Origin of the sequence: Azospirillum brasilense (assembly GCF_022023855.1) — a bacterium.
GTDB lineage: Bacteria > Pseudomonadota > Alphaproteobacteria > Azospirillales > Azospirillaceae > Azospirillum > Azospirillum brasilense_F.
In genome coordinates this window covers 2,340,001-2,450,502 of the sequence record NZ_CP059449.1, presented here as the reverse complement: position 1 = coordinate 2,450,502, position 110,502 = coordinate 2,340,001, and the positions used below count along the sequence as shown (strand labels likewise).

114 protein-coding genes and 4 tRNA genes (2 of these 118 cut by a window edge) are annotated in these 110,502 nt (G+C 66.7%); 59 read left to right on the top strand and 59 right to left on the bottom strand.

The annotated features are described in order from the left end of the window. Nucleotides 1-45: the 3' end of an endolytic transglycosylase MltG gene (gene mltG, locus H1Q64_RS11650; protein WP_174450399.1), read on the top strand. It extends 957 nt beyond the left edge of the window; the window shows 45 of its 1,002 coding nt (coding positions 958-1,002); its start codon lies off the left edge, out of view; the stop codon is at nt 43-45. A 49-nt stretch (nt 46-94) separates the two neighbouring features. Here mltG and H1Q64_RS11645 read toward each other — a convergent pair whose 3' ends face one another. The 3 genes from H1Q64_RS11645 to H1Q64_RS11635 all read right to left on the bottom strand — a co-directional run bounded on the left by H1Q64_RS11645 (nt 95) and on the right by H1Q64_RS11635 (nt 2,550). Then, nucleotides 95-322, bottom strand: a complete 228-nt coding sequence (locus tag H1Q64_RS11645; protein WP_149165813.1) for a hypothetical protein — start codon at nt 320-322, stop codon at nt 95-97. A 263-nt stretch (nt 323-585) separates the two neighbouring features. Then, complete coding sequence (locus H1Q64_RS11640) at nt 586-2,226, bottom strand: lytic transglycosylase domain-containing protein (protein ID WP_237903623.1); 1,641 nt, start codon at nt 2,224-2,226, stop codon at nt 586-588. 39 nt (nt 2,227-2,265) lie between these two features. Beyond that, nucleotides 2,266-2,550, bottom strand: a complete 285-nt coding sequence (locus tag H1Q64_RS11635; RefSeq protein WP_237903622.1) for a hypothetical protein — start codon at nt 2,548-2,550, stop codon at nt 2,266-2,268. A 78-nt stretch (nt 2,551-2,628) separates the two neighbouring features. Between H1Q64_RS11635 and dapA the strand changes: the two genes are divergently transcribed. The 3 genes from dapA (at nt 2,629) to H1Q64_RS11620 (ending at nt 5,074) form a co-directional block, all read left to right on the top strand. Further along, a complete protein-coding gene (dapA, locus tag H1Q64_RS11630) occupies nt 2,629-3,504 on the top strand; it encodes a 4-hydroxy-tetrahydrodipicolinate synthase (RefSeq protein WP_094302149.1) in 876 nt (291 codons plus the stop codon). A 66-nt stretch (nt 3,505-3,570) separates the two neighbouring features. Next, nucleotides 3,571-4,017 carry an SsrA-binding protein SmpB gene (gene smpB, locus H1Q64_RS11625; RefSeq protein WP_035673712.1) on the top strand — a complete coding sequence of 149 codons (447 nt, stop codon included), beginning with the start codon at nt 3,571-3,573 and terminating at the stop codon, nt 4,015-4,017. Nucleotides 4,018-4,045: 28 nt separating this feature from the next. Further along, nucleotides 4,046-5,074 (top strand): methyltransferase, encoded by a 1,029-nt coding sequence (locus H1Q64_RS11620; protein ID WP_237903621.1) that lies wholly within the window; start codon nt 4,046-4,048, stop codon nt 5,072-5,074. Here H1Q64_RS11620 and H1Q64_RS11615 read toward each other — a convergent pair whose 3' ends face one another. From H1Q64_RS11615 to H1Q64_RS11595, 5 genes are all read right to left on the bottom strand, one after another. After that, nucleotides 5,075-5,941, bottom strand: coding sequence for a helix-turn-helix transcriptional regulator (locus H1Q64_RS11615; protein ID WP_237903620.1), 867 nt, complete (start codon nt 5,939-5,941; stop codon nt 5,075-5,077). 65 nt (nt 5,942-6,006) lie between these two features. Then, complete coding sequence (locus H1Q64_RS11610) at nt 6,007-6,558, bottom strand: YbhB/YbcL family Raf kinase inhibitor-like protein (protein ID WP_137114532.1); 552 nt, start codon at nt 6,556-6,558, stop codon at nt 6,007-6,009. A gap of 91 nt (nt 6,559-6,649) precedes the next feature. After that, nucleotides 6,650-7,663, bottom strand: coding sequence for a porphobilinogen synthase (gene hemB, locus H1Q64_RS11605; protein ID WP_237903619.1), 1,014 nt, complete (start codon nt 7,661-7,663; stop codon nt 6,650-6,652). Nucleotides 7,664-7,726: 63 nt separating this feature from the next. Continuing rightward, nucleotides 7,727-8,575: a metallophosphoesterase family protein gene (locus H1Q64_RS11600; RefSeq protein WP_237903618.1), complete on the bottom strand. Its 849-nt coding sequence runs from the start codon at nt 8,573-8,575 to the stop codon at nt 7,727-7,729. 25 nt (nt 8,576-8,600) lie between these two features. Next, on the bottom strand, nt 8,601-9,581 hold the full coding sequence (locus tag H1Q64_RS11595; protein WP_237903617.1) for a diacylglycerol/lipid kinase family protein: 981 nt from the start codon (nt 9,579-9,581) through the stop codon (nt 8,601-8,603). Nucleotides 9,582-9,748: 167 nt separating this feature from the next. On the opposite strand from H1Q64_RS11595, the gene H1Q64_RS11590 reads away from it, so the two are divergent. The 8 genes from H1Q64_RS11590 to H1Q64_RS11555 all read left to right on the top strand — a co-directional run bounded on the left by H1Q64_RS11590 (nt 9,749) and on the right by H1Q64_RS11555 (nt 17,447). Continuing rightward, the gene (locus H1Q64_RS11590) at nt 9,749-10,825 is read left to right on the top strand and encodes an enoyl-CoA hydratase/isomerase family protein (protein WP_237903616.1); all 1,077 of its coding nucleotides are present in this window, start codon (nt 9,749-9,751) and stop codon (nt 10,823-10,825) included. A 409-nt stretch (nt 10,826-11,234) separates the two neighbouring features. Further along, entirely contained in the window at nt 11,235-11,708 is a 474-nt protein-coding gene (locus H1Q64_RS11585; RefSeq protein WP_014240398.1) for a MarR family winged helix-turn-helix transcriptional regulator, read from the top strand. Nucleotides 11,709-12,031: 323 nt separating this feature from the next. Next, the gene (locus tag H1Q64_RS11580; RefSeq protein WP_237903615.1) at nt 12,032-12,787 is read left to right on the top strand and encodes an ABC transporter ATP-binding protein; all 756 of its coding nucleotides are present in this window, start codon (nt 12,032-12,034) and stop codon (nt 12,785-12,787) included. After that, nucleotides 12,780-13,502: an ABC transporter ATP-binding protein gene (locus H1Q64_RS11575; RefSeq protein ID WP_237903614.1), complete on the top strand. Its 723-nt coding sequence runs from the start codon at nt 12,780-12,782 to the stop codon at nt 13,500-13,502. Before H1Q64_RS11580 ends, H1Q64_RS11575 begins: the two co-directional genes overlap by 8 nt. Before the next feature lie 43 nt (nt 13,503-13,545). Next, nucleotides 13,546-14,760: an ABC transporter substrate-binding protein gene (locus H1Q64_RS11570; RefSeq protein ID WP_237903613.1), complete on the top strand. Its 1,215-nt coding sequence runs from the start codon at nt 13,546-13,548 to the stop codon at nt 14,758-14,760. A gap of 95 nt (nt 14,761-14,855) precedes the next feature. After that, on the top strand, nt 14,856-15,743 hold the full coding sequence (locus tag H1Q64_RS11565) for a branched-chain amino acid ABC transporter permease (protein WP_237903612.1): 888 nt from the start codon (nt 14,856-14,858) through the stop codon (nt 15,741-15,743). A 3-nt stretch (nt 15,744-15,746) separates the two neighbouring features. Then, on the top strand, nt 15,747-16,730 hold the full coding sequence (locus H1Q64_RS11560; protein WP_237903611.1) for a branched-chain amino acid ABC transporter permease: 984 nt from the start codon (nt 15,747-15,749) through the stop codon (nt 16,728-16,730). Between the two features lie 39 nt (nt 16,731-16,769). Then, entirely contained in the window at nt 16,770-17,447 is a 678-nt protein-coding gene (locus H1Q64_RS11555) for an L-2-amino-thiazoline-4-carboxylic acid hydrolase (protein WP_237903610.1), read from the top strand. A 50-nt stretch (nt 17,448-17,497) separates the two neighbouring features. Here the strand turns inward: H1Q64_RS11555 and ald are convergent, their stop codons facing one another. Beyond that, nucleotides 17,498-18,616 carry an alanine dehydrogenase gene (ald, locus tag H1Q64_RS11550; RefSeq protein WP_237903609.1) on the bottom strand — a complete coding sequence of 373 codons (1,119 nt, stop codon included), beginning with the start codon at nt 18,614-18,616 and terminating at the stop codon, nt 17,498-17,500. A 365-nt stretch (nt 18,617-18,981) separates the two neighbouring features. Between ald and H1Q64_RS11545 the strand changes: the two genes are divergently transcribed. Continuing rightward, nucleotides 18,982-19,548: a phasin family protein gene (locus H1Q64_RS11545; RefSeq protein WP_237903608.1), complete on the top strand. Its 567-nt coding sequence runs from the start codon at nt 18,982-18,984 to the stop codon at nt 19,546-19,548. A 79-nt stretch (nt 19,549-19,627) separates the two neighbouring features. Here H1Q64_RS11545 and H1Q64_RS11540 read toward each other — a convergent pair whose 3' ends face one another. Beyond that, nucleotides 19,628-21,163: a bifunctional metallophosphatase/5'-nucleotidase gene (locus H1Q64_RS11540; RefSeq protein ID WP_237903607.1), complete on the bottom strand. Its 1,536-nt coding sequence runs from the start codon at nt 21,161-21,163 to the stop codon at nt 19,628-19,630. Nucleotides 21,164-21,318: 155 nt separating this feature from the next. Here H1Q64_RS11540 and H1Q64_RS11535 point away from each other — a divergent pair, with 155 nt between their 5' ends. Beyond that, on the top strand, nt 21,319-22,032 hold the full coding sequence (locus H1Q64_RS11535; RefSeq protein WP_237903606.1) for a type 1 glutamine amidotransferase: 714 nt from the start codon (nt 21,319-21,321) through the stop codon (nt 22,030-22,032). A gap of 3 nt (nt 22,033-22,035) precedes the next feature. Here the strand turns inward: H1Q64_RS11535 and H1Q64_RS11530 are convergent, their stop codons facing one another. From H1Q64_RS11530 to H1Q64_RS11495, 8 genes are all read right to left on the bottom strand, one after another. Next, nucleotides 22,036-23,646: an NTP transferase domain-containing protein gene (locus tag H1Q64_RS11530; RefSeq protein ID WP_237903605.1), complete on the bottom strand. Its 1,611-nt coding sequence runs from the start codon at nt 23,644-23,646 to the stop codon at nt 22,036-22,038. A 15-nt stretch (nt 23,647-23,661) separates the two neighbouring features. Beyond that, nucleotides 23,662-24,378, bottom strand: a complete 717-nt coding sequence (locus tag H1Q64_RS11525; RefSeq protein WP_237903604.1) for an XdhC family protein — start codon at nt 24,376-24,378, stop codon at nt 23,662-23,664. Beyond that, on the bottom strand, nt 24,375-24,689 hold the full coding sequence (locus tag H1Q64_RS11520) for an XdhC family protein (RefSeq protein WP_035673760.1): 315 nt from the start codon (nt 24,687-24,689) through the stop codon (nt 24,375-24,377). The genes H1Q64_RS11525 and H1Q64_RS11520 overlap by 4 nt, the downstream gene beginning before the upstream one ends. After that, the gene (locus H1Q64_RS11515) at nt 24,686-25,885 is read right to left on the bottom strand and encodes a vWA domain-containing protein (RefSeq protein ID WP_237903603.1); all 1,200 of its coding nucleotides are present in this window, start codon (nt 25,883-25,885) and stop codon (nt 24,686-24,688) included. Before H1Q64_RS11515 ends, H1Q64_RS11520 begins: the two co-directional genes overlap by 4 nt. A 6-nt stretch (nt 25,886-25,891) precedes the next feature. Then, a complete protein-coding gene (locus H1Q64_RS11510; protein ID WP_200474485.1) occupies nt 25,892-26,815 on the bottom strand; it encodes an AAA family ATPase in 924 nt (307 codons plus the stop codon). Nucleotides 26,816-26,983: 168 nt separating this feature from the next. Next, nucleotides 26,984-27,778, bottom strand: a complete 795-nt coding sequence (locus H1Q64_RS11505; RefSeq protein WP_237903602.1) for an FAD binding domain-containing protein — start codon at nt 27,776-27,778, stop codon at nt 26,984-26,986. Nucleotides 27,779-27,793: 15 nt separating this feature from the next. Next, the gene (locus H1Q64_RS11500) at nt 27,794-30,184 is read right to left on the bottom strand and encodes a xanthine dehydrogenase family protein molybdopterin-binding subunit (protein ID WP_237903601.1); all 2,391 of its coding nucleotides are present in this window, start codon (nt 30,182-30,184) and stop codon (nt 27,794-27,796) included. Nucleotides 30,185-30,220: 36 nt separating this feature from the next. After that, nucleotides 30,221-30,718 (bottom strand): (2Fe-2S)-binding protein, encoded by a 498-nt coding sequence (locus H1Q64_RS11495; protein ID WP_035673773.1) that lies wholly within the window; start codon nt 30,716-30,718, stop codon nt 30,221-30,223. A 318-nt stretch (nt 30,719-31,036) separates the two neighbouring features. On the opposite strand from H1Q64_RS11495, the gene H1Q64_RS11490 reads away from it, so the two are divergent. The 4 genes from H1Q64_RS11490 (at nt 31,037) to H1Q64_RS11475 (ending at nt 36,067) form a co-directional block, all read left to right on the top strand. Further along, the gene (locus tag H1Q64_RS11490) at nt 31,037-31,975 is read left to right on the top strand and encodes a TAXI family TRAP transporter solute-binding subunit (protein WP_237903600.1); all 939 of its coding nucleotides are present in this window, start codon (nt 31,037-31,039) and stop codon (nt 31,973-31,975) included. Nucleotides 31,976-32,006: 31 nt separating this feature from the next. After that, on the top strand, nt 32,007-34,103 hold the full coding sequence (locus H1Q64_RS11485; RefSeq protein WP_237903599.1) for a TRAP transporter permease: 2,097 nt from the start codon (nt 32,007-32,009) through the stop codon (nt 34,101-34,103). Beyond that, on the top strand, nt 34,100-34,480 hold the full coding sequence (locus tag H1Q64_RS11480) for a DUF1850 domain-containing protein (RefSeq protein WP_237903598.1): 381 nt from the start codon (nt 34,100-34,102) through the stop codon (nt 34,478-34,480). The genes H1Q64_RS11485 and H1Q64_RS11480 overlap by 4 nt, the downstream gene beginning before the upstream one ends. A gap of 114 nt (nt 34,481-34,594) precedes the next feature. Further along, nucleotides 34,595-36,067 carry a sodium:proton antiporter gene (locus H1Q64_RS11475; protein WP_237903597.1) on the top strand — a complete coding sequence of 491 codons (1,473 nt, stop codon included), beginning with the start codon at nt 34,595-34,597 and terminating at the stop codon, nt 36,065-36,067. Nucleotides 36,068-36,127: 60 nt separating this feature from the next. On the opposite strand, the gene H1Q64_RS11470 is transcribed toward H1Q64_RS11475, so the two are convergent. Both H1Q64_RS11470 and H1Q64_RS11465 read right to left on the bottom strand, forming a co-directional pair. Next, entirely contained in the window at nt 36,128-36,952 is an 825-nt protein-coding gene (locus tag H1Q64_RS11470; protein ID WP_237903596.1) for a universal stress protein, read from the bottom strand. 79 nt (nt 36,953-37,031) lie between these two features. After that, complete coding sequence (locus tag H1Q64_RS11465; protein WP_237903595.1) at nt 37,032-37,790, bottom strand: DUF1194 domain-containing protein; 759 nt, start codon at nt 37,788-37,790, stop codon at nt 37,032-37,034. Between the two features lie 127 nt (nt 37,791-37,917). Here H1Q64_RS11465 and H1Q64_RS11460 point away from each other — a divergent pair, with 127 nt between their 5' ends. The 4 genes from H1Q64_RS11460 (at nt 37,918) to H1Q64_RS11445 (ending at nt 40,905) form a co-directional block, all read left to right on the top strand. Next, nucleotides 37,918-39,081, top strand: coding sequence for an acetoin utilization protein AcuC (locus H1Q64_RS11460; protein WP_237903594.1), 1,164 nt, complete (start codon nt 37,918-37,920; stop codon nt 39,079-39,081). A gap of 150 nt (nt 39,082-39,231) precedes the next feature. Beyond that, a complete protein-coding gene (locus H1Q64_RS11455; protein ID WP_237903593.1) occupies nt 39,232-39,789 on the top strand; it encodes a hypothetical protein in 558 nt (185 codons plus the stop codon). Further along, nucleotides 39,786-40,340, top strand: a complete 555-nt coding sequence (locus H1Q64_RS11450; RefSeq protein WP_237903592.1) for a hypothetical protein — start codon at nt 39,786-39,788, stop codon at nt 40,338-40,340. The genes H1Q64_RS11455 and H1Q64_RS11450 overlap by 4 nt, the downstream gene beginning before the upstream one ends. A gap of 82 nt (nt 40,341-40,422) precedes the next feature. Beyond that, nucleotides 40,423-40,905 (top strand): DUF192 domain-containing protein, encoded by a 483-nt coding sequence (locus H1Q64_RS11445; protein ID WP_237903591.1) that lies wholly within the window; start codon nt 40,423-40,425, stop codon nt 40,903-40,905. A 13-nt stretch (nt 40,906-40,918) separates the two neighbouring features. On the opposite strand, the gene H1Q64_RS11440 is transcribed toward H1Q64_RS11445, so the two are convergent. Continuing rightward, complete coding sequence (locus H1Q64_RS11440) at nt 40,919-41,428, bottom strand: hypothetical protein (protein ID WP_237903590.1); 510 nt, start codon at nt 41,426-41,428, stop codon at nt 40,919-40,921. Between the two features lie 118 nt (nt 41,429-41,546). Here H1Q64_RS11440 and H1Q64_RS11435 point away from each other — a divergent pair. The 4 genes from H1Q64_RS11435 to H1Q64_RS11420 all read left to right on the top strand — a co-directional run bounded on the left by H1Q64_RS11435 (nt 41,547) and on the right by H1Q64_RS11420 (nt 42,746). Further along, a tRNA-Pro gene (locus H1Q64_RS11435) sits at nt 41,547-41,624 on the top strand. Between the two features lie 48 nt (nt 41,625-41,672). Further along, nucleotides 41,673-41,969 carry an ETC complex I subunit gene (locus tag H1Q64_RS11430; protein ID WP_014240426.1) on the top strand — a complete coding sequence of 99 codons (297 nt, stop codon included), beginning with the start codon at nt 41,673-41,675 and terminating at the stop codon, nt 41,967-41,969. Nucleotides 41,970-41,979: 10 nt separating this feature from the next. Beyond that, nucleotides 41,980-42,056, top strand: a tRNA-Arg gene (locus tag H1Q64_RS11425). Between the two features lie 447 nt (nt 42,057-42,503). Then, nucleotides 42,504-42,746: a DUF6460 domain-containing protein gene (locus tag H1Q64_RS11420; protein ID WP_237903589.1), complete on the top strand. Its 243-nt coding sequence runs from the start codon at nt 42,504-42,506 to the stop codon at nt 42,744-42,746. A 332-nt stretch (nt 42,747-43,078) separates the two neighbouring features. Here the strand turns inward: H1Q64_RS11420 and hisI are convergent, their stop codons facing one another. Together hisI and metC are read right to left on the bottom strand one after the other, a co-directional pair. Next, complete coding sequence (gene hisI, locus H1Q64_RS11415) at nt 43,079-43,513, bottom strand: phosphoribosyl-AMP cyclohydrolase (RefSeq protein ID WP_237903588.1); 435 nt, start codon at nt 43,511-43,513, stop codon at nt 43,079-43,081. Nucleotides 43,514-43,554: 41 nt separating this feature from the next. Continuing rightward, complete coding sequence (metC, locus tag H1Q64_RS11410; protein WP_237903587.1) at nt 43,555-44,733, bottom strand: cystathionine beta-lyase; 1,179 nt, start codon at nt 44,731-44,733, stop codon at nt 43,555-43,557. Between the two features lie 240 nt (nt 44,734-44,973). Here metC and H1Q64_RS11405 point away from each other — a divergent pair, with 240 nt between their 5' ends. The 5 genes from H1Q64_RS11405 to H1Q64_RS11385 all read left to right on the top strand — a co-directional run bounded on the left by H1Q64_RS11405 (nt 44,974) and on the right by H1Q64_RS11385 (nt 50,545). Continuing rightward, a complete protein-coding gene (locus H1Q64_RS11405) occupies nt 44,974-45,996 on the top strand; it encodes an amino acid ABC transporter substrate-binding protein (protein ID WP_183179578.1) in 1,023 nt (340 codons plus the stop codon). 199 nt (nt 45,997-46,195) lie between these two features. Then, on the top strand, nt 46,196-47,395 hold the full coding sequence (locus tag H1Q64_RS11400; RefSeq protein ID WP_237903586.1) for an amino acid ABC transporter permease: 1,200 nt from the start codon (nt 46,196-46,198) through the stop codon (nt 47,393-47,395). Between the two features lie 5 nt (nt 47,396-47,400). Further along, nucleotides 47,401-48,519: an amino acid ABC transporter permease gene (locus H1Q64_RS11395; RefSeq protein ID WP_038527795.1), complete on the top strand. Its 1,119-nt coding sequence runs from the start codon at nt 47,401-47,403 to the stop codon at nt 48,517-48,519. A 22-nt stretch (nt 48,520-48,541) separates the two neighbouring features. Then, a complete protein-coding gene (locus H1Q64_RS11390) occupies nt 48,542-49,318 on the top strand; it encodes an amino acid ABC transporter ATP-binding protein (protein WP_330874521.1) in 777 nt (258 codons plus the stop codon). A 141-nt stretch (nt 49,319-49,459) separates the two neighbouring features. Beyond that, nucleotides 49,460-50,545, top strand: a complete 1,086-nt coding sequence (locus H1Q64_RS11385; RefSeq protein ID WP_237903585.1) for a pyridoxal phosphate-dependent aminotransferase — start codon at nt 49,460-49,462, stop codon at nt 50,543-50,545. On the opposite strand, the gene H1Q64_RS11380 is transcribed toward H1Q64_RS11385, so the two are convergent. The 8 genes from H1Q64_RS11380 to H1Q64_RS11345 all read right to left on the bottom strand — a co-directional run bounded on the left by H1Q64_RS11380 (nt 50,481) and on the right by H1Q64_RS11345 (nt 56,998). Then, a complete protein-coding gene (locus H1Q64_RS11380; RefSeq protein WP_237903584.1) occupies nt 50,481-51,434 on the bottom strand; it encodes an EamA family transporter in 954 nt (317 codons plus the stop codon). The genes H1Q64_RS11385 and H1Q64_RS11380 overlap by 65 nt on opposite strands. Nucleotides 51,435-51,486: 52 nt before the next feature. After that, on the bottom strand, nt 51,487-52,128 hold the full coding sequence (locus H1Q64_RS11375; RefSeq protein WP_237903583.1) for a GNAT family N-acetyltransferase: 642 nt from the start codon (nt 52,126-52,128) through the stop codon (nt 51,487-51,489). Further along, a complete protein-coding gene (locus H1Q64_RS11370) occupies nt 52,104-52,538 on the bottom strand; it encodes a GNAT family acetyltransferase (RefSeq protein WP_237903582.1) in 435 nt (144 codons plus the stop codon). The genes H1Q64_RS11375 and H1Q64_RS11370 overlap by 25 nt, the downstream gene beginning before the upstream one ends. Beyond that, nucleotides 52,535-53,422 carry a 3-mercaptopyruvate sulfurtransferase gene (gene sseA, locus H1Q64_RS11365; protein WP_237903581.1) on the bottom strand — a complete coding sequence of 296 codons (888 nt, stop codon included), beginning with the start codon at nt 53,420-53,422 and terminating at the stop codon, nt 52,535-52,537. Before sseA ends, H1Q64_RS11370 begins: the two co-directional genes overlap by 4 nt. A gap of 15 nt (nt 53,423-53,437) precedes the next feature. Further along, entirely contained in the window at nt 53,438-54,145 is a 708-nt protein-coding gene (locus H1Q64_RS11360) for an alanyl-tRNA editing protein (protein ID WP_237903580.1), read from the bottom strand. Nucleotides 54,146-54,161: 16 nt separating this feature from the next. Beyond that, nucleotides 54,162-55,166 (bottom strand): cysteine synthase A, encoded by a 1,005-nt coding sequence (locus tag H1Q64_RS11355; RefSeq protein WP_237903579.1) that lies wholly within the window; start codon nt 55,164-55,166, stop codon nt 54,162-54,164. Between the two features lie 128 nt (nt 55,167-55,294). Further along, nucleotides 55,295-55,903, bottom strand: a complete 609-nt coding sequence (locus H1Q64_RS11350; RefSeq protein WP_237903578.1) for an NUDIX domain-containing protein — start codon at nt 55,901-55,903, stop codon at nt 55,295-55,297. A gap of 84 nt (nt 55,904-55,987) precedes the next feature. Continuing rightward, a complete protein-coding gene (locus H1Q64_RS11345; RefSeq protein ID WP_237903577.1) occupies nt 55,988-56,998 on the bottom strand; it encodes a S1C family serine protease in 1,011 nt (336 codons plus the stop codon). Between the two features lie 188 nt (nt 56,999-57,186). Between H1Q64_RS11345 and H1Q64_RS11340 the strand changes: the two genes are divergently transcribed. Then, entirely contained in the window at nt 57,187-57,363 is a 177-nt protein-coding gene (locus tag H1Q64_RS11340; RefSeq protein ID WP_014240443.1) for a hypothetical protein, read from the top strand. Between the two features lie 131 nt (nt 57,364-57,494). Next, complete coding sequence (locus H1Q64_RS11335) at nt 57,495-57,734, top strand: hypothetical protein (RefSeq protein WP_237903576.1); 240 nt, start codon at nt 57,495-57,497, stop codon at nt 57,732-57,734. Nucleotides 57,735-57,843: 109 nt separating this feature from the next. On the opposite strand, the gene H1Q64_RS11330 is transcribed toward H1Q64_RS11335, so the two are convergent. From H1Q64_RS11330 to H1Q64_RS11320, 3 genes are all read right to left on the bottom strand, one after another. Then, on the bottom strand, nt 57,844-58,074 hold the full coding sequence (locus H1Q64_RS11330) for a hypothetical protein (RefSeq protein ID WP_237903575.1): 231 nt from the start codon (nt 58,072-58,074) through the stop codon (nt 57,844-57,846). A gap of 210 nt (nt 58,075-58,284) precedes the next feature. Next, a tRNA-Asn gene (locus H1Q64_RS11325) sits at nt 58,285-58,360 on the bottom strand. A gap of 219 nt (nt 58,361-58,579) precedes the next feature. Beyond that, nucleotides 58,580-58,653, bottom strand: a tRNA-Cys gene (locus H1Q64_RS11320). A 218-nt stretch (nt 58,654-58,871) separates the two neighbouring features. On the opposite strand from H1Q64_RS11320, the gene H1Q64_RS11315 reads away from it, so the two are divergent. From H1Q64_RS11315 to H1Q64_RS11290, 6 genes are all read left to right on the top strand, one after another. Further along, the gene (locus H1Q64_RS11315; protein ID WP_237903574.1) at nt 58,872-59,528 is read left to right on the top strand and encodes a protein-L-isoaspartate O-methyltransferase family protein; all 657 of its coding nucleotides are present in this window, start codon (nt 58,872-58,874) and stop codon (nt 59,526-59,528) included. A gap of 109 nt (nt 59,529-59,637) precedes the next feature. Further along, nucleotides 59,638-59,964, top strand: coding sequence for a rhodanese-like domain-containing protein (locus tag H1Q64_RS11310; protein WP_237903573.1), 327 nt, complete (start codon nt 59,638-59,640; stop codon nt 59,962-59,964). Between the two features lie 2 nt (nt 59,965-59,966). Beyond that, nucleotides 59,967-61,358 (top strand): TolC family outer membrane protein, encoded by a 1,392-nt coding sequence (locus tag H1Q64_RS11305; protein ID WP_237903572.1) that lies wholly within the window; start codon nt 59,967-59,969, stop codon nt 61,356-61,358. A 141-nt stretch (nt 61,359-61,499) separates the two neighbouring features. After that, nucleotides 61,500-61,949, top strand: a complete 450-nt coding sequence (locus H1Q64_RS33970) for a hypothetical protein (protein WP_330874491.1) — start codon at nt 61,500-61,502, stop codon at nt 61,947-61,949. Between the two features lie 11 nt (nt 61,950-61,960). After that, nucleotides 61,961-62,185, top strand: a complete 225-nt coding sequence (locus H1Q64_RS11295; protein WP_237903571.1) for a DUF2497 domain-containing protein — start codon at nt 61,961-61,963, stop codon at nt 62,183-62,185. Nucleotides 62,186-62,254: 69 nt separating this feature from the next. Continuing rightward, nucleotides 62,255-64,906: a valine--tRNA ligase gene (locus H1Q64_RS11290; RefSeq protein WP_237903570.1), complete on the top strand. Its 2,652-nt coding sequence runs from the start codon at nt 62,255-62,257 to the stop codon at nt 64,904-64,906. Nucleotides 64,907-65,000: 94 nt separating this feature from the next. Here the strand turns inward: H1Q64_RS11290 and H1Q64_RS11285 are convergent, their stop codons facing one another. Further along, nucleotides 65,001-66,959: a methyl-accepting chemotaxis protein gene (locus H1Q64_RS11285; protein ID WP_237903569.1), complete on the bottom strand. Its 1,959-nt coding sequence runs from the start codon at nt 66,957-66,959 to the stop codon at nt 65,001-65,003. Nucleotides 66,960-67,127: 168 nt separating this feature from the next. On the opposite strand from H1Q64_RS11285, the gene H1Q64_RS11280 reads away from it, so the two are divergent. The 8 genes from H1Q64_RS11280 (at nt 67,128) to H1Q64_RS11245 (ending at nt 75,269) form a co-directional block, all read left to right on the top strand. Next, complete coding sequence (locus H1Q64_RS11280) at nt 67,128-67,952, top strand: YdcF family protein (RefSeq protein ID WP_237904938.1); 825 nt, start codon at nt 67,128-67,130, stop codon at nt 67,950-67,952. Nucleotides 67,953-68,024: 72 nt separating this feature from the next. After that, the gene (locus H1Q64_RS11275; protein ID WP_237903568.1) at nt 68,025-68,969 is read left to right on the top strand and encodes a septal ring lytic transglycosylase RlpA family protein; all 945 of its coding nucleotides are present in this window, start codon (nt 68,025-68,027) and stop codon (nt 68,967-68,969) included. An 89-nt stretch (nt 68,970-69,058) separates the two neighbouring features. Beyond that, nucleotides 69,059-70,225 (top strand): D-alanyl-D-alanine carboxypeptidase family protein, encoded by a 1,167-nt coding sequence (locus tag H1Q64_RS11270; RefSeq protein ID WP_237903567.1) that lies wholly within the window; start codon nt 69,059-69,061, stop codon nt 70,223-70,225. Nucleotides 70,226-70,295: 70 nt separating this feature from the next. Then, the gene (gene tmk / locus H1Q64_RS11265) at nt 70,296-70,928 is read left to right on the top strand and encodes a dTMP kinase (RefSeq protein ID WP_237903566.1); all 633 of its coding nucleotides are present in this window, start codon (nt 70,296-70,298) and stop codon (nt 70,926-70,928) included. 1 nt (nt 70,929) lies between these two features. Continuing rightward, complete coding sequence (locus H1Q64_RS11260) at nt 70,930-72,045, top strand: DNA polymerase III subunit delta' (RefSeq protein WP_237903565.1); 1,116 nt, start codon at nt 70,930-70,932, stop codon at nt 72,043-72,045. 72 nt (nt 72,046-72,117) lie between these two features. Then, nucleotides 72,118-73,668 carry a methionine--tRNA ligase gene (gene metG / locus H1Q64_RS11255; protein WP_237903564.1) on the top strand — a complete coding sequence of 517 codons (1,551 nt, stop codon included), beginning with the start codon at nt 72,118-72,120 and terminating at the stop codon, nt 73,666-73,668. A gap of 6 nt (nt 73,669-73,674) precedes the next feature. Further along, nucleotides 73,675-74,472 carry a TatD family hydrolase gene (locus H1Q64_RS11250; protein ID WP_237903563.1) on the top strand — a complete coding sequence of 266 codons (798 nt, stop codon included), beginning with the start codon at nt 73,675-73,677 and terminating at the stop codon, nt 74,470-74,472. Continuing rightward, complete coding sequence (locus tag H1Q64_RS11245; RefSeq protein ID WP_237903562.1) at nt 74,469-75,269, top strand: MBL fold metallo-hydrolase; 801 nt, start codon at nt 74,469-74,471, stop codon at nt 75,267-75,269. Before H1Q64_RS11250 ends, H1Q64_RS11245 begins: the two co-directional genes overlap by 4 nt. 35 nt (nt 75,270-75,304) lie before the next feature. On the opposite strand, the gene H1Q64_RS11240 is transcribed toward H1Q64_RS11245, so the two are convergent. Further along, a complete protein-coding gene (locus tag H1Q64_RS11240; protein ID WP_237903561.1) occupies nt 75,305-76,483 on the bottom strand; it encodes a lysozyme inhibitor LprI family protein in 1,179 nt (392 codons plus the stop codon). Between the two features lie 232 nt (nt 76,484-76,715). Between H1Q64_RS11240 and H1Q64_RS11235 the strand changes: the two genes are divergently transcribed. After that, a complete protein-coding gene (locus tag H1Q64_RS11235; RefSeq protein ID WP_237903560.1) occupies nt 76,716-77,576 on the top strand; it encodes a DUF4384 domain-containing protein in 861 nt (286 codons plus the stop codon). 24 nt (nt 77,577-77,600) lie between these two features. On the opposite strand, the gene H1Q64_RS11230 is transcribed toward H1Q64_RS11235, so the two are convergent. From H1Q64_RS11230 to H1Q64_RS11195, 8 genes are all read right to left on the bottom strand, one after another. Beyond that, nucleotides 77,601-78,395, bottom strand: a complete 795-nt coding sequence (locus H1Q64_RS11230; RefSeq protein ID WP_237903559.1) for a PP2C family protein-serine/threonine phosphatase — start codon at nt 78,393-78,395, stop codon at nt 77,601-77,603. 143 nt (nt 78,396-78,538) lie between these two features. Continuing rightward, the gene (locus H1Q64_RS11225; protein ID WP_237903558.1) at nt 78,539-78,769 is read right to left on the bottom strand and encodes a hypothetical protein; all 231 of its coding nucleotides are present in this window, start codon (nt 78,767-78,769) and stop codon (nt 78,539-78,541) included. A 186-nt stretch (nt 78,770-78,955) separates the two neighbouring features. Next, nucleotides 78,956-79,972, bottom strand: coding sequence for an agmatine deiminase family protein (locus H1Q64_RS11220; protein WP_237903557.1), 1,017 nt, complete (start codon nt 79,970-79,972; stop codon nt 78,956-78,958). A gap of 389 nt (nt 79,973-80,361) precedes the next feature. Further along, nucleotides 80,362-81,195, bottom strand: a complete 834-nt coding sequence (locus H1Q64_RS11215; RefSeq protein WP_137138499.1) for an ABC transporter permease subunit — start codon at nt 81,193-81,195, stop codon at nt 80,362-80,364. Then, nucleotides 81,192-82,115, bottom strand: a complete 924-nt coding sequence (locus H1Q64_RS11210; protein ID WP_237903556.1) for an ABC transporter permease subunit — start codon at nt 82,113-82,115, stop codon at nt 81,192-81,194. Before H1Q64_RS11210 ends, H1Q64_RS11215 begins: the two co-directional genes overlap by 4 nt. Next, on the bottom strand, nt 82,112-83,275 hold the full coding sequence (locus H1Q64_RS11205; protein ID WP_237903555.1) for an ABC transporter ATP-binding protein: 1,164 nt from the start codon (nt 83,273-83,275) through the stop codon (nt 82,112-82,114). The genes H1Q64_RS11210 and H1Q64_RS11205 overlap by 4 nt, the downstream gene beginning before the upstream one ends. 98 nt (nt 83,276-83,373) lie before the next feature. Next, nucleotides 83,374-84,474 (bottom strand): extracellular solute-binding protein, encoded by a 1,101-nt coding sequence (locus tag H1Q64_RS11200; protein ID WP_014240469.1) that lies wholly within the window; start codon nt 84,472-84,474, stop codon nt 83,374-83,376. 219 nt (nt 84,475-84,693) lie between these two features. Further along, the gene (locus H1Q64_RS11195) at nt 84,694-86,037 is read right to left on the bottom strand and encodes a glutamine synthetase family protein (RefSeq protein WP_237903554.1); all 1,344 of its coding nucleotides are present in this window, start codon (nt 86,035-86,037) and stop codon (nt 84,694-84,696) included. Between the two features lie 165 nt (nt 86,038-86,202). Here H1Q64_RS11195 and H1Q64_RS11190 point away from each other — a divergent pair, with 165 nt between their 5' ends. The 3 genes from H1Q64_RS11190 (at nt 86,203) to H1Q64_RS11180 (ending at nt 89,990) form a co-directional block, all read left to right on the top strand. Beyond that, nucleotides 86,203-87,483 (top strand): NAD(P)/FAD-dependent oxidoreductase, encoded by a 1,281-nt coding sequence (locus tag H1Q64_RS11190; RefSeq protein ID WP_237903553.1) that lies wholly within the window; start codon nt 86,203-86,205, stop codon nt 87,481-87,483. Nucleotides 87,484-87,578: 95 nt separating this feature from the next. Next, entirely contained in the window at nt 87,579-88,505 is a 927-nt protein-coding gene (locus tag H1Q64_RS11185; RefSeq protein ID WP_237903552.1) for a hypothetical protein, read from the top strand. Nucleotides 88,506-88,649: 144 nt separating this feature from the next. Next, a complete protein-coding gene (locus H1Q64_RS11180; RefSeq protein WP_237903551.1) occupies nt 88,650-89,990 on the top strand; it encodes a ferric reductase-like transmembrane domain-containing protein in 1,341 nt (446 codons plus the stop codon). 13 nt (nt 89,991-90,003) lie between these two features. On the opposite strand, the gene H1Q64_RS11175 is transcribed toward H1Q64_RS11180, so the two are convergent. Continuing rightward, the gene (locus H1Q64_RS11175) at nt 90,004-91,428 is read right to left on the bottom strand and encodes an FAD-dependent oxidoreductase (RefSeq protein WP_237903550.1); all 1,425 of its coding nucleotides are present in this window, start codon (nt 91,426-91,428) and stop codon (nt 90,004-90,006) included. A gap of 15 nt (nt 91,429-91,443) precedes the next feature. Further along, entirely contained in the window at nt 91,444-92,550 is a 1,107-nt protein-coding gene (locus tag H1Q64_RS11170; protein ID WP_237903549.1) for a polysaccharide pyruvyl transferase family protein, read from the bottom strand. A 186-nt stretch (nt 92,551-92,736) separates the two neighbouring features. On the opposite strand from H1Q64_RS11170, the gene H1Q64_RS11165 reads away from it, so the two are divergent. Then, nucleotides 92,737-93,204, top strand: a complete 468-nt coding sequence (locus tag H1Q64_RS11165) for a hypothetical protein (protein WP_237903548.1) — start codon at nt 92,737-92,739, stop codon at nt 93,202-93,204. Nucleotides 93,205-93,224: 20 nt separating this feature from the next. Here H1Q64_RS11165 and H1Q64_RS11160 read toward each other — a convergent pair whose 3' ends face one another. Next, a complete protein-coding gene (locus tag H1Q64_RS11160) occupies nt 93,225-94,214 on the bottom strand; it encodes a TerC family protein (RefSeq protein ID WP_237903547.1) in 990 nt (329 codons plus the stop codon). Between the two features lie 321 nt (nt 94,215-94,535). Between H1Q64_RS11160 and H1Q64_RS11155 the strand changes: the two genes are divergently transcribed. Continuing rightward, nucleotides 94,536-94,862, top strand: coding sequence for an HU family DNA-binding protein (locus tag H1Q64_RS11155; protein WP_269145369.1), 327 nt, complete (start codon nt 94,536-94,538; stop codon nt 94,860-94,862). A gap of 68 nt (nt 94,863-94,930) precedes the next feature. Beyond that, nucleotides 94,931-95,341 (top strand): MucR family transcriptional regulator, encoded by a 411-nt coding sequence (locus H1Q64_RS11150; protein WP_014240479.1) that lies wholly within the window; start codon nt 94,931-94,933, stop codon nt 95,339-95,341. Nucleotides 95,342-95,560: 219 nt separating this feature from the next. Here the strand turns inward: H1Q64_RS11150 and H1Q64_RS11145 are convergent, their stop codons facing one another. Next, nucleotides 95,561-96,085, bottom strand: coding sequence for a GNAT family N-acetyltransferase (locus H1Q64_RS11145; protein WP_237903546.1), 525 nt, complete (start codon nt 96,083-96,085; stop codon nt 95,561-95,563). Nucleotides 96,086-96,610: 525 nt separating this feature from the next. On the opposite strand from H1Q64_RS11145, the gene rpoH reads away from it, so the two are divergent. Together rpoH and H1Q64_RS11135 are read left to right on the top strand one after the other, a co-directional pair. Beyond that, the gene (gene rpoH, locus H1Q64_RS11140; RefSeq protein ID WP_237903545.1) at nt 96,611-97,501 is read left to right on the top strand and encodes an RNA polymerase sigma factor RpoH; all 891 of its coding nucleotides are present in this window, start codon (nt 96,611-96,613) and stop codon (nt 97,499-97,501) included. Nucleotides 97,502-97,731: 230 nt separating this feature from the next. Then, a complete protein-coding gene (locus tag H1Q64_RS11135) occupies nt 97,732-99,078 on the top strand; it encodes a globin-coupled sensor protein (protein WP_237903544.1) in 1,347 nt (448 codons plus the stop codon). 110 nt (nt 99,079-99,188) lie between these two features. Here H1Q64_RS11135 and H1Q64_RS11130 read toward each other — a convergent pair whose 3' ends face one another. Beyond that, nucleotides 99,189-99,359: a hypothetical protein gene (locus tag H1Q64_RS11130; protein WP_237903543.1), complete on the bottom strand. Its 171-nt coding sequence runs from the start codon at nt 99,357-99,359 to the stop codon at nt 99,189-99,191. 320 nt (nt 99,360-99,679) lie between these two features. On the opposite strand from H1Q64_RS11130, the gene H1Q64_RS11125 reads away from it, so the two are divergent. After that, on the top strand, nt 99,680-100,255 hold the full coding sequence (locus H1Q64_RS11125; RefSeq protein WP_237903542.1) for a GNAT family N-acetyltransferase: 576 nt from the start codon (nt 99,680-99,682) through the stop codon (nt 100,253-100,255). Here H1Q64_RS11125 and H1Q64_RS11120 read toward each other — a convergent pair. Then, complete coding sequence (locus H1Q64_RS11120; RefSeq protein ID WP_237903541.1) at nt 100,233-100,703, bottom strand: hypothetical protein; 471 nt, start codon at nt 100,701-100,703, stop codon at nt 100,233-100,235. The genes H1Q64_RS11125 and H1Q64_RS11120 overlap by 23 nt on opposite strands. 221 nt (nt 100,704-100,924) lie before the next feature. Between H1Q64_RS11120 and H1Q64_RS11115 the strand changes: the two genes are divergently transcribed. Continuing rightward, nucleotides 100,925-102,079 carry an alpha/beta hydrolase gene (locus tag H1Q64_RS11115; RefSeq protein ID WP_237903540.1) on the top strand — a complete coding sequence of 385 codons (1,155 nt, stop codon included), beginning with the start codon at nt 100,925-100,927 and terminating at the stop codon, nt 102,077-102,079. A gap of 21 nt (nt 102,080-102,100) precedes the next feature. On the opposite strand, the gene H1Q64_RS11110 is transcribed toward H1Q64_RS11115, so the two are convergent. The 9 genes from H1Q64_RS11110 to H1Q64_RS11070 form a co-directional block, all read right to left on the bottom strand. Continuing rightward, nucleotides 102,101-102,736 (bottom strand): LysE family translocator, encoded by a 636-nt coding sequence (locus tag H1Q64_RS11110; RefSeq protein WP_237903539.1) that lies wholly within the window; start codon nt 102,734-102,736, stop codon nt 102,101-102,103. A gap of 74 nt (nt 102,737-102,810) precedes the next feature. Next, nucleotides 102,811-103,461: a hypothetical protein gene (locus H1Q64_RS11105; protein ID WP_237903538.1), complete on the bottom strand. Its 651-nt coding sequence runs from the start codon at nt 103,459-103,461 to the stop codon at nt 102,811-102,813. 89 nt (nt 103,462-103,550) lie between these two features. Then, nucleotides 103,551-104,009 (bottom strand): molybdopterin synthase catalytic subunit MoaE, encoded by a 459-nt coding sequence (gene moaE, locus H1Q64_RS11100; RefSeq protein WP_237903537.1) that lies wholly within the window; start codon nt 104,007-104,009, stop codon nt 103,551-103,553. 16 nt (nt 104,010-104,025) lie between these two features. Further along, nucleotides 104,026-104,277 (bottom strand): molybdopterin converting factor subunit 1, encoded by a 252-nt coding sequence (moaD, locus tag H1Q64_RS11095; protein ID WP_237903536.1) that lies wholly within the window; start codon nt 104,275-104,277, stop codon nt 104,026-104,028. Next, nucleotides 104,277-105,530: a gephyrin-like molybdotransferase Glp gene (gene glp / locus H1Q64_RS11090; protein ID WP_237903535.1), complete on the bottom strand. Its 1,254-nt coding sequence runs from the start codon at nt 105,528-105,530 to the stop codon at nt 104,277-104,279. Before glp ends, moaD begins: the two co-directional genes overlap by 1 nt. Nucleotides 105,531-105,558: 28 nt before the next feature. Next, entirely contained in the window at nt 105,559-106,086 is a 528-nt protein-coding gene (gene mobB / locus H1Q64_RS11085) for a molybdopterin-guanine dinucleotide biosynthesis protein B (protein WP_094302047.1), read from the bottom strand. A 165-nt stretch (nt 106,087-106,251) separates the two neighbouring features. Then, entirely contained in the window at nt 106,252-106,863 is a 612-nt protein-coding gene (pgsA, locus tag H1Q64_RS11080) for a CDP-diacylglycerol--glycerol-3-phosphate 3-phosphatidyltransferase (protein ID WP_109071245.1), read from the bottom strand. Between the two features lie 48 nt (nt 106,864-106,911). Continuing rightward, nucleotides 106,912-108,894, bottom strand: a complete 1,983-nt coding sequence (gene uvrC / locus H1Q64_RS11075) for an excinuclease ABC subunit UvrC (RefSeq protein WP_237903534.1) — start codon at nt 108,892-108,894, stop codon at nt 106,912-106,914. A gap of 401 nt (nt 108,895-109,295) precedes the next feature. Then, nucleotides 109,296-110,066 (bottom strand): SDR family oxidoreductase, encoded by a 771-nt coding sequence (locus H1Q64_RS11070; RefSeq protein ID WP_237903533.1) that lies wholly within the window; start codon nt 110,064-110,066, stop codon nt 109,296-109,298. A gap of 94 nt (nt 110,067-110,160) precedes the next feature. Here H1Q64_RS11070 and H1Q64_RS11065 point away from each other — a divergent pair, with 94 nt between their 5' ends. Beyond that, a protein-coding gene (locus H1Q64_RS11065) for a hypothetical protein (RefSeq protein ID WP_237903532.1) crosses the window boundary here: on the top strand, nt 110,161-110,502 show its 5' portion. The gene runs 459 nt beyond the window's last position; the window shows 342 of its 801 coding nt (coding positions 1-342); its start codon is at nt 110,161-110,163; its stop codon lies beyond the right edge, outside the window.

Here is a 110,502-nt window from a genome sequence, read left to right as displayed (position 1 = left end):
CGGCAGTCGGGCGGTGCGGGCAACGGGGACACGCCGCAGGATTAGCGGTCCCCTGTTCCCGAACGGGAGGCCGACCCGAACGCAACGCCCTTGGTCAGGCGGCGTTCGACGCCACCACTTCAAGGGCGACGACACCGCCCAGGGCGCCGTAGCTCTTGCGGGCGGCGCGCATCTTCTCCAGCGATTCCATGAGGCTTTCCTCGGCGAAACCCGGGGCGAGCTGCGCCAGTTCCTGTTCCGTCAAGGTGATGAAGGCGTCTAAAAGGCGCGCGTGGATGCGGCACGCCTGGCGGACTTCATCGGCGACCATCGGTGCTGGCATGGTAGGCTCCCAATCACGGAATAAAGAGAAACACGGTCCGTCCGTGCGTGGGAATTCTGTCGGGTTGTGGTTAATAGAGCATTAAATGCAATTCATCTTCCGGATAGGAAGAAGAGTTACCACTTCAGACGAAAATGACGAAATTTGGACGATTTCGATTTTGGTATGTGACAGAGATAAGCCGACTTTTGTGACTTTCGAATATTCGGCTTTGATCAATGTGGCTGCCTCTCGTCCGGCGTGGGCGAGAGACAGCCGGGAGATCAGCGGCGGATTTCCTTGTCCAGGTTCAGCTCGGCCTTAGCGCCCTGGATGCGCGCGCGGTAGACCAGCATGGCCTCCATGACCCGCTGGACGTAGTTGCGGGTTTCGTAGATCGGGATCAACTCCAGCCAGTCCACGGCGTCGATGGCTTCGCCGCGCGGGTCGCCGTAGGTGTCGATCCATTGGCGCACGCGGGTCGGGCCGGCGTTGTAGGCGGCGATGGCCATGATGTAGGAGCCGTTGAAGCGGTCGATCATGTCCGCCAGATAGGTCGAGCCGAGCCGCACATTGTAGTCCGGGTCGCTGATCAGCTTGGCGTTGTCGTGCTTGACGCCGAGCTTGCCGGCGACCAGCTGCGCCGTTCCGGGCATGAGCTGCATCAGGCCGCGCGCCCCAGCCGACGACACCACGCGGGTGTTGAAGGTGCTCTCCTGCCGGATGATGGCGTGCACCAGGGCGATTTCCGGAGCGGACGGACGGCTCTCGATCATCGGGTAGCCAGCCTCCACCAGGAACACGTCGTTCTGCGCGGCGTCCTTCGCGGCGGCGACGGCGAGGTCGCGGCGCCCGACCTCGCGGGCCAGCTTGGCGGCCAGCACGTAATCCGCCGGCTCCTTGGCGTCGAGGCTGATGCGGCGCAGGAAGGCGGTCACCCGCTCGTCGGTGTTGCCCTCGATCTCGGCCAGCAGTTTGGTCACGCGCACCACCTCCCGCCGCTCGAAGGCGGTGGCGTCGGCGTTGGACACGCGCGGTTCGGCGGGCAAGGCGATGCGCCCGTTCCCGGCGTGGCGGGCGGCAAGCTGGCCATAGAAGGTCGTCCCGTACTGGGCGGCCTTGGCGTACCAGTCCTTGGCCTGCGCCGTCTGGCCCAGCGCCTCGGCCGCGCGCCCGCACCAGTAGGCGCCGCGCGCCTTGCTGATCGGGGCGCCGACCGAGCGGTAGAGCTTGTGGAAGTGGTTGAAGGCGCTCGACGGATCGTCGAGGAAGCGCAGCGCCAGGAAGCCGGCGAGGAATTCCGCCTCCGCCGCACCGCTGCCCTCGGTCTGTCCATGAGCCGTCACCAGACGGTAGGCGAGGTTGTGGTCGCCGTTCACCATGGCGCGGCGGGCCAGGATGTGGCGCTCCGTCCACCAGGCCTGCGGACGGCCCATGTCCTTGGGCGCCTGGGCGATGATCTCCAGCGCCCCTGCGTCGTCGCCCTTGCGGCGGCGGTAACGGGCGCGGTCGAACAGCAGCCCGGGATCGTTGCGCAGGGAGGCGGGGACGCGGGCCAAGGCGGCGTCGGCGTTCTTGGCGTCGCCGTCCAGCGCGATCCGCGCCTCGATCAGCAGGTCGTAGGCTTCGTCGAAGAAGGGCAGCATGCGGCGCACCGCAGCTTCCTGACGCTCCCACAGCAGGCGGTCGATGCGCGCCTTGTGCTCCGGGGGGCGCAGGTGCGAGCGGTAACGGGCGAGGAACTGCTCCTCGTCAGCGGACGTGAAGTTCGCCTCCACCCAGCGGTCGCGCACCATCCGCACCGCCCGCTCGGCGTTGCCGGTCGCCAGCAGCGTGTCGGCATAGCGCATGAAGCCTTCGTTGGACAGCGGCGGGTACTGCTTGAACCAAGCCAGCACCCGGTCCTCGTCGAGGTCGATCGGCATCGCCTTTTCCGCCTGACGGCGAAGCTGCGCCTGGTTGGGTCAGTCACCGTTCTCGCGGATGAAGGAGGCGATCTCGTCGAAGCTGCCGCCGCCGGGAGTCGCCAGGGCCATCCAGCGGATCACTTTGGCCGGCAGCTTGTTGGAGGCTTGGGCGGCGATGCGCAGCGCCTCGTCGTGGCGGTCGTTGTCGGCTGCCTTGAAGGCCTGCCGGTAGACGGCGAGGTCCTGCGCCGTCAGGCTGGCCGCCCCGGCGGGCTGGGCCAGCACGATCAGCCCCAGCAGGGCGGCGGCGATGGCGGAACGGGTGGCATGTCGGATGATCATCCGGGCGCTCTTGCTCGGGGGAACGGGTGCGGCTAAGGTGCGCGACACTTTTCTTGAAGTCCGTCGGAGGTGGCAGGCATGTTGTACGGTTCCATCGTCGCTCTTTTGACCCCGTTTAAAAACGGGAAAGTGGACGAGGCCGCCTTCCAGTCCTTCGTCGAGTGGCAGGTTGCGCAGGGCACCCACGGTCTCGTGCCGTGCGGCACCACGGGCGAGTCGCCCACCCTCTCCCATGAGGAGCACAACCGGGTCGTCGAGCTGTGCATCGAGGCCGCGGGCGGGAAGGTTCCGGTCGTCGCCGGCACCGGGTCGAACTCCACCGAGGAGGCGATCTCGCTGACCCAGCATGCGAAGAAGGCCGGCGCCACCGCGGCGCTGGTGGTCACGCCCTATTACAACAAGCCGACGCAAGAAGGTCTGTACCAGCATTTCAAAGCGATCCATGACGCGGCGGATTTGCCGATCGTTATCTACAACATTCCCGGCCGCAGTGTCGTGGATATGTCGGTGGCAACGATGGCCCGCCTCGCCAAGCTGCCGAACATCATCGGCGTGAAGGACGCCACGGCGGATCTGGCCCGCCCGGTCCGCCTGCTGCAGGAGGTCGGTCCCGACTTCATCCAGCTCTCGGGCGAGGACGCGACGGCGCTGGCCTTCAACGCGCAGGGCGGCGTCGGCTGCATCTCGGTGACGGCCAACATCGCGCCGGCCCAGTGCGCCGCGATGCAGGACGCCTGGCGGAAGGGCGATCTCGCCACCGCCTACAAATACCGCGACCTGCTGACCCCGCTGCACGATTCCATGTTCGTGGAGACGAGCCCGGCCCCGGTGAAGTACGCCGCCAGCCTGCTCGGCAAGTCCTCGGACGAGGTTCGCCTGCCGCTGGTCGCTGCGTCGGAAAGCACGCGGACCACCGTCCGCGACGCGATGAAGAAGGCCGGGCTGCTGTCCTAAGGGACGGCAGCATCCTGCCCCAGGGAAGGAGGATACGTGGCCGCCCGCGAGCCCGAACCAAGGCGCATGGCGGCACAGAACCGCCGCGCACGCTTCGACTATTTCATCGAAGACACCCTGGAGGCCGGTCTGATCCTGACCGGCACCGAGGTGAAGTCGTTGCGCGGCGGCCGTGCCAGCATCAACGAGGCGTACGCCGGCCTCAAGAACGGGGAACTGTACCTGTTCAATGCCTACATTCCGGAATACGGGCAGGCGGGCCGTTGGCTTCAGCACGAGACCAAGCGTCCGCGCAAGATGCTGGTGCACCGCCGCGAGCTGAGCAAGCTCATGGGCGCCATCAAGCAGAAGGGAATCACGCTGATCCCGATGACCGTCTATTTCAACGACCGCGGCATTGCCAAGGTCGAGGTTGGCCTCGCCACTGGCAAGAAGAAGCATGACAAGCGCGAGTCCGAGAAGGAACGGTCGTGGCAGCGCGACAAGGCGCGCCTGATGCGCGACAAGGGTTGAAGAACCAGGGGATAAAGGGAAAGAGCTTGTGAGCCGATTGTCCAACCGCGCGACCGACCGCGATTCCACCGTGGCCGGTGTCGCCGCGGAGGCCCTGGCCGAGCGCCGCCCACAGGGACGAATCCTGGTGGCCGGCGACACCGACGGCGCCATGGAAGACGCCCTGGCCGACGGCGGGGCGGAGGTCGTCTCCTGGCACCGCCTGGGGCTGGACGGCAAGCCGGCCACGCCCTGGCCGGCGGACGGCGCTTTCGACGGCGCGGTTCTGCGCCTGCCGCGCGGCTGGGCCGCCTTTGAGATGGCGCTTCACGCTCTGGCCGCCCGCTTGCCGGCGGGGGCGCCGCTGTGGATCGCCGGCAGCAACGACGAGGGCATCACCTCCGCGCCGAAGCGCTTCGACGGGCTGGCCGAAGGCGTGGAGACGCTGACCATCAAGCGCCGCGCCCGCCTGCTGGAAACCCGCCGGACCAACGATTCGGCCAAGGGAAATCTGGAGGATTGGCGGGAGACCGTCGCCCTGCCGCTGCCGGGGCGTGACGGCGCGCTCGATCTGGTGTCCTACCCCGGCCTGTTCGCCCATGGCCGTCTCGACAGCGGCACGGAATGCCTGCTCCAGGTCCTGCCGGAAATCGCGGCGGGCACCGCCGTCCTGGACTTCGGCTGCGGCGCCGGGGTGATCGCCCGGGCGGTGCGGGAGCGCACGCCGGACGCCCGGCTGACCCTGCTGGATATCGATGCGGTGGCTCTGCACGCCGCCCGCCAGAACGTGCCGGACGCGGAATGCGTGCTGAGCGACGGGCTGGCTGGGCTCGGTGCGCGGGAACGCTTCGGGCTGATCGTCTCGAACCCGCCGCTCCACCGCGGCAAGGATGAGGATTTCGGGATGCTGGAGGCCCTGGTCGCCGGCACCAAGCAGTATCTGAAGCTGCGCGGTTCGCTGGTCGCGGTGACCCAGCGGACGGCGGGCGTCGGCAAGCTGTTCAAGACGGCCTTCGGCCACGCCGATCTGCTGCTGGAAACGCCGCAGTTCCAGGTGTGGAAGGGCACGCCAAAGTAATCAGCGACCATCGCCACGCAGGTCGGACGGGTTCGCGCCCGTAACGGCCCGAACCCGTCGGGCGAAGTGGGAGCGGGAGGTGTAGCCAACGGCCTCCGCCACTTCCTGCACAGACAGCCCGTCGCTTTCCAGCAACCGACGGGCGTGAGCGACACGCTCCTCCGTCAGGATGCGCCGTACGGAGGCGTCTTCATCGGCAAGGCGTCGGCGCAAGGTCCCCGTGCTGAGACCCATCTCGACAGCGACGCTCCTGGCTGTCCAAGGCTGGTCGGGATAGGCGCGGACCAATTGGCGGACCGCGTCGGCCGTGCCACCAGGCACTCCGTGCCCGAGCCACCACACACAGTCGTCCAGAAGGGCCAGCAGGACTTCCATGCAGCGGTGCTCGACGAGGCGTGGGCTGAGCGTGGCACCCACGGCCAAGCCGGCGGCGGCATGCTCCACCGCGCTGGCCAGAGCGGGGGTCAGGGCCACGCGGAAGTCGCGCGGATGCTGCCGGGTGCCAACCCGTGCGGTGGGATGTGCGTCGAGAAGCCGCCGGACCATGTCCCCTGGGAACTCCAGGATCAATGCACGGTAATGCCCGGTCGCCACGCTCGGGGCGTTCACTACCGTGCCGATCCAACCGGGCGGCAGAAGCATCGCCGAACCCTTCGGAAAATGGTGGGTGCCGCGGGTGTCGGTGACCTCCTTGGCACCGTCGATCACCACGATCAAGGCCGTGCGTTCTATGCGGACGTCCGTGATGCGTTCGCGGTCGCGCGCCACGAACGCCCACAGTTCGGGACGGTGCGGGCGATCGCCGGAGTCCGGTCGGAGGTCGCGGGCGGCGTAGCGGGACAATGCAGGAAGGAGGTCCGGTGTCATGGCGGCGTCCAGTCTAGGAGGCGCCGGGACGCGCGGGCAAGGTCCGCAGCGCCCCATCTGCACGCTCATCGACCGTAACGCGCGGTCAGCGTGGCCTTTTCCAGGCGGTTGGCGTTCAGTAGAAAGCCGACCATGGCGCCCGACGAGTTCGCGTCGAGCGGAAGACTGTCCGTCTTCAATGCGTGGACGGTGAAGACGTAGCGGTGCGGTGTGTCGCCGACTGGCGGACAGGCACCGCCGTAGCCCGGCGTACCGAAGTCGGTGCGGCTTTGCAACGCTCCGGCCGGAAGCAATCCCGTGTCCGGATTTCCAGCCCCGGCCGAGAGCCGCAGGGTGGTGGCGGGAAGGTTAAAGACGATCCAATGCCACCAGCCGCTGCCTGTCGGCGCATCGGGGTCGTAGGCGGTGACAGCGAAGCTGCGCGTGCCGGCCGGTGCGTCCTTCCAGGCCAACGCTGGCGAGAGATTTTCCCCTGTGCAGCCGAAGCCGGCGAAGACATGCCGCTCGCCCAGAGGCGCCCCGTCCTTGATGTCGGGGCTGGTCAGCTCAAAAGCGGTGGCCGGGGCGGCGCCTATGGCAAGGATGGCGGCGAGCAGGAGAGCGGAACGATTGTGCATGGGGAAACTCCATCGGTCGGCGATGGTCACATGCTATAAAAGCGTCCGCACACCCGTGCGCCCGAACAGCTCAAAGACGAGCCCGAACGGCTCAGCCTTCCCTCAACCGCCGCGCCGCGTCCACGGCGCCGTAGGTCAGGATGGCGTCGCAGCCAGCGCGCTTGAAGCCGGTCAGGGTCTCCAGCAGCGCACTGTCGTAGTCCAGCCAGCCGTTCTGCGCGGCGGCGCGCAGCATCGCGTATTCGCCGGATACGTGATAGGCGAAGGTCGGGACGGCAAAGGTGTCCTTCACCCGGCGGATGATGTCCAGATAGGGCAGGCCCGGCTTCACCATCACCATGTCCGCCCCTTCCTGCAGGTCGAGGGCGACCTCGTGCAGGGCCTCGTCGGTGTTGGCGGGGTTCATTTGGTAGGTCTTCTTATCGCCCTTCAGGAAGCCGCCGGAATTCACCGCATCTCGGAACGGGCCGTAGAAGGCCGAAGCGTATTTGGCGGCGTAGGAGCAGAGCCGAACCAGCTCATGCCCATGGCTGTCCAGACGGTCGCGGATCAGGCCGATGCGGCCATCCATCATGTCCGACGGGGCGACGATGTCCACGCCGGCGTCGGCCTGCGACAGCGCCTGCCGGGCCAGCACTTCGACCGTCTCGTCGTTCTGGATGTAACCGTCGCGCATCAGCCCGTCGTGGCCGTGGCTGGTATAGGGGTCCAGCGCCACGTCGCCCAGGATGCCGACGTGCGGCACCGCGGCCTTCAGCGCGCGGATGGCGCGGTTCATCAGGTTGTCGGGGCGGTAGGCCTCCGCCGCGTCCTCCGACTTGCCTTCGGCGCCGACGACCGGGAACAGGGCGACGCAGGGGATGCCGAGGTCGCCGGCCGCGGCCACCGCCTCGGTCAGCAGGTCGATGGTCAGCCGCTCCACGCCGGGCATGGAGGCCACGGGCACCCGCTGATTCTGCCCCTCGATGACGAAGACCGGCCAGATCAGGTCGTCCACGGTCAGGCGGTTTTCGGCGACGAGGCGGCGGGTCCAGGCGTCGGCGCGGTTGCGGCGCAGCCGGGTGCGCGGGAAGGACGCCGGGGACCGGAAATGCGAAGCGGACATGCGGGGGACCTGATGTGCTCTTAAAACTTGCGGCGCGATCCTACGCCGCATGGGCGCCGTGACTCAAGCCGCACCGCTCACAGGTCTGAATCCCGAGTCCTGCATCTCCATGACCCAGCGGTGTCCGTCCTTGCGCCACTGGGAGACGAGGCCGCCGGTGAAGGCCGCCCCCTCCCAGGATCGCACCTCGAAGGTGACGCGCGGCGGTTCGATGGCGATGAGGTTGTAGGCGTTGGCCTCGTTGCGCAGGCGCGTGGAGGTCGCGGTGGAGGCCTGGGCGACCAGGATGGAGCGCGCCACCTGGGTGTGGTGGGTCATGATGTCGCCGGAATAGGCGCGGTGCAGATGCCCGGCCAGCAGCAGGTCCACACCGCAGCTTTCCAGCGCCGGCAGGGCCAGCTTGTGCCGCCCGACCAGCTTCGTCTTCGGCGCGTCGGGCGGCGGCAGGAAGGGGTGGTGGGTGAACAGCACCTTGAAGACGGTGTCCGGCACCTCACAGAACACCTCGCGCACGCGCTTGATCTGCGCCTTGTTCATGCGCCCCTCGGAAAAGTCGGTGATGACCGAGCGCGCCGTGTTGATCCCCAGCACGGCGATTTCCGAATCGATGTGGAAGGGGCTGAGGTCGGTGGTGATGTAGCGCTTGTAGTTGCCGAACGGGTCGAGGAATCGGCGCACCACGTTGTAGACCGGGATGTCGTGGTTGCCCGGCACGACCAAATAGGGGAAGGGCAGCTTTTCCAGGAAGGCCCGCGCCTCCAGAAAATGGCGGGCCTTGGCGCGCTGGACCAGATCGCCGGAGATGACGATGAGGTCGGGCTGCGCCACCGTCAGGTCGGCCAGCAGGCCGTCGACCACCAGCGGGTCGATCCGCCCGAAATGCAGATCCGAGATGTGGGCGAGCTTCTTCACGACACCTCCCCGGCAGTCATTCCCGTCACGCGCCGTCCGCCGTGCCGTCGCCTTCGGGCGCCGCCTTGGGCAGCAGGACCTTCAGCGCCTTGGGACGAATGCGGTAGTTCAGCGGCGGTTCCATCTGCAGGATTTCACCGTCGTTGACCATCTTCAGCCGCCGCCGGCGGCTGTGCACCGTCAGTTGCGTGGCCGTCAGCGTTTCCAACTCTTCATCCTGCTGCCAAGTTCCGAGCATGGTGCGGCCCATCAGCCGCAGCAGCCCCCAGGGGTCGCGCTGCCGCGCCACATAGACGCCGAGCTTGCCGGAATCGAGACGGTCGCGGCGTAGGAGCATGCTGCCCGCCTCGCCGTCGAAGGGGTTGTTGGAGACCACCAGAATCGGGGTGCGCACCCGGCGCGGACCGTCGCCCCAGTCGATCCGCACGTCGAGCAGGGGCAGACGGCGGAAGGTGCGGACCATGGCGAGCGCCATCGCCGGCCATTTCAAAAGTCGGTGCCGCTTGCGCTTCTCTTCGCGCTCCTGCACCACCTGGGGATAAAAGCCGAGGACGGAGCTGTTCAGATAGACCTCGCCGTTCACCTCCGCCACGTCGATGCTGCTCACCTCGCCGGCGGCCAGGGCCTCATACGCTTCGTCGAGGTCGAGGGGGGTCTTCAGGTCGCGCGCCAGCAGGTTCATGGTGCCGAGCGGCAGGATGCCAAGGATCTTGCCCGTGGGCAGGATCATGTTAACCGCGGTGTGGATGGTCCCGTCGCCGCCGCCGACGATCACCAGCTCCGCGTCGGAGTCGATCGCCTTGCGGATTTCCGAGGCGCAGTCGGACGGCTCCACCGCGGTCAGCGACACTTCCGCCCCATGCCGCTCGAAGGCGCTGCGGATCGCCGCTACCGTGTCGTCGATCGGCTGTCCGGCCAGCGTTCCCGCGGACCGGTTGAGGATGATGGCCGTCTTGCGGCCCGGTCCCTCCCGACGTGACGCTTGCGCTGCTGAGGCTGCCATCATGGAACTGTCCCGCTCATGACTGTGGGTGCGGCAACGGCTGAGGCCGGGGCGGTGTTCCGCGACGCTGCGCTGCGAAACCGCGGTTTGACACGCCGCCCGCCGCCCGTATCATCGCCCGAAACCGATCAATTCGCCCCACAAACGAACAAATGGAAACGACCGGAACCATGAGCGACCCTGCCGAGATCCAGTTCGCCGAGATCCTGTTCGAACGCCGCGGCTCCATCGGGCTGGTGACACTGAACCGCCCGAAGGCGCTGAACGCCCTGACGCTGGGCATGATCCGCCTGTTCGATTCGCAGCTGCGCGCCTGGATCGCCGATCCGGAGATCAAGGCCATCGTCGTGCAGGGTGCGGGGGAGAAGGCCTTCTGCGCTGGCGGCGACGTGGTGAACCTGTACGAGACGGGCAAGGCCGCCAAGGCCGGGCAGGACGACGGCGCGTCCATCCGCGCCTTCTTCAGCGAGGAGTACGTCCTCAACCGCCTGATTCACACCTGCCCGAAGCCCTATGTTGCGCTGATTGATGGCATCAGCATGGGCGGCGGCGTCGGCCTGTCGGTGCACGGCTCCCACCGGATCGTGACCGAGCGGACGATGTTCGCCATGCCGGAGACGGGCATCGGGCTCTATCCGGACGTCGGCGGCACCTATTTCCTGCCGCGCTTGCCGGGACAGGTCGGCATCTGGCTGGGCCTGACCGGCGACCGTCTGAAGGCGGCGGACATGATCGAGGTCGGCGCCGCCGACGCCTTCGTGCCCAGCGCCAAGCTGGAGTCCCTGATCGCCGAGCTGGCCGACGGCGTGCCGGCCGACGAGGCGGTTGCGCGCCATCGCGAGGAAGCCGGCGAACCGCCGGTCGCCGCCAACCGCGCGGCCATCGACCGCTGCTACGCCCATGATGGCGTGGAGGCCATCGTCGCCGCCCTGGAGGTCGAAGGCACTGACTGGGCCGCCGGCCAACTCGCCACGCTGAAGCGGGTATCGCCGACCAGCCTGAAGGTGACGCTGGAGGCGTTGCGCCGCGGCGCCAAGCTGGACTTCGACGGCTGCATGATCCAGGAGCTTCGCCTCAGCCTCGCCTTCCTCGCCCGCCACGATGTCTATGAAGGCATCCGCGCGGCGCTGGTCGACAAGGACCGGAATCCGCGCTGGTCGCCCGCTTCTCTGAGCGAAGTGACGGCTGAAGAGGTGGCCGGTTACTTCGCCGAACCCGTCGGCGGGGATTTGCGCTTTACCGAATGAAGAGGACCGCTCCCCTTTATTGCACTCTGAACGTGCACGGATGCGGGCACATTCCGCGCGTTTCTGCGTTAGTATCGGGGAAATCCTTGCGGGACTTGTCTCAAACCTGACCGTTGTTGTTGCCTGACGGTGGTTGTCGGGGGTCGGATGGGACGGGTCGGCTTGCTGCCCGGTTCGCCGGGTGGGAACGCCGCCGGGGTGCCTGGATTCCAGGCACCTCCTGGCACGCGACGGGGCTTGGCACGGCAGGACGGGGGTATTCCGCAGGGCCAGGCTGTTCTACAACCCGGGCTGTGCTTTTGGGGCATTATTGAGGTGATTGCCGGACAATGATCGGTTAATCTCCCCTTAAGGACCCCGGAAAGGCCACAGGTCGGCCCATGTCCGGTAAGAGCCAAAGGAGACCGCGGTGCGCAAACCCTATTATGAAAGCATCCTCTTGATCGAACGGCTTCACCGCCACTTTCTCGAGGTGCTGAAGACCGAGCTTGACCGGCTCGGTATCCAGGACATCAACAACGTCCAGAGCCTGATCCTGTACAACATCGGCGAAGACGAGATGACCGTCGGTGAACTGACGGCGCGCGGCTATTATCTCGGCTCCAACGTGTCCTACAACGTGAAGAAGATGGTCGAGAACGGCTATCTCGGGCAGGAGCGTTCGCCGCACGACCGCCGGTCGGTGCGCGTCCGCCTGTCGGAGAAGGGACTCGATCTCCGCGAGAAGATCAGCCGCATGTTCGAGCGCCACCTGACGGCGCTGGAGAAGGCCGGCTTCAGCGACGAGGAGCTGGTCAAGGCGAACGAGACCCTGCGCAAGCTCGAACGCTTCTGGTCCGCGTCGCTCGACTACAGCGGCTTTCCGCTGACCTCGGCGGCCTGATCCGGGTCCGCCTGAGTCGTATCGGTACTGCGGTTTCCGGCTCCTGCGTCGAAAGAGAAAGGCACGCCTCCAATCTGGAGGCGTGCCGCGAGTCGGTGTGCGGCCCTGCGTGGCCGCTTTTTTCATGCCCGCTTCCGGCCCCCGCAGCCCCCCTTTCGCCGACGGACTCGCCGTCCGGCGGGGCTTTGTCACGCCGTCGGTGCTTCCGGATGGACGGGATTAAGTTCTTTCCGTAAGCTGTACGTGTGACAGATTGCTGCTAACCTGAACCAAACAACAGGCGGCTTCGCGGAAGGCTGCTGAAAACAGGGAATGGGGAGGATATGGCAAGTGACGTCATTCTGGAGACGCGCGGACTGACCAAGGAATTCCGGGGCTTCGTCGCCGTCCGCGACGTCAGCCTGCGGGTGAAGCGGGGGTCCATCCATGCGCTGATCGGTCCCAACGGGGCCGGAAAAACGACCGTTTTCAATCTGCTCACCAAGTTTCTTCAACCCAGCAATGGGAACATCCTGTTCAACGGGCGCGACATCACCGCGGTGAAGCCGGCGGATGTGGCGCGCCTTGGCATCATCCGCTCCTTCCAGATTTCGGCGGTGTTCCCGCATCTGTCGGTTCTGGAGAATGTGCGCGTCGGGCTGCAACGGCCGCTCGGCAACTCTTTCCACTTCTGGAAATCGGAATCGGTGCTCGACCGGCTGAATGGGCGGGCGATGGAGTTGCTGGAGGATGTCGGGCTGGTCGGCTACGCCCACCGGCCGGCGGCGGAGCTTCCCTATGGCCGCAAGCGCGCGCTGGAGATCGCCACGACGTTGGCCCTGGAGCCGGAGATGCTGCTGCTGGACGAGCCGATGGCCGGCATGGGGCACGAGGATATCGACCGCATCGCTGCGCTGATCAAGCGGGTCTCGGCCAACCGCACGATCCTGATGGTCGAACACAACCTGTCCGTGGTTTCCAACCTGTCGGACTGGATCACCGTTCTGGCCCGCGGTGAGATTCTGGCCGAAGGCCCCTACGCCGAGGTGTCGCGTCACCCGAAGGTTCGGGAAGCCTATATGGGGAGCGGTCATGCCTGACGGCGCAACGGTGAAGACCGCGATGCTGGAGGTCTCCGATCTCCACGCCTTCTACGGCGAAAGCCACGTCCTGCACGGGGTGAACCTGGAGGTCCGCCAGGGGGAGGTGGTGACCCTGCTGGGCCGCAACGGCGCCGGCAAGACGACCACCATGCGTTCCATCATGGGCATCGTCGGCAAGCGCACCGGCTCCATCCGCTTCCAGGGGCAGGAACTGATCGGCATGGCGCCTCACAGGATCCCACGCCTGGGCATCGGCTATGTGCCGGAGGAGCGCGGGATCTTCGCCTCGCTCAACGTCGAGGAAAACCTGACGTTGCCGCCCGTCGTGAAGGACGGCGGCATGACGGTCCAGCAGATCTACGAGCTGTTCCCCAACCTGCAGGGCCGGGGCTCGACCCAGGGCACGCGCCTGTCGGGTGGCGAGCAGCAGATGCTGGCCATCGCGCGCATCCTGCGCACCGGCGCCACCATGATCCTGCTCGACGAACCGACGGAAGGGCTGGCCCCGGTGATCATCGAACAAATCGGGGTGGCCGTCCGAAAGCTCAAGCAGCGCGGTTTCACCGTTCTGCTGGTGGAGCAGAACTTCCGCTTCGCCGCCACCATCGCCGACCGCCATTACATGATGGAAGAAGGTCATGTGGTGGACATGATCCCGAACAACCAGCTCGCCGCCAACATGGAGAAGCTGCACACGTATCTGGGTGTCTGAATCAACAAGCAGAAACGCTCGAATTCGAACGGGGAGGAATGGAATGATTGCACGTCTGCTTGCCGGAGCGGCGCTTGCCGCGTTGGCCGTCGGTTCCGCGCAGGCCCAGCAGGGCAAGATCTCCGGCGACGTCGTGAAGATCGGCGTCCTCAACGACCGCTCCGGCCTCTACGCCGATTTGGGCGGCGAGGGCTCGGCGGTCGCCGTCCGCATGGCGGTCGAGGAGGTGGGCGGCAAGATCCTGGGCAAGCCCATCGAGGTCGTCTCGGCCGACCACCAGAACAAGCCGGACATCGGCTCCAACCTCTCCCGCGAATGGATCGACCGCGACGGGGTGGACGTCATCGTCGACGTGCCGAACTCCGGCGTCGCCCTGGCGGTGCAGGAGGTGACGCGCGAGAAGAAGAAGATCTTCCTGATGCAGGGGCCGGCGACCTCGCGCCTGACCGGCGACGCCTGCTCGCCCACCGGCTTCCACTGGGCCTACGACACCCGCGCGCTGGCCGTCGGCACCGGTCAGGCCATCGTGAAGGAGGGCGGCAAGAGCTGGTTCTTCCTGACCGCCGACTACGCCTTCGGCCACCAGCTCGAAACCGACACGGCGGCGCAGGTGAAGAAGGCCGGCGGTACGGTCGTCGGCGCTGTGCGCGCACCGCTGAACACGGCGGACTTCTCCTCCTTCCTGCTGCAGGCGCAGTCGTCGGGCGCGCAGGTCATCGGCCTCGCCAACGCCGGCGGCGACACCATCACCTCGATCAAGCAGGCGTCGGAGTTCGGCCTGACGCAGAGCGGGCAGCAGAAGCTGGCCGGGCTGCTGATCTTCCTGTCGGACGTGCACGCGCTGGGACTCCAGGTCGCCCAGGATCTCGTCCTGACCACCGGCTTCTACTGGGACATGGACGACGAGAAGCGAGCCTGGTCGGAGAAGTACAAGGCGAAGACCGGCAAGATGCCGACCATGGTGCAGGCCGGCAGCTACTCCTCGGTGAAGCACTATCTGAAGGCTATCGAGGCGGCGGGGACCGACGACGGCCCGACCGTTGCCGCCAAGATGAAGGAGATGCCGGTCAACGACATGTTCGCCAAGAACGGCAAGATCCTGCCGAACGGGCGCATGGTCCACGACATGTATCTGGCCCGCGTGAAGAAGCCCAGCGAGTCCAAGGGGCCGTGGGATTATTATGAGATCATCCGCACCATCCCCGGCGACGAGGCCTTCGCCACCCTGGCGGAAAGCGGCTGCAAGCTGCCGGGCTGATCCCCGCCCGCCCTGGCGCCCGGTTTCCCGCCACGGCGCGGGGCCGGGGCCGGGGCGATCACCCGCCGCGCGGAACGGCCGGAGGCGAACCACTCATGTCCACCATCTTCGGCATCCCGCCCCAGGCGCTGTTCGGGCAGCTTCTGCTGGGGCTGATCAACGGGTCCTTCTACGCGCTGCTCAGCCTCGGGCTGGCGGTCATCTTCGGCATGCTCAACGTCATCAACTTCGCCCACGGCGCGCTCTACATGCTGGGAGCGTTCGTGGCGTGGCTGCTGCTGACCACGGCGGGGGTCGGCTACTGGTGGGCGCTGCTGCTGGCGCCGCTGGTCGTCGGCGCCTTCGGCGTGCTGTTGGAAAAGACGCTGCTCAGCCGCCTCTACAAGCTCGACCATCTCTACGGGCTGCTGCTTACCTTCGGCCTCGCGCTGATCGTGGAGGGGATTTTCCGCCATTTCTACGGCGTGTCGGGCCAACCTTATCCCATTCCCGACCTGCTGCGCGGCGGACAGAATCTTGGCTTCATGTTCCTGCCCAACTATCGCGGCTGGGTCGTCGTCGCCTCGCTGGTCGTCTGCCTCGCCACCTGGTACGCCATCGAACGGACGAAGCTCGGCGCCTACCTGCGCGCCGCAACCGAGAATCCGGTGCTGGTCCAGGCCTTCGGCATCAATGTGCCGCTGATGATCACGGCCACCTATGGCTTCGGCGTCGCTCTGGCCGGGCTGGCCGGCGTGCTGGCCGCCCCGATCTATCAGGTGTCGCCGCTGATGGGCTCCAACCTGATCATCGTCGTCTTCGCCGTGGTGGTGATCGGCGGCATGGGGTCGATTCTGGGGGCGGTGCTGACCGGATACGGTCTGGGCCTGTTGGAAGGTCTGACGAAGGTGTTCTATCCGGAGGCGTCCAACATCGTCGTCTTCGTCATCATGGCCGTGGTGCTGCTGATCAAGCCCGCCGGCCTGTTCGGGCGGGAGAGGTGACCCATGGCGACCGAGATCCACGCCGTCCGCCGCGACACCGCGGCTTCCGCCACCGGAAGACCGGCCATGCCGGGTCTGCTGGCCCTGGCCGTGCTGCTGCTGGTCCTGATCGCCGCGCCCTACGTGCTGTATCCCGTCTTCGTGATGAAGGTGCTGTGCTTCGCGCTGTTCGCCTGCGCCTTCAACCTGCTGATCGGCTTCGCCGGTCTGCTCAGCTTCGGCCATGCCGCCTTCTTCGGCGGCGCGGCCTACATCACCGCCCACACGGTGAAGGTCTGGGGGCTTCCGCCGGAACTCGGCATCCTGCTGGGCACCGCCTTTTCCGCGACGCTCGGGCTGGCCTTCGGCGCGCTGGCGATTCGGCGGCAGGGGATCTACTTCGCCATGATCACGCTGGCCCTGTCGCAAATGGTCTTCTTCATGGCGCTGCAGCTCAAGTTCACCGGCGGTGAGGACGGCATCCAGGCGGTGCCGCGCGGGCATCTGTTCGGGGTGATCGACCTCAGCCAATCGATGTCGATGTACTACACGGTGCTGGCGGTCTTCCTGTTCGGCTTCGTGGTGATCTGGCGCACCGTCCATTCGCCCTTCGGGCAGGTCCTGAAGGCGATTCGCGAGAACGAGCCGCGCGCCATCTCGCTCGGCTACCGCACTGATCATTACAAGCTGATGGCCTTCGTCCTGTCCGCGGCGCTGGCCGGTCTGGCCGGCGGCACCAAGGCCATTGTCTTCCAACTCGCCACGCTGACCGACGTGCAGTGGCAGATGTCCGGCGCGGTGGTGCTGATGACCCTGCTGGGCGGCATCGGAACGCTGTTCGGCCCGGTGGTCGGGGCGGCGCTGGTGGTGACGCTGGAGAATTATCTGGCGGCGAGCAACCTGCCGGTGCCGGTGGTGATCGGCGTGATCTTCGTCGCCTGCGTGCTGCTGTTCCGCCGCGGCATCGTCGGGGAGATCGCTGCCCGCTTCGGCGAAAAACGCCCGTGAGCCAGGAGATGATTGCAGTTATTCATTTTGGAGCACTCAATGGCTGAGACGGTCCATCCATTTTACGAGGATCATCGCAGCGCGATGGAGGCCGCCATGCGCCATCGCCTCGATCTTGCCGAAGCGATGTTGGGCGAGCACCTTCATCCATCCAGCATTGATGGGATCAAGCGGGAGGTGATGGACGAGTTCGGCATCGTGCTCGCTCAAATGCCCTATGTCGGGGGCGCGGACAGTCGCATGAGCGACTTCTTCATGCGTCTCCTGGGCTTCATGGCCATCAGCCGGGTGCTCCGGCGGCACGGTGTGCCGCTGTCCGTGATCGGCGACATCGAGCGGGACACCTACAAAGCCCAATTGCTCACCGTGCCCGAAGCGGAGCGTCTCGCCTCGGGGCGACAGTTCCTGTCGCCGGAGAACCAGGCGTTTCTGCGCGAGCAGGCGGAGAAAAGCCGCCAGGAGCGGTTTCCCGAGGATTTCGTCTACGACTTCGTCGAGCCGGGACCGGGGGATGAATTCACGTTCGGCATCAACTATCGAGCCTGCGGTTTCTGCAAATTCGCGGCCCGTCACGGTGACAAGGACATTCTGCCGAACATCTGCGGTCTTGATTTCGACGCCTACGCGACACGCGGCATCCATCTGGAAAGAACGCAAACCCTGGCCGGCGGCGCCAGCCACTGCGATTTCCGATTCTCGCGGCTCCGGTCGGCCTGAATGCCCGCCTTCGGAGGGGGCGATCGCGGTCGCCCCCTCCGGGAACAGAATTAAAGCCGCAGGGCCTCCTCCGTCGGCTGGTAACCCAGCCCCTGGGCGTCGGCAACCGCCTTGCAGGTGATCGCCCCGGCGTGGATGTTCAGCCCGGCGCGCAGGTGTGGGTCGCGCGCCAGCGCCGCGCGGTACCCTCGGTTGGCGAGCGCCAGCGTGAAGGGCAGGGTGGCGTTGTTCAGCGCGAAGGTCGAGGTGCGCGCGACCGCCCCCGGCATGTTGGCGACGCAGTAATGGACCACCCCGTCCACCAGATAGGTCGGCTCAGCGTGGGTGGTCGGGTGCGAGGTCTCGAAGCAGCCGCCCTGGTCGATGGCGACGTCCACCACCACGGCGCCCCGCCGCATCCGCTCCACCATCGCCTTGGTCACCAGCTTCGGTGCCTCGGCCCCCGGCACGAGAACCGCGCCGATGACGAGGTCGGCGTCGAGCACATGCTCCTCGATCGTGTCGACGGTCGAATAGAGCGTCTGAAGCTTCGCGCCGAACTGCAGATCCAGCTCCTTCAGCCGGGGCAGCGACTTGTCGATGACGATGACCTTCGCCTCCAGCCCCATGGCCATGCGGGCGGCGTTGGTGCCGACCACGCCGCCACCCAGCACCACCACCTTGGCCGCCGGAACGCCGGGCACGCCGCCGAGCAGGACGCCGCGCCCGCCCTGAGCCTTCTCCAGACAATGGGCGCCGGCTTGCACCGACATGCGGCCGGCCACCTCGCTCATCGGCGCCAGGAGCGGCAGGCCGCCGCGGGAATCCGTCACCGTCTCGTAGGCGATGGCGACGGCTCCGGAGTCCAGCAGCAGCTTGGTCTGGTTCGGATCGGGGGCGAGGTGCAGATAGGTGAACAGGATCTGCCCCCGGCGCAGCATCGCGCATTCCTGCGGCTGGGGTTCCTTCACCTTCACCACCATGTCCGCGCGGGCGAAGACGGTTGCGGCGTCCGGTACGATCTCCGCCCCGGCGGCTTCATAGTGCTCGTCGTCCAGCCCGATGGCTGCGCCGGCTCCTGTCTGAATCAGCACGCGGTGACCGTGATGAACCAGTTCGCGGACTGAAGCCGGGGTCAATCCGACGCGGTATTCATGGTTTTTGATTTCCGTCGGCACGCCGATGAGCATGGGCATCCTCCGCGGGTGGGCCGGTGCCGGACCAGGACGGGCAGCGCGCCGGCTCAGGGTTCCTTACCTCAGAATTTGGGGCGTGCTCCGGCCATCCGCATCTCACTTGCTGTGCTGCTTGGTGATTCTCTTTGGATCAATTAAAACACTCCATGAAATTTTATACGAAACTCTACTCAATAAACCCCGGCACAGACTTCTCTGTATCCGCAAAAAAGTAGGTAAGGTTAGTTTTTAGAGTTGTGGAACTATTATTCGCCACCATGGTATATGGATGTTTGTGTCGCACTGCACAAAAATCGCGACACTCAAGAAAAATGGGGGGAGCGTCCGATTCGGACGGAACGAAACCAGGAGCAAGGCAGATGGCTTCAGAGAAGGACGCGCAGACCATCGCGCGCGACACCGCCGCCAAAGGCCGGAATGTTGCCGAGGACACCACCCGCCGCATGGCGGAAACCGCCGCGGAAACGACCCAGCGCGGCGCCGATACGGCCAGCGACATGATGGGTAAGGCGACCCAAGTGGCCGGCCAGGTCGCCGGCCAGACCTCCGATCAACTCAACCGCATGATGGGCCTGTCCGCACAAGCCCAGGGCGAGGTCGCCCAGCAGGCCCGCGAGAATATGGACGTCATGACGCAATGCGGGTCCGTGCTGATGGACGGGATGCAGTCCATCATGCGCGAATGGATGGGCTTCGCCCAGGAGGCCATGGCCCGCAACGCGGAAGGCATCAACGCGATGATGCGCAGCCGGTCGGTCCAGGACCTCTACGCCGCGCAGAGCAGCATGGTCAAAGACGAGATGGAACTTCTGCTGAACCGCAGCGTCAAGGTGTCGGAGCTGTCGGCAAAAACCGCGAACGACGCGGTGCGGCGGCTGAACGCGCGGGCCGAAGGGGCCGCGCGCCACGTTCGCCGCAGCGCCTGACGCTTCACCAACGATCCATCCTGGCCTTGCGCCCCCGGACCAGTCGGTCCAGGGGCGTTCTTTTTTGTGCGCGCGCCGGTCACTTCGCGACGATGCGGCCTTCGACCTTCGGGGCGACCGTCTTCTTCGCCTCCACGTAATCCATGACCATCGTCGCCATCAGCACGGCGCCGGAGGCGTCCACCACCGTCCGGCCGCGGGTCAGCGCGGCGTAGCCGTCGCCGCCCTTCAGCATGTAGTCGTTGGTCGCCACCCGGTAGGTCCTGGCGGGGTCGAGCGGCTGGCCGCCCACCGTCACGCCGGTCACGCGGGTGCCGGACGGCAGCCTCGCGTCATAAGTGAAGGTCAGGCCCGACACCTGGGGGAAGCGCCCGGCCTTGTCCTCCACCTTCGACACGCCATGCTCCAGCGCGGCCAGAATATCGGCGCCGGACAGCAGCGTCAGCACGGCGACGTTGCCGAAGGGCATCTCCGCGAAGATGTCCTTGCGGGTCAGCGAACTGCCCGCCGGGTGCAGCGTGTCGGCGCGGATGCCGCCGCCGTTGGTGATGGCGACGTCGGCCTTCAGCCCGTCGCGCAGCGCGTCGGCGATCAGGTTGCCCATCGTCGTTTCCTGCGAACGGACGACGTCCTTGCGGCTGTCCAGGTCGCTTTCCGTCCGCCCGATCACCCCGGCCAGCGTGGTGTCGAGCTGGTCGGTGTAGCGTTTGACCAGCGCTCCGACCTCTGCGTCCGGGGCCACTCCGGCGGTGCTGACGAAGCGCCAGCCGGCTGGAGCGACGGTGGTCGCCGGCTCCTTGTCGGTGGCTTTGGTGCTGACCGCCAGATCGATGACGCCGAGATAATGGCCGTCCGCCCCGGCCTTCAGGATCAGGGTCGAACCTTCATAGAAGCTGATCGGGTCATGGTCGTGACCGCCCAGAAGGAGGTCGATGCCCTTCACCTTGACGGCCAGATCGCGGTCTTCTGCGATGGTCTGGTGGGTCAGCGCCACGACGACGTTCGCTCCCTCGTCGCGCAGCGCCTTCACCGCCAGGGCTGCGGCGGCTTGCACGTTGGTGAAGGTCGCCTCCGCCCCGCCGCTGGACAACTGCGCGGTTTCCGGGGTCAGGACGCCGAGGAATCCGACCTTGATGTCGCCGACCGTCTTCGTCCAGGTGGCGACCGAACCGGGAAGCGGTTTGGCGTCCGGCCCGGCGATGTTGGTGCCGACCCAAGGGAATTTCGATTCGGCGATGCGGGCCTTCAGCACCTCCGTGCCGAAGTCGAACTCGTGGTTCCCGAAGCCGACGACGTCCACGCCCATGGCGTTGAACAAGTCGGGCATCTGCGCGCCCCGGGTCGTCCCGGAGAGCAGGGACGGGGAGAGGAAATCACCGCCGACCGTCGTCAGCGCCCCGGCGCTGCGCTCCCGCTCCGCCTTCAGCACCGTCATCAGGGGGGCGAAGCCGCCGCGGCCCTTCACCGGGGAAATCTCGTAAATGTCGTTGAAGTGCAGGAAGGTCACCGTGCCGTTCTGCGCGGCGGCAGGTGCTGAGAAAAGCAGGGTCGCAGGGAAAAGCAGGGTGCCGGCAAGGGCGGCGGCCCCCGCCAGCGTGCGAATCCGGGTCAGCATCGATCTCGTCTCCCTGGGGAAGTTGAAAGGCTTCCTTCGCGTCTTCGCACTGTACGCCGTCCTGCGGCGCGGCGCATAGCCGCCTTGCACCGCTTGATTTCGCCGCCTCTGCCGCTCATGAACGGGGCATCCGCTTTCACCGACGTGGTCTCTCCATGCGCATCCTGGTCGTTCAGAACAACCGAAACGCCCCCGCCGGACTCGTCGGGGACGCGCTGGCCGAGTTCGGCGCGACGCTGGTCACCGTCGCCGCGGACGAAGGGGAAGCGCTCCCCGCCACGCCGGAGGGCTATCACGGGCTGCTGGTTCTCGGCGGACCGCAGGACGCCTGGAACGACGCGCAGGGGCCGCACTTTCCGCAGGTCATGGAACTGATCCGCGCCTTCGCGGCGGAAGAGCGACCGGTGATGGGCATCTGCCTTGGGGCGCAGTTGGCCGCCCGTGCCTTCGGCGCCCGCGTCTACCGCCATTCGGTGGCGGAGATCGGCGTGGGCGCGGTCCGGCTGTTCAATGCCGCTTCGGACGATCCGCTGCTCGGCGGGCTGGCGCCGGAACTGCGCATGGTGCAGTGGCACTACGACACCTTCGAGTTCCCCGAGGGTGCCGTGCCCCTGGCCTGGAGCGAAGCCTGCATGCGTCAGGCCTTCCGGCTCGGCCGCAATCTCTACGCCTTCCAGTTCCACCCGGAGGCCGACGCCGCCATCGTCCGCGGCTGGGCGGAGAAGTTCGGCGTCGACTCGCGGGAGCGCAACCGGGCCGTCCTCGACGGGCTGGACGCCGCGCTGGAGCGGCACCTGCCCGCCGCCGAGGTGGTCGCCCGGACGATCTCCCGCCGCTGGCTGGATCTGATGATCGAACGGGCGGCCTGAACGTTAGCCGCGCAGTTCCGCCAGCAGTTCCGGCGTGTCCACGTCGTAGAGGATGCCGCCGTCCTCCACCGGCACCTCGACCACCTGATCGGCGTGGGTGGCCAGCAGGGTCTTGGCCCCGGCGTCGCCGCTCAGCTTCGCCATCTCCGCGAAGAAGCCACGGTCCCACAGGACCGGGTTGCCGCGCTTGCCATGGACGGTCGGAACGCAGACGGTCCGGCCCTCCAGCGGGTTGTAGGCGGCGATCAGCCGGTCGATGGCCTGCGGCGTGACCCGCGGCATGTCGCCGAGGCACACCACCACACCGTCGACATCCGCCGGCAGAGCGGCCAGCCCGGCGCGCAGCGAGGCGCTGAGCCCGTCGGCGAAGGACGGGTTGTGGACGATGGTCAGCGGGCGCCCGGCGAGCGGGGCGGACACCGCCTCCGCCATGTGGCCGGTCACCACCACCACCGGCTTGGCCTGCGAGGCCAGCACCGATTCGATCGTGCGGACGACCAGCGGCTCCCCACCGACATCGGCGAGCAGCTTGTTGCTGCCGCCCATCCGGCTCGATCGCCCGGCGGCGAGCACCAGCGCGGCGATGCGCGGCGCGCGCGGCGGCTCCACCGCGACGGCGCCGGCGCGGGGCAGGGGCCGGCTGGGGATCTCGGCCAGCAGACCGCCCACGCCCATGCGCATGACGTCGGCCCGCGTCACCGGGATCCCCGCGGCGATGCGCTGGAGCACCCAGTCGAAGCCGTTCAGCTTGGGCGACCGTGCGCAGCCGGGCAGGCCGAGCACCGGCGTCTCCCCGATACGAGCGATCAGCAGCAGGTTGCCGGGGTCGACCGGCATGCCAAAATGCTCGATCACGCCGCCCGCCCGCTCGATGCCCGCCGGCAGCACATCGCGCCGGTCGGTGATGGCCGAGGCCCCGGCGATCAGCAGCAGGTCGACGCGCCCCGCCGCCGCGATGGCGTCGGCAAGAGCCGCCTCGCCGTGGTAGCAGCGCGAATCGCGGACCAGCCGCCCGCCCATCGCCTCCAGACGGTCCCGCGTCACCGCCACGGTCTTGTCGAGGACGCTGTCCTTCACGCCGGGCAGGCGGGTCTGGATCAGCGCAGCGGTCAGCGGACGGAAGGGGGCGACGCGCAGCGCCGGCATCCCGGCCGACGCCTCGACCTCCGCCCCTTCCACGGCACCGCGGGGGGCGGCGAAGGGGATGATCTTGACCGTGGCGACCATCTGGCCGGGCTCGACCGGCGCGAAGGCGGGCAGGGTGGCGACCGTTACGCTTTCGTCGATGAGGTTCAGCGCGTTGATCCGTTCGACATCCGGAACGAACAGGCCGCGCGACTCCGCGAACAGGTTGACGCGGCCGGTGAAGGCGGCGCCCACCGTGATCTCCTGCCCCTTCAGGGCGGCGGCGATGCGGGCCGCCGCCGCGTCCTCGCCCACATCGTCAGGACCGGGCTTGGCGGCGGTCACCGTGGTGAAGCCGGCGTCGCGCAGCGCCGTCACGTCCTCAGCGCTGAGGATGCGGCCCTTCTTGAAGCTGACGGAGCCGCGGCGGACCGAATGCGCCAGGATGGCGCCCTCCAGCTCCCGCAGGGGCAGCGGGCCGAAAAACATGGTGATGAACTCCTGTCAGGCCGCGCCGGCCTTGCGCCGCACGGCGGTGATCTGGGCCATGACCGATAGGGCGATTTCCGCCGGGGTCACGGCGCCAATGTCCAGCCCGACCGGGGCGTGGATGCGCGCCAGCTCCGCGTCGGTCACGCCCTGCTCCTTCAGCCGCTCCAGCCGCTTGGCGTGGGTGCGCTTGCTGCCGAGCGACCCGACGTAGAAGGCCGGGGAGCGCAGCGCCACCAGCAGCGCCGGGTCGTCCAGCTTGGGGTCGTGGGTCAGGGTCACCACGGCGGTGCGGTTGTCGATCGCCAGGGCGGACAGCGCCTCGTCCGGCCAGGAATCGTGCAGGGAAACGCCGGGAAAGCGCGATTCCGTGGCGAAGGAGCCGCGCGGGTCGATCACCGTGACGGCGTAGCCGGTCAGCGCGGCAAGGGGGGCCAGCGCCTGGGCGATGTGCACGGCGCCGACCACCAGCAGGCGCAGCGGCGGGTTGTGGGTCTGGACGAAGAGCTGGACGCCGTCCTCCTCATCCTCCAAATCGCTGACGAGGCCGGAACGATCCTGGCGCAGCCGCTCCCGCACCTCCTCCAGAAGGTCGTCCTCAAGCCCGAAGCCGCCGTGGATGGCGTCCTCGTAGACGAGAGTCTGCAGACCGGTGCCGAGGTCGGTGACCAGGGCCACGGGACGCCCGGCCTTGCGGGCGGCCAGCAGCCGTTCGGTGATGTCGCGCTTCATTCCACAGCCTCGACATAAACCTGCACCCGGCCGCCGCAGGCCAGCCCGACCTCCCAGGCCATTTCGTTGCTGACCCCGAACGAAATCATCCGGGGCTCGCCATCCTCCATGGTCTTGCGCGCCTCGTGCACCACGGCCCCCTCGATGCAGCCGCCGGAGACAGAGCCGATCATCGAACCGGCGTCATCCACCGCCATCTGGCTGCCCACCGGACGGGGGGAGGACCCCCAGGTGGCGACCACCGTCGCCAGGGCCACCTTGCGGCCCTCCGCGCGCCAGCCCGCGGCCTGCTCCAGAATATCGTCCTTCATGCGGCCTCCTTCAGCCACTTGCGCAGGCTTTCGGCCCGTCGCGGCCCGTCGCGGTTCAGCGCGTCGGCGAGCCCGGCCAGACTGTTCAGGTTGTGGACCGGGCGGAAGTCGTCCACATGCGGCAACAAGGCCCGGATACCGCTGGATTTTGGTGCGAACCCTTCCCACCGCAAGAGCGGGTTCAGCCAGACCAGACGGCGGCAGCTCTTGTGCAGCCGTTCGGCCTCCGCCGCAAGCCCCTCGCCGGCATCCCGGTCCAGCCCGTCGCTGATGAGCAGAACCACCGCGCCCTGGCCGAGCACCCGGCGCGCCCAGGTCCGGTTGAAGGCGTGCAGCGCCGTGCCGATGCGCGTTCCGCCCGACCAGTCGGCCACCGCCGCCGACACGGCGTCCAGCGCCACGTCCACGTCCTTGTGCCGCAGATGGCGGGTGATGTTGGTCAGGCGGGTGCCGAAGACGAAGCTGTGCACCCGGTCGCGGTCGTTGCTGACCGCGTGCATGAAATGCAGCAGCATCCGCGAATAGCGCGTCATGGAACCGGAGATGTCGCACAGCACCACCAGCGGCGGCGGCCGCGTGCGGCGGCTGCGCCGCGCCAGATCGGCGAGATCGCCACCGGAGCGCAGCATCCGCCGCAGCGTCGCCCGCGGGTCCGCGCGCGGCCCCCGCGGGTCGGGGCGGTGGCGGCGGATCGTCACCTCGGCCACCGGCAGGGCGATGCGGGCGAGCATCCGCTTGGCCTCGGCCATCTCCGCCGCCGACATTTTCTCGAAATCCTTCTCCTGCAACCGTTCCTGGGCCGAAACGGTGAAGGCGGCGTCCACCTCGATCTCCGACTTCTCGGGCCCCTCGGCCTCCGGCGCGGTGCCGCGCAGCGCGTCGGCGACGCGGCGGGACAGCGGGTCCTGGGCGTCCGGGGACTCCGTGCGGATGGTCGGCAGCATCAGCCCTATCATCCGCTTCAGGATGTCCGGGTTGCGCCAGAAGACGTGGAAGGCCTGATCGAAGACCTCGCGCTGGTCGCGCCGGTTCACGAAGACGGCGTGCAGCGCCCAATAGAAGTCCGCACGGTTGCCAATCCCCACGGCCTCCACCGCCTCGACAGCCTGGAGCAGCTTGCCCGGCCCGACCGGCAGCCCCGCAGCCCTCAGCGCGCGGGCGAAATGCATCAGGTTGATGGCGAGGCCGCCTTGCATGGCCGCTCACCGCGCCGTGGAGGCGGCAAGTTCCGTCTTGACCTGAGCCAGGATGCGCGCGGCCTCGCTGCCCTGGATGCGGGCGATGTCGTCCTGGTACTTCAGCAGCGTGCCCAGCGTGTCGTTGATGACCGAGGGCTCAAGTTCCAGCTGGTTCAGTTCCACCAATGCCTGCGCCCAGTCCAGAGTCTCCGCCACGCCCGGCGCCTTGTAGAGGTCCATCCCGCGCAGGCTCTGCACGACGCCGACCACCTGGGCGGCCAGCCGGGCGTCGGCGTTCGGCGCCTTCACCGCCAGGATGGCGCGCTCGCGCTCGGCGTTGGGGTAATCGACCCAGTGGTAGAAGCAGCGCCGCTTCAGAGCGTCGTGAATCTCGCGGGTGCGGTTGGAGGTCAGGATGACGATGGGCGGCTCCGGCGCCGTGACCGTGCCGAACTCCGGGATCGAGACCTGGAAGTCGGAAAGGATTTCGAGGAGATAGGCCTCGAACGGCTCGTCGGTGCGGTCCAGTTCGTCGATCAGCAGGACGGGCGCGCCGGCCGGATCGGGCTCCAACGCCTGGAGCAGCGGGCGCTTGATGAGGAAGCGTTCGGAGAAAAGGTCGGCGGCGAGCGCGTCCCGGTCGCGGTCGCCCGACGCCTCGGCCAGCCGGATTTCCATCATCTGCCGGGCGTAGTTCCACTCGTAGACCGCCGCGGCGACGTCCAGCCCCTCGTAGCATTGCAGCCGCAGCAGGCGCCGGCCCAGCGTGGCGGACAGCACCTTGGCGATCTCGGTCTTGCCGACCCCGGCCTCGCCCTCCAGAAACAGCGGACGCCGCAGCTTCAAGGCGAGGTACAGCGCCGTTGCCAGCGAGCGGTCGGCGACGTAGTTCCCCCGCCGCAGCAGGTCCAGCGTGTCATCGACGGAGGCGGGGAGGGTGTTGGGCATGGTGAGCGGAACGCCTTGCAGGGTGCGGTAGCCCTCTCCCCTCTGGAGGAGAGGGTGGCCCGGAGGGCCGGTGAGGGGGGCGCTTATGGGAAGTCCGGCACAAGCGCAACCCCCTCACCCTAACCCTCTCCCCGGAGGGGAGAGGGGACTTTCAAGGTAATGGGACTTTTACCCACACGCCTCCACCGCGCGCCGCGCCATCACCCGCACAAGATGGGCGCGGTAGTCGGCGCTGGCGTGGATGTCGGCGTTAAGCCCGGCCGCCGACACCGACGCGCCGTTCAGGGCGTCGGCGCGGAAGTCCTGGGCCAGCGCCGCCTCCATGTCCTCCGCCCGGAAGACGGACGGGCCGGCGCCGGTCACCGCCACGCGCACCTCGCTCCCAAACACGGCCACGAAGACGCCGACGATGGCGTAGCGGCTGGCCGGATTGCGGAACTTGGCGTAGGCGGCCTTGTCGGGCTTCCGGAAATGCACGGCGGTGACGATCTCGCCGGGCTCCAGCGCCGTCTCGAACATGCCGGTGAAGAAGTCGTCGCCCGCGATCTCCCGCCGGTCGGTCCGCACCGTGGCCTTCAGCGCGACGACCGCGGCGGGGTAGTCGGCGGAGGGGTCGGCGTTGCAGATCGACCCGCCGAGCGTGCCCATGTTGCGCACCTGCCGGTCGCCGATGCCCTCGGCGAGGCTGGCCAGCGCCGGGATGACGCGCTGCACCGTCTCGGAATGGGCGACCTCAGCGTGGCGGGTAAAGGCGCCGACCGTCAGGCCGCCGGTCTCCTCCCGGATGCCCTGAAGCTCCGGGATCTGGCCGAGGTCGATCAGATCGCTCGGCCGGGCGAGGCGCTGCTTGAGCGTCGGCAGGAGCGTCTGCCCGCCGCCCAGCAGCTTCGGGTCCTCGAACTGGCCGAGCAGGGCGACGGCGTCGGCGACGCTCTTGGGGCGGTGATAGGTGAAGGCGTACATGATGTCTCCTCCCTCTTACTCGGCCGCCTGGGCGGGGGTGTGGCGTCGGATCGCCTGCCAGACCCGCTCCGGGGTCGCCGGCATGTCGAGATGGGTGACGCCGTACTCGGACAGGGCGTGCACCACCGCGTTCATCACGGCGGCCGACGCGCCGATGGTCCCGGCCTCGCCGCAGCCCTTCACGCCCAGCGGGTTGTGCGTGCAGGGCTGGTCCTCGTGGTAGCGGACCGTGAAGGACGGCACGTCGTCCGCCCGCGGCATGCAATAGTCCATGTAGGAGCCGGTGATGAGCTGACCCGACTCCTCGTCATAGACGCAGTTCTCGTAGAGCGCCTGTCCGATGCCCTGGACCAGCCCGCCATGGACCTGCCCCTCGACAATCAGCGGGTTGATGACGCGCCCGAAATCGTCCACGGCGGCGAAGCTGACCACCTGCACCACGCCGGTGTCGGGGTCGATCTCCACCTCGCAGACGTGGCAGCCGTTGGGGTAGGTGAAGTTCTTCGGGTCGTAGAAGGCCTGCTCGTCCAGCCCCGGCTCCAGCTCGTCGAGTGGGAAGTTGTGTGGGACGTAGGCCTGCAGGGCGATGTCGCCGATGGTCAGGGCCTTGTCGGTGCCCGCCACGACGAAGCGCCCGTCCTTGGCCTCGATGTCGGCCTCCGCGGCCTCCAGCATGTGGGCGGCGATCTTCTTGGCCTTGCGCTCCACCTTGTCCATCGCCTTGACGATGGCCGACCCGCCGACCGCCAGGGAGCGGGAGCCGTAGGTGCCCATGCCGAAGGGGATCTTGCTGGTGTCGCCGTGGACGATCTCCACATTCTCGATGGGCACGCCGAAGCGTTCGGAGACGAGCTGCGCGAAGGTCGTCTCGTGTCCCTGCCCATGGCTGTGGGAGCCGGTGAAGACCGTCACCGAGCCGGTCGGGTGGAAGCGCACCTCCGCCGATTCGTACAGTCCGGCCCGCGCGCCGAGCGCGCCGGCGATGTTGCTGGGGGCGATGCCGCAGGCCTCGATGTAGGTGGCGAAGCCGATGCCGCGCAGCTTGCCGCGCCGGGCGGACTCGGCCTTGCGCGCCGCGAAGCCGTCGTAGTCGACCAAGGGCAGGGCGATGTCCAGATTTTTGGCGAAGTCGCCGGTGTCGTACTGGAGCGCCACCGGGGTCTGGTAGGGCATGGCGCTGGCCGGCACGAAGTTGCGACGGCGCAGCTCCGCCTTGTCGATGCCCGTCTCGGCGGCGGCGACCTCGACCAGCCGTTCGATCAGGTAGCAGGCCTCCGGCCGCCCGGCGCCGCGATAGGCGTCCACCGGCACGGTGTTGGTGAAGACCGCCTTGACCTCGGCGTAGATCGCCGGGGTCTTGTACTGGCCGGCCAGCAGCGTGGCGTAGAGGTAGGTCGGGATCGAAGGCGCGAAGGTCGACAGATAGGCGCCCATGTTGGCGATGGTCGCGACGCGCAACGCCAGGAAATTGCCGTCCTTGTCCATCGCCAGCTCGGCGTGGCTGACATGATCGCGGCCGTGGGCGTCGGTCAGGAAGCTCTCGGAGCGCTCGGCGGTCCACTTGACAGGGCGCCCGACCTTCTTCGCCGCCCAGGTGACGACGGCCTCCTCCCCGTAATGGAAGATCTTGGAGCCGAAGCCGCCGCCGACGTCGGGGGCGACGACACGCAGCTTGTGCTCCGGAATACCCAGCACGAAGGCGCCCATCAGCAGGCGGATGACGTGCGGATTCTGGCTGGTGGTGGTCAGCGTGTGCTCGCCGGTCGCCCGATCGTACTCGCCCAGCGCCGCCCGCGGCTCCATCGCGTTGGGGATAAGGCGCTGGTTGATCAGGTCGAGCTTCGCCACATGGGCCGCCTGCGCGAAGGCCGCGTCCACCGCCGCCGCGTCGCCCAGATGCCAGTCGAAGCAGAGGTTGCCGCCGACGTCGTCGTGGACCAGCGGCGCGCCGCCCTCCAGCGCTTTCAGCGAGGTCACCGCCGCCGGCAGTTCCTCGTAATCGACCATCACCAGCTCGGCGGCGTCCTTTGCCTGCTCGCGCGTCTCGGCGATCACCACGGCGACGGCGTCGCCGACGTAGCGCGCGCGGTCGCGGGCGATCGGGAAGTGCGGCGGCTCCTTCATCGGGGAACCGTCCTTGGAGTGGATCTGCCAACCGCAGGGCAGGCTGCCGACCTTGTCGGCCTCCATGTCGGCACCGGTCAGCACGGCGATCACCCCGGGGGCCTGCATGGCCTCGGCCGCGTCGATGCCGGTGATGCGGGCGTGGGCGTAGGGGGACCGGACGAAGACCGCGTGGGTCTGGCCGGGTCGGTGGATGTCGTCGGTGTAGGAGCCGCGCCCGGTCAGGAAGCGCGCATCCTCGCGCCGGCGCACGGAAGCGCCGATGCCGTTGGGGTTCGCCATCTTCGTGTTCCTCCCATGAGAGCCTTTTTCCGACCGTTATTCGGCGGCGGCCTTCATCGTGCCGCCCTGCATCGCTTCCGCCCCGGCCATCACCGCCTTGACGATGTTGTGGTAGCCGGTGCAGCGACAGATGTTGCCCTCCAGACCTTCGCGGACCTCATGCTCGCTGGGGGAGGGGTTGGCCGTCACCAGATCGACGGCGCTCATGACCATGCCCGGCGTGCAGAAGCCGCATTGCAGGCCGTGATGCTCGCGGAAGGCCGCCTGCATCGGGTGCAGCGTGCCGTCGGCCGCCGCCAGACCCTCGATGGTGGTGACCGCGGCGCCGTCGGCCTGGGCCGCCAGCATGGTGCAGGACTTCACCGACCGCCCGTCGATGTGGACGACGCAGGCGCCGCACTGGCTGGTGTCGCAGCCGACATGGGTGCCGGTCAGGCCGAGCTGGTCACGGAGGAAGGTGACCAGCAAGGTCCGCTCCTCCACCTCGCGCGAGACCGCCTTTCCGTTGACGGTCATGGAAACGGTACACGGCATCCGCTGTCCTCCCATTGTTGGTGACGTTCTGTTGCCCCGACCTTCGCGACGCTTCGTTCGACGGCTCTTCCAAATCTGCGGGATAAAGTGTGGTTCAGGACCAACCGGAACAAGGATAGGGGGGCATCGTCCTATCCGGTCAAGACGCCGTTCGGCCTCCTCCGAAGGGAGAGTGCGTGTGCCGAACCGCCGCGTTTCTTTCGGATCCTACGGACTGGCGGACCCACCGCCCGCAAGTTAGGATACCCAACAATCCGGCGCAAACCAAAGCGTCTTACGAACGATCCGAGACGGACAGCCTTTTGGGAGGGAAGTAGAATGAAGCGTTTCCTGGCCACGGTCGGCGTCTGCATGCTCACCGCGCTGCCGGCCCAGGCCGAGCAGTTCGTCACCGTCCTGACCGGCGGCACCAGTGGCGTCTATTACCCGCTGGGCGTCGCGCTGTCGGGCATCTACGGCAAGGCCATTCCGGGTGCCAAGGTCACGGTCCAGGCGACCAAGGCCTCGGTGGAGAACCTGAACCTCCTCCAGTCGGAGCGCGGCGAGATCGCCTTCTCGCTCGGCGATTCGCTGAGCGGCGCCTGGAAGGGCGACGAAGAGGCCGGCTTCAAGACTAAGCTGACCAAGCTGCGCACCGTCGCCGCCATCTATCCCAACTACATTCAGATCGTGGCGAGCAAGGATTCCGGCGTGAAGACGCTGGCCGACCTGAAGGGCAAGCGCGTGTCGGTCGGTGCGCCGAAGTCGGGGACGGAGTTGAACGCCCGCGCCATCTTCACCGCCGCCGGGCTGGGCTACAAGGACTTCGCCAAGACCGAGTATCTCCCCTTTGCCGAATCGGTGGATCTGATCAAGAACCGGCAGCTCGACGCGACGTTGATCTCCGCGGGCCTCGGCGTGGCGGCGATCAAGGATCTGGCGACCTCACAGGACATCACCATCGTGTCGATCCCGGCCGACGTGATCCAGAAGGTTGGCGACCCGGCCTACATCGCCGAGACCATCCCGGCCAACAGCTACAGCGGCCAGAGCGAGCCGGTGCCGACCGCGGCGGTGCGCAACCTGCTGGTCACCCACGCCGGCGTGTCGGACGACGCGGTCTATGCGATGACCAAGGCGATGTTTGAGAATCTCGACGCGATGGCCGCGGCCCACGCCGCCGCCAAGCAGATCAAGTTGGACGCGACCACCATCCAGTCGCCGGTGCCGCTGCATCCGGGCGCCGAGAAGTTCTACAAGGAAAAGGGTCTGATGTAAGCGCGCCCCGTCGCCCCGGGAATCCCGTGCGATGAGCGCATCCTCCCAAGACGCGGACAACAAGATCCGCCAAGCCATCGACCGTGAGAACCCCTCCACGGTCGTGGCCTTCGAAGGCGTGGCGGGCAAGGCCGTCTTCGCCATCGCGGTGGCCTTCTCGGTGTTCCAGATCTGGACGGCGGCGTTCAACCCGCTGTCCAGCATGGTCGTCCGCTCGGTCCATGTCGGCTTCCTGCTGCTGATGACCTTCACGCTGTTCGGCTTCCGGCAGGACGCGGAGCGGCGCAGCGTGCCCTGGTACGACTGGCTGCTCGGCCTCGGCGCCTTCGCGCTGGGTCTCTACCATTACGTGTTCGAGGTCGACCTGATCCAGCGGGCGGGCGATCCGAGCATCACGGATCTCGTCGTCGGGGCCGTCACCGTCGCCCTGGTGTTCGAGGCCGCCCGGCGCATCATGGGATGGGCGCTGCCGATCATCTGCGGCGTCTTCATCCCCTACGCTCTGTTCGGACGGCATCTGCCCTTCGGGCTGGCCCACCGCGGCTACGACATCGATCAGGTCATCGACAATCTGTACCTGTCGACCGAGGGCATCTACGGCACGCCGACTTTCGTCTCGGCGACCTTCATCTTCCTGTTCATCCTGTTCGGCGCCTTCCTGGAGCGCGCCGGCATGATCAAACTGTTCAACGACGTGTCGCTGGGCCTCGTCGGCTCCTCCAAGGGCGGGCCGGCGAAGGTGGCGGTCGTCTCCTCCGGCTTCATGGGGACGATCAACGGCTCGGGCGTGGCGAACGTGCTGACCACCGGCCAGTTCACCATCCCCCTGATGATGCGCTTCGGCTACCGCCCGGCCTTCGCCGGGGCGGTCGAGGCCACGGCCAGCATGGGCGGGCAACTCATGCCGCCGGTCATGGGGGCGGCCGCCTTCATCATGGCCGAGACCATCGGCGTTCCCTTCAGCGACATCGCCATCGCCGCGGCGATCCCAGCCATTCTCTATTTCGGCAGCGCCTTCTGGATGGTCCATCTGGAGGCGGGCAAGCGCAACCTCGTCGGTTTGCCGAAGGATCAGTGCCCCAGCGTGTCCCGCGCGCTGGTCGAGGGCTGGTACCTGATCCTGCCGCTGGCGGCGCTGGTCTATCTGCTGTTCTCCGGCTTCACGCCGCTGTTCGCGGGGGTGATCGGCATCGCGTCGACCATCGCGCTGATCCTCGGTACGACAATCGTCGGCTCCATCGGGCCGATGGCGCTGCGCGTCGCCTTCTGGGTGGTTCTGGGTCTCGTCGCGGCGGCGCTGTGGAGGATGGGCTGGCGGACGGAGCATCTGGCCTTCGCCATCGTCGGGCTTCTGGTCATCCCCTGCCTGATCGTAAGAGGCGGGCGGGAGACGCTGGCCATGCTGGTGAACAGCCTCGCGGACGGCGCCAAGAACGCCGTTGGCGTTGGCGTGGCCTGCGCGCTGGTGGGGGTGCTGATCGGCATGCTGACGCTGACCGGTCTGGCCTCGAGCTTCGCCGGAACGATTGTTCAGCTTTCCGGCGGCAACCTGCTGGTCGCGCTGATCCTTACCATGCTGGCCTGCATCCTGCTGGGCACCGGACTGCCGACGACGGCCAACTACATCGTCACGGCGGCCATCGCGGCGCCAGCTCTGCTGCAGATGGGCGTGCCGCTGATCGTGTCGCACATGTTCGTCTTCTACTTCGGCATCATGGCCGACCTGACGCCGCCGGTGGCGCTGGCGGCGCTGGCGGCCTCGTCGATCTGCCGGGCAGGACACATGCAGGTCGGCTGGATCGCCACCCGGATCGCCATGGCCGGCTATGTCGTGCCCTTCATGGCGGTCTATTCCCCCGCACTGATGCTCCAGACCACCGATCCGCTGGCCGTCGCCTACGTCCTGATCAAGGCGCTGATCGCCATCGGGCTGTGGGGAGCGGCGACCATCGGCTTCTTCTGGACGCCTCTCAACCTGGTGGAGCGGGTGTTCGCGGCGGCGGCGGCCTTCCTGTTCGTCGTGGCGCTTCCGGTGACCGACGAGACCGGATTCGTCATGACGGCGGCCTTCCTGCTGTGGCAGCGCCATCGCCTGCGCCGCGTGGGGCGGAGCAGCGCCCCGGCATGAGTGCAGCGTTATGCCTGTCGGCGCTCGGCGGGGCGGCTCTGGCCGCCCTGCCGGGTTCCGCCTTCACCCTGTCCTGGACCCATTCGGTGGAGAAGACCGAATGGCGGGAGGAGTGGCGCATCGCGGACGGACGTCTCGTCCTGACCGAAGCCCGCGTGAAGGGGGGCGGCGCCGGGATGGAGCCGCCCGCGGGCGCCCGCTTGGCCGCTGGCTGGTGGGTCTGGGTGCCGGCAGTGCCGCCGTTGGAACGGGTGGTCCTGGCCGCTTCCTCCTTCGCACCGGACCACACACTGTGCGCGGGCGGAGCGTGCCGTCCGCTTCACGGCTGGATCGGCGGGCCGGTCCCGAGTCCCCTCGAACTCAAGCCCTGCGGCTAGAGACACGTTATTCACGCACGGCCGATAAGGAAATTCCGAAGGGGCGTTCCGGCTTGGCTTAGCCCTTTCGGAGACGCATACTTCAGTAACTGATATTACAGATGAATGCGTGTTATGACCGACGCCCGACCGACCCGACATCGCCCCACCGGTTCCCTGACCGCCCCTTTGGCCGCCCTGGCGGGCCTCGCCGCCGCCGGACTGCCGGGGTTGGCCCTGGCGGCGGAGGCAACGGGCGCACCACATCTCGACGGGCGTGACCTGAATGTCTTCTGGGTAATTCCCTTCGTCGGGATTCTGCTGTCCATCGCCCTGATGCCGCTGCTGGCGCCGTCGTTCTGGCACCATCATTTCGGCAAGGTCGCCGCCGGTTGGGCCATCGCCTTCCTGCTGCCCTTCGCGTTGACCTTCGGGGCCAGCCTCGCTACCTACGAGCTGCTGCACACCCTGCTCCTCGAATACATTCCCTTCATCGTGCTGCTGACCGCTTTGTTCACGGTGGCGGGCGGCGTGCGGATCTGCGGAACGCTGGTGGGAACGCCGCTGGCGAACACGCTGGGGCTGGGGCTGGGCACGCTGCTGGCGAGCCTCATGGGAACGACCGGCGCCTCGATGCTGCTGATCCGGCCGCTGATCCGCGCCAACGAGCACCGGCGGCACAAGGTGCACACCGTCGTCTTCTTCATCTTCCTGGTGTCCAACGTCGGCGGCTCCCTGACGCCGCTGGGCGATCCGCCGCTGTTCCTCGGTTTCCTAAAGGGGGTCGGCTTCTTCTGGCCGACCGTCCACCTGTTCTGGCCGATGGTTCTGGTAGCCGGCTGCCTGTTGGCGATCTATTTCCTGGTCGACCTCTACCTGCACACTAAGGACCCCGGTAAGCATCCGCTGATCGAGGGCGTGCATGAGCGGGAGCCGGTGCGCATCGAGGGGGCGGTCAACCTGCTCCTGCTCGTCGCCATTGTCGGCGCGGTGCTGCTGAGCGGCGTCTGGCATCCGGGGGTGGGGGTGGAGATCTATCACATCCAGGTGCCGCTGGAGACGATCGTCAGCAACCTGCTGCTTCTCGGCATCACCGGTGTGTCGCTGGTGCTGACCAGCGCGCGCAGCCGCCGCCTGAACGCCTTCACCTGGGGGCCGATCCTGGAGGTGGCGAAGCTGTTCGCGGCGATCTTCCTGACCATCATCCCGGCCATCGCCATCCTGCGGGCCGGCACCGATGGCGCGCTGGGCGCCATCATCGCGGCGGTGAACCAGGACGGCCAGCCGGTGCCGGCGGCCTACTTCTGGGCGGCGGGCATCCTGTCGAGCTTCCTCGACAACGCACCGACCTACCTGATCTTCTTCAACACCGCGGGCGGCGACGCGCAGGTGCTGATGACCGACCTCGCCGTGACCCTGGCGGCCATTTCGGCGGGTGCCGTGTTCATGGGCGCCAACACCTACATCGGCAACGCGCCGAACTTCATGGTCAAGGCCATCGCGGAGGAGCGCGGCGTGGCGATGCCGAGCTTCTTCGGCTACATGCTGTGGTCCTTCGGCATCCTGGTGCCGCTGTTCGTCCTGGTGACCTGGGTGTTCTTCGTCTAGGTCCCCCCACAAAAGGCCGGCGGGCGGCGGCGAAGTGCCGCCTGCCGCCCTTGTGCGCCCTCAATGGGACATCAGGACCGGGGTGGTAAGGTTCGACAGTACCGTGCGCGTCGCTCCGCCCAGCACCATCTCGCGCAGACGGGAGTGGCCATAGGCCCCCATCACCAGCAGATCGCCGCCCAGGCTGCGATGACTGTCCAGAATGATCTCCCCGACATCGCCGCCCTGGAAAATGCTGGCTTGGTGCTGGCTGCGAACACCGTGGCGCTCCAGCCAGATCATCAGGTCGCGGCCGCTGTCCAACGCATGGCCCGGCGGGTCGATGGTAACCACCGTGACCCGTTCCGCAGCCGTGAGGAAGGGCAGGGCGTTGCGCACGGCGCGCCCGGCTTCCCGCGTGTTCTTCCAGGCCACCACCACATGGCGGCCGATCTCCGTCCGGGGCGGGAAGTTGAAGGGAAGTACCAGGGTCGGGCAGGAACTGGTCAGCGGAAGGCGGTCCGGCACCTGGAGCATCACCCGATCACCGAGGTCGTCGCCGTGGCTCTGGCTCACGATGGCGAGGTCGGCGTAGGCGGCGCGGGCGGCCAGCAACTCCACATGGTCCCCTTCGTCTACCGTCCAGGAATAGGAGCAGTCCTTCAGCGCCGACCGGACCTCCTGTTCGATCTGTCCGGCCTTCTCGTGGGCGATGGCCGTGGCCTCGGCGATGTAGGCGTAGGAGGCGGCGCGTCCGGTCACCGCAGGCGGCATCGAAACCGGCGTGGCCACGAACAGCACCTCGACAAAGGCGGAGAAGCGCTTTGCGAGTCCGACCGCGACCTCAAGCCGCTGTGTGTGGCGGTCGTCGTTCGACATGTGCAGCAGGATCGTCTTGATCGGCATGGTCTCGCTCGCAGGTTTCGAACCGGATGACCGGCCCTCCATAGGTAATGTTTGTTGAGCCAATCTGGCAACGATCCAGCTAACGGCTGGCGAGGCCGGTGCGCCCGCCCGCGCCGTGGTCGGGAGTGAGGCCGGAGATTTCCAGAAGCAGCTTGCTCAGGATCGCGTCGGCGAAGGCGTCGAAGCTGACCGCGGGGACCAGGAAAGCGCCGGGTCCGCCGATCACATGCTCCTCGTAATAGCCGTCGAGGTTCGTCGGCGCCGCCCCACCCCAGGGATTGGGCCGGTCGTTCAGGATCGGCAGGCCGTTGATGGTGATCCCGGCGGCGACCGCCTCGTCGCGCGCCCATTGCACGGGACGGCCGCGGTTGTTGACCCCGTCGCCCGACACGTCGATGACCCGCCGTGTCCCTTCGAATCCGTTGTCGTTGAACAGGCGGGCGCTGAAGTCGATGGCCGCGCTGATCGAGGTCCACTGCGCACTCAGCGTGGGCGATTCGGCGATGGAGGAGGCGAAGGCCTCGACGCTGCCGTGGTCGCTCAGCAAGGTCCAGGGCACGGTGATCCGCTGGAAGCTGTCTCCGGCCCATTCGACGTAGGTGACGGCGATGCGTCCGAAGGGACCGCCACGGATTGCCGCTTGTATCTTCGGGTCGGTAAGGGCGGCGACGTAGCCCTCGCGCTGGAGGCGGCCTTCCTCCGCATCCACGCTGCCGGACACGTCCACGGCCAGCACCAGTTCCAGATCGACCGGCGTGTCGGCCAGGACCGGCACACCCGCCCCGCCGGCCACAAGAACCGCGACGGCCACCCCCGCCAGACGCCACGAACCGTCCATGCCGTGTCTCCCCCGCGGATGTTTTCGCCCACACCCCTCAAGAAAAGAGATCGCCGCGCGGCCACGGCAAGGGGCCCTGTGCACGAGACGTTGACGGACGGGCGTAGCCGCTCCACCTCTCCACCCCATGCCGACCGATTTTCCCATCGAATTTCCGCCAACGTTTCCCGCCCGCCCGCTGTTTCTCGGCAGCGAGATCTACCGGGGCTCCAGCTACGGCGCGAAGCACCCGCTGGCCATCCCGCGGGTGTCCACCGCCATCGACCTCAGCCGCGCCATGGGCTGGCTGCCCGACGTGGTCTACCGCGACAGCCCGCTGGCGACGCCAGGAGAACTGGGCCGCTTCCACAATCCGGACTACATCGCCGCCCTCCACCGCGCGGAGGCGGACCAGCGGGTGGATGCCGAAACGGGGGAGCGCCACAACCTCGGCCGGCTGGAAAATCCCATCTTTCCGGAAATGTACCGCCGCCCTGCGATCAGCACCGGTGCCGCCATCCTGGCCGGGCGCCTGCTGGCGGAGGTGCCCGCCGGCATCGTCTACAGCCCTGCCAGCGGCACCCACCATGCCCGTCCGGGGCGAGCCAGCGGCTTCTGCTACCTCAACGCACCGGTGCTGGGCATCCTGGCTCTGCTCGATTCCGGGATCGAGCGGGTGCTCTACGTGGACCTCGACGCCCACCACGGTGACGGGGTGGAAGACGCCTTCGCCGACGACGACCGTGTGCTGACCCTGTCGGTTCATGAGGATGGGCGCTGGCCCTTCACCGGCAAGGCGGAGGATCGTCCTGGCGCTCTGGCTTTCAATCTGCCGGTCCCGCCGGCGTTCAACGACACCGAGATGGATTACCTTCTGGAGACGGTGATCCTGCCGCTGGGGCAAGCGTTCCGCCCCCAGGCGCTGGTCATCCAGACCGGAGCCGACGCGCTCGCCGAAGACCCGCTGAGCCGGCTGGAACTGTCGAACGGCGCGCTGTGGCGGGCGGTGGAGGCGTTGATGGGGCTGGCGCCGCGCCTGATGGTGGTTGGGGGCGGGGGCTACAATCCTTGGTCCGTCGGGCGCTGCTGGGCAGGGATCTGGGCGGTGCTGAACGGCATCGACCCGGTGGTGCCGCCGACACCTCAGGCGGAGGACGTGCTGCGGGCGCTGACGTGGTCGCGCGCCGCCGGGCGCAACCCGCCGGAGCATTGGTTCACTACGCTCGCCGACGCGCCGCGTCCCGGCCCACTGCGCGACGAGGTGCGTCGCGTTGCCGCTGCGGCAATCACGAAGATGGTCCGTACTGGATAATCTTTGGAAAGTTTTTCATTCACGTATGTCACGCAGTTGACGTATCGGGACGAATCGGACAGCCTGATTCGCGCGACTCGTGCTGTCCGCTGGCCAATTCGATGATTCACGCCATACCGGGAGCCGGAGAGGGAGAGGGGCAGGCCGCCGATGTCCAACACCACCTTGCTCCTGCTGACCATCGCCGCGATGATGCTGGCCGCGGTGCCGGTCGCCATGATGCTGAAGCGTTTTCTGCCCGACTTTCTTCATCGCTCCGCAGGCATCGACCAGCTTGAGAACCGCATCTACGTCCTGCATTCGGAGATTCACGAGCTTCAGGACCGGGTGAACGGCAAGGTGCAGCGGCGCAACCATGCGTCCGCCGAGAAGCACCGCGCCGAAACCGAAAACCGCAAGATGGAGCGGGCGATCGCGGAAATCGCCCTCCAGCCGCCCGTGTTCGTGCACGAGGTGGGCGACCCCCAGGCCGGCCTGTCGAAATTCCTGGTGAACGTCGCCCAGGAAAAAGCCTCCTCCGGCGGTGACAAGTCCCAGGTCAACCCGATCTGGCGCTGTGCCAATGTGGCGGAGGTTTGGGCGTCCAACGCGGAGGAGGCCAAGCAACTCGTCGAGGTGGCGTTTCCCTTCAAGATGGGCTTCACCAAGGCGTTCCAGAAGACGCAGGGCCGCCTCAACCCCGCCCGCATCAAGGCACCCGCGTCATGATGATCAACTTCCTCATCATTCTCGGGATCATCGCCATTGGGGCATGGCTGGGGAATGTGCTGCTCGCGGTCGATGCTCAGGTGGCGCAAAGCCGCAGCCGGATGCGCGCCGCCAAGGATTCCATCGGCAAGCTGGAAGCGACGATCCGCCGGCTCCAGCGCGAGGAGGAGAGCCTCGTCAAGGAGATCGACGAGTGCATGGCCGACACTGTCGAGGCTCGGCGCAAGCAGTCGGACATCCAGCGACGCCTGTCCGAGGCGCAGACCAAGCAGCGGCCCCAACTCCTGATCCTGACCGACCGCCGAAATCCGAACGACAAGGAATGGCTGGTGACCGTCGTCAACACACAGATCGGCGAGATCGACGCCCTGCACCCTCTGGCCGTCGAATGGGCGCGCGGACGCGACTATCTCGTCTGGGCCGAGAGCGACCGGGAAGCCGGGGAGCGCGCCATCCGCCGCTTCAGCGCCCGACCTGGCTACCAGATCAAGCAGGTCAAGCCATTGACCAAGGACATCTACACCACCGCCATCGACCGGACGGCGGCGTAACGCCGTCGAAGAGGCCGCTGGACAGCCGCACATCGCGGCGGCATCGTCCAAGCTCTGAACGTCAAGGAATGGGTTGGTCGCGATGATCGGACGGGCTGTGCGTGGCCTTTTGGGCGGGCTTCTGATGGGGGCCGCGATTCTGCTGTCGGCCTTGCCGGCGGCGGCGTTGGAGAGCTTCGCGCGCTCCTCCCTGACCGTCGAGACGCCGGGCGGCGGCAAGTACCGCTTCGATGTGGAACTGGCGGAAACCCCGGCGCAGCAGGCGCAGGGGCTGATGTTCCGCGAAAAGATGGCCGCCGACTCCGGCATGCTGTTCATCTACGACCGCCCGCAGCCGGCCAGCTTCTGGATGAAGAACACGCTGATCCCGCTCGACATGATCTTCATCGGCACGGACGGCCGGATCGTGAACATCCAGGCCAACGCCGTCCCGCAATCGCTGGACGCGGTGAACTCCGCCGGTCCGGTGAAGGGCATTCTGGAGATCAACGGCGGCATGAGCGCGCGTCTGGGGATCCGTCCGGGCGACCGGGTGGCGCACGCGGCGTTCGGCACCGCAAAGTGACGGCGCCGCGGCGCTAACGAGCCTCATCGGGCAACCCGAAGGCGGTCAGGAGGAGCCGGGCGGCCTCCTCAGGGGGCGTGGAGGCGCCGCTCACCACGATGCAGGCGCGCGGGTGCAGCCACATCCGCAAGGCGCGCCGCACCCCACCGACGAACGGCGGCTGGTCCTCCAGCACCGCCGCGGGCGTGCCCTGCCGCGCCAGCCGGACGGCGCCAAGGGCGACGAGTCCGGCGTCCCCTCCCACCCCGATCAGGCCGCCCGGCCGCCGCTCCGCGACGATCCGCGCGAGCGCGAGGATGGAAGTGCCGGTGTGGCGCTTGGCGAGGTCGATCTGGCCGATGCCCGGGTGCAGCGCCGCCCGCAACAATCCTCCCCCCATGGGGGCCATGACGTCGAGCCCATATCCACGCCGCCGCAGGGCATCGGCCAGAGCCACAGCGGCGCGTCCGGCCGGGGTGTCGTCCAGCCCGGACACGAAGACGGCGAGACGGGGCGGGGGCGGGGGCGGGGAGGAGGTGTTCAAGGAAGGAGTGGCCGACGCGGTCGAAGGGGGCGGCATCATACGGAAGGTCCACCCTGCGGGATAGATGCGGCAGCGTCTTGCCGTCCGCTCAGGGTTCGTGTATTCCACTGCGCGACGTCGGGGCGTAGCGCAGTCTGGTCAGCGCGCCAGTTTTGGGTACTGGAGGCCCCCGGTTCGAATCCGGGCGCCCCGACCAACGAAATTCGAACGATGCACACGCACGTATCAGAGGAGATGCCGCGTCATGAAGGTCCGGATCTACCAGCCGAGCAAAGCGGCCACTCAGTCCGGGCGTGCCAAGACGCATCGTTGGTTGCTCGAGTACGAGATCGAAACCCCGCGCCGTCCGGAGCCGCTGATGGGCTGGATCAGCTCCGGCGATACGCTGAACCAGGTGCGCATCGGTTTCGAGACGTCGGAGGAGGCGGTCGCCTTCGCCCAGCGCAAGGGCTGGGACTATACGGTCCAGGATGCGCCGGTGCGCCGCGTCCGTCCGCGCAACTACGCCGACAACTTCCGTATGGACCGTCCGCGATTCTGATCCGGACCGGGGCCCCATAGCTCAGTTGGATAGAGCAATCGCCTTCTAAGCGATAGGTCGCAGGTTCGAATCCTGCTGGGGTCGCCACCTTTCTCCGCAGCACCATTCCTCCAGCACCATCGTGGGCCGTCCGCTGGTCATCATCAGCGGACCCTCTGTCGATTCTCAAAAACGGTCAACATAGTTATCCCCATATCCCCATTGCCGTAGGCCAAAGCGATGTGAAGCCTATGGTTGCGGTGTAACGCTGACGATGTGCAGTGTATCCAATGGTTTCGCGTCGCGATGACCACGCCCAATTTGAGGGCATGGAGACAAGTTAACGCCACCCCAACGGGCTTCGAGATTCATCCACAAAGTTATCCACAGAAAATAGGGATAACTCGAAAGCGTGTGCGTGAGGCGGGGCTAAGGCGTTCTCATGCTCCACCGCCGTAACCATCTACCGCAAGGAACGGTCTCCGTGCCGGTGGCGTTTCTCGGGGCGCTTGATCAATCCCACGCCGTTTGGCGTCAGTATGAGGTGATGTCTTGGTGGGTTGGGTCGTCAGAACGCTTCTGCTGTGTTTCGTGGTCGGGTTGGTTCTGTCCTTTCTGGACATCAATCCGGCCAGCATCCTGACCAACAGTTGGGCTACCATCCAGGACATCGCCCGCCTTGCCGCGGACATGTTCCATTGGGCGCTGCCCTATATCCTGATCGGAGCGGTGATCGTCGTTCCGCTGTCCGTCATTGGAGCGCTCATGCGTTGGACGCGCACGCGGCACCGCCCGTAACGCAATCCCAATCTCCATCGCCCGCAAAAGAAAAAACCGGAGATCCAGTGGATCTCCGGTTAAGTGAATACAGGGAGGGTTAGAGACAAGGACTGTTTAACTGTTCGGGCGACCCGCTTCGTTGATCTGCATCAATCTGCGATAATTTTATCGATACGCTGCAACCGGACCGACTTTGACTTTGGACAAAAAAATAGCCGAGGGTTCCATTGGAACCCCCGGCATAGGCGAATACAGGGAGGGTTAGAGACAAGAGCTTTCTACCTCTTCCCGCCCCGGGCTACGTTGACATAGATCAAACACTTTTCGCATTGCAGCGAAGGTTTAGCGTCTTACTTATGCGTGTGTCCGTAGAGAACCGAAGGATCGGTTTCAACGTCTTGAATGATGGTGAGCTTCCCATCACGCAGCGCGCGGTAGAAGCAGCTGCGCCGTCCGGTGTGGCAGGCCACGCCGTCCTGTTTCACGATCACCAGCAGGGTGTCGCCGTCGCAATCGACGCGGAAGTCCTTCAGCCGCTGCATCTGGCCGGAGGTCTCGCCCTTGCGCCACAGCCCCTTGCGGGATCGCGACCAATAGCAGACGCGCCCTGTGCGCAGCGTTTCCAGAACGGCGTCGCGGTTCATCCAGGCCATCATCAGGATCTCGCCGGTTCCCTCGGCCTGGGCGATGGCGGGAACCAGCCCGTCGGCGTTGAAGGCGATGGCGGCGATCACGTCATCGAACGAGGGCTCGACTGAGGCCCCGGGCGCGGTGGCGTCCGTCATGATGTTCAATCCTCGTGTGTGTGCTCGTCGGGACCCGCCCTTTACAGGGCGGCCCTCAGGCGGGCGAAGGCGCCGTCCAGGTCGCGGATGAGATCGTCCACGTCCTCCAGCCCGGCGTGCAGGCGCAGCATGGTGCCGGGTTCGGTCCAGCGGGTCGCCGTGCGGATGGCGGCCGGGCGCGCCGGCAGGATCAGGCTTTCGAACCCGCCCCAGCTGTAACCCAGCCCGAACAGTTCCAGGGAGTTCAGCATCGCCGACAGGGCCGGCTTCGGCACTGCGTTCATGACGATGGAAAACAGGCCGGAGGAGCGTCCGATGTCGCGCTTCCACAGCTCATGGCCTGGGCATTCGGGGAAGGCCGGATGCAGGATGCGCGTGACCTCGGGCTGCTTCGACAGCCACTCGGCCAGGGCGAGCGCGCTTGCCTCGTGCTGCTTCAGACGGACGGACAGGGTGCGCAGGCCGCGCAGCCCAAGATAGATGTCGTCCGGTCCGGCGCAGGTTCCCGTCCGCGTGGCAGCCTTCTTCACGGCCAGCCATTGCGCCTCGTTGGCGCAGGAGATCACGCCCAGCATCGCGTCGGCGTGGCCGACGATGTATTTGGTGGCCGAGTGGATCGACACGTCCACCCCGTGCCGCAGCGGCTGGAAGAAGAGGGGGGTGGCCCAGGTATTGTCGATCATCACCGTGGCGCCCACCGTCTTGGCCGCGGCGGCGATGGCGGGGACGTCCTGCACCTCGAAGGTCAGCGAACCCGGCGATTCGAGGAATACCACGCTGGTGTTCGGCTTCAGCAACCTGATGATGCCGGCGCCGATGGTGGGATCGAAATACTCGACCTCCACGCCGTAGGGGACGAGCGTGTCGTTGGCGAATCGGCGGGTCGGACCGTAGGCGCTGTCGGTGATCAGCACATGGTCGCCCGTCTTGGTGAAGGCGAAGAGCGCCGTGGCGATGGCGTTCAGGCCCGACCCGGTGTTGACGGAGCGGTAGGCTCCCTCAAGCTCCGCGATCGCCTGCTCGAAGGCCAGCGTGGTCGGAGTCCCGATGCGCCCATAGTTGATGCGGTCGAAAGGAGCTTGGTCACCCGCTTCCAGATCCTCCAGCGTCGGGAACAGCACCGTCGAGCAATGGTAGACCGGCGGATTCACGATTCCGTGATTCTCGCGCGGGCTGAGCCCGGCGTGCCCGAGGATCGTATCTTTTCGTGCGTCTTTCATGGGGCTTCCCGCAACAACAATGACGGAGGCCGCATCCTGACTTTCCAAGATGGACCCGACCGTCAAAGATTCTTTTCCCTAAGCCTCTGTAAGGGATAACCAAGCCAAATGCACGGCTTAAGGATGATTCGACAAGCCGGATGCGGTTGGTGCACTCTTGTCACACGCGCGTGTCCGCCATGCGGGCCGCGCAATGCATGAACCTAAGCGTAAAAACGCAAGAACAGGGTGGAGCTTAATATGAAATCGGGAATCCTCGCCGCTGCTGCCGCGGCCGTGGTGTTCGGCGCCGTGACCGGCGCCCAGGCCGGTCCGACGCTGGACGCCGTCAAGGGCCGCGGCTTCGTCCAGTGCGGCGTGAACGCCGGCCTTCCGGGCTTCGGCAACCCCGACAGCTCGGGCAACTGGACCGGTCTCGATGTCGATTACTGCCGCGCGGTCGCGGTTGCGCTGTTCAACGACCCCAACAAGGTCAAGTTCACCCCGCTGTCGGCCCAGCAGCGCTTCCCCGCCATCCAATCGGGCGAGGTCGATCTGCTGTCGCGCAACACCACCGTCACGCTGACCCGCGACACCTCGGTCGGCCTGAACTTCGCCCCGGTCACCTATTATGACGGCCAGGGCTTCATGGTGAACAAGAAGCTCGGCGTGAAGAGCGCCAAGGAGCTGAACGGCGCCACCGTCTGCGTCCAGGCCGGCACCACGACCGAACTGAATCTCGCGGACTATTTCCGCACCAACAACATGTCCTACAACCCGGTCGTCATCGAGTCGAACGACGAGGTGAACGCCGCCTACTTCGCCGGCCGCTGCGACGTGCTGACGACCGACGCGTCCGGCTTGGCCGGAACCCGCGCGGGCGTGGCCCCGGTTCCGGACGACCACATCATCCTCCCGGAGATCATCTCCAAAGAGCCGCTGGCCCCCGCCGTCCGTCACGGTGACGACCAGTGGTTCGATGTGGTGAAGTGGACCGTCTATGCCACCATCCAGGCCGAAGAGATGGGCATCACCTCCAAGAACGTCGACGAGTTCGTGAACAGCAAGAACCCGGAGATCCAGCGCATCCTCGGCACCTCGCCGGGCATGGGCAAGGCGCTGGGCCTGGACGAGAAGTGGGCCTACAACGTGATCAAGACCATGGGCAACTATGGTGAGATCTTCGAGCGCAACGTCGGCATGAAGACCCCGCTGAAGCTGGAGCGCGGCCTGAACGCGCTGTGGACCAATGGTGGTCTGCAGTACGCGATGCCGATCCGCTGAGGACGGAAAGGGGGACCGCGGACCACAGGGAGGCCCGCGGTCCTTCCTTTTTTTGACGACGGGCGGGGCGGCCGCAGGGCGACAAGAATCATGCCCGTGCCGCAGGCCCGTTTGGGAGACGATATACGTGGCGCAAGTTGCGGCGGACGTTCGGGAGGCGGCCGGCGCCCTTACGCCATGCTGGTGAGGGGAGAGAACCGTGGCCAGCAAGACCCGGGACACCGCGCGCCCAAGCGCGCCTGGCGGTGTTTCATTTTCCCTCAGCGACCCGACGGTCCGTGCCGTGTTCTACCAGATTCTGGTGGTCGGCATCGTCATCGCGGTCGGCTGGTTCCTTATCCACAACACGCTCGACAACCTGTCGAAGCGGTCTATCGCGACAGGATTCGGATTCCTGGAGCGTGAGGCCTCCTTCGGCATCGGTGAGAGCCTGATCGACTATCATCCGCGGGACAGCTACGGCCGGGCCTTCCTGGTCGGCGTGCTGAACACGCTGAAGGTGTCGATCATCGGCGTCGTCCTGGCGACCGTGCTGGGCACGCTGATCGGCGTCGCCCGCCTGTCCAGCAACTGGCTGATCGCCAAGCTTGCCTCCACCTACGTGGAGATTGTCCGCAACATCCCGCCGCTGCTCCAGCTCTTCTTCTGGTACGCACTGGTCTCGGAAAGCATGCCGCCGGTGCGGCAGGCGCTGAACCCGATCCCCGGCGTGTTCCTGTCGCAGCGCGGCCTGTTCGTTCCGGTGCCCTCCGCCGACCCGGTGTGGGGCATGATGGCCTTCGCGCTCGCCATCGCCGTGATCGCCGTGGTCTTCCTGCGGCGCTGGGCCAAGGCCCGGCAGGAGCGGACGGGCCAGCCCTTCCCGATCGGATCGGCGAGCCTGGGTCTGCTCGTCGGTCTTCCGTTGATCGCCTACATCGCCGGCGGCGCGCCGACGGCGCTGGACGTGCCGAAGCTGCAGGGCTTCAACTTCGTCGGCGGTGTGGTCCTCACTCCGGAGTTCTTCGCGATCCTGGTCGGGCTGGTCGTCTACACCGCGGCCTTCATCGCCGAGGTGGTGCGCAGCGGCATCCTGGCGGTCAATTGGGGCCAGACGGAAGCCGCAAGGGCGCTGGGCATCGACAGCGGCAAGACGCTGCGGCTCGTCGTCCTGCCGCAGGCGCTACGGGTGATCGTGCCGCCGCTGACCAGCCAGTATCTGAACCTGACCAAGAACAGTTCTCTGGCGCTCGCCATCGGGTACCCGGATCTGGTGTCGATCGCCAACACGACGCTGAACCAGACCGGTCAGGCGATCGAGGGCGTGGCGATGATCATGGGCACCTATCTGGTCATCAGCCTGGGCATCTCGATCTTCATGAACTGGTACAACAAGCGCATCGCGCTGGTGGAGCGCTGACGGCCATGACAGACAACGTCCATACCGGCAACGTCCCTACCGGAAGCATCCCCGACGAGCGTCCGCCGTCCAACACCGTCGGCCCCGTGGCGTGGCTGCGCAACAACCTGTTCAACACCTGGTACAACGCGCTCCTGACCATCCTGATCGCCTGGCTGCTGTTCAAGGCGATCCCGCCGCTTCTCGACTGGCTGATCTTCAGCGCCAACAGCTTCGGCACGCCGCCCCAGGTGTGCCGGCAGGAGGGCGGCGCCTGCTGGACCTTCGTCAGCGAGAAGCTGCGCTTCGTCATGTTCGGCACCTTCCCGTACGACGAGCAGTGGCGGCCGCTGATCACTATCGTGATCATCATCGCGCTGGTGCTGGCGAGCTGCGACCGCCGTTTCTGGAAGCCCTGGCTGGCTCTCGTCTGGATCGCCGGCTTGACCGCGGTCGGCGTGCTGATGTGGGGCGGCGTGCTGGGCCTGACCTATGTCGAGAACACGCTGTGGGGCGGCCTGCCGCTGACGCTGATGCTCTCGGTGGTCGGCCTGTCCGTGGCCTTCCCGGCGTCGGTCCTGCTGGCGCTCGGCCGGCGCTCGCAGCTTCCCGCCATCCGGGTGATCTCGGTGACCTACATCGAGCTGATCCGAGGCGTGCCGCTGATCAGCCTGCTGTTCATGGCCTCGGTGATGTTCCCGCTGTTCCTGCCGACCGGCGTGAACTTCGACAAGCTGCTGCGCGCGCAGATCGCCTTCATCATGTTCGCCGCCGCCTATATGGCGGAGGCGATCCGCGGCGGTCTCCAGGCCATTCCGAAGGGCCAGTACGAGGCGGCCGATGCGCTGGGCCTGAACTACTGGCAGGCGATGGGCAAGATCATCCTGCCGCAGGCGCTCGCCATCTCCATCCCGCCGCTGGTGAACACCTTTATCAGCTTCTTCAAGGACACGTCGCTGGTCATCATCATCGGCCTCTACGACCTGCTGGGCACCGCCAAGGCGGCGCTGTCCGACCCGGCGTGGCGCGGCTTCTACCGCGAGGCCTACCTGTTCATCGGCGTGATCTACTGGGTGTTCTGCTACTCGATGTCCAAATACAGCCAAAAGCTCGAACGCGACCTGCGTCGCGGTCACCGTCGCTGAGGGAAGGGGAAAAGAGATGACCATGGCCCAAACCGCCGGCGCCGCGCGCAGCTTCCCGCAGGGGGAGCCGATCATCCAGTGCCGTGGAGTGCACAAGTGGTACGGCGAGTTCCACGTCCTGAAGAACATCGACCTGTCGGTCGCCAAGGGCGAGCGGATCGTGATCTGCGGCCCCTCGGGCTCCGGCAAGTCGACCATGATCCGCTGCCTGAACCGGCTTGAGGAGCACCAGAAGGGCTCTATCGTCGTCGACGGCATCGAGCTGACCGGCAACCTGAAGAACATCGAGCTGGTCCGCCGCGAAGTCGGCATGGTGTTCCAGCACTTCAACCTGTTCCCGCACCTGACCGTGCTGGAGAATTGCACGCTCGCCCCTATCTGGGTCCGCAAGAAGCCGAAGGCCGAGGCGGAGGAGATGGCGATGCGCTACCTGAAGCGGGTGCGCATTGCGGAGCAGGCGCATAAGTACCCCGGCCAGCTCTCCGGCGGGCAGCAGCAGCGCGTGGCGATCGCCCGCTCGCTGTGCATGAGCCCGAAGGTCATGCTGTTCGACGAGCCGACTTCCGCGCTGGACCCCGAGATGGTCAAGGAGGTGCTGGACGTCATGATCGGTCTGGCCGAGGACGGCATGACCATGCTCTGCGTGACGCACGAGATGGGCTTCGCCAAGTCGGTCGCCGACCGCGTCATCTTTATGGACCGCGGCGAGATCGTCGAGCAGAACACGCCCAATGAGTTCTTCAACCACCCGCAGTCGGACCGGACGAAGCTGTTCCTCAGCCAGATCCTGAACCACTGATGCTCATAACCGCGCCGGAACGGCTTGTTCCGGCGCGGTAAACCAGCGCAACCCGCAAGGAACGCTGGCGGGTTGCGCTGGTTTCGGGTTGAATGCAGTCCGTTCGTGCTGTTTGCCGCTATGCACAACGGAGCCTGCCTGATGGAGCTGCTGAGTCCCCGTCCCGGAATTGGCCAGATCAAGCCCTACCGTCCCGCCCGTCCACCGGAGGACGGCGCCGCCTGGGTCGATCTGTCGCTGACGGTCAATCCGCTGGGACCCGGCAAGAGAGCGCTCACCGCCTACCGCCATATGGCGGCGCAGATCCACCGCTATCCCGACTGGTCGCAGGACCGCCTGCGCCACGCCATCGCCCGGCGTTACGATCTGGACGCCGGCCACATCACCTGCGCCAACGGTTCCGACGAGATGATCCACCTCGTGACCCAGGCCTTCGCCGGACCGGGGGATGAGGTGCTGTGCCACGAGCACGGCTATCGCGGCTTCATGAAGGCGATCCGCGCCGCCGGGGCGACTCCGGTGATCGCCGCGGAACGCGATCTGGTCGTCGATGTCGAGGCGATGATCGACCGGGCGAACGAGAAGACGAAGCTCTGCTTCCTCGCCAACCCGAACAACCCCACCGGCACCTACATTCCGTCCGAGCTGGTCCTGCGGCTGCGCGCCGGCCTGCCGTCGCACACGCTGCTGGTGCTCGATTCGGCCTACGCCGACTATTGCCGCCGCGACAACTACAGCGACGGAACGGAGATCGTCGAGAATTCCGACAACGTGCTGATGGTGCGCACCTTCTCCAAGCTGCACGGGCTGGCCGGGCTGCGCGTCGGCTGGGCCTACGGTCCGGCGGGGGTAATCGAGGCGGTCAACCAGACGCGCGGCCCCTTCAACGTCGGGATCGCCGCGCAGGCCGCGGCGGAGGCCGCCATCGCCGACACCGAGCATGAGGAGGCGACCTTCGCCCACAACAGCGCGTGGCTGCCCTGGCTGAGCCACGAGCTGGAGCAACTCGGCGTGCGCGTTTATCCCAGCGTCTGCAACTTCATCCTGGCGCGCATCCCGACCGACCCATCGCTCGGCGTCCAGGCGGTGCTGGACCATCTGGCGCGCCGCGGCATCCTGGTGAAGCCCACCCAGGATTACGGGCTGGCCGACTGCCTGCGCATCACGGTCGGGCGGGAGGACGAAAACCGGGCTCTGGTCGCGGCTCTGGGAGAGATTCTGAGCTGATATCCGGCTCCTCGCCGGGAATTGGATCTGGCATCGGGTCCGGATGGCGGGTGTGCTCGCGGGCGAAGATGAACAGGCCGGAGCCGACCACGATGACGATGCCGACCAGCGACAGCAGGTCCGGCCATTCGTCGAAGAAGATCGCCCCGATGGCCAGCGCCCACAGGATCTGACTGTACTGGGCCGCCCCCACCCGGTCGGCCGGGGCGAAGGCGGCGGCCAGGGTGAAAAGGGCCTGGGCGGCGAAGGTCGTGGTGGCGAAGCCCACCGTCAGAATCCACTGCTCCCGCGTCGGCCACTCGAGACCGGGGATCATCAGCAGGCCGGACGCGACGGCGGTCGACAGGAACACGGTCCCGATCAGAGTGAAACGCTTCTCGGTATGCCCGATCATCCGTCCGGTGATGACTACGACGGCGGAGCTGAAGGCGCAGCCCAGCGCCGCGAAATGGCCGGGCAGCAACTCGCGGAATCCGGGGCGGGCGACGATCAGCACGCCGATGAAGGCCGCCCCGATGGCCAACCGCCGGCGCCAGCGCACCGGCTCCTTCAGCACGAAGATCGAGAGCAGCGTCACCAGGCTGGGCATCAGGAAGATCATCGCGAAGGCTTCCGCGAAGGGAAGGCTGCGGAACGACATGACGCTGAGCGGGGTGGAGGCCGCCACGAAGACCAGCCGCACCGTCATCAGCCAGGGCCGGTTCCAGCGCAGCAGGTCGCCGATGCGGTCGCCCCTGGTCATGAAGACCGGGGAGAGCAGCAACGGCAGGATGTAGGCGAAGAAGGTGACCTCGAAGGGGTCCAGCCCATGCCCGATCGCCTTCACCAGCGCATCACCCCAGGCGAAGAAGGCGAATGCCAGGAACGCGAACAGAATGCCCTTCATCATGGCGTCGGTGTCCTGGCGTTCGGAGCGGCGGAGAGCGGGCCGGGTCGGCCCGTCACTCGTTGATCGGAATGTGCGGGGCCGAGGTCCGCGGCAGCCAGCCGAGGAGCCGCGGATCACGGATTTCGCGGGTCACATGCCGGTAGGGCACGAACCCCATGGACTGGTAGAGCGGCAGCGCCTTCGGATGGTCGAAGGTGCAGGTGTTGACGAGAAGCCGCGTCGTTCCGCCCTGCCAAGCCAGACGGATCGCCGTGTCGAGCAGCCAGGGACCGAGTTTAAGGCCAATGAAATCCGGGATCAGTCCAAAGTAGGCCAAGTCGGTGTCGTCCTCGCGCCGGTCAATCTCAGCATAGCCGGCTGGCGTGCCGTTCACGTAGAGGACCCAGATCTCGACCCGTGGGTCGGTGACGACTCGCCCCAGTTCCGGCATCGGCATCCGCCGCCGCTCGTGCCACAGCCAGGGCTCGCCCACCGTGTCGTAGAGATAGCGGTAGTAGGAGGCGGTCGGCGGGTTGGCCCGCACCAGCGCCACGTCACCCGCCGGGCGGGGCAGAGGCGCGTGGGCCGGCGGGGCCGTCATCTCCAGATAGGTGACGATGACGGACAGGCAGCCGGGCGGCACCGGCGCCGCGATCCGGGAGGGCGACAGGGACGACCGGGGAGGCGGCGTCAGGGAGAATCGGTCTTCAGCCATTTCTGCATCACGGTAACGGGACCGGTGGCATAGCCCAGCCGCTCATAGAACGCCACCACGGCGTGGTTCGTCGCGCGCACCATGAGTTGCGCCTTGGGCATGCCTGCCTCCACAAGCCAGCCCTCCGCCGCCCGGACCATCGCCCGGCCATGGCCGCTCCCGCGGCAGGCGGGGTCGACCGCCAGATAGTAGAACCAGCCCCGGTGCCCGTCATGACCCACCATGACGGACGCCACGGTCCGTTCGCCCGCGCAGCCGATCATGATCGTGGCGTTCGGCTTCGACACCGCAAGCGCGATGTCGGCCAGCGGGTCGTTCCACGGCACCACGAGGTTGCAGGCGGTCCACAGCGCCACCACGTCGTCGCGGTCCGTCGCCTCGTAGTGGCGTATGCTCAGCGCTTCGGTCACCGATTCACCGGTCCGGTTTCCAGAGGCAGATCGGGGCGCAGGCCCCATTCCGCCCAGGACCCGTCATAGACGGCCACATCCTCCTTGCCGGCCGCGGCCAGCCCGAGCGCGAGCACGCAGGCGGTCACGCCGCTGCCGCAGGAGGCGACGATGGGACGCTCCAGATCGAGACCTGCGCCATTCGCCCGCTCCGCGATGGCTTCCGGCGGCAGCAGGGTCTTGCTCTCCGCGTCGACCAACTCGTTGAAGGGCAGGTTGAGGCTGCCGGGGATGCGCCCGCTGCGGCGGCCCGGCCAGGGTTCGACGACGGCGCCCTCGTAGCGGTTGGCGGCCCGGGCGTCCACCACCTGATCGACCCGCGAGTCGATGTTGGCGAGAACCTCGTCGGCCCGGCGCACCAGGCCGGGTTGCAGCGCCGCCGTGAACGCCGCCGGGGCCGGGTCGGCCGGACCGGATTCCAGAGGCCGGCCTTCCGCGATCCATTTCGGCAGGCCGCCGTCCAGAACGGCGACGTGGCCATGCCCGAACAGACGGAACATCCACCAGACGCGCGCGGCGGCGGTGGCCATGCCGGCGCTGTCATAGACGACCACCGTGTCGCCGCTCCCGATGCCGAGCGCCCCGACCTTGGCCGCGAAGGTCGCCTCGTCCGGCACCATGTGCGGCAAGGGGTGGGTGTCCGGCTGCGCCACGTCGTCGATGTCGATGCGCACGGCACCGGGGATGTGCCGCTCCAGGAACTCGGCACCCGGGTCGCGACCGGAGCCGGGCATGAACCAGGAGGCATCGAGGACGCGCAGGCCCGGCTGGCCCAGCCGTTCGGCCAGCCAACCCGTCGGAACGATCGGGCCGGGGAGGGTGAGCGTGGTGTGCGAATCGGTCATAGGATATTCCCCCGTTCAATCCCTCAGCGCGACGATCACGCGCCGGTTCTGCTTGCCCTTGTTCTCGATCTTCACGACGTCGAGCGCGCCGATCTCGCCCAGCCGCTTCACATGGGTACCGCCGCAGGGCTGGCGGTCAACCCCGGCGATGTCCACCAGCCGGACGCGGCCGTGGCCGCGCGGCGGCTTGACCGTCAGGGTGCGGATCAGCTCAGGGTTGGCGTCCAGCTCCGCGTCGGAAATCCACAGCGAGCCGACCGGCGTGTCCGCGGTGACCAGCCGGTTCAGGGCCGCCGCGATGGCCTCCCTGTCGAGGCCCTCGGTCGGAACGTTGAAATCGACGCGGCTGCGCTCCGCCCCGACTTGGGCGCCGGTGATCGAGGCGCCGGGCAAGACCGCGCAGACGAGGTGAAGCGCCGTGTGCATCCGCATGTGGCGGTGCCGGCGGTCCCAGTCGATCTCGGCTTCCACCGGCGTGCCGGGGGCGGGCAGGGCGATGCCGGGCTCGGGCACATGAATGACATCGTCCGGCCCGTCGCCCTTCACCGTGTCAACGATGCGCAGCGCGACACCGGCGACGGTGAGCCGGCCGGTGTCGCCGGGCTGGCCGCCGCCGTTGGGGTAGAAGACCGTTCGGTCCAAACGGATGCCCCGCTCGTCCGCGTATGTCACGGTGGCGGTGCAGGAGGTGGCGTAGGCGTCCTCGCGGAAGATCAGCTCCATGGGACCTCAGGTGCGTTTACGAATCCAGCCAATCGGGCACAGGCAGATTCTTCTCACGCAGGAAGGCCGGATTGAAGAGTTTCGATTGGTAGCGCTGCCCTCCGTCGCAGAGAATCGTCACGATGGTGTGGCCTGGCCCCATCTCCTTGGCGATGCGGATGGCCGCCGCGACGTTGATGCCCGACGAGCCGCCCAGAACCAGACCCTGCGACTTGATCAGGTCGAAGATGACCGGCAGGGCTTCCTCGTCGGTAATCTGCAGCGCCTGATCGACCGGAGCGCCTTCCAGGTTGGCGGTGATTCGGCCCTGGCCGATGCCTTCGGTGATCGAGCTGCCCTCGGCCTTCAGCGTCCCATGGGCGTAGTGATGGTAGAGGGAGGCGCCCATCGGGTCGGCCAGAACGATGCGGACGTCCGGCTTGCGCTCCTTCAGAGCCAGCCCGACGCCGGCCAGCGTGCCGCCGCTGCCCACCGCGCAGGTGAAGGCGTCGATCCGCCCCTCGGTCTGGGTCCAGATTTCCGGACCGGTGGTCAGGCGGTGGCCCTCGCGGTTCGCCACATTGTCGAACTGGTTGGCCCAGACGGCGCCGTTCGGCTCGGTCTTCGCCAGCTCCTCGGCCAGCCGGCCCGAATAACGGACGTAATTGTCAGGGTTGGAATAGGGCACCGCCGGAACCAGACGAAGGTCGGCACCGATCAGGCGCAGCATGTCCTTCTTCTCCTGGCTCTGCGTCTCCGGCATCACGATGACGGTGCGGTAGCCGAGCGCGTTGCCGACCAGCGCCAGCCCGATGCCGGTGTTGCCCGCCGTGCCTTCCACAATGGTGCCGCCGGGGCGCAGCAGGCCCCGGCGTTCGGCGTCGCGGACGATGGCCAGGGCCGCGCGGTCTTTCACCGAGCCGCCGGGGTTGAGGAACTCCGCCTTGCCCAGGATCTCGCATCCCGTGGCCTTCGACGGCCCTTCCAGCCGAATCAGCGGCGTGTTGCCGATGGAGCCGATGAAGCCGGTGCGGATGTCCACGAACTGTCTCCCGAATCGAATGATGAACCGGGCAACACTATCGGATTGCGCACCAGGGAATTCAAGGTCGGCTTGTGAAATGCAGCATTGAACGAGATTGGATCGTTCTTTCTGTTTCTCAGCGTCCTCTATTTCCCACGCCACTGACTGCGCAACCGGTCGCGGTTCCGCGCGAACCAGCCCAGTGCGATGATGGCGATGGAATTGTTCAGCCGGTTCTCGTCGAGCAGACAAATCGCCTCGTCGGCCGGCACGACCATGATGCGGATGTCTTCATGCTCTTCCTCCAGCCCGCCCGTTTCCGCGAGGCCCTGGCTGTCCACGCTGCCGCAGAAGACGGTGACATGCTCGTCGAAGGCGCCGGGGCTGGGATAATAGTCGCAGATCATCTCAAGATCCCGAACGGTGCAGCCAGCCTCTTCCGTGGCCTCGCGCCGTGCGACCTCATCCGGTGTCTCGCCTTCGTCCAACAGGCCGGCGACGATCTCCGTCAGCCACCCCTGTCCACCGGTGGAGGCGGCGCCGACCCGGAACTGCTCGATCAGAACGACGCTGTCGCGGTCCGGATCGTAGAGCAGGATGCCGACGGCCTGACCGCGCACGCAGACTTCGCGCGGCGGCAGGACACCGGTCCAGGAACCGTCGAACTTCCTGTGGCGCAGGCGGTAGACGTCGACCTTGAGGTAGCCGTTGTAGGCTCTCTTCTTCTCTTGGATCTCGATGTGCGGGTGATCCACGGGCGGGGACTCCTTGGCTTGGGAGAGCACGGTCCAAGGATGTAGCGCATCCGCCGGTCCGGGGCGAGGCGGCCAAAGGGTCTCTCAGAAGGTCGGGTTCAGCTTCAGCGTGCTGTAACGGTCGGCGGAGGGGACGGCGACCGGCTCCAGCTTGGGGCCACGCAGCAGTTCCAGCGGCACGGTGACACCGGCTGGACCGAGACCCCAGACCTTCCGGTAGAAGTCCGCCAGCCCCTTCGGCCTCTGGCCGGCAACGCCGACGATCATGTCGCCCGGTTGGATACCCACGGTCGCCGCGGGACTCTGCGGGGTGACCCGTTCGACCATCAGGCGGCCCTGCTCCTCGCGCAGCGTAACGCCGAGCCAGGGCCGCGCCGGCTCCTGCCGCCGCCCGAAGGCCAGGAGATCGGCCAGGATCGGCTTCAGGGCGGAAACCGGAACGAACATGTTGCCGGGAACGCCGCCATGGGCCGGCACCGCGTCGCGCACGATCAGCGAGCCGATCCCGACCAGTTCACCCTTGCGATCGATCAGGGCGGCGCCGTTGAAGCCCATGATCGGCGGCGTGGTGAAGATCGCCTCGTCCAGCAGATACTCCCAATAGCCGGCGAACTCGCGTTTCGCGGCGATCAGCACCGGCTGTACCCCGGTCGAGCCCTGACGGGTGAGCACCATGGCGCGCTCCCCCTCCTTGATCGCGTCGGAGTCGCCGAGCCGGACGGGGGCGGCGCTGAAGCCCATGCCGGCGCGCAGCAACCCGAATCCGCTGGCCTGATCGTACGCCACGAACTCGGCGGGATAACCGCGCCCCTCGCCGGTGGTGACCTGAAGCTGTGACGCCTCCAGAATCGTGTAGCCGATGGTGAGGATCAGCCCGGACCCGTCGATGACGACGCCAGTGCCCTCGCGCTCCGTGCCGAGCGAGCGGGCGCTCTGGCTGTCGGGCAGGATGGTGGCGGAGATGCGGACGAGAGCGCCCGCCAGCTTCGCCGCGTCGAGCTGGTCCGCCCGTGCCGCGGTGATGGCAACAAACAGCGCAAGGAAGGTCGCCAAGAAGCTCATCGTCCAGGGGATGCGGCGCCAGCGACCCGTCATGCTTCCCTCCCTTGCCGGAGTCGAGTCGGGCGGACGCCGGACTGCTCGATCCCCGGATTAAACATGAGCGTCGGCGCGCAACCATCAAGGGGATTTCCGAATCGACCGGAGCCCCCTCGTCGGGGCCGTGAAACCTCCGCCCGCCGCACAACGTTACCCGTACCAGCGACACCACGAAGGACGGGACGATGCCCATCAACAGCGAACGCGAACTCGAACAGGCGGTGGCGGAATTTCAGCGTCTCGCCGACGAGCCCGCCGGTTCGCCCGGCGAGCGCCGGAAGCTCGAACTGGATGCGGAGATCAAGGCCTTCTATGTCCAGCACTCCGATGACATGCGCAAAGGCAAGCCGCGGCACGAGTGACGCGCCGCAGTCGACGCTTGGGCGCATTTCTTCATCGACGCGGAGGGGGCGGCTGGCCGACACTGCCGCCGCTCCCGGGCCGGACCGCCGCCCCGGGGCGTCGTCGTTGAAGGAAGGAGCGCGTCCCCACGATGAAGCGAATCGACAATTGCTACACCTGCCTGTTCTGGGAAGGGCAGGGCATCCGCCAGAGGGGACCAAAGGGCTTGTGCCGCCGCTTTCCGCCGCAGGTGACCCCGCGCGACACGGAAGGGCGTTTTCCGATTACCCTGTCCACCGATTGGTGCGGCGAGTGGAAACGCGACATCGGCGATCCCGTCGGCGAGGCTGCGGACAACCGCCTGATCTATGACGATCCGCAACCTCGATAGAAATCCGCCTCGATAGAAATCTGCCTCGATAGAAATCTGTCTTGATAGGCAGCCGAGCAGGGCGGCCGGCCATCTGGTTTTCGGTCCAAACCGGTCCAAGCGCGGCATTTCAACGGGGCATCGGTGCAACCACCAGCGACCGCTGGTTTTCCGGCAGCACCGCATCGCCACGGACCAGCATCCGGTGCCAATCGACGCCGAGCAGGGCGACGGCAACAGCCATGGCGAGGGCGATGATCGCCACCGCGGCGATCCAGCCACCGTCTTCCTGCCGGCCGTCGGGCCGAGGGGGTGCAGCCTTGGGTGTGAAGGGTCGAAAGTTGAGGGGGAGAAGGGTCATGGGTCGCCTCCACCGCTGAACAGGCGCAATCCCGACTCGCGTGGGTGTCCGGTGGAATTGTAGCGCCGGAAGCGTTGCGGCGGCATCAAGCCTTCGGTCGGAACGCTCGTTCCTTCGGATGATGCCGGAAGCGGTGGCGGTGAAGGGACGATATGAGTGACCGCTATGAGAAAAGGCCGAGCCCGCGAGGACTCGGCCTTTTCATCGAATTGGCTCCCGGTGCTGGACTCGAACCAGCGACACGCGGATTAACAGTCCGCTGCTCTACCGACTGAGCTAACCGGGATCAGTCTGACCGGCCCTTGCGAGGCGCAACGTCCGGCGTGGGCGGCTATATAGCCGACCCTCCGACGCTTGCCAAGTCTTTTGATGGCAAAAAAACGACGGCGGGGCAGGGCAGGGGGCCGGAGAGACGCAACGCCAAAACGCCGAAAAGCACCGGGCCGCACAGGCACGATGCTCATCAAACGCTTTGATTTTTCAGCTGTCTCAGCCGCATCAAGGATGGAGGCACGGGCGGGAATCGAACCCACGTACACGGATTTGCAGTCCGCTGCATCACCACTCTGCCACCGCGCCATCCTTGCGTCCGGCACCCCCTAGCGGGAGCGCCGCGGCGTGGGAGCGGACGTATACTGCGGTTCAAAGGGGTGGTCAAGGGCCTTCGCGGCGTTTTTTCGATGATCCGGTGTGGCGTTGTGTTCGTGAGACTTTGAAGATATATACGCGACGAGGCAGCGAGGCCGCGACCCACGGCTTGGCGCCGCGCTCCGTCCACCAGATTGTAAGCGACCGCCATGTCCGAATACGCCGCCGCCCGTCTCAACATGGTCGAAGGGCAGATCCGACCGAACAAGGTGACCGACCAGCGTCTGGTCGATGCCATGCTCGACATTCCCCGTGAACAGTTCGTACCGAAGGCGGCGCGCGGCTTCGCCTATGTGGACGAGGATCTCGCCATCGGCAACGGCCGCTATCTGATGGAGCCGATGGTCTTTGCCCGCATGCTCCAGGAAGTGGGCATTGACGAGACCGACGTCGTGCTCGACATCGGCAGCGGCTCCGGCTACTCGACCGCCGTGCTGGCCCGCCTCGCGGCGACCGTCGTCGGCATCGAGTCCGACACCGAGCTGGCCCGGCAGGCCACGGAGTCGCTGAGCGCGGTCGGCGTCGATAACGCTGTTGTCATCACCGCTCCGCTGACCGAAGGCTACCCGCAGCAGGCACCTTACGACGTGATCGTCATCGAGGGCCTCGTTTCGGAGGTGCCGGAAGGCATCCTGGCCCAGCTGACCGAGGGCGGACGGCTGGTTGCCGCCGTTCTGGGCGATCGCAGGGTCGGCGAAGTGAAGCTGTACCAGCGCAGCGGCGGAGTCACCTCGGCCCGCACGCTGTTCGAGGCGCATCCGCACCCGTTGCCCGGTTTCGAAGCCAAGCCGAAATTTGTATTCTGATCCCGGAAAGAGTGACCGAAGGGGCTTCGGCCCCTTTCGACCGTCCCCCAGCCTGTCACCTTGCCTTTCACCGGCCGCGGTCCTGCGGCCCGCAGCGGAGAATCAAGGCATGCCGGCGCCGTTTGACATGGAAGTCGAGGATCTGGACCGCATCCGGACATCGGGTGGCGATCCGCTGGTGCTCGACGTACGGGAACCGGGGGAGGTGGCCATCTGTGCCCTTCCCAACAGCCTCCACATTCCGATGGGGGCGCTGCCCGCCCGCGCCGGGGAGTTGCCGCGGGACCGCGACATCGTGGTTGTCTGTCACCACGGCGGGCGCAGTGCGCAGGTGACCATGTGGTTGCGTTCCCAGGGATTTTCCCGCGCCACCAATCTGAATGGCGGGGTGGATGCCTGGGCGCGCCGAATCGACCCGAACATGAAGGTCTATTGAACATGACTGTGCGAAGCCGTTTCGCGCGCCATTTGATGGCGACCGCCCTCACGCTGGGGGTTGCCTTCGTCGGGGGCATCGACACCGCGTCGGCCCAATCCCTCGAAGACGCGCTAGCGCAGGCCTATTCCAACAACCCGGCGCTCGCCGCCCAGCGCGCCCGTCAGCGCGCCGTGGACGAAAGCGTTCCTCAGGCCCTGTCCGGCTACCGTCCGACGGTGCGGGCGACCGCGGGCATCACCCGCAACGCCACCAGCAGCACCTTTCAGGGTGGCGAAACCGGTTCCGAGAACAACGCCAAGAGCGTCGGCGTCACCGCCACCCAGCCGCTCTACGACGCGACCGTAGGTCCGGCCGTCCGCCGCGCCGAGCGCACCGTCGAAGCCCAGCGCGCCACTGTGCTCGCCAACGAGCAGCAGATCCTGCTGAACGCCGCGGCGGCCTATCTGGACGTCGTGCAGAACCAGGCGGTGCTGGAACTCCAGGCCAACAACGAGCAGGTCCTGCGCCGCCAGCTCGACGCCGCCCGCGACCGCTTCCGCGTCGGCGAATACACCCGCACCGACGTCAGCCAGTCGGAATCGCGACTGGCCGCCTCCATCGCCGCCCGCATCTCCGCCGATGGCACGCTCCAGGCGTCGCGCGCGACCTACGAGCGCGTCGTCGGATCGATGCCGGGCAAGCTGAAGGCGCCGAAGCCGAAGTTCAAGCTGCCGGGGACGCTCGACGAGGTCGTCGAGATGGCCCGTTCCAACAATCCGTCGGTGCTGTCGGCCACCTACACCGAGGCGGCGCAGCGCGAGGCGGTGGACCAGCAGTTCGGCCGCCTGCTCCCGTCGGCCAACCTGTCGGCGCAGGCCAACCGCACCATCGACGCCGGCCGGTCGTCGGGCATCGACATCAAGCGGCAGGACGGCGCGCAGCTCACCGCGCAGCTCACCATCCCGCTCTATCAGGCCGGCCTGCCGGAAGCGCTGACCCGCGAGGCGAAGCACACGGCGAATCAGGCTCGACTGCAGATCGACGACACCCGCCGTCAGGCGGTCGAGGCGGCGATCAGCGCGTGGCAGGGCCTGCAGGCTGCGCGGGCGAGCATCGAATCCTACAACTCCCAGATCCGGGCCGCCGAGATCGCTCTGGAAGGCGTGCGGCAGGAAGCCCAGGTCGGCTCGCGCACTGTGCTCGACGTGCTGAACCAGGAGCAGGAACTGCTGAACGCCCGCGTCAACCTCGTCCGTGCCCAGCGGACGGAGATGGTCCAGGCCTTCACGGTCCTCGGCGCCATCGGCCAGTTGACGGCGCGGCAGCTCAACCTGCCGGTCCAGTATTACGACGCCGACACGCACTACAAGCAGGTGCGGAACAAGTGGATCGGCACCGGCGTTCCGGAGTGATCGCACTTGAATGCCCCTTCCTGGGTGATCGTCCCCGGATGATCGAAACGGCCCGCCTCGGCGGGCCGTTTTTGTCTGGTGGCTTTTTACCCAGTCCTGCCCTAGTGTCCGCGTCAGGATGACGTCCCCGGGTTTGCCACGATGAGCGATAAAGGCCAGCAAGAACCGTCGATGGAGGAGATCCTCGCCTCCATCCGCCGCATCATCTCGGAGGACGGCGAACCCGCGAAGGCGGAAGCGGCGCCCCCTCCGCCTCCGCCGCCACCTCCACCCCCGCCGCCACCTCCTCCGCCGCCGCCGCCTCCCCCCATGGAGGATGACGACGATGATGTTCTGGAACTCACGCAGATGCTCCAGGACGAGCGGAGGGACGAGCCCGACGAACCGGAGCCCGATCCGTGGCGTGACGAGCCGGCCTTCGGTGGCATGGCCGACCCGGAGCCGGCGTATCACGCGCCGGACCCCGAACCGCCGCCTCCGCCGCCACGTCCCGCCGCGAAGCGTCCGGCGCCGGCCTTCGACGATTTCGACGATGACGAACCGCCCCCGCCGCGGCCGCGCATCCGTCCGTCGGGTCTTACGACGGGCTGATCTCCCGTCGGGTGGCCGAGGAATCGTCCCACCACTTCACGCATCTGGCGCGCCAGCTCGGAGACGATCTGTCCATCGGCCCGATGCCCGTCGGCGTCCGCACCGTGGAGGAGGTGGTTCGTGAGCTGTTGAGGCCGTTGCTGAAGGAATGGCTGGACGAGAACCTGCCGACCATTGTCGAACGGCTGGTTCAGCAGGAAATCGACCGGATGATCCGGCGGTCCCAGAAATTCTGAGCGGCGTCACGCCCGCCACGCATTCCGGCCACGCATTCCGTTTGAATTCGTAAGCGAAAGTTCCTGGTGATGTTGGAAAAGACGTACCGGCCCGCCGAGGTCGAGGAAAAGCACTACCGGCTGTGGGAAGAGACGGGCGCGTTCGCGGCGAAGACCGAGTCGAACGGCAAGCCCTACACCATCATGATGCCGCCGCCGAACGTGACCGGCAGCCTGCACATGGGCCACGCGCTGACCTTCACGCTCCAGGACGTTCTGACCCGCTACAACCGGATGCGCGGGCGCGACGCGCTGTGGCAGCCGGGCACCGACCACGCCGGCATCGCGACCCAGATGGTCGTGGAACGGAACCTCGCCAAGGAAGGCAAGACGCGCCACGACTTCGGCCGTGACGCCTTCATCGACAAGGTGTGGGAGTGGAAGGCCGAATCGGGCGGCACCATCACCCGCCAGCTGCGCCGGCTGGGCGCCTCGCCCGACTGGCCGCGCGAGCGCTTCACCATGGACGAGGGGCTGAGCCGCGCCGTCCGCAAGGTGTTCGTGGAGTTGCACAAGCAGGGCCTGATCTACAAGGACAAGCGGCTGGTCAACTGGGACCCCAAGCTGCACACCGCCATCTCCGACCTCGAGGTCGAGCAGAAGGAGATCAAGGGCAACCTCTGGCACTTCCGCTACCCGATCGAGGGCGAGGCGGACCGGTTCATCGTGGTCGCCACCACGCGTCCCGAGACGATGCTGGGCGACACCGGCGTCGCCGTGCATCCGGAGGACGAGCGCTACAAGGATCTGATCGGCAAGAACGTCGTTCTGCCGCTGGTCGGCCGCCTGATCCCCATCGTCGGTGACGAGTACGCCGATCCGGAAACCGGCTCGGGTGCTGTGAAGATCACCCCGGCCCACGACTTCAACGACTTCGAGGTCGGGCGGCGCAACAACCTCGCGGCCATCAACATCATGGACCGCGACGCCCGCATCACCGGCGACGAGGTCCCCGAGGCCTACCGCGGGCTCGACCGCTACGAGGCGCGCAAGAAGGTCGTGGCCGAGCTGGAGGCGCTGGGCCTGCTGGAGAAGATCGAGCCGCACACCCACACGGTGCCGCACGGTGACCGTTCCGGCGTCGCCATCGAGCCCTGGCTGACCGATCAGTGGTACGTGGACGCCGCCACGCTCGCCAAGCCGGCCATCGAGGCCGTGGAGACCGGAAAGACCGTGTTTGTTCCCAAGCAGTGGGAGAACACCTATTTTGAATGGATGCGCAACATCCAGCCCTGGTGCATCAGCCGCCAGATCTGGTGGGGCCATCAGATTCCCGCCTGGTACGGCCCGGACGGTCATTTCTTCGTCGAGGAGACCGAGGAGGCGGCCGTCGCCGCGGCCAAGGCCCATTACGGCGAGGACGTGGCGCTGACCCGCGACCAGGACGTTCTGGACACTTGGTTCTCGTCGGCCCTGTGGCCCTTTTCCACGCTGGGTTGGCCGGACGAGACTCCGGAGCTGGCGCGCTATTACCCGACCGACGTGCTGGTGACGGGCTTCGACATCATCTTCTTCTGGGTCGCCCGGATGATGATGATGGGCCTGCACTTCATGAAGGACGTGCCCTTCCGGACGGTCTACATCCACGCTCTGGTCCGCGATGAGAAGGGCCAGAAGATGTCGAAGTCCAAGGGCAACGTCATCGACCCGCTGGAGCTGATCGACCAGTACGGCACCGACGCCCTGCGCTTCACCCTGACGGCCATGGCCGCCCAGGGCCGCGACATCAAGCTGGCGGTCAGCCGCGTCGAGGGCTACCGCAACTTCGCGACGAAGCTGTGGAACGCCGCCCGCTACACCCAGATGAACGGGGTGGCCCCGATCCCCGGCTTCAAGCCGGTCGGCCTGACCCAGACGGTGAACCGCTGGATCGTCGGCGCCCTGGCGGAGGCGGCGAAGAAGGTCGGCGAGTCCATCGAGGCCTACAAGTTCAACGAGGCCGCCAACACCGCCTACGCCTTCACCTGGGGCACCTTCTGCGACTGGTACTTGGAGTTCACCAAGCCGATCCTGAACGGCGCGGACGAGGCCGCCATCGCCGAGACGCGGGCGACCACGGCCTGGGTGCTGGACGAAATCCTCCACATGCTCCACCCGCTGATGCCCTTCATCACCGAGGAGCTGTGGGAGCAGCTTTCGGACGACCGGGCGAACCGCCTGATCTCCGCCCATTGGCCGGAACATGGCGCGGAACTGATCGACCCGGCCGCCCGTGACGAGATGGATTGGGTGGTGCGGACGATTTCCTCGGTCCGCTCCATGCGGTCGGAGATGAACGTCCCGCCCGCGGCGCAGATCGAACTGAAGCTGAAGGACGCTGGTCCGGAGAGCCTGAAGCGGCTTGACATGCACCGCGACCTGATCCTGCGCATGGGCCGTCTGGCCAGCGTCGAGCCGCTGTCCGGCCCGGTGCCGAAGAGCGCCGTCCAGGCCGTGCTCGACGAAGCCACGCTGGTCCTGCCGCTGGAGGGCATCGTCGACCTCGACAAGGAGCGGGCACGCCTGACCAAGGAGATCGAGAAGCTGTCCGGCGAGATCAAGAAGATCGACGCCAAGCTGTCGAACGAGCAGTTCGTCGCCAAGGCGCCGGAAGAGGTGATCGAGGAGCAGCGCGACCGCCGCGACACGGCGGAGCAGGCCCGCGACAAGCTGCAGAAGGCGCTGGAGATGCTGGCTGCGTAAGGCCGGTCATCCAGACCGTAAAAAGCGAGAAAGGGCAGGGGCTTCGGCTCCTGCCCTTTCTCTTTGTCTGAAGAATGCCTGACAGCGTGATGCCTTAAATCTTGATGGAGGACACGAAGCGGTCGGCGTCGGCTTCGAGCTGCCGGAGTTCGTCCGCCAGTTGGGCGGCGGAGTAGATCATCTCGATGGCCGACTTGCCGGTCTCCGCGGCGGTGATCGCCATGGTGCTGACGCTCTCGGTCACCTCGTGGGTGTTGTCGTTGGCCCGGCCCACCGCGCCGACGATCTCCTCGGTCTGCTCAAGCTGGTCGCGCACGGCGGCGGACACGTCCTCCGACAGGTGGGCAACCTCTTCGACGGTGGTTCGGATGGCACGGATCGCCTCGACGACGGAGCCGGTGGCCTCCTGGATGGCGCCGACCTGACCGGCGATGTCCTCGGTCGCCTTGGCGGTCTGGTTGGCCAGCACCTTCACCTCCGACGCGACGACGGCGAAGCCCTTGCCGGCCTCGCCGGCGCGCGCGGCCTCGATGGTGGCGTTCAGGGCCAGCAGGTTCGTCTGTCCGGCGATGTCGTTGATCAGCCGGACGATTTCCCCGATCCGCTGCGAGCTGTCGGCCAGCGCCGCCACCGCCGAGTCGCTCTGCCGGGCGTGATCCACGGCGCGGCGGATCGCCGTGCTGGAGGTGGTCACCCGTCCGCCGATCTCGCCGATGGAGGCGGAGAGGGTGCGCGACACGTTGTTGACGATGCCGACCACCTCGGACGTCTGCTCCGCCTTCTCTGACGTGTCGAGCGCCTGCTCCTTCATCTTCTCCGCGGTGTCGCGCAAGATGTGCGCGCCGTTGCGGATCTGGTCGGCGGCGTGGCTGACCGTGTGGAGCACCCGCCCGAAGGCCGAATCAAAGTCGTGGGCGATGGCACGCAGCGCGGTTTCCCGCTCCTCCTCCGCCCGGCGCTCGGCCCGGCGGGACTCCTGCTCCAGCTCATGCGTGCGCTGAAGATTCTCCTTGAACACACTGACGGCGCGGGCCATCGCACCGATCTCGTCGCGCCGCCCGGTCTCCGGCACGGTTGCCGTCCGGTCGCCGCTGGCCAGCCGTTCCATCACCCCCTCGATCAGGCGCAGCGGCCGGGTGATGCTGCGGGCGACCAGAAGGCTGATGATCGCGAAGCCGACCAGCAGGACGGAGCCTACCTGGAGCACGTTGGCGATCACCTCGCTGCGCACCCGGTTCTGAGTCTCCACCGCCCCGGCCATGCCGGCGTTGGCCGACTCCAGCAGGGCCTCGAAACGCGGCACCATGGCCTGGAAGGCGTCGTTGAAGGTCTGCACCTCGGCCCGGAACGCCTTGGTGGCGTCGACGAACCGGCCGAGATCGGTGCGGTAGGTGCGGGCCTGCTTCTCCAGCCTGGTCTGGGTGGCTATGTCCAGGCCCGAATCGGCGAGGAAGAAGGTGAATTCGTTGAAGGCCTTACGGTGGCCGGACAGCAGCGATTCGTCGCTGTAGATGATGAAGTCCTTCTCCATCTTCCGCATGGATTCCATGCGGCCGGTCAGCTTGTCGGCGTTCGGCCACTGCTTCAACTCGTCCTCGATGGCGCGGGCGGAGGCGCGCAGGACGCCGCGCAGACCGCTGTCGTCGGACAGACCCAGTTCCTTCGCCCGCGCGACGACCGACGAGAAGCGCTCCTTCAGCGTGCCGATGCCCTGCGACAGATGGTCCAGTTCTTCCTGCGGCAGGCGCTCCACGCCGCGTTCCTTGAGGTTGTCCAGCAGGCGCGAGGCCTCCTCCGCGTTCTTCGCGAAGGCCTCGGCCGCCGCCTCGTCGCGGTCGGCCACGAAGCGCAGCGCCTGGAAGCGCAGGCGGCTGGCCCGGCGCTCGATGGCCGCCGTGTGTTCATAGGCGTCGCGGAACTGGTCCAGTTCGGCGGTCGCCTCGAACATGCGCTGGGCACCAACGGTGACCGTCCCGCCCAGCAGGCCCAAGGTGACCACGGACGCGGCGACCAGCAGCGCGATTCGCGTGCCGATGGAAATGTTCGACAGCATATGCGGGAAATCCTTGGTTGCACCGCGGACCTTACCCGCCGCCGAAGACGCCGCTGTTACGGATTGATGGCGGATTCGTTACCGTGCCGTCGCCTCTGGGCATCGGGGATGAACATCCGTATCTAGAAACCACCGAAAATCGAAAGGGGAGGTCGGCTGTTGTCCTTCGTGCTGTCGAAGCTGCTGTGGCTCCTGGTCTCGCCGGGCAATCTGCTCATGCTGATCCTCACCGCCGGGACGGCGCTGCTGTTCACCCGCCGTCTGGCCCATTGGGGGCGGCGGCTGGTCGTGGCGGTCACCGTCGGCTTCGTCGTCGTCATGGTCACGCCGATCGCCTCGTGGGTCGCGCTGCCGCTGGAGGAGCGTTTTCCCCGCCCCGACCTGCCGGAGCGGGTGGACGGGATCATCATGCTCGGCGGGGCGGTGAACCCGCCGATCACCCGCGACCGCGGCGAGCCGTCCGTCAACGACGCGGCGGAGCGTATCCTGGGTTTCGCCGAACTGATCCGCCGCTATCCGCAGGCTCACGCGGTGTTCACCGGCGGCTCGGGACGGCTGGCCGGTCAGGACGCCCTGGAACTGCGGGAGGACCTCGCGGTCCGCGGCGCGCTTCGGCAGGTCGGGATCGACCCCGACAGCGTGACCTACGAGAACGAGTCCCGCAACACCTGGGAAAACGCCCTGTACAGCCAGCGTCTCGTCCAGCCGAAGCCGGGGGAGACCTGGGTCCTCGTGACCTCGGCCATGCACATGCCGCGGTCGGTCGGCATCTTCCGGCAGGTTGGTTGGGAGGTGATTCCCTATCCGGTCGATTACCGCACGCGCTTCGGCGGACGGCCCTTCGTCCGCTTCGAATTCGACAAGCAGATCGACGCGCTCCAGGACCCGATCCGCGAATGGATCGGCCTCGTCGCCTACCGCCTGATGGGGCGGACCGATTCGCTGTTTCCGGGGCCCGCTCATGACCGCACTGCAGCACAGGCGGGCTCCTGAGGGGTGTTGCGCGGTTGGCGCGGCGAGGTAACTCGGCTAGAGTGGCGCCACCAGATTTAGCGGGGTGGGACCATGCGACGCGCGCATATGCTGAGGGGGGCGCTCGTGCTCGCAGGAGCGCTGACTCTCGCCGCCTGTGCGTCCGCGCCATCCGCGCCATCCCCGTCCGGTCTGCCCCGCAGTGGCGTCTACAAGGTCGGCAAGCCCTATCAGGTCAACGGCGTCTGGTATTATCCCGCCGAGGATTACTCCTACAGCGAGACCGGGATCGCCTCCTGGTATGGTCCGGGATTCCACCAAAAGGTCACCGCCAACGGTGAGGTTTACGACCAAAATGAGCTGACGGCCGCGCACAAGACCTTGCCCATGCCAAGCCTCGTGCGCGTCACCAATCTCGACAACGGCCGGTCGCTGGTTGTTCGCATCAACGACCGCGGCCCCTACGCCAATGGGCGAATCATCGACATGTCGCGGCGCGGCGCGCAATTGCTGGGGTTCGAAGGCACGGGCACGGCCAAGGTGCGTGTGCAGATTCTGGCGGAGGAAAGCCGCGCGGTCGCCGCCGCGGCCCGCCAGGGCACGCCGGCCCCGATGCTGGCGGAGCTGGACGGCCCGCCGCCGAAGGCCGCCCCGCGCGGTTCGGTGGAGGTCAGCGGCACCGTCCGACCGACCCCCGCCGCGGTCACCCGCGCCCCGGTGCCGCCGCCCACGACGGTGGCCGGCGACATGGTGGACGGCCGCTTCGTTCCCGCCCCGGTGGTCGCCGAGTTGCCGGTGAAGCCCTACGAGCAGATCTACGTCCAGGTCGGCGCGTTCGGCAGTCCGGACAACGTCACCCGCGTGCGCGCCCGTCTGGCCTCGCTTGGCCAGCAGGCGCAGGTCACCCAGACGGTCGCCGGTCGGCAACGGCTGCAGCGGGTGAGGGTGGGGCCGCTGGCCAGCGTGGACTCCGCCGACGCCGTTTTGAACCAGATCATCCAAGCCGGCCTTACCGACGCCAAAATCGTGGTTGATTGATCACCCGCGAGCCCAGCCCAAGCTTGGCCCGATGTCGGGCCTCGTTCCGTTTCACGTCTTGTCCAGTCCGCGTTTCGAAGGGAGTTGTCATGGTCGCTGTCGTCCGCACCCGCGTTGCCCGCACCCGTTTCGCCATGGGCCTTGCGGTCGCGCTGTTCGCGGCGGGGGTGGGGCCGGTGGCTCACGCCGCCAGCATCGAAACCATCGCCAAGCAGGCGATCCTGGTCGATATCACCTCGAACACCGTGCTGTTCGAGAAGAGCCCGGATCAGCGCATGGCGCCGTCCTCGATGAGCAAGATCATGACGATGTACATGGTCTTCGACGCGATCAAGGAAGGCCGGCTGACGCTGGACAGCACGCTGCCGGTGTCGGAGCGCGCGTGGCGGATGCAGGGCTCCAAGATGTTCGTGGAGCTGCACAACAACATCAAGGTCGACGACCTCATCAAGGGCGTGATCGTGCAGTCGGGCAACGACGCCTGCATCGTCTTCGCCGAAGGTCTCGCCGGCTCCGAATCGGCCTTTGCCGAGCGCATGAACAAGCGCGCCCGCGAGTTGGGGCTGAAGGACACCAACCTGACCAACGCGACGGGCTGGCCCGACCCGAATCACTACATGACCGCCCGCGACCTCGCGATTCTGGCCGAGCATCTGATCAAGGACTTCCCGGAATACTACCACTACTATTCGATTCGGGAGTTCAAGTACCACGGCATCAACCAGGGCAACCGCAACCCGCTGCTCTACCGCGGCATGGATGTGGACGGCATGAAGACCGGCCACACCGAGGCCGGCGGCTATGGCCTGACCGCCTCGGCGGAGCGGGAAGGGCGCCGACTCATCCTGGTGGTCAACGGGCTGCCGAACATGCAGGCCCGCGCCGACGAGGCGGCCCGGCTGATTGAATGGGGCTTCCGCGAATTCGCTACTTACGCCCTGTTCAAGGCGGGCGAGACGGTGGATCAGGTGCCGCTCTGGCTGGGCGCGCAGGACACCGTTCCGGTCACCGTGCCGGAGGACATGAAGGTCACCATGGCCCGCGCCGACCGCAGCGGCATGAAGGTGTCGCTGGTCAGCAACGCCCCGGTCGCCGCGCCGGTGAAGAAGGGCGACGTTGTCGGAAAGGTGGTGGTGTCCGCGCCGGGCTTCCCGGGCAAGGAGTTCCCGGTGGTCGCTGCCCAGGATGTGGAGAAGCTGGGCTTCGTGGGCCGCGCCCTGGCGGCGGCGAAGTTCCTCATTTTCGGGGCGAGCTGATTGGTGTAAGCCGGCCCGTCGCCACCGGAATCCGGAAGGCGGCGGGCCTCATCACCATCGGGAGCAGACCATGACGCGCGGGCGGTTCATCACGCTGGAGGGCGGCGAAGGGGCGGGCAAGACCACCCAGATCCGCCTGCTCGCCGACGCGTTGATCGGTTGGGGAAAGCGGGTCGTGCTGACCCGCGAGCCCGGCGGCTCGCCAGGCGCCGAGGAAATCCGTGGCCTTCTGGTGTCCGGCGAGACCGGCCGCTGGGGTCCGGTGACCGAGGCGCTGCTGCACACCGCCGCCCGCCGCGACCATCTGGAGCGCACCGTCTGGCCTGCGCTGGAGGCCGGTCACTGGGTCATCTGCGACCGTTTCTTCGACAGCACCATGGCCTATCAGGGCTACGGGCTGGGGCTGGGGCGCGATCTGATCGCCACGCTGCAGTCCACCGCCCTGGGCGATTTCCGGCCCGACCTGACCCTGATCCTTGATCTGCCGGTGGAGGACGGGCTGGCTCGGGCCGCCGCCCGGCGTGGCGGGGAGGACCGCTACGAGCGGATGGACGTCGCCTTCCACCACCGCCTGCGCGACGGCTTCCTCGACATCGCCGCGCGGGAACCGGAGCGTTGCGTGGTCGTCGATGCCGGACACCCCGTGGAAGCGGTGCAGGCGGCCATTCTGGACACGGTGACCCGCCGCCTGGGAGTTTCCTGAGGTGAGCCGCGCCCGCGCGCCCGAACCGGTCGCGGAGGAGGACGCCCTCGCCCCGCGCCGCAACCCCGATCTGACCGGCCATGACGACGCCGAGCGCCTGCTGCTTGACGCCTGGAACTCCGGCCGCCTGCCGCACGCCTGGTTGATCGGCGGTCCGCCGGGGATCGGCAAGGCGACGCTGGCCTTCCGCTTCGCCCGCTTCGTCCTGTCCCAGGGGCTCGAGCCGCCGGATGCCGGCCTGTTCGGCGCGCCGCCGCCGGCCTCGCTGGCGCTGTCCCCGGACGCCCCGGTCTTCCGCCGCGTGGCCTCGGGCGGGCACGCCGACCTGCTGACCGTGGAGCGCCAGCGCGACGAGAAGCGCGACCGGCTGAAGCGCGACATCGCCGTGGACGACGTGCGCAAGATCGGCCCCTTCCTGCGCAAGACCGCCGCCGAGGGTGGTTGGCGCGTCGCCGTGATCGATGGCGCCGACCGTATGAATCTCAGTGGCTTGAACGCCATTCTTAAGATTTTGGAGGAGCCGCCGACCGGCGCCCTGCTGCTGCTGGTCAGCGACAACCCCGGCGGCATGCTGCCCACCATCCGCTCCCGCTGCCGCAAGCTGACGCTTCAACCGCTTCCTGAGGAAACGGTCCTCAACCTGTTGGCCCAACATCGCCCTGACCTCGGCGGCGAGGACCGGGCAGCGCTCGCCCGGCTGGCGGAGGGCAGCATCGGCCGGGCCATCGGGCTGGTCGAGGCCGGCGGGCTCGACCTTTACCGGGAGTTGATCGGGCTGCTCGGCACCCTGCCGCGGCTGGACATCACCGCTGCGCACGCCTTCGGCGACAAGCTGACCCGCAAGCAGGACGACGGGCTGTACGAGACGGCCACCGACCTGCTCGTCTGGTGGCTGGCCCGCTTCGTCCGGTCGCTGGCCCGCGGCGCATGGCCGGCGGAGGTTGTGGCCGGGGAAGCCGCCCTGATGACCCGTCTGGCCAACGCCCGCGGCCTTGAACGTTGGGTGGAGGTGTGGGAAAAGGTCCAACGTCACTTCGCCCGTGCGGAATCCGCCAATCTCGACCGCAAACAGGTGGTCCTGAACGCCTTGGCGACGCTGGAAGCGGCTGCTAATTAACACGGACGACACACCACGCCCATCCGGGCCGGCGACGCGCCGGGCCGGCGCATTCTCGGGAGAGCCTCTGCCATGACCGGGTCGAAGACCTTTTACCTGACGACTCCGATCTACTACGTGAACGACGTGCCCCACATCGGGCATGCGTACACCACGCTCGCCTGCGACGTGCTGGCCCGCTTCATGCGGCTGGACGGCTATGACGTGAAGTTCCTCACCGGCACCGACGAGCATGGCCAGAAGGTGGAGAAATCCGCCATGAACGCCGGCATCGCACCGCAGGAGTTCACCGACCGCGTGTCGAAGAATTTCCGCGACCTCGTCTCGCTGATGAACTTCTCCAACGACGACTTCATCCGTACGACCGAGCCTCGGCACATCGCGTCGGTACAGGAGCTGTGGCGCCGTCTGGAATCGGCCGGCGAGATCTATCTCGGCAGCTACGCCGGCTGGTACTCGGTGCGCGACGAAGCGTTCTACGGCGAGGACGAGCTGACCACCGCGCCGTCGGGCAAGAAGATCGCCCCGACCGGCGCCGAGTGCGAGTGGGTGGAGGAGCCGTCCTACTTCTTCCGCCTGTCGGCCTGGCAGGACCGCCTGCTGGAGTTCTACGAGCAGAACCCGGACTTCATTGCCCCCGCCGGCAAGCGCAACGAGGTCGTCGCCTTCGTCAAGTCGGGGCTGAAGGACCTGTCGGTCAGCCGCACCACCTTCAAGTGGGGCATCCCGGTGCCGGGCAATCCCGACCACATCATGTACGTGTGGCTGGACGCCCTGGCGAACTACATCACCGCGGTCGGCTTCCCGGACGAGAGCGGCGAGTACGCCAAATACTGGCCGGCCAACCTGCACATGGTCGGCAAGGACATCCTGCGCTTCCACGCCGTCTATTGGCCGGCCTTCCTGATGGCCGCCAAGCTGGCCCCGCCGAAGCGCGTCTTCGCGCATGGCTGGTGGACCATCGAAGGCCAGAAGATGTCGAAGTCGCTGGGCAACGTCATCGCGCCGGAGACGCTGGTCAACACCTACGGCCTGGACCAGACCCGTTACTTCCTGCTGCGCGAGGTTCCCTTCGGCAACGACGGCGACTTCTCGCACAAGCAGATGGTGCAGCGGATCAACGGCAACCTCGCCAACGACTACGGAAACCTCGTGCAGCGTTCCCTGTCGATGATCGGTAAGAACTGCGGGGCCGCCGTACCGCAGCCGGGTCCCTTCACCGAGGCCGACGACGCCCTGCTCGGCGCCGCCCGCAATCTGCTGCCGATCGTCCGGGCGGAGATTCAGTCGCAGTCCTTCCATAAGGCGCTGGACGCCATCTGGGCGGTGATCGGCGACGGCAACCGCTATGTGGACGAACAGGCGCCCTGGGCGCTGAAGAAGACCGATCCGGCGCGCATGGCCACGGTGTTGTACGTGCTGGCCGAGACCATCCGCCATCTCGCCATCCTGACCCAGCCGATCATGCCGGAAGCCTCGGCTAAGATCCTGGACCAACTGGCGCAAGGGCCAGAGGCCCGCGGGTTCGACCGGCTGGGGGCGGGTGGGGCGCTGGTCCCCGGCACGCCGCTGCCGACGCCGCAGGGCGTGTTCCCGCGCTACGTGGACGAAGCAAAGAGCTGACGAACGATGCTGGTCGATAGCCACTGCCATCTCGACTTCCCCGATTTCGCCGAGGAGCTGGACGCGGTCATCGACCGCGCCCGGCAGGCGGGGGTGGGGCGGATGGTGACCATCTGCACCTACCTGTCGCGCTTTGACCGCATCCTGGCGGTCGCCGAGCGCTACGACGACGTTCTGTGCTCGCTTGGCGTCCATCCGCATCAGGCGGCGGAGGAAATCGACGGGGTGTCCGTCGAACGCCTCGTCGAACTCTCGAAACACCCGAAGGTGATCGGGCTGGGCGAGACCGGGCTCGACTACTTCTACGATAAGAGCCCACGGGACGTTCAGCAGGAGTGCTTTCGCCGGCACATCCGGGCCAGCCTGGAGACCGGCCTGCCGCTGATCGTGCACACCCGCGACGCCGACGCCGACACCATGCGGATCATCCGCGAAGAGTCCGCCGGCCAGCCGGTCAACGGCTTGCTGCACTGCTTCAGCTCCGGGCGGCAACTCGCTGAAGAGGCTCTGGATTTCGGGTTCTACATCTCTCTGTCCGGGATCGTCACCTTCAAGAAGTCGGAGGACCTCCGCGCCATCGTGAAGGACGTTCCGCTCGACCGGATTCTGGTGGAGACGGACGCGCCCTATCTGGCGCCGATTCCGTTCCGCGGCAAGCGCAACGAACCGGCTTACGTCGCCCACACCGCGGCCTGCGTGGCCGAGGTCAAGGGCGTGGACGCGGCGGACATGGCCCGGATTTCCACCGAGAACTTCTTCCGCCTGTTCCCCCGAGCCGGCACGGGCCAGCAGGACCCCGCATGACCGGCCAGCGGGTCACGATCCTCGGCTGTGGCGGATCACGGGGCGTCCCCGTGATCGGTCTCGGCTGGGGCTCCTGTGACCCGGCGAACCCCAGGAACCATCGGATGCGCCCGTCTATCCTGGTGGAGTGGGAGCAGGAGAGGGCCGGGCAGGGCGGTGACGTCAGCGTCCTGGTCGACACCTCGCCGGACCTGCGCCAGCAGCTTCTCAACGCCGATGTGCGGCGGCTCGACGCCGTGCTGTGGACGCACCAGCACGCCGACCATTCCCATGGTATCGACGAACTCAGGGAACTGTGCCGCGCCATGCATGCGCCCATCGACGCCTTTGGCCGCGCCGATGATCTGGCCGAGTTGGAGCGGCGTTTCGGCTATTGCTTCGAGCCTCTGCGCCCCGGTGATCCCTTTTACCGCCCGGTGTTGACGCCTCGCGCCGTGGAAGGCCCGTTCGAGGTGCGCGGTCGCCGGATCGTGCCCTTCGAGCAGGACCACGGCTATCTGAAGACCCTTGGCTATCGCTTTGATAAATTTGCCTATTCGACCGACGTTGTGAGATTGGATGAAGACGCCTTCGCGGCGCTGGAGGGTGTCGAGGTCTGGGTGGTGGACTGCGCTCGGATCGAGCCGCCACATCCGGTTCACGCCCATCTCGCCCTGACGCTGGAGTGGATCGCGCGGGTGCGCCCCAAGCGGGCCTTCCTGACGCACATGGACCAGACCATGGATTACGACACGCTCCGCCGGCTGCTTCCTGCCGGTGTCGAGCCCGCCTATGACGGGCTCGTCATCGAGCTTTAAGGTTTGTTTGATGAGGGGATGGGGCAGGGCGACGGTCAGTCGTCCGGCATGATGAGACCCAGCCGCCCGGCGATGAAACGGTCCGCGGCCGCCTTGGCCGCCTGATCCGCCGTCTGGGGATTCAGCTTGAACTTTTCTCTGTAAAGCTTTGAAGTTGCAGTGATGGCTGCAGGCAGAGTGTTCACCGCTGCCCGGTATTCCTTCTCCGGCCAAACGTCGAAATCACTCCAGGATCGAAAAGCAGCCACGGCCCGGCCGCGCTGCTCGGCCATCTTCTTGGCTTCGGCGGACATGGGCGCTTCGAGAAGCGTGCTGGGCACCAGTGACGCTTGAAGATCGTCCACCTCGAACTGGCGTTCATAGCCATGGCGGATGCTGCCCCGTTCCACCAGGGCCGGCTCGATGGCCGGGTCCATGTGGGTGGAGACGGCCTTCCATTCCGGCAAATCGAACAGGGAGGACGGCGGGTTGCACAGGCCGGGCGTCTCGTCGCGCGCGTTGCCCCAGAAGGCGCCGAAGGCTTCAAAGGCCGGCTGCCCATGTTTGGTGAACAGGAAGCAGGGTGCGTCCATTTCCGTGGTCGACAGGACGTGGCGCAGGAACAGCAGCGACGTGCTCAGCGGAGCGCTCGGAACATCACCGAGATTCGCCATCTCTTCATGAAGATAAGGGTCTTTTGGGAGACCTTGGTTCAAGATCTCGCCCACCAGTCTGCGCACCGTGGCGTCCTTATCGGGCACCGCCACCGCGCCGCTCTGGTGGAGATAGACCAGCCATGCCTTCGCCGGCGCACCGCTGTAGCGCTGGAGCGCCGCGGCAGCGGCCTTGGCGTCCTTTGGAATGCCGGCGACGACCGCGGCCAGCTTCTTCTGCGCCGCCGAATTCTGAGCGGCGAGGTCGGCGGTGCGTTTCTCATACAGGGCTTGACAGGCCGGGATGGTGGACTTGTCGGCGCAAGCGGCGTCACGTTCGGTCAGGAACGCTTTCTGCGCACGCTCGATGGCATCCCGGTCATCGGTGGATGTGTTCCCCAAGGTGTCGCGCAGCAGCGTCGCCAAGTCCTCGGTGACGACCTTCAAGTCGGCGCTGGCGCAGATGGTCCGTTCAGCGCGGCCGGATGGTTTGGCGCAATCGGGTGGCGTCTGGCCCATAGCGGCGAACGGAAGCAGGCAGAGCGACAACGCGGGGCCGAAAAGCCACGAGGAACGAGGCATAAGGCGCAGCCTTCATCGATGGAATTGGACGCAGAAACGAGCCGCGACGATAATCCATTGATCGGAACGCCGGAAGGGACGGATTGGGGCCCTCCTCATCTCTCCGATGATATTTTCCATAATACAGATTATATGATCGACATTCCCCTAGGAGTGTCTGCCTCTGCGCCCTTGGCGATGCCCAAAATGCACGCTACATAAATCCCAGTTTATAGCCAACGGTCAGGATTCGGTGAAGGACTCCCACACGCCGACGACATGGCGGCACCGATGCGCCACGGCGCTGCTTGCCGCCGCTGTCGGGGTCGCTGCGACCGCTTGGCCGAACCATGGCAGCGCGGCGTCCGATGGCTCAGCGGACAGCGAGCCCGTCTCCGCCCATCCACCTTCCGATCCTGACGTTCCGCCCGTTCCCGCCGTGCCCGATCTGTCGGCGCTGCGGACTGCCTTGGCGGAGTTTCATTGCGCCGAACTCGATGTCGCCATCGGCAAGGACCAGAGGGTGGCGATCTCCGGCTTGACCGCGGGCGATACTGATCCGGATAGCCTCGCGTTGCTCGCCCAGGATCTCCTCACCGGTCAACGGGCCGCCGTCGACATCGAGCGCGCGTCCCCTGCCCTGTGCGAGCCTCTGACCCTGATCGGACCGCTGCGGTCCGTCAACGCCGGTTCGGCGACACCCTTGTCGATCCGTTTCAAGGAGGCCGCCGGAACGCCGTTCAAGGGCGGCCAAGACCTGATGTTCGACGTCGTAACCCCTGATTTTCCAACCTATCTGCAAGTGGATTATTTCACGTCGGACGGCGACGTGATCCATCTGCTGCCCAATCCCTTGGAGGTCAGCGGCCGTGTGGAGCCCGGTGCGATTCGCCGGCTGGGTGAGCGCGGCGCCGGCGGACGATTCTGGAGCATCGGGCCGCCATACGGTCATGAGTTGATCGTCGTGATCGCCAGCCCCGCACCGCTGTTCCCGTCTCCCCGCCCTGAAGCCGAAACGGCGGCATCCTATCTTCCCGCATTGAAGCAGGCGCTGGACTCCGCCGCTCCGACCACCGTGGCCACAGCGCGTTTCCTGAAAACCAAGGCGCCCTGACAGGCTTGGCTATGCACCCTGTATTCAGGCCGGGAGAAGGATGAAGCGGGCGAGAATGAGGGTGATGTTGTCCGGCCCGCCCGCTCCGTTTGCGAGATCGATCAGCTTGGCGCAGGCATCCTCGGGAGCGGGAGGCGGCTGTTGGGTGAGAATCCGCTGGATCATCCCTTCCGGCACGATTCCGGTCAGCCCATCCGAACAGAGAAGGTAGAGGTCATCAGGCTGCAGATCGTGGATGGCGATATCGGGCTCCGCCTGCTCCCCGGTGCCAAGTGCGCGGACAATGATGTTGCGCTGGGGAGCCTGCCCGCGGCGCCCGTTGTCGAGCCACACTTGGTAAAGGCTGTGATCGCGCGTCAGCAGACGAAACTCACCGCCGCGCAAGCGATACAACCGGCTGTCTCCGGCGTGGAACACCACCACCCGCCCGGTTCCCGGAATGCGCCAGAGCCCCACCAGCGTGGTGCCCATGCCGCGCCCTTCGGCGAAACCGCGCTGGCGGTTCAGGGCGTTGATACGGCGGTTGGCAGCCACCACCGCGGAACGGACCGTCAATGCGGCGTCGGCGGCCGCCCTGTCCTCCTCCGCCAAGGATGGTGTCCGGCCGTCATGTCTGCGGTCGTAGGACGCAACGACGGCAGACACCACCTCCACCGCGGTGCGGCTTGCGATGTCGCCACCAGCGTGCCCGCCCATGCCGTCGCAGATCACCGCCAAGCCAAGCGCCGGGTCGAGGTGGAACGAGTCCTCGTTGCGCGACCGGACACGGCCAACATCCGTTTGTCCAGCGGCGATCATGTCGATCAGGGCGGAATGCATCACGCGAACGGCTCCAGCGCGTTACAGCCGAACCAGCTTCCTGGCAACAGCCTTCGGCAACGCGAAAAACCGCCTCGGCTTTGCATATGATAATGGCGGAGAGGTTGCGAATTGAACAGCGGGAAAGGACGCGTGAAAACGCCTCAGACGCTCACGTCCAAGAGTGTGCCCCGCTGCTTGCCGCCGTAGCCGGTTCCGTTTGTTCGTGCCTGGACTGCCGCCGTCTGCGGATCGATCGCCTGCCCCGACTGGGTGGCGTTGCGCGTTTCCCGTGTCTGGTCCAGCTTGCCGACCGCCTGGGTCGCCTGAACCGTCTGAGTGCGAACAGTGGAGGTGGTCTGCTGCGCCGCCTGAACCGCCGGAGACATAGCCATCTGCATCGCCGGTGTGATCGGCGGCTGAGGCTTTGCCATCGGAGGCATATTGAGCGGGTTTAACTGCATGTTAAAAACATGCGCCTGCGCACCCACCGATTCAAGATCCGAATCGACGCAGTGACCGATTAAAAAGCGAAGGCTGCAAGTGCCCTCGCCTTTCTGCTAACCAGTGAATGCGCCGGATCAGACCGCCGGCTGCTGCTGGGTAATGCAGTGGATGCCGCCGCCGCCGCGCACGATGTCCAGCGCCGGAACCTGCACCACCTCGCGGTCCGGGAAGGCCCGGCGCACGATGCGGAAAGCCTCGTCGTCCGCCGAATCCTCGAAGGCCGGCATGACGATGCCGCCGTTGGCGATGTAGAGATTTGTGTAGGACAAGGTCAGCCGCACGCCGCTCTCGTCGCGCCGCGCCGGCTGGCGGACCGGGATGACCTCCAGTTCCCGCCCCTGGGCGTCGCGGGCGCGCTTCAACCGGTCCAGGTTGTCCTGGAACGCCTTGAAATTGGCGTCGCCGGGATCGTCGGTGGTGATCGCCATGACGACGCCGGGCTTCACGAACAGGGCAATCTCGTCGATGTGACCGTCCGTCTCGTCGTCCTGATAGCCCTCGCCCAGCCAGATCACGCTGGAGATGCCGAGATGCTCCTTGAGAAGCGCCTCGATCTCCGCCTTGCCGAGATTTGGGTTGCGGTTGGGATTTAGAAGGCACTGCTCGGTTGTCAGCAGCGTCCCCTCCCCGTCCACATGGAAGGAGCCGCCCTCCATGACCAAGGGCGCTTCGAAGCGGCGCAGGCCGAGATGGTCGAGCATCAGGCGCCCGACCTGCTGGTCCTTGGCGCTGTCCGGATAGTTGCCGCCCCAGGCGTTGAAACGCCAATGGACGCCGGCCACCTGCCCTTTCCCATCGGTGACGAAGCTGGGTCCGGTGTCACGAATCCAGGAATCGCTGATCGGCAAGGGCAGGATTTCGACGCCCGGCCCGCAGGCCAGGGAGGCGTCGGCGACGTCGGCGGGATCGCAGACCATGGTCACCGGCTCGAACCGGCTGATGGCGCGGGCGACATCGGTGTAGGCGGCAGCGGCGGCGTCAAAGGCCCCCTCGGGCCACGTCTCGGGCCGGCACGGCCACGCCATCCAGCAGCGGGTGTGCCGTTCCCATTCGCCCGGCATGGTGAAGCCTTCCGCCGCCGGTGTCGTCATCTTTGAATCTCCTGCCAAATCCCTGAATGGCCCGGCTCTTGTGCGTGGCCGGAGCGGGTCGTCACGGCGTTACCCGTGACCCACGGTCACCCTAACCACGGAGCGGAGGATTTGGCAACGGCCACCAAAGGGGCCACCGGAATGCCCGGAAGGGCGGCGCGCTCGACCGCTCAGCGGCGGGAGGGCGGACGATCCGAATAACGGCGCTTGGGCGCCGAAAAAGGCATCGAAAAACCAAGACGAAGCATTGGGAACCATAAGAGCGCGCGCACGATACGACCTCATTCGCTGTTGCAGATGCCATTACAATAGCAAATGCAACGGCGAACGGCCACCTCCACCGGCTGCGGCCTAACGGCATAGCCCCTATGAGGCCACACGGGAGGGGGTCAGCCCCCCTGCACCGCCATTTGCTCGTCCCGCTTCCTCTGCCTTTCCTGCCGCGCCATGACCAGGCTGGCGATGAAAATGCCGGTGGCGACCACCACCATCATCAGAGTCGCCAGCGCGTTGATCTGCGGGCTGATGCCGAACTTCACGCTGGAGAAGATGACCATCGGCAGGGTGGTGGAGCCCGGCCCCGACACGAAGCTGGCGACCACCACATCGTCGAGCGACAGGGTAAAGGCGAGCAGCCAGCCCGACACGATGGCCGGGGCGATGATCGGCAGCGTGATGACGAAGAACACCTTGGCCGGGCGGGCGCCGAGGTCCATCGCCGCCTCCTCCAGGCTCTCGTCCAGGCTGACGAGGCGCGACTGGATGATCACCGCCACATAGGCCATGGTGAAGGTGGTGTGGGCGATGGTGATCGTCGTCATGCCGCGGCCGTCCGGCCAGCCGATGGCCTGCTCCAGCGCCACGAACAGCAGCAGAAGCGACAGGCCGGTGATGACCTCCGGCATGACCAGCGGCGCGGTGATCATGCCGCCGAACAGCGTCCGCCCGCGGAACCGCCCGAAGCGGGCCAGCGCCAGACCCGCGACGGTGCCGAGCACCACCGACGCGGTGGCCGACATCGCCGCCACCTTGAGCGACAGCCAGGCCGCCCCGAGAAGCTGGTCGTTCTGCAGAAGCTCCGCATACCATTTGGTGGAGAAGCCGCCCCACACCGTGACCAGCCGCGACTCGTTGAAGGAGTAGAAGATCAGCAGCGCGATCGGCACGTAGAGGAAGGCGTAGCCGAACCACAGCGCCCAGGCCAGTTTTCCCATCTGCTTCATCGCCCGGCCTCCGTCTGGCGCCCCTGGACATGCTGGAAGACCATGATCGGCACCACCAGGAACAGCAGAAGCGCGATGGCCACCGCCGAGGCGACCGGCCAGTCGCGGTTGGCGAAGAACTCGTTCCACAGCACGCGGCCGATCATCAGCGTGTCCGGGCCGCCCAGCAGTTCCGGAGTCACAAACTCGCCGACCGAGGGGATGAAGACCAGAAGCGACCCGGCGATGATGCCCGGCAGAGACAGCGGCAGCGTCACCGTCAGGAACGCCTTCCAGGGACGGCAGCCGAGGTCCGCCGCCGCCTCCAGCAGGGTCGGGTCGAGCTTTTCCAGCGTCGCGTAGAGCGGCAGCACCATGAAGGGCAGATAGCAGTAGGTCATGCCGATGTAGACGGCCCAGTCCGAGTAGAGCAGCTCGAACGGTTCCGTCGTCAGGCCGGTCCATTGCAGCAGGTTGTCCACCACCCCGTTGGCCTTCAGGATGCCGATCCAGGCGTAGATGCGGATCAGGAAGCTGGTCCAGAAGGGCAGGATGACCAGCATCATCAGCGGCCCGCGCTTGGACGGCTCCGCCCGGGCGATGGCGTAGGCCATGGGGTAGCCCAGCAGCAGGCAGCAGACGGTGGTGACCAGCGCGATCTTCACCGAGTTCAGATAAGCCAGGATGTAGAGGTCGTCCCCGCCCAGCCGCAGATAGTTGGACAGGTTCAGCAGGATCTGGAGCTTGGTCGTGCCCGCGTCCTCGTCCAGCAGCCAGTCGATCAGTGGCGCGTAGGGCGGCTGCGCCAGCATCGCCTCCGACAGGCTGATGCCGAACACGATCAGGAAAGGCACCAGGAAGAACAGCAGAAGCCACAGGTAGGGGATGGCGACCACCACCCCCCGCCCCCACAGGCCGATCCGGCGCAGAAGGTCGATCATTGCGTCAGCACCACCCCGGCGAAGGGACGCCAGCTCAGATACACCTCATCGTCCCAGGTGATCGGCATCTCGGTGCGCCGCACCACGTTGGGCGCCGTGACGCGCACCGTCTTGCCCGTCTTCAGCTCGACCAGATAGATCGACACGTCACCGAGATAGGCGATCTCGCGCACGATTCCGCTGGTGACGTTGCGCCCATCGGCGTTGGTTGCGGTGTTGGCCGGCGGCTCCTTGCTCAGTGCGATCTTCTCCGGGCGGACGGCGACGCCCACCGTGGCGCCGACGGGGACCGCCACCGCGTGGTTGATGTAGAGGTCGCAGCCGGCGTCCTCGGAGCGGATCAGCACATGGTCGGCCTGATCCTCCACCACCCTGCCCTCGAACATGTTCACCGAGCCGATGAACTCGGCGACGAAGCGGGATTGCGGGTATTCGTAGATCTCGGTCGGCGTGCCGGTCTGGGCGATGACGCCGTGGTTCATGACGGCGATCCGCGAGGACATGGTCATCGCCTCCTCCTGGTCGTGGGTGACCACGATGAAGGTGACGCCCAGCTTCTCCTGGATGTTGACCAGCTCGAACTGGGTCCGCTCGCGCAGCCGCTTGTCCAGCGCGCCCAGCGGTTCGTCGAGCAGAAGCAGCTTGGGCCGCTTGACCAGCGAGCGGGCCAGCGCCACGCGCTGCCGCTGGCCGCCGGACAGTTGGTGCGGCTTGCGCTTGCCGAACTGGCCGAGCTGGACGAGGTCGAGGATCGCCCCCACCCGCTCCTTGATCTCGGCCTTGGCGACGCCGTCCTGCTTCAGGCCGAAGGCGACATTCTGCTCCACCGACATGTGCGGGAACAGGGCGTAGGACTGGAACATCATGTTGACCGGCCGCTCGTAGGGCGGGATGCCGGCCATGTCGACGCCGTCGATGAAGATCTTGCCCTCGGTCGGCGTCTCAAACCCGGCCAGCATGCGCAGCAGGGTCGTCTTGCCCGACCCGGAGCCGCCCAGCAGGGCGAAGAACTCACCCCGGTAGATCGACAGGCTGACCTCGTCCACAGCGACGAAATCGCCGAAGGTCTTGGTCACCTTCTCGATTCGCACATAGGGCTTCTGTCCCGGGTCCTGCCAGGGTTCCAGGCGCGTGGGCTTGCGGATCGGCTGGACGGCCATGCGGCTCCTCTCGGCGTCCTCTTCTCATGGGAACGCCCCGGCCGTTCCCGATGGGAAACAACCAGGGCGCGTGTCGTGCGTGCCGGTTCGCGGCGCGCTTACTTGCCGGTCTTGACTTTGGTCCAGACGCGGGTGCGGGCGCGGTCGGTGGTCTGCTTGATCGACTTCAAGGCGAACAGCTTGAGGCTGCTGTTCTCCGGCAGGAAGACGGCCGGGTTGGTCTTCACGCCCTCGTCAACCGAGGCCAGCGAGGCCGGGACGGCGTTGGCGTAGCTGACCGTGTTGGACACCGCCGCGATGTTCGCCGGGTCCAGGATGAAGTTGATGTAGGCGTGCGCGCCCTCCTTGTTCGGCGCATCCGCCGGGATGGCAAGCGTGTCCCACCACACCTGCACGCCTTCCTTCGGCGTGATGTATTCGACCTTCACGCCGTTCTTGGCTTCCTCGGCGCGGGCCGCACCCTGGATGGCGTCGCCGTTGTAGGCCATGACGACGCAGGCGTCGCCGCCCGCCAGGATGTTGATGTTCTGGCCGGTGACGAACTGCTTGATGTAGGGGCGGACCGCCAGCAGCGTCTTCTCGACCTTGTCCAGATCCTCCTTCTTCTCGGAGTTCGGATCGAGGCCGAGGTAGTTCAGCACCGACGGGATCACGTCGATGGCCGAATCCATCACGGTGATGCCGCAGGCCGCGACCTTCTTCGCCACCTCCGGCTTGAAGATCAGATCCCAGCTGTCGAGCGGAACGTCGGGGGCGACGGCCTTGATCTTCTCCGGGATGATGGCGATGCCGACCGTGCCGCCCAGATAGGGCACGGCGAACTTGTTGCCGGGGTCCGAGTTCTCGAGGAGCTTGAGAACTTTCGGATCGACATTCTTCAGGTTCGGGATCTTCGCCTTGTCGAGCGGCGCCACGACCTTCGCCTGGATCATGCGCGACAGGGTCGGCTCGGCGGTCGGGACGATCACGTCATAGCCCGACTTGCCAACCAGCACCTTCTGCTCCAGCAGTTCCAGGCTGTCGTACAGGTCCACCTTGGTGTCGTAGCCGGTGGCCTTGGTGAAGTCCGCCAGCGTCGATTCGCCCAGATAGTCGTTCCAGATGTAGATGTTGACCGGCTTCTTGGCCTGGGCCAGCGCCGGGCCGGCGATGGCGATCGCCGCGACGGCGCCGATGACGCTGAGAGCGAAACGTTTCATGCAGAAAGCCCCCGAATTCTGGATCGTTCGTCAGTTCGTGACTGGTCGACTTTTTTCCATTCGACGTGGGAGGCGGCGTGCGTTGCACGGCGTCCCCGGCGCGAGCGCTATTGCACCCACGGGGGGGTTGGTTGTCAACGATTTGCGGGTGGTTTTGCGGGTTTTGCGGAACGCAAACGCCCCCTTCCGCGGCAGCGGCGGAAGGGGGCGGAAAAATGCTCAAACGTTCAGCAGAAGATTCTCGCGCTCCCAGGAGCTGATCACGCGGTGATAGGCCTCGTACTCGGCCTCCTTCACGCAGGTCACCGCGTCCAGGAACTTCTCGCCCAGCACCTCCTTCAGCGGCTTGCAGGCGTTGAACTTCTGAAGCGCGTCACCCTGGTGGCGCGGCAGGGTGAAGGCGAGCCGGTAGGCGGAGCCCTTCACCGGGTCGGTCGGCTCCAGCCCCTGGGCCATGCCGAGATAGCCGCAGGCCAGCGACGCGGCGATGGCGAGGTACGGATTCGCGTCGGCGCCGGCCACCCGGTTCTCCACCCGACGCGAATCGGCCGGCGAGACGGGAACGCGCAGGCCGGTGGTGCGGTTGTCGCGGCCCCAATGCACATTGATCGGCGCGTCGGAGTTCGGCACCAGCCGCCGGTAGGAGTTCACGTTCGGCGCCAGCAGCGGCATCGCGTAGGGCAGATATTTCTGGAGCCCGGCGATGTGGGACATGAACAGCGGCGTGTCCGCCCCGTTGGCGTCGGAGAACAGGTTGCGCCCGGTATCCGCATCGACCACCGACTGGTGGATGTGCATGGCGCTGCCCGGTTCGTTCTGCATCGGCTTGGCCATGAAGGTGGCGTAGACCTGATGGCGCAACGCCGCCTCGCGCGCCGTGCGCTTGAACAGGAAGGCCTGGTCGGCCAGTTCCAGCGCATCGCCGTGGTTGAAGTTGATCTCGATCTGCGCCGCCCCGGCCTCGTGGGTCAGGGTGTCGATGTCGATGTCCTGCGCCTCGCAGAAATCGTAGACCATCTCGAAGATCGGATCGAACTCGTTCACCGCGTCGATGCCGAAGGCCTGCCGCCCGCTTTCCACCCGCCCATTGCGCCCGACCGGCGGCACCAGCGGGTAGTCGGGGTCCTTGTTGACCTGGACGAGGAAGAACTCCAGCTCCGGCGCCACCATCGGCTTCCAGCCGCGCTCCTCGTAGAGCGACAGCACACGCTTCAGGACGTGGCGGGGCGAGAAGTTCACTGGGCTGCCGTCGGCGTAGACGCAGTCGGTGATGACCTGGGCGGTCGGCTCCTCGTACCAGGGGACGAAGCGGATCGTCCGCTCGTCCGGGATCATGTAGATGTCGGAATTCTCGTCCGAGGTGACGGAGTCGTCCTCCGGATACTCCCCGGTCACGGTCTGGACGAAGATCGCCTCGGGCAGCCGCAGACCGCGGTCGCGCAGGATGCGCAGGAACTTCTCGGCGGGCACGATCTTGCCGCGCGCGATGCCCGACATGTCGGGCACGAGGCATTCCACTTCGGTGATGCGGTTCTTCTTGATGAAGTCTTCCATGAAACCCATGAACGTATGGACCGCACCGGACGGTGGGCAGCCCCTCCCTGCTGTGAACGACCGCCTTACTATGATCCCGCACCCCCTCCTCGCGCCAGAGGGGAACAAAGATCCTGCCCATATGACCGCTGGAATCATTGACGGGGCGGGGGTCCCTCCCCTAACTCGGCGGTCATGCCGACATCATCCCACATCCGCTCGTGGTACGCCGACACCGCGACTCCGCACCCGCAGCACCCGGTGCTGGAAGAATCGCTGTCCTGCGACATCTGCGTGGTCGGCGGCGGCTACACCGGGCTGATGACCGCGCTGGAACTGGCCGAGCAGGGCTACGACGTGGTTCTGCTGGAAGCCAACCGCGTCGGCTGGGGTGCATCGGGCCGCAACGGCGGGCAGATCATCACCGGCTACAACAAGTCGATGAGCACCATCGAGCGTTGGGTCGGGGCGGAGGATGCAAGGCGGCTGTGGGACCTCGGCGAGGACTCCAAGGCGTTGCTGGCGGAGCGCGTTGCGAAACACGCCATTCCCTGCGACCTCACCTGGGGCTTCGCCCACGCGGCGGTGAAGCCGCGCCACATGGACGACGTGGCGGCGATGGAGCGCGAGATGCGCGACCGCTACGGCTACAACAAGATCCGTGCGCTCGACCGCGAGGCCATGCGGGCGGTGGTGGGCAGCGACGCCTATGTCGGCGGGCTGGCCGATGACGGAAGCGGCCATCTGCACCCGCTGAACTACGCGCTGGGCCTCGCCGCCGCTGCTGCCCGGGCCGGCGTGCGCATCTTCGAAGACAGCCGGGTCACCGCCATCGACACCGGCGACCGCCCCGTCGCCACCACCGCCAAGGGCCGGGTGACGGCGCGTTTCCTCGTGCTGGCCGGGAACGCCTATCTGGGGGCGCTGGCGCCGCGCCTGTCGGCTGTGGTGATGCCCGTCGCCACCTACATGATCGCCACCGAGCCGCTGGGCGAGGCCACCGCGACGTCCCTGCTGCCGACCAATTTGGCGGTCAGCGACATGAACTTCGTGCTCAACTACTTCCGCCGCTCCGCCGACCACCGGCTGCTGTTCGGCGGCGGCGTCAGCTATTCCGGCCTGGACGCGCCGGGGCTGAAGATCGCCATGCGGTCCAAGATGCTGGCGGTCTTCCCGCAGCTCCGCGGCGCCGCGGTCGATCATTTCTGGGGCGGCCATGTCGCCATCACCATGAACCGCATGCCGCAGGTCGGGCGGCTGACGCCGACCACTTATTTCGCCCACGGCTATTCGGGCCATGGGTTGGCGCTGGCCGGTATGGCCGGGCGGGTGATGGCGGAGGCGATTCGCGGCACGGCGGAGCGGTTCGACGTGTTCGCCCGCGTGCCACACCTGCCTTTCCCCGGCGGGCGGCGATTCCGCACACCCGCCCTTGTCCTCGCGATGCTCTGGTTCCGGCTGCGCGATCTGCTGTAACCTGCCCGTCCCATTCCCGCTTCCGGTCCCCGCCCATGTCTGATGTCCCCGATCCCGAAACCGGAAGCGAGGAAGGCGCTGCGAAGGCGGCGCCAATGCGCGACACGCATTTCGATTTCGAGCACAAGGTCTTCAGCCTGTCCGGCGCCTTCTTCTGCATCGACCCCTCGTCCAAGCAGCCGGTGCTCCACATCCTGTTGGGCGATCTGAAGGCCGCCCTGCCCTTCAACACGCTGATGGAATCCTTCGACATCAAGGAGGACAGCCGCGACTCCAAGCTGCTGGACGTGGTGGAAAAGGGCTTGGCCTATGTGAAGCAGATCCGGCCAGGCGAACAGATTCCGGGGGAACTGCTGGATGGCCGCGCCTCCTGGTCGGTGGAGGAGAAGCACCGGAACATCGCGCGGGGACGCCTGACGGTGCAGCTTGTTTCCTCGATTTCCGGAAGCGAGATGATCGTGGTGAAGGCCGACGAGTTGGAGCAGATCGTCGAAGACCCGCAGACGAAGCAGCGCGTCAAGGCCGCCTTCAAGGACATCGCGGCGAAGCTCAACCTGCAGGACAATTACGAGCAGTATCTGACCGACCGCATCGAGGATCTGACTCAGGAGCTGTCCTACATCGAGGCGCTGCGCGACCGCTTCAACGCCATCAGCGCCATCAGCGGCAAGCTGACCCGGCTGACCCAGATCTACCGGACCGACCGTACCCTGTGCAACGAGGTCGCGCGCATGCAGGGGCTGCTGACCAAGCCGCTGAAGGACTACGACGCCGTCTTCGAGCAGGCGGACGCCCAGACCGGCGAGATCTTCGGCGCGCTGAAGTCCTTCGACACCACCGTGACCTTCATCCGCACAATCCGCGACGATCTGAGGGCCCGGCTTTTGGAGTGGGAGGACATCCTTCAGGCCTGGGACTCCACGCCGGTGGAGAAGTCCACCGCCATAGAGCAGTTGCAGAAGCAGACTTACCGCTTCCTCGCCAACCGCTTCATGGAAACAAAGGTCTGGATTCGCAAGTAACCGGTTTCCTCGACATCCCCCTCCGTTGTCGTAGCCAGCCATTGGAATGGCTGCGATGATTCAAATCGTCTTGTCACCGGAAGAGAAATCGCGAAACGTCCCTCCATCCGCACCTTGACGGTGGCCGTCACGGAGGGTGTAGCCATGAAAACAATCACGCTGTCTTTATGGGGTATTTTAGCGCTTTTGACGGTTTTGTGGCTTGCCGCCGAGCCGAGTGTGTTTCTGGCAAGCAGCTTTTTCGGCCTTCGCGCCCAACTGGTTCAATACAGCGGCATCATCGCCATCGGATGCATGGGCGCGGCCATGATCCTGGCGCTGCGGCCGCGCTGGCCGGAGCCGTGGTTCGGCGGCCTCGACAAGATGTACCGCCTGCACAAGTGGCTGGGCATCGCCGCGCTCGTTGGTGCGATCGTCCATTGGCTGTGGGCCCAGGGGCCGAAATGGGCGGTCGGCTGGGGGTGGCTGGCCCGGCCGCAGCGGGGACCGCGGGCAATTCCCGACAGCTCCCTCGAACAGTCGCTCCGCAGCCTGCGCGGCACCGCCGAATGGCTCGGAGAATGGGCCTTCTACGCGGCCGTGCTGCTGATCGCGCTGGCGCTGTTCAAGCGCCTCCCCTACCGGCTGTTCTTCAAGACGCACCGCCTGCTAGCGATCGCCTATCTGGTGCTGGTTTTCCACGCCGTCGTGCTGACCGACTTCGCCTACTGGAGTTCGCCCATCGGCTGGGTGATGGCGCCGCTGCTCGCCGCCAGCGCCTGGGCCGCCATCATGGTGCTTCTCGGCCGGGTCGCCGCCGACCGGAGTGTTCCCGGCACGATCGGCGCGCTCCATTACTTTCCCGGCGTACACACCCTTGAGGTCGCGATCGACGTTCCACAGGGCTGGCCAGGCCACAAGGCGGGCCAGTTCGCCTTCGCCACCTCGGACAGGGTGGAGGGCGCCCATCCCTACACCATCGCCTCGGCCTGGAACGATGCCGAGCGCCGCATCACCTTCGTGGTCAAGGAACTTGGCGACCACACCCGGCGGCTGCGGGAACGGCTGACGGTCGGCCAAGCGGTGACGGTGGAAGGGCCTTATGGATGCTTCACCTTCGACGATTCCTGTCCGCACCAGATCTGGGTGGGCGGCGGCATCGGCGTCACGCCCTTCATCGCCCGCATGAAGTTCCTGGCGGCAATGGCCGAACGGCCACGGCAAACCATCGATTTCTTCCACACCACCAGCGAGTACGACGGGGACGCGATCGCGAAGCTCACCGCCGACGCGGCGGCGGCGGGGGTTCGCCTCCATGTCCTGATCGACAGCCGCGACGGCCGCCTGGATGGCGAGCGCATCCGTGCGCTGGTGCCGGAATGGCGCGATGCCAGCGTCTGGTTCTGCGGCCCGGCAGGCTTCGGACAGGCGCTGCGGCACGACTTCTCGGCCCACGGTCTGCCGGTGGACCAGCGCTTTCACCAGGAACTCTTCGCGATGCGCTGACCCCAAGGAAGCCTTACGCCTCCGGCTCGCGCAGCAGGGCCCCCTGGCGCAGCAGCTCGCGCTGGATGGCGCCGACCGGGATGTCGCGGGTGCGCTCGCCGCGCCGTGCCGCCATCGACGCGCAGATCCCGGCGGCCTGCCCCGTCGCCATGCAGGTGGGCGTCACCCGGTAGGAGGAATGGGCCTCGTGGCTGCCGGAGATGCAGCGTCCAGCCACCAGAAGCTTCTCCGTCCCCTTGGGCAGAAGCGCCCGCATCGGCACCTCGTACCATTCGCCGGAGGGCACGCGCTTCAGCACCGTGCCGCGGCCGGTCGGGCTGTGGATGTCCACCGGGTAGGTTCCGCGCGCGATGGCGTCCTTGAACTTCGCCGCCCCCAGCACATCGTCCGCGGTCATGGCGTAGTCGCCGACGATGCGCCGCGTCTCACGGATGCCGATTCCGGTCCCGGTCTGGCAGGTGTAAGCGTCGGCGAATCCGGGGGCGTACTTGCGCAGGAAATTGGCGATCTGCGCGGCCTGCCGGTGACTCTCCCACTCAGCGTGGGTCAGGTCGAAGACGTTGGTGCCCAGCGCGCCGGTGACCCGCGTGCAGTTCAGGGCGATCTCTCCGGGATGGGTGGTGGCGAAGAACAGGATGTCCTCGCGCGCCAGATCGAGGTCGCCGTTGGCCGTGGCCTTCGACACGAGGTCCCACAGCCCGTGAACGCCGCGCCACTGCGTCGGATGCTCCCGCACATAGCCGTTGAAGGCGTCATGGTCGAAGCCGACCATGCGGAACATCAACGTCATCGGCTGGGTCAGCCCGTCCTCCTCCCGCCCGACCTCATAGTCGCAGCCGGCCAGCGCCGCGATGTCACCGTCCCCGGTGCAATCGACGATCACGTCGGCCTCGATCACAACCGGGCCGGACTTCGTCTCGAAGACCACCGCGTCGGGCTTGCCCGGCTCTCCGAGAACAGTTGAGGCGAAGGCGTGCAGCAGCACCTTCACTCCAGCCTCATCGAGGATTTGCTGCGCGGTGACCTTCAGCACCTCCGGGTCGAAGGGAACGGTGAAGCCGGTGTCCGGCGAGGGTGGTATGGCTCCCTGGTTGGTGTAGAGCCGGCCCAGGAAGACAGCCAGCGCCCCGCCCACCACCGGCTCGCCGGGGCCGTGGTCCTGCGGCATCAGGCGGGTGTTGTCCACGACCGCCACCGAACCGCGCTGGGTGTAGAAGCTCATCCAGGGCATGACGAGGGCTGCCGTGGCGTTGCCGCCGAGGAAGCCGTAACGCTCCACCAGGATGGTGTCGGCCCCGGACTGGGCGGCCCCGATGGCCGCCCCCATGCCGGCGGGGCCGCCGCCGACGACGAGCACGTGGCAGCGCGCGACCTTCATGGCGCGGCGCGGTGGCAGGGTGACCGACTCAGGGTTCGGGGGACAGGGCAGAACGGGCAAGACTGGCTCCTTTCGTCATTCCGCTGCTTTGGCCGCTGCTTTGGCCGCTGCTTCAGCGCGCGGCGCCACCGTCTGCAGGGCCAGCGGCGCCGTCTCGCGGGCACGCTCCATCAGCACGGGAATCCGGTCGCGCAGCAGTCCCTTCTGCTCCGCACGGTGGTCCCACAGGCGGTCGAGGTCGGCGAGGAAGGTTCCGGCGGTGGTATGGGACACCGTCGCCCGCGGCTCCAGCCCGATGGAGGACAGGAAATCCGACACCTTGGAGGCGTAGGGCAGTGCTATCAGCGGCGTGCCGGTGATGGCCGCGAAGATCAGGAAATGCAGCCGCATCCCCACGGCCATTTCGAAATGATCCATCAGCCCGATGATCTGGCGCGGCGCGTAGCGGTATTGCAGCAGATGGGCGCGCTCCGACACCGCCATGCGGCCCATGACGCGGTGTGCCTCCCGCACATCGGCGCGCTCCATCGGCACGAAGACCACATCGGCGCCGAAGCGCTGCACGATGTAGTCCGCGGCCTCCGCCAAGAGCTGGTGATAGGCCGCGTCGCTGAGTTCAGGCGCCGCGGCCCCCTGCTCGCGCACCGAAAGGCCGACCAGCGGCCGGTCGCGCGGGATACCGGCCTCGGCCAGCATCTCCTCGGTGAAGGGCGCCGGAGTCAGCAGCAGCGCCGGATCGGCGGTGACCGTCACCGGAATCTGCACACCGATCTCCTCGATCAGCCGCTTGGCGCTCGGTTCGCGGACGGTGATGCCGGTCATGCGGTCGAGCCCTTCGCGCACCGCGTCGCGCTCCACCCGGTCCTTCAGCGGACCGACGCCGATGGCGAAGGTGTAGGACGGCACACCCAGCTTCTGCGCGATGGTGACCTCGCGCAGGTAGGTCTGCGCCTCGCTGTCGTAGAGGATGCCGCCGCCACCCAAGAGAAGCAGGTCGAGCCGCTCGACCTCCGGCGTGATCTCGTCCTTCATGGCTTCCCGCGGATTCAGAACGCGGTCCACCGCGTGGTTCTCGCGGGTGTGAGCGGCGTTGCGCGAGAAGACGACCACCTCCACCCCCGGCACCGTGGCGCGCAACTGCTCGATGGCCGAGGTGAGGATCGCCTCATCCCCCAGGTTCAAGCCGCCGTAAGACCCTGAAATGCCTATGACCGTCATCCGTACCCCCCTGCCGCACCGGAGCCGTGCGCCTATGCCTTCGGGTGCAACCCGACCGGCTGGCGAAGGTTCCGTGCGACCGGTAGTCTGCGGTCGCGTTCATCCGGAGTTGGATGGGCCGGACGTCGGACGGGCAGGACAAGGCAGACGATGCAGAGACCCAAGCTGTTTCTCGACCTCGACGGCGTTCTGGCCGATTTCGACCGCGGCGTGAAGGCGGTCACCGGCAAACGCCCGGAGGAGATCCCGATGAAGGTCATGTGGCGGGAACTGTCCCGCCATCCCGACTTTTTCGGCACGCTGGATTTCATGCACGACGCGCAGGACCTCTGGCGATTCTGCGAACCTTACGCCCCGACCATCCTGACCGGCCTGCCGCTCGGCTCCTGGGCGCCGGAGCAGAAGCGGCGCTGGGTCGCCCACATGCTGGGACCCGATGTGCGGGTGATCACCTGCATGGCCCGCGACAAGCATCGTTACGGCGGGCCAGGCACGGTCCTGGTGGACGACCGCGAGAAGGCCCGCGATCCCTGGACCCAGGCGGGCGGCGACTTCATCCTCCACACCAGCGCGAAGGAGAGCATCGCCGCCCTGAAGCGCCTGGGCTTCACCGGCTGACCGGGGTCATTTGACCGGCATCACTCCGCCGGCAGCCGCTTGCCCTCGCTGCGCGTCTTGAGAAGCGAGACGACCACGCCGCCCGCGATCAAGGTCAGCGTCACGCCCAGCGAGATCAGCGGGTCCGGCTTGCCGAATATCTGTGTGTAGAAGATTTTGCCGCCGATGAAGACCAGCACCAGAGCCAGCGCGTATTTCAGGTAACGGAAGCGGTGGACCATCGCCGCCAGCGCGAAGTAGAGCGCGCGCAGGCCCAGGATGGCGAAGATGTTGCTGGTGTAGATGATGTAGGGGTCGGTGGTGATGGCGAAGATGGCGGGCACGCTGTCCACCGCGAAGATCAGGTCGGCGAACTCGACCATCATCAGCGCCAGGAACAGCGGCGTGGCGTAGAGCGCGGTCCGCCCGTCCGGACCCGCCTCGCGCACGAAGAACTTCTGGCCGCGGAAGCCGTCGGTGATCCGCAGATGACGGTTCAGGAGGCGCAGCGCCAGGTTGTTGGCGAGGTCCGGCTCCTTGTCGACGGCGAACAGCATCTTCACGCCGGTGATCAGCAGGAAGGCGCCGAAGACGTAGAGCACCCAATGGAACTCGCTGACCAGAGCGGCGCCGGCGGCGATCATCACGCCGCGCATCACGATCACGCCCAGGATGCCCCAGAACAGCACGCGGTGCTGGTAGGCCCGCGGGACCGCGAAGTAGGTGAAGATCAGCGAAATGATGAAGACATTGTCGAGCGACAGGCTCTTTTCGATGAAGAAGCCTGTGTAGTACTGCGCCGCCGCGGTGTCGCCCATCGACCACCAGACCCAGCCGCCGAACAGCAAGGCGACAGCGATGTAGAAGGCGGAGAGACGGAGGCTTTCCTTGACGCCGATCTCACGGTCGCGGCGGTTGAGGATGCCAAGGTCGAAGGCCAGCAAGGCCAGGACGAGGCCGACGAAGGTCAGCCAGACCCACGCCGGCTTTCCCATGAAATCGAGAAAGACGGGTGCGATAAGGGAATCCATAACAAGACCCACTTGATTGCGCTGCGTCTGCAGTGAATTCAAGCGGTATCCGACATCACGGCTGACGCCTCAGCCGTCAGAGGGGCCCGGACCCGAACGCCGCTGAAGTGGTGTTGCTGTTTTTGCGTTCAAGGCCCGCGGCCGGCGAGTCGATCAACTATCGACGGAAAACATCGTCCATTTTCCGCTCGCTCCGCACCGTTGTGCCGCGGTGGGCGGTCGCTTTGATGCATCTGGGCCACAGGGGATGCAAGAAGTCATCATTGGCAAAACACTTATGGTTGCTTTTCCGGCCATCGCTCTTGTGCCGATGGATTCAATCTGCCAAGAACACGGAAAAATCCACGCGCGCACCCGCACCAGGAGTTTCGCATGAACCAAGCCGAGCTCATCGAGACCGTCGCGACCGACGCCGGCATCCGCAAATCCGATGCGGCGAAGGTCGTCCAGTCGGTGTTCGAAGGCATTTCCTCGGCGCTCGGTCGTGGTGAGGATGTGCGCCTCGCCGGGTTCGGCATTTTCGAGGTTGCCGAGCGCGCCGCCCGCGAAGGGCGCAACCCGCGCACCGGCGAGGTGGTGCAGATCGCCGCGTCCAAGGCGCCGCGGTTCAAGCCGGCCAAGCAGTTGCGCGACGTGGTGAACGTCTGATCGACATCGCCCTAATCCAAGGCTGTTCCAAACGGCTGATCCACAGGGGAACGGAGCTGAACGCGGCCATGACCATCGAAGCATCGGAATTGCAGGCCCTGACCGCCAAGGTCGTTGCGGCCTATGTCGGCAACAACACGGTGCCGGTCGCCGACCTGCCGGCGCTCATCCTCAACGTTCAGACGGCCTTCAACGGCCTCGGCGAAGAGAAATCCGCGCCGGCCAAGGCCGAGCTGGTCCCCGTGGTGCCGATCAAGAAGTCGGTGACCCCGGAATACATCATCTGCCTGGAAGACGGAAAAAAGCTGAAGATGTTGAAGCGGCATCTGAAGACCGTCTACGACATGTCCCCGGACGATTACCGCGCCAAGTGGGGCTTGCCGGCGGAGTATCCGATGGTCGCACCGAACTATGCGAAGGCCCGGTCGGAGATGGCGACGAAGCTCGGTCTGGGCCGCAAGCGGGTGGTCCAGGACTGACCCCCTTCCCCAGGCCGCACACTCAATGGCGGGCGCATCCTGGCGATGCGCCCGTTCTTGCGTTCAGCGGTGATGGATGGCGTCGAAGGAACGATCAAGACGCACCAGGGTGACGACGCTGTGTGCGGTGGGACATAAAACCCCGATATGCCCTTCCGTCGCGTTTCGTTCATGGACCCGGGCCGCTGGGCAAATCACCCGCCGTTCCGCCCAGTCCCATCAACGCCCGTCAGGCGGTGACGCATCCCCGTGGCCGAGTGGGCGCTGCATCAGGACGCTGTCCACCCAGCGCCCGAACTTGAACCCCACCGCCTTCAGCAGGCCCGCCGGCTCGAATCCCAGGCTGCGATGCAGACCGATGGACGACGCGTTCTCGCTGTCCCCGATCACCGCGATCATCTGGCGGCATCCAGCCTCCTCACAGCGGTCGATCAACGTCGAGAGCAAAGCCCGGCCAGCACCGCGCCCCATGCAGTCCGGATCCAGATAAATCGAATCCTCAACGCTGTAACGGTAGGCGGTGCGCAGCCGGTAGGGACCGGCATAGGCATAGCCTATGACCCTCCCGCCCATCTCCGCAACGACATAGGGCATACCCCGGGCCAGCACGTCGTCCCGCCGACGGGCAAGCTCTTCCAGGCCGGGTGGGACTTCCTCGAAGCTGGCCGCACCGGTCAGGACATGGTGTGCGTAGATCGCCTGGATGCGCTCCAGATCGTCCGGCCGGCTGCTGCGAATGTTCATAGTGGGGCCTCTCACCTTGCGTCGTCCTAGGTTTCCTTCCCAAATAGCACGCCCGCAAGCCCGTGGAACACAAGCGTCGCCGCGGACCGCTCCTGCACTGCCCCACCCACCCCTGAGGAAAATTCTATGCCGAAAGGCCGAGCAGGCTAGCCTGTATGGCCATGCCTTATGAAATGGATACCCATCTCCGGCCGAGTGATGACAAAGCGGAGAGACCGGCATCTGCCTTCATTCCAAACGAAAGCCGTCATATTTTCGCCAATCTCCCAAAAGTTCTCCGGATCTTTTTGGCATTCATAAGGACCGAATAGTCCGGATATACGCCAAAAAATATTGCTGCACCGCCGTTTCAAGGCTTGATCCAACTTGGTGGTGGCGGCACAGTATCAATGTCTGATTGACGTGTTCCTGGATAATTTCGGCAAATCCCCACAATAAGAATGCCGAAACGATGGGCGTCTGCGAACGGCCATCGAAAAGGTTCCGCGGCAAGAGACGGTGGAGCGTTGGAGAGAGGAGGCCGGTGTGCTCAAGAAACTCCTGACTGGTGAAAACGCCAGCCTGACCCGTTATGTCGAGGAGTCGAAGCGGTTCCCCATCCTGGCCCCCGACGAAGAGCGCGAGCTGGCCGTCGCTTGGCGCGACCGCGGGAACGGCCATGCGCTGGAGCGTCTGGTGGGCAGCCACCTGCGGCTGGTCATCAAGATCGCCCGCGGCTTCGGCGGCTACGGGCTGCCGCTGGTCGACCTCGTCGCCGAAGGCAATGTGGGCCTGATGCAGGCCGCTCAGAAATTCGATCCGGGACGCGGTTTCCGTTTCGCGACTTACGCCACTTGGTGGATCCGCGCGGCCATACAGGAATACATCCTGCACAGCTGGTCCCTGGTGAAGATGGGCACGACCGCCGCGCAGAAGAAGCTGTTCTTCAACCTGCGCCGCCTGAAGAGCCAGATGCAGGAGCTGGAACAGGGCGACCTGTCCCCCTCCACGGTCACCGCCATCGCGACCGAGCTGGATGTGCCGGACCAGGAGGTGATCGAGATGAACCGCCGTCTGTCGTCCAACGACAGTTCGCTCGACGCCGCCCTTTCCAGCGATGGCGAAACCAATTGGCTGGAGCTTCTGGCCGACGACCGTCCGACCCAGGAAAGCGTGATCGCCGAGGCCGACGAGCTGGCGCTGCGCCGCCGGCTGGTTGGACAGGCACTGGAGCGTCTGGACGACCGTGAACGCCGCATCCTGTTCGAGCGGCGCCTGAAGGAGGACCCGTCCACCCTGGAGTCGTTGAGCCAGCAGTTCTGCGTGTCGCGTGAGCGGGTTCGCCAGATCGAGGTCCGGGCCTTCGAAAAACTGCAGAAGGCCGTCCTCAGCGCCGCCCAGGCTCTGCGCCGCGCCCCGGCCCATATGGCGGCCTGATGTAGACGAACCAATATTTTCACGACAGCTTGCAACATACCGGCGGATGCCAAACGGCTCCGCCGGTTTTCTATTTCGTTAAAGCCTGGTGATTTGTTGGGCCTGCGACAACTCTGCCGGTTTCCACACCGAACGTAACCCTCCATAGTGCGCGCGCAGGTTAGTTACTTTGCATTAAAAACAAATTGCACTAATCTGAGGCGGTCCTATTTTCGCGGGGAAGTCGATCCATGTCGCATTCTGCCCAGACACAATCCATCCTCGACCGAATCTCCTTCTTGCGAATCGACGAACCCACGAAGGCCGTCCTTCGGGAATTTCAACCCCACCTCGCCCAACGCATCGATCAGATCCTCGAGGAATTCTACGGCTACCTGCGCTCGGTCCCGCAGGTCGCGGTGCTGCTCGCCAATCCCACGGTGGTCAGCCGGGCACGCGACATGCAGAAGCAGCATTGGCTGAAGAACGTCTTCACCGGCACCTTCGACGACGCCTACATGGCGCAGGTGCTGAAGATCGGGCAGGCCCACCAGCGCATCGGTTTGGAGCCGCGCTGGTACACGGGCGCCTACTGCTTCACGCTGAACAAACTGATCGACCTCGCCTATCAAGTCTACCGCAAGAAGCCGGAAAAGATCGTCCAGCTGATGCAGGCGATCAACAAGGCGGTCTTCCTGGACATGGATCTGGCGACCTCCGTCTATGTCGATCTGAACACCGCCGCGATCATTTCACGCGAGCTGGGAACCACCGCCGACTCCTTCGAACTCGAAGTGAAGAGCGTGGTCCAGGCCGTGGCCTCCGCCGCGCAGCAGCTCCAGGGAACCGCCCAGAACATGAGCCGCACCGCCGAGGAGACCAGCGCGCAGTCCACCCAGGTGGCCGCAGCCGCGGAGGAGGCCTCCGTCAACATTCAGACGGTTGCCGCGGCGGCGGAGGAGCTGACCGCCTCCATCGGCGAGATCAGCCATCAGGTGACCCAGTCGGCGGCCATCGCCGGCGAGGCCATGTCGCAGGCGGAGCGCACCAACACCACCGTGCAGGGTCTGGCCGACGCCGCCAGCCGCATCGGCCAGGTGGTGAAGCTGATCCACGACATCGCGAGCCAGACCAACCTCCTCGCGCTGAACGCCACCATCGAGGCGGCCCGCGCCGGTGAGGCCGGCAAAGGCTTTGCGGTTGTCGCGTCGGAGGTGAAGAGCCTCGCCAACCAGACCGCCAAGGCGACGGAGGAGATCAACTCCCAGATCGGCGCGGTTCAGGGGGCGACCCAGGACGCGGTGCTCGCCATCCGCTCGATCTCCACGACCATCGCGCGGATCAACGACATCTCGACCTCCATCGCGTCGGCCATGGAAGAACAGGGCGCTGCTACCACCGAGATCGCCCGCAACGTCCAGCAGGCGTCGATCGGCACCCGCGAGGTCAGCGAAACCATCGTGCGCGTCAATTCCTCGGCGTCGGACACCGGCTCGGAAGCGCGCAGCGTCCTGTCGGCGACGAACGAACTGTCCATTCAATCGAACAATCTGAGAGCCGAAGTCGACCGTTTCCTGGCACGGGTCCGGGCTGGCTGATTGTTGCAACGGCCTGTGGCCGGCGGCGCCATCCGGTGCCGCCGGCTCATCGAGCCGACCGCCCTGCCTTCATGCAGGCTGTCCTCGTGCAGGCCAACCGCGCGTTGACGTCAGAGAACGGTGCGGAGAACCGTATCGCTGACCTTGATCTTTGCTGCGTTGGCCGCTGAACGGATATCATCGAGCGAACGCCAATGGCTGCGGCCACCGATCGTGGTCAAAGCGCCATTCTGCATCACCACGTAAAGGCCGGTGCGCCCCAGATTGACAATCTTGATCATTGCGCGGTCCTCCCTGTCTCCTGGTGCTCTCACGTGGCTCGTGAGTCGCGCCCTATCACCGAACGGCCGTCTCTCCGCTCCAATTCGTTTAGAGACTTATCAAGACTCCACGCAGATGGTCAATCAGGCTGTTCGTCATATCCTCTGGGTTGTTCAATCCTTGATTCTTGGATGATTTTATAAACAAATTCTCTAAACTTATCTCTTTCTGGTGCGGTTGGCGGGCTGTCCTTGCCCGGTAAGACTTTCATTGGTCGCGGGGAACGCCGCGCCGCGTCGGTCCGTTCACTCCGTCAGATGCTTCGAAGTCCGGAGGAGGAATGGACGCCGCCACCGCGTCGCAGGATGTGATCAGCCTGCCCGTCACAATTCGCCCGGCCTGCCGGACCGACTTGCCGGATCTCGAATGGTTCGGTCTGCACACGCCCCACCGGGAAATCCTGGCCACGGCCTTCCGGGCTCAGGAGCGTGGAAGCGGTGCTCTTTTGGTGGCGGAGGTCAACGGCTTTCCCGCCGGTCAGATCTGCATCGACTTCCAGCGCAAGCGACATCTGCGCCGCGCCACACTGTGGGCGTTGCGGGTGTTCCAACCCTTCCGCAACCGGGGCATCGCCACGCGGCTGATGACCGCCGCCGAGGGCGCCGCGCTCGACCACGGCTATTCGGAATCGGAACTGGGTGTGGACAGGGACAACGCCGGAGTCCTCGCCTTCTATGAGCGGCTGGGCTACGAGCTGCGGGGCACCGAACGGGGGCGCTATTCCTACCGCACCCCGGCCGGCGAACTGGTCCAGGTGCCCATCGATCAATGGATCATGCGCAAGCCGCTGTTCCGGCAGGTGGTCTGGCAGACCGGAGCCGGCTTCGCGCCGGTCATTCCGCCGCCAGCGCTATGAGCCGGGCCGGACGGCGCCGCGGCAGACGGATGCGCGCGCCGTCCAGAATGTCCGCCAGTTCCCGTGCGGAATCGGTGGCCATGGTCAGGGCGACCAGGGGAAGCCAGCGGTCGAACACCTGGGTCGTCACGTCGCTTTCTCCGGCCTGCATGGCGGCCAGCGCGTCCAGCACCGCCATCTCGTCCATTCCGACCCGCGAGCAGGTCGGGCAGCGGAAGGCCGGCCGCCCGGCGTTGGTCACGGCAAAGGTGCCCAGCAAGGCGAACAACGGCAGCAGAGCCGACGACGGCACGCCGGCCACGCCGAAACTGGCCCGCATGGCGGCCATCGCGCCGGCGGTGCCGTGACGGAACCACTGCCGGAAACCGGTCAACAGCGCGCGTTCCGCCGTCGTCAGATCGGACACCGTCCAGGGGGACAGCCGCCCCTCGCCCACCGAATCGCACATGTTGACCCCTCCCGACTGAAGTGACGGAACCGACCTTAGACGATCCACGCCTGATTTGCGAGTCATTCGCATTTGCAATTGATGGACCTTCTGACGCAGGGCACCCGCACCGATGAGGCTGTGACAACGCTCCGTGACAAAAGCCGGCCCGGTCCGATGGAAAGGTCGGGTTAACCATATTCCGAGACCCTTTCCACGCCCGCAGACAGGAGCGTGGAAGGATGAGGCGGACAGTCGGACAGGCGCTGCTCGGATTGGTGGTGGCGTTGGCAATGCTCGGTACGGCGCAGACGGCGGCGGCCCAGATTCACCTGAACCCGGCCTATGGCGACGGCACCCTGCTCGGCCCGACGATGGCCCGCGGCGCGGTGGTGTGGAGCCATGGCCGGTCCGTGGAGGTGGAGGATTCGAACGCCCCTACCCCGCTCTACATGAAGACCATGCGGGACGCCGGGTGGGACGTGTTCCGTCTGGACCGCATGCGGGTCAGCGATACCCTGCCGAACAGCTCCCGCGCGCTGGCGGGCTATGCCGACCAGCTGAAGGACCGTGGCTACCGCAAGGTCGTGCTGACCGGCCAATCCTTCGGCGCCTTCCTCTCGCTGATGGCCGCCGGGCAGAGCGACAGGGTGGATGCCGTCGTTGGCACTGCCCCCGCGGCCTTTGGAAACTTCTCCGACTCCTACGACAGCTTCCGCGACAACGCCGCGCAGCTCTGGCCGATCCTGCGCGACATCCACAATGCGCGGGTGATGCTGTTCTTCTTCCACGGTGACGATTTCGACCCCGGCGGACGCGGAGAGTCGGCGCGCAGCATCCTGTCCTCGCGCGGGCTGGACCACATCGTCGTGGATCAGCCGGCCCTGCTGACTGGCCACGGCGCTGCGACGACCGGCATGTTCGTCCGGCGGTTCGGGTCCTGCATCCTGCGCTTCGCCGAGGCGGCGCCGCGCCGGGGCGACCCGTCCTGTGACGAATCCTGGGGCCGCACACCGAGCGCGGAGCTGATGCGGGCCGCAGCGCCGGAGCCGCGCACCGGCAGCGGCACCTCCTCCCCGGCGGGCACCGGGGCCCGCTCCTTCCTCGGCGTCTGGTACGGCGCCTACATCAACGGGCGGGAGATCGCGCTGGCGGTGGACCGGGTTGAAGGCGACGCCGTCTACGCCGACTATGTGCTGGGGCCGGGCATGGAAGCCGACCAGCCGATGGAGCGCGCCCAGCGCAAGGGCCGCATCGAGAACGACGAGTTGGTGTTCGATGAAAAGGGGCGCAACGTGTTGCGCTACAGCGTCCGGACAGACGGGCGCCTGTCCGCCACTTGGCTGGACCGCTCTGGCAAGGGCCGTTTGGAGACGACCCTCCGCCGGATGGATTGAGCAATCACAGACGGTGGGCGATCACAGCCGGCGGGCGAGTGCCAGCAGCCCGCCGGCGCCGATCATCAGACCGCCGGTCAGGCGGTTGAGGGTGCGGGCCGCGGATCCGCTGGTCAGGCGGGCGCCGATGCTGTTGCCCCCGGTGGCGTAGGCCATGATCCAACCGAACTCGATCACTACCATGATCGCCACCAGCGCCACCAACTGTGGCATCAGCGGGGTCGTCGGATCGATGAACTGCGGGAACAGGGCGGCCATGAAAACCAGAGCCTTAGGGTTGCTGAAGGCAACCAGCAGCCCGCGCAGGAACAGGCGATGGGCCGGGGCTTCCTCCGCCGCCGCGGCGCCGCTGACGCGCGGCGAGCCGTCCGGCACCGGCGCCCGCCACGCGGCGATGCCGAGCCAGGTCAGATAGGCCACGCCCGCCCACTTCACCGCCTGGAAGGCCGGTTCCGACGCCGCCAGCAGGGCTCCGAGGCCCAGCACCGACAGGGTGGCCATCGTCGTCAGCGCCACGCACATGCCCAGCCCGCCCCAGGCCGCGCGGCGGACGCCGTAGCGCAAGCCGAGGCTCATCGCCAGCAGCATGTTGGGGCCGGGAGTCATCGACAGCACGAAGGCCGTCGCGAAGAAGAATCCGAGGGTCTGCCAGTTCATCGCCGTCTTCCGAAGGGGTCCAGGATGTCACCACGGCGCGGCGTGTCTGGCAAACGCCGCCTGTGCAAAGCTGGTCAACGCCGGTTCGCATCGTTCGGCACCGGATCGCGGTAGTCCCAAGGCGGCGTGCGCAGCCACTCCTCCAGGCTGCCCGGCGCCGCCTTGCCCCGCGCTTCCGGCCGCTCGGCGGACTGGATGGGCTCGGCTGGCTTCGAGCCGAGAAGCGCGCCGGGCCACACCCGCCCATCCCGATCGACCCGCGCACGGTAGCGCAACCCCATGGAGGCGATGAACTCCCCCTGCCCGGTCGGGCGCCCGAACGCGAATCCGCCGACGTAGCGGTGACCGTCCGGTAGGGTCAGCGTCCCCGGGCCGGTGGCGAGGCCATGCTGGAAACGGCCCTGGAAGATCGTCCCATCCGCGCGCCCGCTGCGTCCCGGCCCCTCGGCCCGGCCATCGACGAAGACCGCCTCGGTCCAGTCCGCCGGCTCAGTATCATCGAACGTTTCAAGAACACCGGCACCGTGAGCGAAACCGTTGCGGCAGGCGCCGCTCCAGCGGACGGACCTCCCCCGGCTCGGATCAGGGTCGCGGACGCGGCAGCCGCTGACCGGGTCGGTCAGAACCCGCTCCGCCGTTTGCCGCTCCTTCCCTTGGACGGGGCACGACAGGAACGCGCCCAGCGACAGGGCCGCCAGTCCGGCGAGCAGGAACCGGGTTCGCATGATCGGACACTCCGCATGCGCGCACAGCCTTGCGCGGGAGCGGATCCAAACACCGTGAGGAGGACGCCGTCTGTGCGCTGCCTCTCACCTCACGCCGGTTTCGTCCAGCGGGCCGCCGCCGTGTCGTCGGACTCCTTGGCCTCCACCCAGCGCTCGCCCTCCGGGGTGGCCTCCATCTTCCAGAAGGGCGCCTTGGTCTTCAGCCAGTCGATCAGGAAATGGCAGCTTTCGAAGGCCGCTTCGCGGTGGGCGCTGGCGGTGGCGACCAGCACGATCCGGTCACCCGGCTCCAGCCGCCCGTAGCGATGGATGATCCGCGCGTCGTCCAGCGGCCAGCGCTCCCGCGCTTCCGCCTCGATCGCCTCCAACTGCCGCTCGGTCATGCCGGGATAATGCTCCAGCGTCATGGCGCTGACGGACTCGCCGCCGGCCATGTCGCGCACCAGCCCGACGAACAGGGTCACCCCGCCGATGCCCGTCTTGCCGCCGGTCATCGCGGCCAGTTCCGCCCCGACGTCGAAATCCTCGCTCTGCACCTTCACCGTCACGGCAACGTTTCCTTCCTCAGCCGCCGGTCACCGGCGGGAACAGGGCCACCTCGTCGCCGGGGCCGACCGGATAGTCGTAGGGCACATGCTCCTGGTTCACTGCGACCTTGACCACCGTGCTGTTGGCGAGCGCGTCGGCGTGCTTCGGGCTGCGGGTCTTCAGCCACTCCACCAGGGCGCCGACGTCCCGGACCTCCGCCGGCAGGTCCACCGTCTCGGTCGCCACGCCGATCTTGGTGCGCAGCCAGGCGAAATAGAGGATCTTCATCACCGAACCTCACTGAAAGGCAGGAAATCCACGATCATCCCCGGTTCGACGCGGGTGATCTCTTCCGGCAGTTCGACGAGCCCGTCGGACTCGACCATCGACGACAGGATGCCCGCCCCGTCGCGCGGGTGCTTGACCGCGGTCAAAACCCCGTCGGCGGCGCGGGCGAGCGTGGCCCGCACATACTCGCGCCGCCCTGCCTTTTTCTTGTAGGTAAAGCCCGCTCGCAGCGGGAACAAGGCGGGCGCCTCGTCGGCCGCCCCCATCAGCCGGAGCAGGATCGGGCGGGCGATGCGCAGGAAGGTGACCATGACCGCTACCGGGTTGCCCGGCAAGCCGACGAAGACGGCGCCCTTGGCTGTCCCCAAAGCCACCGGGCGCCCCGGCTTGATCGCCAGCCGCCAGAAATGCAGGCCGCCCAGAGTCTCCACCGCCGCCTTGACGTGGTCCTCCTCCCCCGTGGACATGCCACCGGATGTGATGAGGACGTCGTGCGTCTCCGCGGCTTCGGCCAAAGCGCCGCGAACGGCGTCGAGCCGGTCGAGCAGGATGCCGAGGTCGGTCACGCGGCAACCGAGCTGGCGCAGCGCGGCGATCAGGGCGAAGCGGTTGGCGTCGTAGATGCAGCCCGGCTCCAGCGGCACGCCCGGCTCCCGCACCTCGTCCCCGGTGGAGAAGACGGCGACGCGCAGGGCCGTGCGCACCGTCGCCTCCCGCCGCCCCAGCGAGGCGAGCAGACCGATGTCCTCCGCCCGCAGCCGGCGTCCGGCGGTCAGGACGGTGCTCCCCTGCGCCATGTCCTCCCCGGCGCGGCGGCGGTTGGCGCCGCGGCGGATGCCGGGGGGAATGGCGACGGTGCTCTCCTCCGCCTTGCAGTCCTCCTGCATCAGCACCGTGTCGAATCCCTCGGGCATCGGGGCGCCGGTGAAGATGCGCACCGCCTCGCCGCGCCGTCCCGGACGGTCCAGCGCGTGGCCCGCGGCGACACGCGCCGTGACCGGCAGCCGCGTGGCCGCGTCGGGCGTCAGGTCGTCGAAGAAGACCGCGTAGCCGTCCACCGCCGAATTGTCGTGCGGCGGCACGTTGAACGGAGCGACGACATCCTCGGCCAACACATGGCCCAGCGCGTCGGCAAGACCGATCCGGCGGGTCGCGGTGACGGGGTGGAGGCGGCCGGAGAGAAGCTCCAGCGCTCGGTCCACCGCCATCATCTCGCCGCCGAAGGCGAAGCAATCGTCGCTAAGCTGAGCCATTGCCTACTCCACCCTGCACACCGCCGTCTCAGACAGCCTGTCCCGTTGCCTTGCACCGGTCCAGCGCGCAACGCTCAATGATGAAGGACGCGATGGCCTCCTCGTCGTTCAGGTCGAAGACAGGCACCCCGGCGTCCGGCACCGGCCCGTCGCTCGCGATCGCGACGATGCTCGGATCGTCGCGCGCGATCAGCGACTTGCCCACCGAGGCGCGCCACACCTCGATCTTCTCGTGCGGTTCGCGCTTGAAGCCTTCGATCAGCAGCAGATCGACCGGCGACAGCTTCGGCAGCAGTTCCGCCAGGGACAGTTCCGGCTCGTCGTTGCGGATCTCGTGCATCAGCGCCCAGCGGCGGGGCGAACTGACCAGCACCTCGGTGGCGCCGGCCTCGCGATGGTTGTGGCTGTCCTTGCCGGGGTGATCGATGTCGAAGCCCTTGTGCGCGTGCTTCATGGTCGAAACGGTCAGGCCACGCCGGATCAGCGCCGGGATCAGGCGAACGATCAGCGTCGTCTTGCCGCTGCCGCTCCACCCCGTCAGGCCGAACATCTTCATGGAAGCCCCTATCCTCCGCCTTGCCGCCCATCGCTGTGCGGGCGTTCCCCGGTCACATAGCAGAAACACACGGGCATGCGAACGGACAAACCGGATTTGTGGCCCCCTCTGCCGCCAGCCGGAAAGCCCTTTGCGATAAAAAGCGACTCGGCCCCGGAAGGCGGCTCAGCCCGGCGTGCGGGCCGGGTTGCCCGGGGCGCCCTTACGGGGCTTGGCCGGCTGGTGGGCCATCATGTGCTTCAGCCCGGCGCGCATGTAATCCCACCCGGTGACGAAGGTGAGGATCGCCGCTACCCACAGGCCCAGCGTGCCGATCAGAGTGACCGGGATGTGGACCGGACCGTAATCGCCGACGATCAGGAAGCCGATCGCCACCATCTGGATCGTCGTCTTCCACTTGGCCATCCAGGTGACCGGCACCCCGACGTTCAGCCCGGCCAGATACTCGCGCAGGCCGGACACCAGCACTTCGCGCAGCAGGATGACCACGGCGGCCAGCACCGACAGCCCGGACAGCCGGGCGAAGGCGACCAGCATGATCAGCGTCGCGGCGACCAGCAGCTTGTCCGCGATGGGATCGAGGAACTTGCCGATGACGCTTTCCTGCTCCCAGGCACGGGCCAGATAGCCGTCGAACCAGTCGGTGATGCAGGCCGCGGCGAACAGGGCGCAGGCCGTGTAGGCGGCCCACGCCTCCGGCACGTAGAACAACCCGACCACGACGGGGATCACCGCGATGCGCGACAGGGTGAGCAGGTTCGGCAGGCTGGTCAGCATCGGTCGCAACTCTGGAATCGGGGGAAACGCGCGGCGGGCGGCGTCATTCTAACCGTCTGAATGGAAATGATCGTATATCTTTTTCGCCACTGTCTTGCTGATCCCTTCGACCGACTCCAAATCCGCCAGACCGGCGCGGGAAACGGCGACGGCGCTGCCAAAATGGTGCAGCAGGGCCTTCTTCCGGCTGGGTCCGATTCCGGGAATCTCGTCGATCATCGATTTGCCCAACGCCTTGGTGCGCTTCGCCCGATGGGTGCCGATGGCGAAGCGGTGCGCCTCGTCCCGCAGCCGTTGCAGGAAATAGAGCACGGGATCGCGCATTTCCAGCTGGAACGGGGCGCGGTCCGGCATGAAGAAGCGCTCACGCCCGGCGTCGCGGTCCGGCCCCTTGGCGATGCCGACCAGCGTCACGTCGTCGATCCCGAGATCGGCCAGCACGCCCAGCGCCATGTTGAGCTGCCCGATGCCGCCGTCGATCAGCACCAGATCAGGCCACGTGCCCTGCGTCCGCTCCGGATCCTCCTTGATCGCCCGGCCGAAGCGGCGGGCCATGACCTCGCGCATCATCGCGAAGTCGTCCCCGGCCGCACCCTCGGTCTTGATGTTGAACTTGCGGTAGGCGTTCTTGATGAAGCCCTCCGGCCCGGCGACGATCATGGCGCCGATAGCATGGGCGCCCTGGACATGCGAGTTGTCGTAGACCTCAATCCGCTGCGGCGGGCCGTCCAGCCCGAACACCGTCGCCACCCCGTCGAGCAGCCGTGCCTGCGACGAGCTTTCGGCCAGCCGCCGCCCATGGGCCTCCCGCGCGTTGGTCAGGGCGTGTTCGACGATGCGGCGCTTGTCGCCCCTCTTGGGCGCGGCCAGCTCCACCCGGTGGCCGGCACGCAGCGCCAGGGCCTCGGTCAGCAGTTCCTGCTCCGGCAGGTCGTGACTGACCAGGACGAGGCCCGGGGCCGCCTTGTTCTCGTAGAACTGGGCGATGAAGGCGGCCAGCACCTCCGGGGTCTCGGCGCTCTTGTCGTGGCTGGGGAAATAGGCGCGGTTGCCGTAGTTGCGCCCGCCGCGGAAGAAGAACACCTGCACGCAGGTCATCCCGCCCTCCGCGTAGGCGGCGATCACGTCGGCGTCCTCGACCACCCCTTCGACGTTGATGTCCTGGTGGGCCTGCACCGCGGTCAGCGCACGGATACGGTCGCGGTAGCGGGCGGCGGTCTCGTAATCGAGATTCTCCGCCGCCTTGGTCATCTCCGCGACGAACTCCGTCTGGATGTCGCGGCTCTTGCCGGACAGGAAGGCGCGCGCCTGATCGACCTGCGCCTGATACTCCGCCGGGCTGACCCGCTCCACGCAGGGTGCGGTGCAGCGCTTGATCTGGTACTGCAGGCAGGGCCGCGTGCGCGCGGCGAACACCGTGTCAGCGCAGTTGCGCAGCAGGAAGGCGCGCTGGAGCGCGGTGATCGTCCGGTTGACCGCCCCCGCCGAGGCGAAAGGACCGAAATAGTCGGCGTCGCGCGACCGCGCGCCCCGATGCTTGGTCAGCTGCGGGTAGCCGTGGTCCTTCGTGATCATGATGTGCGGGAAGGTCTTGTCGTCCCGCAGCAGCACGTTGTAGCGCGGCATCAGCCGCTTGATCAGGTTCGATTCGAGGAGCAGCGCCTCGACCTCGGTGTGGGTCGTGACGAACTCCATGGTCTCCGTTTCCGACACCATGCGCTGCAGCCGCACGGGCAGGCGGTTGACCTGGGTATAGTTGAACACCCGCCGCTTCAGGTTCTTGGCCTTGCCGACATAGAGCACGGCCCCGTCGCCCGCCAGCATGCGGTAGACGCCGGGCGTCTGCGGCAGGGTCTTCAGGTGGTCGCGGATCACCTCCGCCCCCCGGGCGAGATCGGCGGGGCGCCGTCGCGGGCGTGGCGTCTTGTCCACGCCTTGGGTATCCGCGCCCGGTGCGTCGGCGCCCAGAAGGTCGGCGCCGTCCGTCTCCGGGAGGATGAGGTCCGTGGGGGTGTCTGCGGTGTCGGCCATGTCTCGAATGTCGTCGGGTCCGGGGAGGGGGTCAACCACCCCCTGTCCTGAATGGTTAAGACGAACGATCCACCTCTTCGGTGGGCATCCATCGGGATATCCACGACTCCTGTGGATAAGTGTGTCGATAACCCAAGGGTTACCCCAGCGGAACCAAGGTGGCCCAAGGGATTCCAAAGCTATGCATAAAAATTGGGCATTTTACCTAAGGTATTGTTTTTACTGGAGACACCCCGAGTCAAGTCGGCACTTTGGCGCTGCGCCGCTATTTTTCCGGATCGTGCAAACAGCCCCTTGCGCCGATGAGGCCGGATGTGTACAACGCGCGGTCCTCTTGCCGGGGCGTCCAACCCACCAAGGGGTTGTCCGCTGAACGGCCAGTCGGTTCCTTGCCGAACCGCCTATTCCGTTGGCACGAATCCCAAGGACGGCTGCGCCCATCCCAAATGCTCGCCACCGTCGAGCGCGACCATTTGCCCGGTGACCGACGGCGCGTCGATGAGGAAGCGCAAAGCCGCGCAGATCTCTTCCGGCGAGGGGCCGCGCCTCAGCGGAGTCGCTTCACGCTGCGCGGCGAACTCCTCATCCGTCTGCCGGACATTTTTCAACGTCGGGCCCGGCCCGATCGCGTTGACCCGGATGCGCGGGGCGAGTGCCATGGCGAGCGTCTGGGTCAACGTCCACAGGCCGGCCTTCGACAGGGTGTAGGAGATGAAGTGCGGGGTGAGGTTCCACACCCGCTGATCAATCATATTGACGATCAACCCTTCCGCGTCGCCCGGCACCTGAGCCGCGAAGGCTTGGCTCAACACGAAGGGAGCGCGAAGATTCGCCTCTATGTGGCGGTCCCAGGACTCGCGGGTCACATCCCCCACCTCGTCCCGTTCGAAGCGGGAGGCGTTGTTGACCAGCAGCGACAGCGTGCCCAGTCGCTCGACGGCTTCGGGCACCAGCGCCTGCGCGTCCATCTCGCGTTCCAGATCGGCCTGAAGCGCCACGGCAACGCCACCCTGCCCGACGATCTGCGTCACCACCGCGTCGGCCTCGCTGCGGGATTGCCCGAAATGCACGCCCACACGCCAGCCACGCGCCGCGAGATCGAGCGCGATGGCGCGTCCGATCCGCTTTCCCGCCCCGGTGACCAGGGCCGCTTTCCGCTTGATCTCCACCATGCCGCCATAGGTACCTTGCCACCCGTTCCGGTCAAGAGGTTCCCTCAGGGTCAAGGACCGGACCGGTGAAAGACAGGCGGAGCGGGGCGCGGCCATGCTGAGAGAAGCCTTCGAGTATCTGACCACGCCCTGCCCGCCCTTGTCCCGCCGCTACGGCTATCTGGCGGAAGCGGTGGCTCTCGGCGCGCGCCACCGGCGCCAGCGGCAGGCCTGGGCGCCCCACGTCGATGCCTGCCGCCGCTTCGTCCAGGAAGCCGCCGAACGGGCACCGCGGGGCGGCCGGGCGCTGGTGGCGGGGTCCGGCTTGCTGATCGAGGTTCCGCTGGCGATGCTGGCCGAGCGATTCGGCGAGGTGGTTCTGGTCGACATGGTTCACACCCGTTGCGCTCGTCTGCAAGCGCGACGCCATTCCAACGTCCGCCTGCTCACCCTCGAC

Bases quoted from the DNA above. Each gene is read 5' to 3' on its own strand.
- H1Q64_RS11230 (WP_237903559.1), bottom strand. From the start codon at position 78,395: ATGCATTCCGCCCTGATCGACATGATCGCCGCTGGACAAACGGATGTT.
- H1Q64_RS11590 (WP_237903616.1), top strand. From the start codon at position 9,749: ATGAGCGACCCTGCCGAGATCCAGTTCGCCGAGATCCTGTTCGAACGC.
- dapA (WP_094302149.1), top strand. From the start codon at position 2,629: ATGTTGTACGGTTCCATCGTCGCTCTTTTGACCCCGTTTAAAAACGGG.
- hisI (WP_237903588.1), bottom strand. From the start codon at position 43,513: ATGACGGACGCCACCGCGCCCGGGGCCTCAGTCGAGCCCTCGTTCGAT.
- H1Q64_RS11595 (WP_237903617.1), bottom strand. From the start codon at position 9,581: ATGATGGCAGCCTCAGCAGCGCAAGCGTCACGTCGGGAGGGACCGGGC.
- H1Q64_RS11110 (WP_237903539.1), bottom strand. From the start codon at position 102,736: ATGAACTGGCAGACCCTCGGATTCTTCTTCGCGACGGCCTTCGTGCTG.
- hemB (WP_237903619.1), bottom strand. From the start codon at position 7,663: ATGTCCGCTTCGCATTTCCGGTCCCCGGCGTCCTTCCCGCGCACCCGG.
- glp (WP_237903535.1), bottom strand. From the start codon at position 105,530: ATGGCTCAGCTTAGCGACGATTGCTTCGCCTTCGGCGGCGAGATGATG.
- H1Q64_RS11575 (WP_237903614.1), top strand. From the start codon at position 12,780: ATGCCTGACGGCGCAACGGTGAAGACCGCGATGCTGGAGGTCTCCGAT.
- H1Q64_RS11395 (WP_038527795.1), top strand. From the start codon at position 47,401: ATGACAGACAACGTCCATACCGGCAACGTCCCTACCGGAAGCATCCCC.
- H1Q64_RS11385 (WP_237903585.1), top strand. From the start codon at position 49,460: ATGGAGCTGCTGAGTCCCCGTCCCGGAATTGGCCAGATCAAGCCCTAC.
- H1Q64_RS11190 (WP_237903553.1), top strand. From the start codon at position 86,203: ATGCCGACATCATCCCACATCCGCTCGTGGTACGCCGACACCGCGACT.
- H1Q64_RS11200 (WP_014240469.1), bottom strand. From the start codon at position 84,474: ATGAAACGTTTCGCTCTCAGCGTCATCGGCGCCGTCGCGGCGATCGCC.
- metC (WP_237903587.1), bottom strand. From the start codon at position 44,733: ATGAAAGACGCACGAAAAGATACGATCCTCGGGCACGCCGGGCTCAGC.
- H1Q64_RS11615 (WP_237903620.1), bottom strand. From the start codon at position 5,941: ATGACACCGGACCTCCTTCCTGCATTGTCCCGCTACGCCGCCCGCGAC.
- H1Q64_RS11130 (WP_237903543.1), bottom strand. From the start codon at position 99,359: ATGATCAAGATTGTCAATCTGGGGCGCACCGGCCTTTACGTGGTGATG.
- H1Q64_RS11275 (WP_237903568.1), top strand. From the start codon at position 68,025: ATGCGACGCGCGCATATGCTGAGGGGGGCGCTCGTGCTCGCAGGAGCG.
- H1Q64_RS11215 (WP_137138499.1), bottom strand. From the start codon at position 81,195: ATGAAGCAGATGGGAAAACTGGCCTGGGCGCTGTGGTTCGGCTACGCC.
- H1Q64_RS11180 (WP_237903551.1), top strand. From the start codon at position 88,650: ATGAAAACAATCACGCTGTCTTTATGGGGTATTTTAGCGCTTTTGACG.
- H1Q64_RS11195 (WP_237903554.1), bottom strand. From the start codon at position 86,037: ATGGGTTTCATGGAAGACTTCATCAAGAAGAACCGCATCACCGAAGTG.
- H1Q64_RS11465 (WP_237903595.1), bottom strand. From the start codon at position 37,790: ATGGACGGTTCGTGGCGTCTGGCGGGGGTGGCCGTCGCGGTTCTTGTG.
- H1Q64_RS11515 (WP_237903603.1), bottom strand. From the start codon at position 25,885: ATGCAAGGCGGCCTCGCCATCAACCTGATGCATTTCGCCCGCGCGCTG.
- H1Q64_RS11290 (WP_237903570.1), top strand. From the start codon at position 62,255: ATGTTGGAAAAGACGTACCGGCCCGCCGAGGTCGAGGAAAAGCACTAC.
- H1Q64_RS11450 (WP_237903592.1), top strand. From the start codon at position 39,786: ATGATGATCAACTTCCTCATCATTCTCGGGATCATCGCCATTGGGGCA.
- metG (WP_237903564.1), top strand. From the start codon at position 72,118: ATGACCGGGTCGAAGACCTTTTACCTGACGACTCCGATCTACTACGTG.
- mobB (WP_094302047.1), bottom strand. From the start codon at position 106,086: ATGAAGATGTTCGGCCTGACGGGGTGGAGCGGCAGCGGCAAGACGACG.
- H1Q64_RS11460 (WP_237903594.1), top strand. From the start codon at position 37,918: ATGCCGACCGATTTTCCCATCGAATTTCCGCCAACGTTTCCCGCCCGC.
- H1Q64_RS11525 (WP_237903604.1), bottom strand. From the start codon at position 24,378: ATGAAGCGCGACATCACCGAACGGCTGCTGGCCGCCCGCAAGGCCGGG.
- H1Q64_RS11500 (WP_237903601.1), bottom strand. From the start codon at position 30,184: ATGGCGAACCCCAACGGCATCGGCGCTTCCGTGCGCCGGCGCGAGGAT.
- H1Q64_RS11205 (WP_237903555.1), bottom strand. From the start codon at position 83,275: ATGGCCGTCCAGCCGATCCGCAAGCCCACGCGCCTGGAACCCTGGCAG.
- H1Q64_RS11330 (WP_237903575.1), bottom strand. From the start codon at position 58,074: ATGACCCTTCTCCCCCTCAACTTTCGACCCTTCACACCCAAGGCTGCA.
- H1Q64_RS11495 (WP_035673773.1), bottom strand. From the start codon at position 30,718: ATGCCGTGTACCGTTTCCATGACCGTCAACGGAAAGGCGGTCTCGCGC.
- H1Q64_RS11345 (WP_237903577.1), bottom strand. From the start codon at position 56,998: ATGACGGGTCGCTGGCGCCGCATCCCCTGGACGATGAGCTTCTTGGCG.
- H1Q64_RS11245 (WP_237903562.1), top strand. From the start codon at position 74,469: ATGACCGGCCAGCGGGTCACGATCCTCGGCTGTGGCGGATCACGGGGC.
- H1Q64_RS11120 (WP_237903541.1), bottom strand. From the start codon at position 100,703: ATGTGCGATTCGGTGGGCGAGGGGCGGCTGTCCCCCTGGACGGTGTCC.
- H1Q64_RS11535 (WP_237903606.1), top strand. From the start codon at position 21,319: ATGCGCATCCTGGTCGTTCAGAACAACCGAAACGCCCCCGCCGGACTC.
- H1Q64_RS11455 (WP_237903593.1), top strand. From the start codon at position 39,232: ATGTCCAACACCACCTTGCTCCTGCTGACCATCGCCGCGATGATGCTG.
- H1Q64_RS11375 (WP_237903583.1), bottom strand. From the start codon at position 52,128: ATGGCTGAAGACCGATTCTCCCTGACGCCGCCTCCCCGGTCGTCCCTG.
- H1Q64_RS11645 (WP_149165813.1), bottom strand. From the start codon at position 322: ATGCCAGCACCGATGGTCGCCGATGAAGTCCGCCAGGCGTGCCGCATC.
- H1Q64_RS11390 (WP_330874521.1), top strand. From the start codon at position 48,542: ATGGCCCAAACCGCCGGCGCCGCGCGCAGCTTCCCGCAGGGGGAGCCG.
- uvrC (WP_237903534.1), bottom strand. From the start codon at position 108,894: ATGGCCGACACCGCAGACACCCCCACGGACCTCATCCTCCCGGAGACG.
- H1Q64_RS11520 (WP_035673760.1), bottom strand. From the start codon at position 24,689: ATGAAGGACGATATTCTGGAGCAGGCCGCGGGCTGGCGCGCGGAGGGC.
- H1Q64_RS11150 (WP_014240479.1), top strand. From the start codon at position 94,931: ATGACCATCGAAGCATCGGAATTGCAGGCCCTGACCGCCAAGGTCGTT.
- H1Q64_RS11540 (WP_237903607.1), bottom strand. From the start codon at position 21,163: ATGCTGACCCGGATTCGCACGCTGGCGGGGGCCGCCGCCCTTGCCGGC.
- H1Q64_RS11185 (WP_237903552.1), top strand. From the start codon at position 87,579: ATGCGCGACACGCATTTCGATTTCGAGCACAAGGTCTTCAGCCTGTCC.
- H1Q64_RS11380 (WP_237903584.1), bottom strand. From the start codon at position 51,434: ATGATGAAGGGCATTCTGTTCGCGTTCCTGGCATTCGCCTTCTTCGCC.
- H1Q64_RS11285 (WP_237903569.1), bottom strand. From the start codon at position 66,959: ATGCTGTCGAACATTTCCATCGGCACGCGAATCGCGCTGCTGGTCGCC.
- H1Q64_RS11310 (WP_237903573.1), top strand. From the start codon at position 59,638: ATGCCGGCGCCGTTTGACATGGAAGTCGAGGATCTGGACCGCATCCGG.
- H1Q64_RS11335 (WP_237903576.1), top strand. From the start codon at position 57,495: ATGAAGCGAATCGACAATTGCTACACCTGCCTGTTCTGGGAAGGGCAG.
- H1Q64_RS11220 (WP_237903557.1), bottom strand. From the start codon at position 79,972: ATGACGACACCGGCGGCGGAAGGCTTCACCATGCCGGGCGAATGGGAA.
- H1Q64_RS11145 (WP_237903546.1), bottom strand. From the start codon at position 96,085: ATGAACATTCGCAGCAGCCGGCCGGACGATCTGGAGCGCATCCAGGCG.
- H1Q64_RS11570 (WP_237903613.1), top strand. From the start codon at position 13,546: ATGATTGCACGTCTGCTTGCCGGAGCGGCGCTTGCCGCGTTGGCCGTC.
- tmk (WP_237903566.1), top strand. From the start codon at position 70,296: ATGACGCGCGGGCGGTTCATCACGCTGGAGGGCGGCGAAGGGGCGGGC.
- H1Q64_RS11165 (WP_237903548.1), top strand. From the start codon at position 92,737: ATGCAGAGACCCAAGCTGTTTCTCGACCTCGACGGCGTTCTGGCCGAT.
- H1Q64_RS11445 (WP_237903591.1), top strand. From the start codon at position 40,423: ATGATCGGACGGGCTGTGCGTGGCCTTTTGGGCGGGCTTCTGATGGGG.
- smpB (WP_035673712.1), top strand. From the start codon at position 3,571: ATGGCGGCACAGAACCGCCGCGCACGCTTCGACTATTTCATCGAAGAC.
- H1Q64_RS11340 (WP_014240443.1), top strand. From the start codon at position 57,187: ATGCCCATCAACAGCGAACGCGAACTCGAACAGGCGGTGGCGGAATTT.
- H1Q64_RS11610 (WP_137114532.1), bottom strand. From the start codon at position 6,558: ATGCACAATCGTTCCGCTCTCCTGCTCGCCGCCATCCTTGCCATAGGC.
- moaD (WP_237903536.1), bottom strand. From the start codon at position 104,277: ATGAAGATCCTCTATTTCGCCTGGCTGCGCACCAAGATCGGCGTGGCG.
- H1Q64_RS11505 (WP_237903602.1), bottom strand. From the start codon at position 27,778: ATGTACGCCTTCACCTATCACCGCCCCAAGAGCGTCGCCGACGCCGTC.
- H1Q64_RS11560 (WP_237903611.1), top strand. From the start codon at position 15,747: ATGGCGACCGAGATCCACGCCGTCCGCCGCGACACCGCGGCTTCCGCC.
- H1Q64_RS11250 (WP_237903563.1), top strand. From the start codon at position 73,675: ATGCTGGTCGATAGCCACTGCCATCTCGACTTCCCCGATTTCGCCGAG.
- H1Q64_RS11115 (WP_237903540.1), top strand. From the start codon at position 100,925: ATGAGGCGGACAGTCGGACAGGCGCTGCTCGGATTGGTGGTGGCGTTG.
- H1Q64_RS11240 (WP_237903561.1), bottom strand. From the start codon at position 76,483: ATGCCTCGTTCCTCGTGGCTTTTCGGCCCCGCGTTGTCGCTCTGCCTG.
- H1Q64_RS11430 (WP_014240426.1), top strand. From the start codon at position 41,673: ATGAAGGTCCGGATCTACCAGCCGAGCAAAGCGGCCACTCAGTCCGGG.
- H1Q64_RS11135 (WP_237903544.1), top strand. From the start codon at position 97,732: ATGTCGCATTCTGCCCAGACACAATCCATCCTCGACCGAATCTCCTTC.
- sseA (WP_237903581.1), bottom strand. From the start codon at position 53,422: ATGACCGATTCGCACACCACGCTCACCCTCCCCGGCCCGATCGTTCCG.
- H1Q64_RS11360 (WP_237903580.1), bottom strand. From the start codon at position 54,145: ATGGAGCTGATCTTCCGCGAGGACGCCTACGCCACCTCCTGCACCGCC.
- H1Q64_RS11480 (WP_237903598.1), top strand. From the start codon at position 34,100: ATGAGTGCAGCGTTATGCCTGTCGGCGCTCGGCGGGGCGGCTCTGGCC.
- H1Q64_RS11530 (WP_237903605.1), bottom strand. From the start codon at position 23,646: ATGTTTTTCGGCCCGCTGCCCCTGCGGGAGCTGGAGGGCGCCATCCTG.
- H1Q64_RS11555 (WP_237903610.1), top strand. From the start codon at position 16,770: ATGGCTGAGACGGTCCATCCATTTTACGAGGATCATCGCAGCGCGATG.
- H1Q64_RS11125 (WP_237903542.1), top strand. From the start codon at position 99,680: ATGGACGCCGCCACCGCGTCGCAGGATGTGATCAGCCTGCCCGTCACA.
- H1Q64_RS11510 (WP_200474485.1), bottom strand. From the start codon at position 26,815: ATGCCCAACACCCTCCCCGCCTCCGTCGATGACACGCTGGACCTGCTG.
- H1Q64_RS11270 (WP_237903567.1), top strand. From the start codon at position 69,059: ATGGTCGCTGTCGTCCGCACCCGCGTTGCCCGCACCCGTTTCGCCATG.
- H1Q64_RS11210 (WP_237903556.1), bottom strand. From the start codon at position 82,115: ATGATCGACCTTCTGCGCCGGATCGGCCTGTGGGGGCGGGGGGTGGTG.
- H1Q64_RS11225 (WP_237903558.1), bottom strand. From the start codon at position 78,769: ATGGCTATGTCTCCGGCGGTTCAGGCGGCGCAGCAGACCACCTCCACT.
- H1Q64_RS11315 (WP_237903574.1), top strand. From the start codon at position 58,872: ATGTCCGAATACGCCGCCGCCCGTCTCAACATGGTCGAAGGGCAGATC.
- H1Q64_RS11305 (WP_237903572.1), top strand. From the start codon at position 59,967: ATGACTGTGCGAAGCCGTTTCGCGCGCCATTTGATGGCGACCGCCCTC.
- H1Q64_RS11565 (WP_237903612.1), top strand. From the start codon at position 14,856: ATGTCCACCATCTTCGGCATCCCGCCCCAGGCGCTGTTCGGGCAGCTT.
- H1Q64_RS11475 (WP_237903597.1), top strand. From the start codon at position 34,595: ATGACCGACGCCCGACCGACCCGACATCGCCCCACCGGTTCCCTGACC.
- H1Q64_RS11490 (WP_237903600.1), top strand. From the start codon at position 31,037: ATGAAGCGTTTCCTGGCCACGGTCGGCGTCTGCATGCTCACCGCGCTG.
- H1Q64_RS11580 (WP_237903615.1), top strand. From the start codon at position 12,032: ATGGCAAGTGACGTCATTCTGGAGACGCGCGGACTGACCAAGGAATTC.
- H1Q64_RS33970 (WP_330874491.1), top strand. From the start codon at position 61,500: ATGAGCGATAAAGGCCAGCAAGAACCGTCGATGGAGGAGATCCTCGCC.
- ald (WP_237903609.1), bottom strand. From the start codon at position 18,616: ATGCTCATCGGCGTGCCGACGGAAATCAAAAACCATGAATACCGCGTC.
- H1Q64_RS11160 (WP_237903547.1), bottom strand. From the start codon at position 94,214: ATGGATTCCCTTATCGCACCCGTCTTTCTCGATTTCATGGGAAAGCCG.
- H1Q64_RS11070 (WP_237903533.1), bottom strand. From the start codon at position 110,066: ATGGTGGAGATCAAGCGGAAAGCGGCCCTGGTCACCGGGGCGGGAAAG.
- pgsA (WP_109071245.1), bottom strand. From the start codon at position 106,863: ATGCTGACCAGCCTGCCGAACCTGCTCACCCTGTCGCGCATCGCGGTG.
- H1Q64_RS11545 (WP_237903608.1), top strand. From the start codon at position 18,982: ATGGCTTCAGAGAAGGACGCGCAGACCATCGCGCGCGACACCGCCGCC.
- H1Q64_RS11405 (WP_183179578.1), top strand. From the start codon at position 44,974: ATGAAATCGGGAATCCTCGCCGCTGCTGCCGCGGCCGTGGTGTTCGGC.
- H1Q64_RS11470 (WP_237903596.1), bottom strand. From the start codon at position 36,952: ATGCCGATCAAGACGATCCTGCTGCACATGTCGAACGACGACCGCCAC.
- H1Q64_RS11105 (WP_237903538.1), bottom strand. From the start codon at position 103,461: ATGCGAACCCGGTTCCTGCTCGCCGGACTGGCGGCCCTGTCGCTGGGC.
- H1Q64_RS11485 (WP_237903599.1), top strand. From the start codon at position 32,007: ATGAGCGCATCCTCCCAAGACGCGGACAACAAGATCCGCCAAGCCATC.
- H1Q64_RS11640 (WP_237903623.1), bottom strand. From the start codon at position 2,226: ATGCCGATCGACCTCGACGAGGACCGGGTGCTGGCTTGGTTCAAGCAG.
- H1Q64_RS11635 (WP_237903622.1), bottom strand. From the start codon at position 2,550: ATGATCATCCGACATGCCACCCGTTCCGCCATCGCCGCCGCCCTGCTG.